Source organism: Streptomyces sp. NPDC029139 (assembly GCF_055564335.1).
In genome coordinates this window covers 678,407-792,312 of the sequence record NZ_JBVHWN010000001.1, presented here as the reverse complement: position 1 = coordinate 792,312, position 113,906 = coordinate 678,407, and the positions used below count along the sequence as shown (strand labels likewise).

The 113,906-nt window shown below is 72.2% G+C and carries 98 protein-coding genes, 2 pseudogenes and 1 riboswitch (2 of these 101 running past the window's edge); of the genes and pseudogenes, 63 read left to right on the top strand and 37 right to left on the bottom strand.

What is annotated here, in order from left to right; genetic code table 11:
- The 3 genes from ACZ4VW_RS03560 to ACZ4VW_RS03550 all read left to right on the top strand — a co-directional run.
- Positions 1-645 carry the 3' portion of a serine/threonine-protein kinase gene (locus ACZ4VW_RS03560; protein ID WP_467957949.1) on the top strand. 1,101 nt of this gene lie to the left of the window's left edge, so the window shows 645 of its 1,746 coding nt (coding positions 1,102-1,746); its start codon lies beyond the left edge, outside the window; the stop codon is at positions 643-645.
- Positions 646-949: 304 nt separating this feature from the next.
- A complete protein-coding gene (locus ACZ4VW_RS03555; RefSeq protein WP_467957947.1) occupies positions 950-2,584 on the top strand; it encodes a succinic semialdehyde dehydrogenase in 1,635 nt (544 codons plus the stop codon).
- 59 nt (positions 2,585-2,643) lie between these two features.
- Positions 2,644-4,581, top strand: a complete 1,938-nt coding sequence (locus ACZ4VW_RS03550) for a GMC family oxidoreductase N-terminal domain-containing protein (RefSeq protein WP_467957946.1) — start codon at positions 2,644-2,646, stop codon at positions 4,579-4,581.
- A gap of 1,287 nt (positions 4,582-5,868) precedes the next feature.
- On the opposite strand, the gene ACZ4VW_RS03545 is transcribed toward ACZ4VW_RS03550, so the two are convergent.
- Positions 5,869-6,156 carry a chorismate mutase gene (locus tag ACZ4VW_RS03545; RefSeq protein ID WP_467957945.1) on the bottom strand — a complete coding sequence of 96 codons (288 nt, stop codon included), beginning with the start codon at positions 6,154-6,156 and terminating at the stop codon, positions 5,869-5,871.
- A 329-nt stretch (positions 6,157-6,485) separates the two neighbouring features.
- Here ACZ4VW_RS03545 and guaA point away from each other — a divergent pair, with 329 nt between their 5' ends.
- From guaA to ACZ4VW_RS03525, 4 genes are all read left to right on the top strand, one after another.
- The gene (guaA, locus tag ACZ4VW_RS03540) at positions 6,486-8,087 is read left to right on the top strand and encodes a glutamine-hydrolyzing GMP synthase (RefSeq protein WP_467957943.1); all 1,602 of its coding nucleotides are present in this window, start codon (positions 6,486-6,488) and stop codon (positions 8,085-8,087) included.
- Positions 8,088-8,246: 159 nt separating this feature from the next.
- Positions 8,247-9,065: a class II aldolase/adducin family protein gene (locus ACZ4VW_RS03535; protein ID WP_467957941.1), complete on the top strand. Its 819-nt coding sequence runs from the start codon at positions 8,247-8,249 to the stop codon at positions 9,063-9,065.
- Between the two features lie 204 nt (positions 9,066-9,269).
- Entirely contained in the window at positions 9,270-10,499 is a 1,230-nt protein-coding gene (locus ACZ4VW_RS03530; protein WP_467957939.1) for a hypothetical protein, read from the top strand.
- 334 nt (positions 10,500-10,833) lie between these two features.
- A complete protein-coding gene (locus tag ACZ4VW_RS03525) occupies positions 10,834-11,265 on the top strand; it encodes a DoxX family membrane protein (RefSeq protein ID WP_467958171.1) in 432 nt (143 codons plus the stop codon).
- Positions 11,266-11,421: 156 nt separating this feature from the next.
- Here ACZ4VW_RS03525 and ACZ4VW_RS03520 read toward each other — a convergent pair whose 3' ends face one another.
- Positions 11,422-12,780: a PspC domain-containing protein gene (locus ACZ4VW_RS03520; protein ID WP_467957937.1), complete on the bottom strand. Its 1,359-nt coding sequence runs from the start codon at positions 12,778-12,780 to the stop codon at positions 11,422-11,424.
- A 171-nt stretch (positions 12,781-12,951) separates the two neighbouring features.
- Between ACZ4VW_RS03520 and ACZ4VW_RS03515 the strand changes: the two genes are divergently transcribed.
- Both ACZ4VW_RS03515 and ACZ4VW_RS03510 read left to right on the top strand, forming a co-directional pair.
- Positions 12,952-14,220, top strand: a complete 1,269-nt coding sequence (locus ACZ4VW_RS03515; protein ID WP_467957935.1) for a PspC domain-containing protein — start codon at positions 12,952-12,954, stop codon at positions 14,218-14,220.
- Complete coding sequence (locus ACZ4VW_RS03510; RefSeq protein ID WP_467957934.1) at positions 14,217-14,924, top strand: LuxR C-terminal-related transcriptional regulator; 708 nt, start codon at positions 14,217-14,219, stop codon at positions 14,922-14,924. Before ACZ4VW_RS03515 ends, ACZ4VW_RS03510 begins: the two co-directional genes overlap by 4 nt.
- Before the next feature lie 175 nt (positions 14,925-15,099).
- Here the strand turns inward: ACZ4VW_RS03510 and ACZ4VW_RS03505 are convergent, their stop codons facing one another.
- Complete coding sequence (locus ACZ4VW_RS03505) at positions 15,100-15,507, bottom strand: DUF3291 domain-containing protein (RefSeq protein WP_467957933.1); 408 nt, start codon at positions 15,505-15,507, stop codon at positions 15,100-15,102.
- Positions 15,508-15,587: 80 nt separating this feature from the next.
- Positions 15,588-16,676: a C40 family peptidase gene (locus ACZ4VW_RS03500; RefSeq protein ID WP_467957931.1), complete on the bottom strand. Its 1,089-nt coding sequence runs from the start codon at positions 16,674-16,676 to the stop codon at positions 15,588-15,590.
- A 348-nt stretch (positions 16,677-17,024) separates the two neighbouring features.
- On the opposite strand from ACZ4VW_RS03500, the pseudogene ACZ4VW_RS03495 reads away from it, so the two are divergent.
- Positions 17,025-17,377 (top strand): annotated as a pseudogene (locus tag ACZ4VW_RS03495) (hypothetical protein).
- Positions 17,378-17,478: 101 nt separating this feature from the next.
- Here ACZ4VW_RS03495 and ACZ4VW_RS03490 read toward each other — a convergent pair.
- Positions 17,479-18,645 (bottom strand): C40 family peptidase, encoded by a 1,167-nt coding sequence (locus ACZ4VW_RS03490; RefSeq protein WP_467957929.1) that lies wholly within the window; start codon positions 18,643-18,645, stop codon positions 17,479-17,481.
- A gap of 273 nt (positions 18,646-18,918) precedes the next feature.
- Between ACZ4VW_RS03490 and pcrA the strand changes: the two genes are divergently transcribed.
- Positions 18,919-21,375: a DNA helicase PcrA gene (gene pcrA / locus ACZ4VW_RS03485; protein ID WP_467957927.1), complete on the top strand. Its 2,457-nt coding sequence runs from the start codon at positions 18,919-18,921 to the stop codon at positions 21,373-21,375.
- A 72-nt stretch (positions 21,376-21,447) separates the two neighbouring features.
- On the opposite strand, the gene ACZ4VW_RS03480 is transcribed toward pcrA, so the two are convergent.
- Positions 21,448-22,920 carry a M23 family metallopeptidase gene (locus ACZ4VW_RS03480; protein ID WP_467957925.1) on the bottom strand — a complete coding sequence of 491 codons (1,473 nt, stop codon included), beginning with the start codon at positions 22,918-22,920 and terminating at the stop codon, positions 21,448-21,450.
- Between the two features lie 289 nt (positions 22,921-23,209).
- Positions 23,210-24,001 carry an esterase/lipase family protein gene (locus tag ACZ4VW_RS03475; RefSeq protein WP_467957923.1) on the bottom strand — a complete coding sequence of 264 codons (792 nt, stop codon included), beginning with the start codon at positions 23,999-24,001 and terminating at the stop codon, positions 23,210-23,212.
- Positions 24,002-24,302: 301 nt separating this feature from the next.
- Here ACZ4VW_RS03475 and ACZ4VW_RS03470 point away from each other — a divergent pair, with 301 nt between their 5' ends.
- A complete protein-coding gene (locus ACZ4VW_RS03470) occupies positions 24,303-24,710 on the top strand; it encodes a cobalamin B12-binding domain-containing protein (RefSeq protein WP_158989561.1) in 408 nt (135 codons plus the stop codon).
- Positions 24,711-25,239: 529 nt separating this feature from the next.
- On the opposite strand, the gene ACZ4VW_RS03465 is transcribed toward ACZ4VW_RS03470, so the two are convergent.
- Together ACZ4VW_RS03465 and ACZ4VW_RS03460 are read right to left on the bottom strand one after the other, a co-directional pair.
- Positions 25,240-26,826 carry a DUF5691 domain-containing protein gene (locus ACZ4VW_RS03465; RefSeq protein WP_467957921.1) on the bottom strand — a complete coding sequence of 529 codons (1,587 nt, stop codon included), beginning with the start codon at positions 26,824-26,826 and terminating at the stop codon, positions 25,240-25,242.
- 37 nt (positions 26,827-26,863) lie between these two features.
- Positions 26,864-28,228, bottom strand: a complete 1,365-nt coding sequence (locus ACZ4VW_RS03460; protein ID WP_467957919.1) for an SWIM zinc finger family protein — start codon at positions 28,226-28,228, stop codon at positions 26,864-26,866.
- Between the two features lie 127 nt (positions 28,229-28,355).
- On the opposite strand from ACZ4VW_RS03460, the gene ACZ4VW_RS03455 reads away from it, so the two are divergent.
- The 5 genes from ACZ4VW_RS03455 (at position 28,356) to sucD (ending at position 35,643) form a co-directional block, all read left to right on the top strand.
- The gene (locus ACZ4VW_RS03455) at positions 28,356-29,462 is read left to right on the top strand and encodes an ATP-binding protein (RefSeq protein ID WP_467957917.1); all 1,107 of its coding nucleotides are present in this window, start codon (positions 28,356-28,358) and stop codon (positions 29,460-29,462) included.
- Entirely contained in the window at positions 29,459-31,828 is a 2,370-nt protein-coding gene (locus ACZ4VW_RS03450) for a DUF5682 family protein (protein ID WP_467957915.1), read from the top strand. Before ACZ4VW_RS03455 ends, ACZ4VW_RS03450 begins: the two co-directional genes overlap by 4 nt.
- Entirely contained in the window at positions 31,825-33,144 is a 1,320-nt protein-coding gene (locus ACZ4VW_RS03445; protein WP_467957913.1) for a VWA domain-containing protein, read from the top strand. The genes ACZ4VW_RS03450 and ACZ4VW_RS03445 overlap by 4 nt, the downstream gene beginning before the upstream one ends.
- Before the next feature lie 415 nt (positions 33,145-33,559).
- Positions 33,560-34,738 (top strand): ADP-forming succinate--CoA ligase subunit beta, encoded by a 1,179-nt coding sequence (gene sucC, locus ACZ4VW_RS03440; protein ID WP_467957911.1) that lies wholly within the window; start codon positions 33,560-33,562, stop codon positions 34,736-34,738.
- 20 nt (positions 34,739-34,758) lie between these two features.
- A complete protein-coding gene (gene sucD, locus ACZ4VW_RS03435; RefSeq protein WP_467957909.1) occupies positions 34,759-35,643 on the top strand; it encodes a succinate--CoA ligase subunit alpha in 885 nt (294 codons plus the stop codon).
- A 129-nt stretch (positions 35,644-35,772) separates the two neighbouring features.
- On the opposite strand, the gene ACZ4VW_RS03430 is transcribed toward sucD, so the two are convergent.
- Positions 35,773-37,224 carry a sigma factor-like helix-turn-helix DNA-binding protein gene (locus ACZ4VW_RS03430; RefSeq protein ID WP_467957908.1) on the bottom strand — a complete coding sequence of 484 codons (1,452 nt, stop codon included), beginning with the start codon at positions 37,222-37,224 and terminating at the stop codon, positions 35,773-35,775.
- A gap of 194 nt (positions 37,225-37,418) precedes the next feature.
- On the opposite strand from ACZ4VW_RS03430, the gene ACZ4VW_RS03425 reads away from it, so the two are divergent.
- Positions 37,419-39,047 (top strand): cell division protein PerM, encoded by a 1,629-nt coding sequence (locus ACZ4VW_RS03425; RefSeq protein ID WP_467957906.1) that lies wholly within the window; start codon positions 37,419-37,421, stop codon positions 39,045-39,047.
- A gap of 6 nt (positions 39,048-39,053) precedes the next feature.
- Here ACZ4VW_RS03425 and ACZ4VW_RS03420 read toward each other — a convergent pair whose 3' ends face one another.
- Entirely contained in the window at positions 39,054-39,764 is a 711-nt protein-coding gene (locus tag ACZ4VW_RS03420) for a hypothetical protein (RefSeq protein WP_467957904.1), read from the bottom strand.
- Positions 39,765-40,022: 258 nt separating this feature from the next.
- Here ACZ4VW_RS03420 and purN point away from each other — a divergent pair, with 258 nt between their 5' ends.
- Positions 40,023-40,637: a phosphoribosylglycinamide formyltransferase gene (purN, locus tag ACZ4VW_RS03415; protein ID WP_467958169.1), complete on the top strand. Its 615-nt coding sequence runs from the start codon at positions 40,023-40,025 to the stop codon at positions 40,635-40,637.
- Positions 40,634-42,196: a bifunctional phosphoribosylaminoimidazolecarboxamide formyltransferase/IMP cyclohydrolase gene (gene purH / locus ACZ4VW_RS03410; protein WP_467957902.1), complete on the top strand. Its 1,563-nt coding sequence runs from the start codon at positions 40,634-40,636 to the stop codon at positions 42,194-42,196. Before purN ends, purH begins: the two co-directional genes overlap by 4 nt.
- Before the next feature lie 152 nt (positions 42,197-42,348).
- Here purH and ACZ4VW_RS03405 read toward each other — a convergent pair whose 3' ends face one another.
- From ACZ4VW_RS03405 to ACZ4VW_RS03385, 5 genes are all read right to left on the bottom strand, one after another.
- Positions 42,349-43,665, bottom strand: a complete 1,317-nt coding sequence (locus tag ACZ4VW_RS03405; protein WP_467957900.1) for an ABC transporter permease — start codon at positions 43,663-43,665, stop codon at positions 42,349-42,351.
- Positions 43,655-44,365 carry an ABC transporter ATP-binding protein gene (locus tag ACZ4VW_RS03400; protein WP_467957899.1) on the bottom strand — a complete coding sequence of 237 codons (711 nt, stop codon included), beginning with the start codon at positions 44,363-44,365 and terminating at the stop codon, positions 43,655-43,657. Before ACZ4VW_RS03400 ends, ACZ4VW_RS03405 begins: the two co-directional genes overlap by 11 nt.
- A complete protein-coding gene (locus ACZ4VW_RS03395) occupies positions 44,358-45,863 on the bottom strand; it encodes a hypothetical protein (RefSeq protein ID WP_467957897.1) in 1,506 nt (501 codons plus the stop codon). Before ACZ4VW_RS03395 ends, ACZ4VW_RS03400 begins: the two co-directional genes overlap by 8 nt.
- A 1-nt stretch (position 45,864) precedes the next feature.
- Positions 45,865-46,866 (bottom strand): hypothetical protein, encoded by a 1,002-nt coding sequence (locus ACZ4VW_RS03390; protein WP_467957895.1) that lies wholly within the window; start codon positions 46,864-46,866, stop codon positions 45,865-45,867.
- Between the two features lie 109 nt (positions 46,867-46,975).
- Complete coding sequence (locus ACZ4VW_RS03385; RefSeq protein ID WP_467957893.1) at positions 46,976-47,359, bottom strand: peptidase inhibitor family I36 protein; 384 nt, start codon at positions 47,357-47,359, stop codon at positions 46,976-46,978.
- A 424-nt stretch (positions 47,360-47,783) separates the two neighbouring features.
- Between ACZ4VW_RS03385 and ACZ4VW_RS03380 the strand changes: the two genes are divergently transcribed.
- Positions 47,784-49,235: a DUF2079 domain-containing protein gene (locus tag ACZ4VW_RS03380; protein WP_467957891.1), complete on the top strand. Its 1,452-nt coding sequence runs from the start codon at positions 47,784-47,786 to the stop codon at positions 49,233-49,235.
- An 83-nt stretch (positions 49,236-49,318) separates the two neighbouring features.
- Here the strand turns inward: ACZ4VW_RS03380 and ACZ4VW_RS03375 are convergent, their stop codons facing one another.
- Entirely contained in the window at positions 49,319-49,930 is a 612-nt protein-coding gene (locus ACZ4VW_RS03375) for a hypothetical protein (protein WP_467957889.1), read from the bottom strand.
- 245 nt (positions 49,931-50,175) lie between these two features.
- Here ACZ4VW_RS03375 and ACZ4VW_RS03370 point away from each other — a divergent pair, with 245 nt between their 5' ends.
- From ACZ4VW_RS03370 to ACZ4VW_RS03360, 3 genes are all read left to right on the top strand, one after another.
- Complete coding sequence (locus ACZ4VW_RS03370) at positions 50,176-51,036, top strand: bifunctional methylenetetrahydrofolate dehydrogenase/methenyltetrahydrofolate cyclohydrolase (RefSeq protein WP_467957887.1); 861 nt, start codon at positions 50,176-50,178, stop codon at positions 51,034-51,036.
- Positions 51,037-51,038: 2 nt separating this feature from the next.
- Positions 51,039-51,701, top strand: coding sequence for a DUF3017 domain-containing protein (locus ACZ4VW_RS03365; protein ID WP_467957885.1), 663 nt, complete (start codon positions 51,039-51,041; stop codon positions 51,699-51,701).
- A gap of 373 nt (positions 51,702-52,074) precedes the next feature.
- Positions 52,075-53,064 (top strand): malate dehydrogenase, encoded by a 990-nt coding sequence (locus ACZ4VW_RS03360; protein WP_467957883.1) that lies wholly within the window; start codon positions 52,075-52,077, stop codon positions 53,062-53,064.
- A gap of 296 nt (positions 53,065-53,360) precedes the next feature.
- On the opposite strand, the gene ACZ4VW_RS03355 is transcribed toward ACZ4VW_RS03360, so the two are convergent.
- Positions 53,361-53,888 carry a carboxymuconolactone decarboxylase family protein gene (locus tag ACZ4VW_RS03355; RefSeq protein ID WP_467957881.1) on the bottom strand — a complete coding sequence of 176 codons (528 nt, stop codon included), beginning with the start codon at positions 53,886-53,888 and terminating at the stop codon, positions 53,361-53,363.
- Positions 53,889-53,935: 47 nt separating this feature from the next.
- Between ACZ4VW_RS03355 and pdxR the strand changes: the two genes are divergently transcribed.
- Positions 53,936-55,366 (top strand): MocR-like pyridoxine biosynthesis transcription factor PdxR, encoded by a 1,431-nt coding sequence (pdxR, locus tag ACZ4VW_RS03350; protein WP_467957879.1) that lies wholly within the window; start codon positions 53,936-53,938, stop codon positions 55,364-55,366.
- 107 nt (positions 55,367-55,473) lie between these two features.
- On the opposite strand, the gene ACZ4VW_RS03345 is transcribed toward pdxR, so the two are convergent.
- Positions 55,474-56,382: a hypothetical protein gene (locus tag ACZ4VW_RS03345; RefSeq protein WP_467957877.1), complete on the bottom strand. Its 909-nt coding sequence runs from the start codon at positions 56,380-56,382 to the stop codon at positions 55,474-55,476.
- A gap of 76 nt (positions 56,383-56,458) precedes the next feature.
- On the opposite strand from ACZ4VW_RS03345, the gene ACZ4VW_RS03340 reads away from it, so the two are divergent.
- A complete protein-coding gene (locus tag ACZ4VW_RS03340) occupies positions 56,459-56,737 on the top strand; it encodes a hypothetical protein (RefSeq protein WP_467957875.1) in 279 nt (92 codons plus the stop codon).
- Between the two features lie 18 nt (positions 56,738-56,755).
- Complete coding sequence (locus ACZ4VW_RS03335; RefSeq protein WP_467957873.1) at positions 56,756-57,937, top strand: glutathionylspermidine synthase family protein; 1,182 nt, start codon at positions 56,756-56,758, stop codon at positions 57,935-57,937.
- Positions 57,938-57,998: 61 nt separating this feature from the next.
- Here the strand turns inward: ACZ4VW_RS03335 and rocD are convergent, their stop codons facing one another.
- The gene (gene rocD, locus ACZ4VW_RS03330) at positions 57,999-59,204 is read right to left on the bottom strand and encodes an ornithine--oxo-acid transaminase (protein ID WP_467957871.1); all 1,206 of its coding nucleotides are present in this window, start codon (positions 59,202-59,204) and stop codon (positions 57,999-58,001) included.
- A gap of 107 nt (positions 59,205-59,311) precedes the next feature.
- A riboswitch (ZMP/ZTP riboswitch) is annotated at positions 59,312-59,402 on the top strand.
- Positions 59,403-59,553: 151 nt separating this feature from the next.
- Here rocD and ACZ4VW_RS03325 point away from each other — a divergent pair.
- The 3 genes from ACZ4VW_RS03325 (at position 59,554) to ACZ4VW_RS03315 (ending at position 63,055) form a co-directional block, all read left to right on the top strand.
- Entirely contained in the window at positions 59,554-60,891 is a 1,338-nt protein-coding gene (locus tag ACZ4VW_RS03325; RefSeq protein WP_467957869.1) for a serine hydroxymethyltransferase, read from the top strand.
- Between the two features lie 445 nt (positions 60,892-61,336).
- Positions 61,337-62,350, top strand: coding sequence for a tryptophan--tRNA ligase (gene trpS, locus ACZ4VW_RS03320; protein ID WP_467957867.1), 1,014 nt, complete (start codon positions 61,337-61,339; stop codon positions 62,348-62,350).
- A 93-nt stretch (positions 62,351-62,443) separates the two neighbouring features.
- Positions 62,444-63,055, top strand: coding sequence for a 2'-5' RNA ligase family protein (locus ACZ4VW_RS03315; protein WP_467957865.1), 612 nt, complete (start codon positions 62,444-62,446; stop codon positions 63,053-63,055).
- Positions 63,056-63,207: 152 nt separating this feature from the next.
- On the opposite strand, the gene ACZ4VW_RS03310 is transcribed toward ACZ4VW_RS03315, so the two are convergent.
- Complete coding sequence (locus ACZ4VW_RS03310) at positions 63,208-63,963, bottom strand: decaprenylphospho-beta-D-erythro-pentofuranosid-2-ulose 2-reductase (protein WP_467957863.1); 756 nt, start codon at positions 63,961-63,963, stop codon at positions 63,208-63,210.
- Between the two features lie 25 nt (positions 63,964-63,988).
- A complete protein-coding gene (locus tag ACZ4VW_RS03305; RefSeq protein WP_467957862.1) occupies positions 63,989-65,359 on the bottom strand; it encodes an FAD-binding protein in 1,371 nt (456 codons plus the stop codon).
- A 160-nt stretch (positions 65,360-65,519) separates the two neighbouring features.
- On the opposite strand from ACZ4VW_RS03305, the pseudogene ACZ4VW_RS03300 reads away from it, so the two are divergent.
- The 4 genes and pseudogenes from ACZ4VW_RS03300 to ACZ4VW_RS03285 form a co-directional block, all read left to right on the top strand.
- A pseudogene (locus ACZ4VW_RS03300) lies at positions 65,520-66,038 on the top strand (phosphatase PAP2 family protein); the annotation flags it as partial.
- Between the two features lie 238 nt (positions 66,039-66,276).
- Complete coding sequence (locus tag ACZ4VW_RS03295) at positions 66,277-67,242, top strand: decaprenyl-phosphate phosphoribosyltransferase (protein WP_467957860.1); 966 nt, start codon at positions 66,277-66,279, stop codon at positions 67,240-67,242.
- On the top strand, positions 67,239-67,664 hold the full coding sequence (locus tag ACZ4VW_RS03290; protein WP_467957858.1) for a GtrA family protein: 426 nt from the start codon (positions 67,239-67,241) through the stop codon (positions 67,662-67,664). The genes ACZ4VW_RS03295 and ACZ4VW_RS03290 overlap by 4 nt, the downstream gene beginning before the upstream one ends.
- On the top strand, positions 67,652-68,665 hold the full coding sequence (locus ACZ4VW_RS03285) for a YihY/virulence factor BrkB family protein (protein ID WP_467957856.1): 1,014 nt from the start codon (positions 67,652-67,654) through the stop codon (positions 68,663-68,665). Before ACZ4VW_RS03290 ends, ACZ4VW_RS03285 begins: the two co-directional genes overlap by 13 nt.
- Here the strand turns inward: ACZ4VW_RS03285 and ACZ4VW_RS03280 are convergent.
- On the bottom strand, positions 68,607-69,860 hold the full coding sequence (locus ACZ4VW_RS03280; RefSeq protein WP_467957854.1) for a D-alanyl-D-alanine carboxypeptidase family protein: 1,254 nt from the start codon (positions 69,858-69,860) through the stop codon (positions 68,607-68,609). The two genes, ACZ4VW_RS03285 and ACZ4VW_RS03280, sit on opposite strands and share 59 nt — an antisense overlap.
- Positions 69,861-69,978: 118 nt before the next feature.
- On the opposite strand from ACZ4VW_RS03280, the gene ACZ4VW_RS03275 reads away from it, so the two are divergent.
- The 3 genes from ACZ4VW_RS03275 (at position 69,979) to ACZ4VW_RS03265 (ending at position 73,356) form a co-directional block, all read left to right on the top strand.
- On the top strand, positions 69,979-70,224 hold the full coding sequence (locus ACZ4VW_RS03275; protein WP_355105357.1) for an SCO4848 family membrane protein: 246 nt from the start codon (positions 69,979-69,981) through the stop codon (positions 70,222-70,224).
- Between the two features lie 12 nt (positions 70,225-70,236).
- A complete protein-coding gene (locus tag ACZ4VW_RS03270; RefSeq protein WP_467957852.1) occupies positions 70,237-71,604 on the top strand; it encodes a metallophosphoesterase in 1,368 nt (455 codons plus the stop codon).
- Positions 71,605-71,799: 195 nt separating this feature from the next.
- A complete protein-coding gene (locus tag ACZ4VW_RS03265) occupies positions 71,800-73,356 on the top strand; it encodes an ABC transporter substrate-binding protein (RefSeq protein WP_467957850.1) in 1,557 nt (518 codons plus the stop codon).
- A gap of 486 nt (positions 73,357-73,842) precedes the next feature.
- Here ACZ4VW_RS03265 and ACZ4VW_RS03260 read toward each other — a convergent pair whose 3' ends face one another.
- Genes ACZ4VW_RS03260 through ACZ4VW_RS03250 form a run of 3 tightly spaced genes read right to left on the bottom strand, consistent with a single transcriptional unit; the run spans position 73,843 to position 75,573 of the window.
- Entirely contained in the window at positions 73,843-74,673 is an 831-nt protein-coding gene (locus ACZ4VW_RS03260) for a TetR/AcrR family transcriptional regulator (protein WP_467957848.1), read from the bottom strand.
- An 11-nt stretch (positions 74,674-74,684) separates the two neighbouring features.
- Positions 74,685-75,110: a thiol-disulfide oxidoreductase DCC family protein gene (locus ACZ4VW_RS03255; protein ID WP_467957846.1), complete on the bottom strand. Its 426-nt coding sequence runs from the start codon at positions 75,108-75,110 to the stop codon at positions 74,685-74,687.
- Positions 75,111-75,117: 7 nt separating this feature from the next.
- Positions 75,118-75,573, bottom strand: coding sequence for a hypothetical protein (locus ACZ4VW_RS03250; RefSeq protein ID WP_467957844.1), 456 nt, complete (start codon positions 75,571-75,573; stop codon positions 75,118-75,120).
- 135 nt (positions 75,574-75,708) lie between these two features.
- On the opposite strand from ACZ4VW_RS03250, the gene ACZ4VW_RS03245 reads away from it, so the two are divergent.
- The gene (locus tag ACZ4VW_RS03245) at positions 75,709-76,512 is read left to right on the top strand and encodes an alpha/beta fold hydrolase (RefSeq protein ID WP_467957842.1); all 804 of its coding nucleotides are present in this window, start codon (positions 75,709-75,711) and stop codon (positions 76,510-76,512) included.
- Here ACZ4VW_RS03245 and ACZ4VW_RS03240 read toward each other — a convergent pair.
- Positions 76,484-78,640, bottom strand: coding sequence for a DUF4132 domain-containing protein (locus ACZ4VW_RS03240; protein ID WP_467957840.1), 2,157 nt, complete (start codon positions 78,638-78,640; stop codon positions 76,484-76,486). The two genes, ACZ4VW_RS03245 and ACZ4VW_RS03240, sit on opposite strands and share 29 nt — an antisense overlap.
- A 130-nt stretch (positions 78,641-78,770) precedes the next feature.
- Between ACZ4VW_RS03240 and ACZ4VW_RS03235 the strand changes: the two genes are divergently transcribed.
- On the top strand, positions 78,771-79,316 hold the full coding sequence (locus ACZ4VW_RS03235; RefSeq protein ID WP_467957838.1) for a MarR family winged helix-turn-helix transcriptional regulator: 546 nt from the start codon (positions 78,771-78,773) through the stop codon (positions 79,314-79,316).
- A 155-nt stretch (positions 79,317-79,471) separates the two neighbouring features.
- Here the strand turns inward: ACZ4VW_RS03235 and ACZ4VW_RS03230 are convergent, their stop codons facing one another.
- The 6 genes from ACZ4VW_RS03230 to ACZ4VW_RS03205 form a co-directional block, all read right to left on the bottom strand.
- Positions 79,472-79,978 carry a hypothetical protein gene (locus ACZ4VW_RS03230; protein WP_467957836.1) on the bottom strand — a complete coding sequence of 169 codons (507 nt, stop codon included), beginning with the start codon at positions 79,976-79,978 and terminating at the stop codon, positions 79,472-79,474.
- 81 nt (positions 79,979-80,059) lie between these two features.
- Positions 80,060-80,818, bottom strand: coding sequence for a succinate dehydrogenase iron-sulfur subunit (locus ACZ4VW_RS03225; protein ID WP_467957834.1), 759 nt, complete (start codon positions 80,816-80,818; stop codon positions 80,060-80,062).
- A complete protein-coding gene (sdhA, locus tag ACZ4VW_RS03220; protein WP_467957832.1) occupies positions 80,818-82,572 on the bottom strand; it encodes a succinate dehydrogenase flavoprotein subunit in 1,755 nt (584 codons plus the stop codon). Before sdhA ends, ACZ4VW_RS03225 begins: the two co-directional genes overlap by 1 nt.
- A gap of 25 nt (positions 82,573-82,597) precedes the next feature.
- On the bottom strand, positions 82,598-83,074 hold the full coding sequence (locus ACZ4VW_RS03215) for a succinate dehydrogenase hydrophobic membrane anchor subunit (RefSeq protein ID WP_467957830.1): 477 nt from the start codon (positions 83,072-83,074) through the stop codon (positions 82,598-82,600).
- A gap of 8 nt (positions 83,075-83,082) precedes the next feature.
- On the bottom strand, positions 83,083-83,463 hold the full coding sequence (gene sdhC / locus ACZ4VW_RS03210) for a succinate dehydrogenase, cytochrome b556 subunit (RefSeq protein WP_189948009.1): 381 nt from the start codon (positions 83,461-83,463) through the stop codon (positions 83,083-83,085).
- 172 nt (positions 83,464-83,635) lie between these two features.
- A complete protein-coding gene (locus tag ACZ4VW_RS03205; RefSeq protein WP_467958168.1) occupies positions 83,636-84,181 on the bottom strand; it encodes a 2-oxo-4-hydroxy-4-carboxy-5-ureidoimidazoline decarboxylase in 546 nt (181 codons plus the stop codon).
- A gap of 215 nt (positions 84,182-84,396) precedes the next feature.
- On the opposite strand from ACZ4VW_RS03205, the gene ACZ4VW_RS03200 reads away from it, so the two are divergent.
- From ACZ4VW_RS03200 to ACZ4VW_RS03185, 4 genes are all read left to right on the top strand, one after another.
- A complete protein-coding gene (locus ACZ4VW_RS03200; protein WP_467957827.1) occupies positions 84,397-86,022 on the top strand; it encodes a beta-N-acetylhexosaminidase in 1,626 nt (541 codons plus the stop codon).
- 120 nt (positions 86,023-86,142) lie between these two features.
- Positions 86,143-86,787 carry a DUF4328 domain-containing protein gene (locus ACZ4VW_RS03195; RefSeq protein ID WP_467957825.1) on the top strand — a complete coding sequence of 215 codons (645 nt, stop codon included), beginning with the start codon at positions 86,143-86,145 and terminating at the stop codon, positions 86,785-86,787.
- Between the two features lie 91 nt (positions 86,788-86,878).
- Positions 86,879-87,529: a DUF4328 domain-containing protein gene (locus ACZ4VW_RS03190; protein ID WP_467957823.1), complete on the top strand. Its 651-nt coding sequence runs from the start codon at positions 86,879-86,881 to the stop codon at positions 87,527-87,529.
- Positions 87,530-87,588: 59 nt separating this feature from the next.
- Positions 87,589-88,137, top strand: a complete 549-nt coding sequence (locus tag ACZ4VW_RS03185; protein WP_467957822.1) for a hypothetical protein — start codon at positions 87,589-87,591, stop codon at positions 88,135-88,137.
- Positions 88,138-88,192: 55 nt separating this feature from the next.
- On the opposite strand, the gene ACZ4VW_RS03180 is transcribed toward ACZ4VW_RS03185, so the two are convergent.
- On the bottom strand, positions 88,193-88,927 hold the full coding sequence (locus ACZ4VW_RS03180) for a Clp protease N-terminal domain-containing protein (protein ID WP_467957820.1): 735 nt from the start codon (positions 88,925-88,927) through the stop codon (positions 88,193-88,195).
- A gap of 75 nt (positions 88,928-89,002) precedes the next feature.
- Here ACZ4VW_RS03180 and ACZ4VW_RS03175 point away from each other — a divergent pair, with 75 nt between their 5' ends.
- The 6 genes from ACZ4VW_RS03175 to ACZ4VW_RS03150 all read left to right on the top strand — a co-directional run bounded on the left by ACZ4VW_RS03175 (position 89,003) and on the right by ACZ4VW_RS03150 (position 93,635).
- A complete protein-coding gene (locus ACZ4VW_RS03175) occupies positions 89,003-89,710 on the top strand; it encodes a DinB family protein (protein ID WP_467957818.1) in 708 nt (235 codons plus the stop codon).
- A gap of 117 nt (positions 89,711-89,827) precedes the next feature.
- Entirely contained in the window at positions 89,828-90,271 is a 444-nt protein-coding gene (locus ACZ4VW_RS03170; RefSeq protein ID WP_467957816.1) for a hypothetical protein, read from the top strand.
- A gap of 65 nt (positions 90,272-90,336) precedes the next feature.
- Positions 90,337-90,966 carry an RNA polymerase sigma factor gene (locus ACZ4VW_RS03165; RefSeq protein ID WP_467957814.1) on the top strand — a complete coding sequence of 210 codons (630 nt, stop codon included), beginning with the start codon at positions 90,337-90,339 and terminating at the stop codon, positions 90,964-90,966.
- On the top strand, positions 90,963-91,571 hold the full coding sequence (locus tag ACZ4VW_RS03160; RefSeq protein ID WP_467957812.1) for a hypothetical protein: 609 nt from the start codon (positions 90,963-90,965) through the stop codon (positions 91,569-91,571). Before ACZ4VW_RS03165 ends, ACZ4VW_RS03160 begins: the two co-directional genes overlap by 4 nt.
- A gap of 280 nt (positions 91,572-91,851) precedes the next feature.
- On the top strand, positions 91,852-92,517 hold the full coding sequence (locus tag ACZ4VW_RS03155; RefSeq protein WP_467958166.1) for an RNA polymerase sigma factor: 666 nt from the start codon (positions 91,852-91,854) through the stop codon (positions 92,515-92,517).
- Positions 92,517-93,635 (top strand): hypothetical protein, encoded by a 1,119-nt coding sequence (locus ACZ4VW_RS03150; protein ID WP_467957810.1) that lies wholly within the window; start codon positions 92,517-92,519, stop codon positions 93,633-93,635. The genes ACZ4VW_RS03155 and ACZ4VW_RS03150 overlap by 1 nt, the downstream gene beginning before the upstream one ends.
- Positions 93,636-93,803: 168 nt before the next feature.
- Here ACZ4VW_RS03150 and ACZ4VW_RS03145 read toward each other — a convergent pair whose 3' ends face one another.
- Complete coding sequence (locus ACZ4VW_RS03145) at positions 93,804-94,679, bottom strand: L,D-transpeptidase family protein (protein WP_467957808.1); 876 nt, start codon at positions 94,677-94,679, stop codon at positions 93,804-93,806.
- 210 nt (positions 94,680-94,889) lie between these two features.
- Between ACZ4VW_RS03145 and ACZ4VW_RS03140 the strand changes: the two genes are divergently transcribed.
- The 3 genes from ACZ4VW_RS03140 (at position 94,890) to ACZ4VW_RS03130 (ending at position 98,066) form a co-directional block, all read left to right on the top strand.
- Positions 94,890-96,470, top strand: a complete 1,581-nt coding sequence (locus tag ACZ4VW_RS03140; protein WP_355105406.1) for an acyl-CoA mutase large subunit family protein — start codon at positions 94,890-94,892, stop codon at positions 96,468-96,470.
- 69 nt (positions 96,471-96,539) lie between these two features.
- A complete protein-coding gene (leuE, locus tag ACZ4VW_RS03135) occupies positions 96,540-97,193 on the top strand; it encodes a leucine efflux protein LeuE (protein ID WP_467957806.1) in 654 nt (217 codons plus the stop codon).
- 51 nt (positions 97,194-97,244) lie between these two features.
- Complete coding sequence (locus ACZ4VW_RS03130; RefSeq protein ID WP_467957804.1) at positions 97,245-98,066, top strand: MerR family transcriptional regulator; 822 nt, start codon at positions 97,245-97,247, stop codon at positions 98,064-98,066.
- Between the two features lie 241 nt (positions 98,067-98,307).
- Here the strand turns inward: ACZ4VW_RS03130 and ACZ4VW_RS03125 are convergent, their stop codons facing one another.
- A complete protein-coding gene (locus tag ACZ4VW_RS03125; protein WP_467957802.1) occupies positions 98,308-99,660 on the bottom strand; it encodes an alpha-2,8-polysialyltransferase family protein in 1,353 nt (450 codons plus the stop codon).
- A complete protein-coding gene (locus ACZ4VW_RS03120; RefSeq protein WP_467957800.1) occupies positions 99,657-100,661 on the bottom strand; it encodes a glycosyltransferase family 2 protein in 1,005 nt (334 codons plus the stop codon). The genes ACZ4VW_RS03125 and ACZ4VW_RS03120 overlap by 4 nt, the downstream gene beginning before the upstream one ends.
- Before the next feature lie 187 nt (positions 100,662-100,848).
- On the opposite strand from ACZ4VW_RS03120, the gene ACZ4VW_RS03115 reads away from it, so the two are divergent.
- The 11 genes from ACZ4VW_RS03115 to ACZ4VW_RS03065 all read left to right on the top strand — a co-directional run.
- Positions 100,849-102,132, top strand: coding sequence for a DUF6716 putative glycosyltransferase (locus tag ACZ4VW_RS03115; RefSeq protein ID WP_467957798.1), 1,284 nt, complete (start codon positions 100,849-100,851; stop codon positions 102,130-102,132).
- Positions 102,132-103,328: a cytidylyltransferase domain-containing protein gene (locus ACZ4VW_RS03110; protein ID WP_467957796.1), complete on the top strand. Its 1,197-nt coding sequence runs from the start codon at positions 102,132-102,134 to the stop codon at positions 103,326-103,328. The genes ACZ4VW_RS03115 and ACZ4VW_RS03110 overlap by 1 nt, the downstream gene beginning before the upstream one ends.
- 11 nt (positions 103,329-103,339) lie before the next feature.
- Entirely contained in the window at positions 103,340-104,236 is an 897-nt protein-coding gene (locus tag ACZ4VW_RS03105) for an N-acetylneuraminate synthase family protein (RefSeq protein ID WP_467958164.1), read from the top strand.
- On the top strand, positions 104,233-105,330 hold the full coding sequence (locus tag ACZ4VW_RS03100; protein ID WP_467957794.1) for a hypothetical protein: 1,098 nt from the start codon (positions 104,233-104,235) through the stop codon (positions 105,328-105,330). Before ACZ4VW_RS03105 ends, ACZ4VW_RS03100 begins: the two co-directional genes overlap by 4 nt.
- Positions 105,331-105,446: 116 nt before the next feature.
- The gene (locus ACZ4VW_RS03095) at positions 105,447-106,667 is read left to right on the top strand and encodes an amidohydrolase (protein ID WP_467957792.1); all 1,221 of its coding nucleotides are present in this window, start codon (positions 105,447-105,449) and stop codon (positions 106,665-106,667) included.
- A gap of 378 nt (positions 106,668-107,045) precedes the next feature.
- Positions 107,046-108,083 (top strand): BMP family lipoprotein, encoded by a 1,038-nt coding sequence (locus ACZ4VW_RS03090; protein WP_467957790.1) that lies wholly within the window; start codon positions 107,046-107,048, stop codon positions 108,081-108,083.
- A gap of 207 nt (positions 108,084-108,290) precedes the next feature.
- Entirely contained in the window at positions 108,291-109,883 is a 1,593-nt protein-coding gene (locus ACZ4VW_RS03085) for an ABC transporter ATP-binding protein (protein WP_467958161.1), read from the top strand.
- Positions 109,880-110,992 carry an ABC transporter permease gene (locus ACZ4VW_RS03080; RefSeq protein WP_467957788.1) on the top strand — a complete coding sequence of 371 codons (1,113 nt, stop codon included), beginning with the start codon at positions 109,880-109,882 and terminating at the stop codon, positions 110,990-110,992. Before ACZ4VW_RS03085 ends, ACZ4VW_RS03080 begins: the two co-directional genes overlap by 4 nt.
- A complete protein-coding gene (locus tag ACZ4VW_RS03075; protein ID WP_467957786.1) occupies positions 110,989-112,278 on the top strand; it encodes an ABC transporter permease in 1,290 nt (429 codons plus the stop codon). Before ACZ4VW_RS03080 ends, ACZ4VW_RS03075 begins: the two co-directional genes overlap by 4 nt.
- Positions 112,275-112,679, top strand: coding sequence for a cytidine deaminase (locus ACZ4VW_RS03070; protein WP_467957784.1), 405 nt, complete (start codon positions 112,275-112,277; stop codon positions 112,677-112,679). Before ACZ4VW_RS03075 ends, ACZ4VW_RS03070 begins: the two co-directional genes overlap by 4 nt.
- Positions 112,680-112,762: 83 nt before the next feature.
- Positions 112,763-113,906, top strand: the 5' portion of a protein-coding gene (locus tag ACZ4VW_RS03065) for a thymidine phosphorylase (protein ID WP_467957782.1). Its footprint extends 134 nt past the window's final position; 1,144 of the gene's 1,278 nt are visible here — the first part of the coding sequence; the start codon lies at positions 112,763-112,765; its stop codon lies beyond the right edge, outside the window.

Below are 113,906 nucleotides of genomic sequence, written 5' to 3'. Positions count from 1 at the left end.
ACCCCCGCCGGCAGGGGCGGCCGTGGCCGGTGGCGTACGGCGGTCCTGGCGGCCGTTCTCGCCGGGCTGGTCGCCGGTGGAGCGGTCTTCGCCACCATGAACTACTCCGGCGGGTTCGGAGGCGGAGGCGGGACCGCCGGCCAGAGCACCGGCCCCGTGGTGACGAAGCCCGCCCAGGACACCGTCCCGGCGGGCTGGCACCGCGTCCACGACCCCGAGGGCTTCAGCCTCCTCGTCCCCGACGGCTGGAAGCGGCAGGCCGACGGCGACAACATCGACTACACGCCGGACAACGGCCGCCACCGGATCCGGATCAGCATCGACCCCACGCCGGACTTCGAGAACCCGTACGTGCATGTGCTGGACCTGGAGAAGACCCTCAAGAAGCGCATGCAGTACCAGCGGATCAAGCTCAACCAGAACACCTACCGCGACCAGGTCCGCTCCGCCCGGTGGGAGTTCACCTGGTACGAGAAGCAGGAGTTCCCGGGCCCGCGACACGCCATCGACCAGCTGTACTTCACGGACGACGGCACCGAGTACGCCCTGTACATGTCCTCGCCGGAATCGAGCTGGGAGACCACGCGACAGCAGTTCGACATCGTCCTGCGGCACTGGCGGGCGCCGGGCGAGCAGACGGACTGAGCCGGGCGAGCAGGCGGACCGAGCCGGGTGAGCAGGCGGACCGAGCCGGGCGAGCAGACGGACCGAGCCGGGTGAGCAGGCGGACCGAGCCGGGCGAGCAGACGGACCGACCAGACGGACTGAGCAGACGGACCGACCAGACGGACTGAGCAGACGCGGAATCCGGGAAATCGCACTCGCGCCCGACCGTAAGCCCCTGATCAGGGCTTATGTGCCAGTGATCGCTGGCACGATTGTGCGCACCCGGTGAAAACGCGTTACCGACGGGTACCCAAAGGCCGGAATGCGGCCTACTCTCGCCCTCATGACGGACTCGCAGGCTCGCGCCACCACGCTCACGGCGGCCACCACCACCGGTACGAACCCCCTCGCGCCCTCGCCCGCCGGTGCCCGCACCGCGGCCGACGTGGTGACGCCCGAGGTGGTCGCCCAGCTCACGCGCGGGGTCGTCGGCTCCGGCCGCACCGCCAACCACACCCCCTTCACCGGGGAGCAGCTCGCCGAGCTGCCCGAGTCCACCCCCGAGGACGTCGCCGAGGCCTTCGCCCGCGCCCGCGCCGCCCAGGGCGCCTGGGCCGCGACGCCGGTCCGCGCCCGCGCCGCCGTGCTGCTCCGCTTCCACGACCTCGTCCTCGAGCGCCAGGCGGAGGTCCTCGACCTCATCCAGCTGGAGACCGGCAAGGCGCGTCTGCACGCCCACGAGGAAGTCCAGGCGGTCGCCGTCGCCGCCCGCCACTACGGCCGCAAGGCCCCCTCCTACCTGCGGCCCAAGCGCCACACCGGCGTCGTACCGACCCTCACCAAGGTCACGGAGCTCCGCCAGCCGCGAGGCGTCGTCGGTCAGATCGCACCCTGGAACTACCCCCTGGAGCTGTCGGTCGGCGACGCGCTGCCCGCCTTCGTCTCCGGCAACGCGGTCGTCATGAAGCCGGACACCGAGACCGCGCTCACCGCGCTGTGGGCCCGTGACCTGCTCGTCGAGGCCGGTCTGCCCGCCGAGGTCTTCCAGGTCGTCATCGGCGAGGGACCGGTCGTGGGTCCCGAGGTCGTCAAGCACGCCGACTACGTCTCCTTCACCGGCTCCACCCGCACCGGCCGCGAGGTCGCCCAGGGCGCGGCCGCCCGTCTCGTCGGCGTGACCCTCGAGCTCGGCGGCAAGAACGCCATGCTGGTCCTCGAGGACGCCGACATCGAGAAGGCGGCCGCCGGCGCGGTCCGCGCCTGCTTCTCCTCCGCCGGGCAGCTCTGCATCTCCATCGAGCGCCTCTACGTCCACGAGTCGATCGCCGACGACTTCGTCGCCCGCTTCGCCGCCCGTACGAAGGCGATGCGCCTCGGCAACTCCCTCTCCTACGGCGCCGACATGGGCTGCCTCGTCGGCGAGCGGCAGCTGGAGACCGTCTCGCGCCACGTGGAGGAGGCCGTCGCGAAGGGCGCCAAGCTCGTCGCCGGCGGTGTCGCCCGCCCCGACATCGGCCCGCTCTTCTACGAGCCGACGATCCTCGACGGAGTCGAGGCCCCGATGGCCGTCTGCGGCGAGGAGACCTTCGGCCCGGTCGTCTCGATCTACCGGTTCAAGGACGAGGACGAGGTCATCGAGCTCGCCAACGGCACCCCGTACGGCCTCAACTCCTCGGTCTGGACGAAGGACTCGCGACGCGGCCACGCCGTCGCCGCCCGCCTGCGCACCGGCACCGTCAACATCAACGAGGGGTACGCGCCGGCGTACGGCAGCGTCCAGGCGCCGATGGGCGGAATGAAGGACTCCGGGCTCGGCCGGCGCCACGGCTCCGAAGGCATCCTCAAGTACACCGAGGCCCAGACCGTGGCCCAGCAGCGGCTGATCCCGCTCGCCCCGTCCTTCGGGATGGACGACGAGAAGTACGCCGCGTTCATGAGCCTGTCCCTGAAGGCGATGAAGGCCCTGCGCCTGCGCTGACGCCACAGGCGCCCACCCCGCCCGTTCCCGCTTCCGCCCCTTTTCGTACGAGGAGAGCCATGACCGCGGTACCCCCTGCCCGAAACCAGGACGAGGACGCCCTGGACGCGGCGTACGACTACGACGTCATCGTCGTCGGCTCCGGCTTCGGTGGCTCGGTCACGGCCCTGCGCCTGACCGAGAAGGGCTACCGGGTCGGCGTCCTGGAGGCGGGCCGTCGTTTCACGCGCGACGATCTGCCCAGAAACTCGTGGGACCTGAAGAACTTCCTCTGGGCCCCCGCCCTCGGTCTCTACGGCATCCAGCGCATCCACCTGCTCGGCAACGTCATGGTGCTGGCCGGCGCGGGCGTGGGCGGCGGTTCGCTGAACTACGCCAACACCCTCTACGTACCGCCCGCGCCGTTCTTCGACGACGCGCAGTGGAAGGACATCACGGACTGGCAGGAGGAGCTGGCGCCGTACTACGACCAGGCCAAGCGGATGCTGGGCGTCCGGCTCAACCCGACGACGACCCCGTCCGACGTCCATCTGAAGGCGACCGCCCAGGCCATGGGGATCGGCGACACCTTCCACATGGCGCCGGTCGGTGTGTTCTTCGGAGACGGACGGGACGCCGTCGGCGGGGACGGGGTCGGTACGGCGAAGGTGAAGCCCGGCACGGAGGTCGCCGACCCGTACTTCGGTGGCGTGGGGCCGTCGCGAAAGGCGTGCACCGAGTGCGGCGAGTGCATGACGGGCTGCCGTCACGGCGCCAAGAACACCCTCAACGAGAACTACCTCTACCTCGCCGAGAAGGCCGGCGCGGTCGTCCACCCCATGACGTCGGTCGTCGCCGTCACCGAGGACTCGCGGGGCGGGTACGCGGTCAGGACGCTGCCCACGGACAACAGGAAGAAGGGGAAGGGGCGTACGTTCACGGCCCGGCAGGTCGTCGTCGCGGCCGGTACGTACGGGACCCAGACCCTGCTGCACCGGATGAAGGACTCCGGGCTGCTGCCCCGGATCTCGCCCCGGCTGGGGGAGCTGACCCGCACCAACTCCGAGGCGCTGGTCGGCTCGCAGACCACCGACCGGCGCTACCGCAAGAAGCACGGCGCGCAGAAGGTCGACTTCACCCGCGGCGTGGCGATCACCTCCTCGATCCACCCGGACGAGAACACCCACATCGAGCCGGTCCGTTACGGCAAGGGCTCCAACGCCATGGGCGGCATGACGGTCCTCCAGGTGCCCTACGGCGCACACCGCGTACGGAACTGGCTCCTCCAGATGGCGAAGCACCCCATGCTCGCCCTCCGGTCGCTCTCCAACCGCCGCTGGTCGGAGCGGACCATCATCGGGCTCGTCATGCAGTCCCTGGACAACTCCCTGACGACCTTCCGCAAGCCCAGCGGCATCGGCAAGGGCCTGCTCACGGCCCGCCAGGGGCACGGCGCGCCCAACCCCGACCAGATCCCGGAGGCGACCCGGGCGGCGTCCCTGCTGGCCGAGGAGATCAACGGCTTCGCCGGTTCCAACATCGGCGAGCTGATGGGCACGCCGCTGACCGCGCACTTCCTGGGCGGCTGCCCGATCGGCGCGGACGCGGAGAGCGGCGTCATCGACCCGTACCACCGGCTCTACGGGCACCCGGGGATCTCGGTCGTCGACGGAGCGGCGGTCTCCGCCAATCTCGGCGTCAACCCCTCGCTGACGATCACGGCCCAGGCGGAGCGCGCGATGTCCTTCTGGCCGAACAAGGGCGAGGAGGACCCGCGCCCGGCTCAGGGCGAGGAGTACGTACGGCTCGCGGCGGTCGCCCCGAAGTCCCCGACGGTCCCGGCTGAGGCTTTCGGCGCGCTGAAACTGCCGTTCCTGGGGATGCCGGCCATCCCGCCGCAGACGCCGAAGACGTCGGAGGTGACGAAGGCGCCCGAGGTGACGAAGACGTCTGGGAGCCCGATGACGTCCGAGACCCCGATGACGTCCGGGGTGTCGAAGGTGTCGAAGACGCCGTAGTCAGGAGCCGACCGGCCCGTCGGCCGGAACGCCGGACCCGTGGGCCGGAAACCGGACCCATGGGCCAGAACACGGAAGAGGCGCTGCACCCCCCTCCGAGTGCAGCGCCTCTCCAGTTTCTGGGTGGTGCTGCATACATGACCTGCGACAGGGGGGATTGGTTGCACGCCGGACGGCGACTTTCTGATGTGTTCCGCGTCACATCGCTGGTGCGTACAACCTTTCGATGACGTGTGTGGTCTGTACCTCCGCCGCCCTCCCGTGGCACATCACAGACCCGCCGAGGTCGGCCACCGTCGACATCGACGTCGCCAACTCGTCCGAGGACGAGGAGAACGGTGGCTTCCACGGCCGTGACCTACACCTTCGACCTCTCCGCGCTCACCGGCGTCGCCGATGTCCGCTTCGAGGCGAAGGCGGTGGCTTGAGCGCGGTGCCACCGGAGACATCAAGATCACCTCGGGCTCCGCCGCTTCCGCGGGCTCCTCGACGGGCGGCGGCTCCGCGAACGGCGGCGGTACCGCCGCCGAGGCGGACTGGCCTCGACCGGCTCCACGGTGCTGCTGACCGGCGCCGCCGCGACCGCGGCCCTGGTGGCCGGTGGGGCGTTCGTGCTGGTGACGCGGCGCCGCGCCGCGGCTCGCCAGGGCTGACCGCACCCGTGCACAAGGGCCCCGTGGCGCGATTCCGGTCGCGGTGCGGGGCCCTTGGCGGTCGGCACCGGTGTCAGGGCAGCGGCGGTGCCGAAGGGAGCGGCGCCGGGGGTTTGCGCCGCGTGGGGTGTTGAGGGAGGGACGGGGAGCGGGTGTGGGTTGTCTCGCATCGTGCTGGACGGTGCCGGCGCATCCGTCTGGACCGGTTGCGGTCGGCCCCGGGCGTCCCCGGGGGCCGACCGCCTTTTCTCGGTGACCGGGCTGCTGTCCCCTGCCGTCCGGTCACGCGCGCTGGGGCGAGGTCCCACGACGTACTTGCGGTACGTCACACGCCCCAGCGAAGCCACGCGTGGTTTTTTCGGGCCCGCCCCTGGCTGGCACGGACACCCCGACCAACGAAGGGGTACGGGAGCCGGTCACGCGCCGTACGGGTGAGAGGGGGCCCGAACTCAGGTCCGTACCCCCGCCCCGGCAGGTGAGGCGGCCGTGCGGGTCGGACCTGGGCCGTGCGGGTCGGACCTGGGCCGGGTCCGGGCAGATCGGATCCTGGCCGGGGTCCGGGCAATGAGTCCGGTCCCGGCGCGTGGGACCTTGGCGGGTCGGTCCCCGGGTACCGCGCGAGGACCCGTGCGGGTCAGACCCGGCCCCGGCACAGCTCCAGGACGGTCATCGCCAGCGAGGTGCCCGGCTTGCCCAGCGCGTCCCGGTAGTGGCCCAGGACCTCCATCTCGCGCGCGAGGTTCACGCGGCGACCGCCGGAGCCGATCCGGGCCTCCTGGATCACGGCCGAGACGGCCATCCGTTCCTGGATCAGGCCGATGATCCGGTCGTCGAGGGCGTCGATGCGCTCGCGGGCGTCGCCGATGAGCGCGGCGGCCTCGTCGGTGCGGGCGCCGGTCTTCTCAGCGGTGTTCGCGGTCATGGTGGGGCTCCTTCAGCTGATGGTGTCGGACGCCCCGGAGCGACATGGCCCGGAAACCACGAAGCGCCCCGGGCCTTGTCGGCCCGGGGCGCCTGGGAAGTCGCTTGTCAGTTGCTCAAGCAGCACGACCATGGCAGCCGGACGGGCCGGTGCCATAGGTAAAGACGAAGGTCGGGAGCTTGCGCATGGCGACAGTATGGACCCCCTCCCGAGGGCGGGGACAAACCGGGTTCGGATGGTGAGACGAAGAGCGACCCCGGCGCGCCGGTAGAATCGACAAATAGCCCCCCTTCGGGGGACCCCCTCCCTACCGCCGGAAGGCCGCCGTAGTGTCATCAGCGACTCCCGCTGCCGCGCCCGACGTCACCAACCCGGACGTAGTCCTCGTTGTCGACTTCGGCGCCCAGTACGCCCAGCTCATCGCCCGACGCGTCCGTGAGGCGCGGGTCTACAGCGAGATCGTCCCGTCCACCATGCCGGTGGCCGAGATGCTGGCCAAGAACCCGAAGGCGATCATCCTCTCCGGCGGCCCGTCCTCCGTGTACGCGGAGGGCGCCCCCCGCCTCGACCGTGCGCTCTTCGAGGCCGGTGTCCCCGTCTTCGGCATGTGCTACGGCTTCCAGCTGATGGCGACCACCCTCGGTGGCACCGTCGACAACACGGGCGCCCGTGAGTACGGCCGCACTCCGCTGCACGTCTCCAAGGCCGGATCGACCCTCTTCGAGGGCACCCCGACCGAGCAGTCCGTGTGGATGTCCCACGGCGACGCCTGCTCCGCCGCCCCCGAGGGCTTCGCCGTCACCGCGTCCACGGACGTCGTGCCGGTCGCCGCCTTCGAGAACGACGAGAAGAAGCTGTACGGCGTCCAGTACCACCCCGAGGTGCTGCACTCCACGCACGGCCAGCAGATTCTGGAGCACTTCCTCTACCGGGGCGCCGGCATCGAGCCCACCTGGACCACCGGCAACGTCATCGACGAGCAGGTCGCGGCCATCCGCGAGCAGGTCGGCACCAAGCGCGCCATCTGCGGTCTGTCCGGCGGCGTCGACTCGGCCGTGGCCGCCGCGCTGGTGCAGAAGGCCATCGGCTCGCAGCTGACCTGCGTGTACGTCGACCACGGTCTGATGCGCAAGAACGAGACCGAGCAGGTCGAGAAGGACTTCGTCGCGGCGACCGGCGTCCAGCTGAAGGTCGTCGACGCGCAGGAGCGATTCCTCACCGCGCTCGCCGGGGTCTCCGACCCCGAGGAGAAGCGGAAGATCATCGGCCGCGAGTTCATCCGCGTCTTCGAGCAGGCCCAGGCCGAGATCGTCGCCGAGTCGGCGGGCGCCGGCGAGGACGTCGCCTTCCTCGTCCAGGGCACGCTCTACCCGGACATCGTCGAGTCCGGCGGCGGCACCGGTACCGCGAACATCAAGTCGCACCACAACGTGGGCGGCCTCCCCGAGGACCTGGAGTTCGAGCTCGTCGAGCCGCTGCGCCAGCTGTTCAAGGACGAGGTCCGCATGGTCGGCCAGGAGCTCGGCCTGCCCGAGGAGATCGTCCAGCGCCAGCCCTTCCCGGGCCCCGGCCTCGGCATCCGCATCGTCGGCGAGGTCACCAAGGAGCGCCTGGACCTGCTGCGCGAGGCCGACGCCATCGCCCGCGAGGAGCTGACGGCCGCCGGTCTCGACCGCGAGATCTGGCAGTGCCCCGTCGTGCTGCTCGCCGACGTGCGCTCGGTGGGTGTGCAGGGCGACGGCCGCACCTACGGCCACCCGATCGTCCTGCGCCCCGTCTCCTCCGAGGACGCCATGACGGCGGACTGGACGCGGATGCCGTACGACGTCCTCGCGAAGATCTCGACCCGGATCACCAACGAGGTCGCCGACGTGAACCGCGTGGTGCTCGACGTGACGAGCAAGCCGCCGGGCACCATCGAGTGGGAGTGACCCCTCCCGCACGACCCGTGCGGACCGTATGGCCCTTGGGACCCGTACGACCCGTACGACGGTGAAACCGCCGCCCCCACCATCCGGGGGCGGCGGTTTCGTCGTTCCGTCGTGTGATCTCTCTGGCCAGTTGTACGGCCCGGCGTTACCTTCCCGCGCATGAGCGAGATAGCTGCCGCCGACTCTGTCCCCGACCCGGCACCCGTCCCCGTCCCGGCGGACCGGCTGCACGTGGCGATGCCTCCCGTCCACGAGACCGTCGAGGACGAGCGGACGTACCGCAAGCAGAGACTCGCCGGCGCGCTCAGGCTCTTCGGGCGGTTCGGGTACGAGGAGGGCGTCGCCGGGCATGTCACCGCCCGGGACCCGGCGTACGCGGACTGTTTCTGGGTGAACCCCTTCGGCGCGCCCTTCGACGAACTGACCGCGAGCGATCTCCTCCTGGTCAACGGGGACGGACAGGTCGTACGGGGCGGCTGCTTCGTCAACCAGGCCGCCTTCGCCGTCCACGCCGAGGTGCACCGGGCCCGGCCCGACGTGGTCGCCGTCGCGCACAGCCACTCCACCCACGGGCGGGCGCTCGCGGCCCTCGGCGAGCTGATCGAGCCGATCACCCAGGAAGCCTGCGGTTTCTACGAGGACCACGCGCTCTACGACGCGTACACCGGGGTCGCCGTCGACCGGGAGGAAGGGCGACGGATCGCCATGGCCCTCGGCCCGTACAAGGCGATCGTGCTGCGCAACCACGGGCTGCTGACCGTCGGGTCCTCCGTCGACGCGGCCGCCTGGTGGTTCATCGCGATGGAACGGTGCGCCCAGGTGCAGCTGACCGCTCGGGCGGCGGGCAAGCCGGTGCCCATCGGGCACCGGGACGCGGTCGCCACCCGGGAACAGCTCGGCACCGACCTCGCCGCGTGGATCAACTACCAGCCGCTGTGGCGCAGGATCAGCCGTGCGGAGCCCGACCTGCTGGCGTAGCCGCCGCGAATGTCGTCGCTGTCGCTGTCTCTGTCTCCGTCTCCGTCTCTGCTCCGCCGTGGAAGTGCCTTCAACTGTCTTTACGTCAATGTGATGACGGTTCAATCACTCTCCCGCGGGGCGCTCGGAGCGGGCGAGAGGCCCCCGGGTGGGGCACAATTCCCAAGAATCACCGGCCAATTGACCGATCGGGAAGTGAACGGCGTGGCGGTACAAGAGGCGAGACAGTGTGATGACCACGTGCGGTGCGCTCAGGGCGGGCGTGCGGGTCACCGGCGTGCCGTCGCCGCCTTCCTCGCCCGGCGGGACGAACTCGCCGCGGGCCAAGGGGTGCCCGCCGCCGTCGCGCACTCGCCCGGCGCCTCCCGTCAGTGGGTCTCCGAAGCGCTCGCCCAGTCCGCCCGCGCCGTCTCCGCGCGGGGCCGCGAGGCCGGTGATGCCTGGCTCCGGCGCGTCCGGCGCGCCACCCTCGGCGCCGTGTGGGGCGCGGTTCTCGCCCTGCTGCTGGCGCAGGCGCTCACCGCGATCGGCTCAGGATGGACGGGGGCGCGCACGGCCGGTCTGGTGGCCGCGCTCCTTCTGGCGCTCCCGTTGACCTGGGTCGCCCACGCCCACCGGGCGCGCGGTGGGGTCCTGGCGCCGCTGGTCGGCGAGGACAACCGGCTCTCCACCTCCCGCGCGGTCGCCGCGGCGTGGCTGCTCTTCGCCGTGTACGCCGTCCTCTTCCTCGGGGTGCGTCTGCTCACCGGCGTCGACCGGACCGGCCTCGGGATCTCCCACGGCGCGGGACTGCTGAGCCTCTTCGCCCTGACGTCGGCGGTCGCCGTCGCCACCCGCCGGATCGTGTGGGTACGCGTCGTGGGGCAGCGGCTGCAGAAGGTCCGCGCCGACCGCCCCCGCGTCGCCGACCTCTTCTGCGACGACGACGGGCGGGCGTGCCTCACCGACCTCGGGTACGTCCTGGTGTCGGGCGCCGCCCTCGTACTCGGCGCCGTGCGCCTCGGGCGGGAACCCGACCGGCTGCCCGGGCTGCCCTGGGCCCTCGTGCTCCTCGTCGCCGTGGCGGCGGCCGGCTATCTCGCCGCGAAGTGCGGGGAGGGCGGCCGGCCCGTCGTCCTCTCCGTCGTCCGGTCCCGCGAGGCGGGCGACCTGGACGCCCCGATCCGTACCGGCGACGACATCGAGATCCGGGGGACCGGGTTCGTCCCGGCCGGCGCGAACGGTCCGGACGCGTTGACCCGTCTGGTCGTGCGCATCGGCTCCGTGCACGCCCACGTTCCCCTGGTCCCCGTACCGGGTGGCTTCGCCAACCCGACGGACTCCTCGCTGACCGTCCCGCTGCCCGTGGACGTGGAGCCGGGACGGGTCGAGATGTGGGTGGTGACGGCCTCGGGCGTGGAGACCAACCGCGTCACCATCGACGTGGTCGACTGAGGCCACCGCTGAGCCGACCGCTGTCTGAACTCTCGGCGTGTTCGTCGCGTATCCACCTGCGGGGGGTCCGAGGACAATCGGTTCTGCGGACAGTGGCGCGGAGAGGCAGGCCGTGATGTCAGGACGAATGCACAGAGCGACCGGGACGTACGGAACCGGGGACGGTGACTACGGCGATAGCGGCGACGGCGGTTCCGGCGGTGGCGGTTACGGCGGTGGCGACTACGGCGGTCCGGGCGGTCCGGGTCGGCACGGCAATCCCGGTGGACCGGGTGGTCGGGGCCGGTCCGGGCGGGGGGGCGGTGGATGGAAGGAGACCGCCTCCCGGTACGCCCTGCTGCCGCTGAGGCTCTTCCTCGGCGTCACCTTCATCTATGCCGGGCTCGACAAGCTCACCGACTCCACCTTCATGTCCGCTACCGGCAGCGGATCCATCGGCGAGATGATGCGGGGCGTCCGAGACGGCTCGGCCGTCCCGGCCCTCGTGGACCTGGCGCTCGACAACCCCGTCGGGTTCGGTTACGCCATCGCCTTCGGCGAGCTCGCCGTCGGCATCGGGACGCTCATCGGCCTGTTCGCCCGGCTGGCCGCGGCCGGCGGGGCGCTGATCTCGCTGAGCCTGTGGCTGACCGTGAGCTGGCAGAGCGACCCGTACTACTACGGCAACGACCTCGCCTATCTGATGTCCTGGCTGCCGCTCGTGCTCGCCGGCGCCTCCGTGTTCTCGCTCGACGCCGCTCTCGCCGAACGGCGGCGCAGGCGGTAGGCCACCCAGGTCGCCAGGGCGGCCGTGCCCAGGCCGCCGCAGAGAACCGGGATCACCTCGTACCAAGGGGTGGCCCAGGCGTCCGCCGCGTCGCCCGCGTACATGACGGAGAGACCGAGGGCGGTCGCGCCGGCGATCAGCCGGCCGGGACGGAACTCATGAAGCAGCACGGGTGACCTCCACCTGTCCGACCCCGACCTCCAGCGAGAGGTTCACCGTCCCGCCGGGGGCCGAGCCCTTCGGCGGGACGAGCGTACGGCTCTCGTCGCGGTCCGGCGCGATGTCGATGTCCTCGGGGCGCTGCTGGGGCAGTTGCAGATCACCCAGGCCGACCTGGGCCCGCAGCTTCACCGTGACGTTCTTCGGGACGACCACTTCGATCTTTCCGGCGCCGACCTCGGCCGCGGTGTCGACCGTGGTCCCGGCGGGCACGGCGAGGCGGGAGAGATCGAGCGTGCCGACGCCCGTGCCCAATTGGTAGCGGGGCTGTACGGCGGCGACCGAGGTGGGTTTCCAGGTCGTGCGGACCCAGTCCGTGGATATCTCCTTCGGCAGCGCCGCCGCCACGGCGAGCAGACCGGCGGTGATTACGGTCAGGAAGATCGTGCCGAACCCGGTCCGGCCGAGGAAGCTGCTCACCGCCAGGCCGAGGCCGAGCACGCCCAGCGCGGCGACCAGGCCGATCTGAAAGCTGGTGCCGAGCGGATGGGCCTCCCAGGACAGACCCGTGCCGAGGCCGCCGGCCAACAGCGCGAGCAGGAAGAGCAGGCCGCCGATGGAGCGCGGGCCGCCCCGGACCACCGTCGACGCGGTGGGCCGATGCCTGGCGTCCACCGCGTCGGTGCCCCACTGGCTGCCCGGCACCGGCACCTCGCCGCTCTCGAGCCGGCCGTCCGGACCGACCACGCCGTGCGGGCCCCAGAGATAACCGACGGCGATCGGTCCGGTCGAGCCGTCCTTGACTATGGGGTCCCTCCACCAGGAGGGGAACTCCACCAGCGGCGGGGGCTTCGCCTCCGGCGGGGCCTCCGCGACGGCCTGCGCCGTCGCCGCGTCCATCCGGCCCTCGGCGTCACCGCCGACCGCCTGCACGCGCCGCTGCGACCAGACCGCGGCGCCACACACCGCTATCGACAGCATCATCGTGAACGCCAGCATCCCGCCGTTGCTCAGCATCGACAGGAAGACGCCGCAGCCGACCAGCGCCATCAGTACTGCCGCGAGGGCCGCCCCGTCGACCCGGCCCGAGAGCAGTCTGCGCCCCTCGTTCTCCTCCTCGCCCGCGAGCGGGAGCAGCAGCCACGCGAAGCCGTAGAAGATCAGCCCGATGCCGCCGGTCACGGACAGCACGCCGACCGCGATGCGGAAGATCACCGGATCGAGATCGAAGTGCCGGCCGAGGCCGCCGCACACACCGGCCACGACCTTGTGCCGCCGCGAGCGGCCCAAGGCCGTGACGGGCGGGGCCTCCGCCGGCGGCGGGGCCTCGTGGTGGAAAGGCGTCGAACTCGTCATGCGTCCATGGTGACGGCCGACGCCCCACCGCGGCACCGGGGCCGACCCTGGCGCGACCCTGATATTCGACCGGCCGTCCACCCGGAGAACCTCCTAGGGGCCGCTTCCTAGGGGCGATCTCAGGGACCGACCCTGATGTCCCCCAACGGCCGCTCGTGTGACGATCGGTCCATGCCAGCAGCCGCCCGAGTCACCGACACCGACGAACCGCCCGTGCGCAAGCTCTACCGGAGCGCCGACGGCCGGTGGCTCGGCGGTGTCGCACGCGGTCTCGCCGGACACCTGGGCCTGCCCGTCGTCTGGGTCCGTGCTCTGTTCGCTGCCCTGCTTCTCGCGGACGGCCTCGGCGCCCTGCTGTACGCGGTGTTCTGGATCGTCGTCCCGCTCGGTGTCGGCGGCCGCTCCGCGCCCCGACCCGTGTTCGAGACGACCCCCGACGGCCGGCGCAGGCTGCGCAAGCCAGACCGCGGCCAGGTCTTCGCGCTGATCGCGCTCGCGATCGGCGCCGCGATCTTCGCCGGCAACATCGACTGGGGCAACAGAACGGACCGCTATGTCTGGCCGACGCTCCTGATCGGTGTCGGAGTCGTGCTCGTCTGGCGACAGGCGGACAACGCCCGACGGGCCAGCTGGACGGAGCCGGGCCGCCGCCGGCGCACTCTGCAGCTCGCCCGCGGTTTCGCCGGGGTCGCCCTCGTCGGCATGGGGCTGACGGTCTTCATGGTGGTTCGCGGCTCCGCGGCCCAACTGGGCACGGCGCTGACCGCCGCGATAGCCGTGCTCACCGGCATCGCCCTGCTCGCCGGGCCCTGGCTGGTGCGGATGTCGCAGGACCTCTCCGAGGAGCGGACCATGCGTATCCGCGCCCAGGAGCGCGCCGAGGTCGCGGCTCATGTCCATGACTCGGTGCTGCACACGCTCACCCTGATCCAGCGCAACGCCGATGAGCCGGGCGAGGTGCGCCGGCTCGCCCGGGCCCAGGAGCGCGAGCTGCGGAACTGGCTGTACAAGCCGGAGGGCACCGGAAAGGACGAGGGGGAGGAGCCCGAGACGCTCGCCGAGGCGGTGAAGCGGGCCGCCGCCGAGGTCGAGGACAAGCACGGCGTCCCGCTGGAGGTCGTCGTCGTGGGCGACTGCCCGCTCGACGAGAAGCTGGCCGCGCAGATGCAGGCCGCGCGCGAGGCGATGGTGAACGCCGCGAAGTACGGTGGCGAGGGTGGGGCGGTGCAGGTCTACGCCGAGGTCGAGGGCCGTACGGTCTTCGTCTCCGTCCGGGACCGTGGGCCCGGCTTCGACCTCGATTCCGTGCCCGACGACCGGATGGGCGTAAGAGAATCGATCATCGGCCGGATGCAGCGCAACGGCGGTTCGGCCCGATTGCGGTCCGTGCCGGGCGGAGGCACCGAAGTGGAGCTTGAGATGGAGAGGGCGGACGCATGAGTGACGAGACCGGCACCGGGACGACAGCGGCACGGACCACGGAGCGTCGGGTACGGGTCGTACTCGTCGACGACCACCGCATGTTCCGCACGGGCGTCCAGGCCGAGATCGGCCGGACCGAGGTCACCGGCGTCGAGGTGGTCGGCGAGGCCGCCGACGTCGACCAGGCGGTCACGGTGATCACCGCCACCCGCCCCGAGGTCGTCCTGCTCGACGTGCATCTGCCCGGCGGCGGCGGGGTCGAGGTGCTGCGCCGCTGCGCGAGCCTGATGGCGGCGCCCGAGGACCCGGTGCGCTTCCTGGCCCTCTCGGTCTCCGACGCGGCGGAGGACGTGATCGGGGTGATCCGGGGCGGGGCCCGCGGTTACGTCACCAAGACGATCACCGGTACCGACCTGGTCGACTCGATCTTCCGCGTGCAGGAGGGCGACGCGGTGTTCTCCCCCCGCCTGGCCGGCTTCGTCCTCGACGCCTTCGCCTCGACCGACGCCCCGCCGGTCGACGAGGACCTCGACCGTCTCACCCAGCGCGAGCGCGAGGTACTGCGGCTGATCGCCCGCGGATACGCGTACAAGGAGATCGCCAAGCAGCTCTACATCTCGGTGAAGACGGTCGAGTCGCACGTCTCGGCGGTCCTGCGCAAGCTGCAGCTGTCCAACCGGCACGAGCTGACCCGCTGGGCGACCGCCCGCCGACTGATCTGAGCCCCCCACCCAGCCCCACCGGCCCCCGATCAAAGCGCCTGCCCACCCAGCCCCACCCGCCCCACCCAGAGCGTCTGCCCACCCAGCCCCCGGCGGCCTCCCCGCGCCCGGACCGTCGGCCCGCCATCGCGGGCCGACGCCTGGCCGGGCGGCCGAACGGACACGGACACGACCTTCAGTGCGACTTGCTCTTCGCCGCTTCCTCGGCGAGCCGCCGCCCGGCCTCGTCCCAGTCGATCGGCAGCTGCTCCACCGGCACCTGCCAGTAGGTGAAGGTGGAGTCGCGCATCGTCGGGCGCAGGCCGTTCATGATCGAACGGTGGGGCTCGGCGCGGGCGTAGGCAGTGAGGGCGGCACGGTCCTCCCACGCCGAGAGGGTGTAGAAGGTCCGCTTCAGCGGCCGCGCCGTCAACGACGCGCCGAGGGCGCCCGGCGCCGACTTCACCTGCCGCCACGTGCGCAGGGACTGCAGAAAGAACCGGGGGACGTCCTTCAAGGAGCGCACCTCGAAGCGGGAGGCCATGACCAGAGCCTCGGTGCCGGGGCGGGCCGGATGCGGAACGGTCCAGGGGAGCGTGGGCATGGGTGTCCTCTCCACGATTGGATAGTGGCACTACCTACAGTAGATAGCGCCACTATCCAAAGGTCAAGAGGTTCCAGTCCTCACCCCACCCGCGTCGCGCCGGCGAACGGCATCTCGTCGATCGGCGCCACCCGGATCGGAGCGCCCGGGCGGGGTGCGTGGATCATCTGCCCGCCACCGATGTACAAGCCGACGTGACTGATGCCGGAGTAGAAGAAGACCAGGTCACCCGGAGCCAGTTGGGAGCGGGACACCCGCTGCCCGGCATTGATCTGCGTGTACGTCGTGCGCGGCAGCGACACCCCGGCGGAGCGCCACGCGGCCTGCGTCAGGCCCGAGCAGTCGTACCCCGACGGGCCCGTCGCGCCCCACACGTACGGCTTGCCGATCTGGTCCCTGGCGAAGGAGATCGCCTGAGCGGCGCGGCTGTTGGGCGCCGAGATCGGACCGCGCGCCTCCGTGGTCCGGTCGGCGCGGGCCCCGGTCGTTCCGGCGGCCCCGCCGGAGCCGTCCGTGCCGCTCCGGCCCGTACCGGCCACCGCCTGATACCGCGCCCGCTCCTCGGCGGTCAGCCGGGCCAGCAGGGTCCGCGCCTCGTCGAGCTTGCCCTGGACGGCCGTCTTCTGCCGCCGCAGATCGGCCTCGTGGCCACGCAACTCTGTCAGCCGCTCCGTCGACTCGGTCCGCAGCTGCTTGATCCCGGTGAGCTCCCGCCGTACGGAAGCGATCGCCGCCGCCTGCCGCTCCCCGGCCTTCTCCACGAGCGCGGCGCGCGCCAGGTACTGGTCCGGGTCGGAGGTCAGGGCGAGCTGTACGGCGGGGTCGAGGCCGCCGGAGCGGTACTGCGCGGCGGCCGTGGAACCGAGCCCGTCCCGGGCGCTGTTGAGGCGATCGGTCCTGCGGGCGGCCTCGTCGCGCAGCCGGTCGAGCGCGCCCCGCGCCTCGTCGGCCTTCTCCTTGGCCCCGTTGTACCTCTCGGTGGCCACCTCGGCCTCCTGGTACAGCCGGTCGACCTTCGCCTTGACCTGCGCGGGGGTGAGCCTGGGCTCGGCGTGCCCGGAGCCCTCGAAGACGGTCGCCGTGGCCGCGGAGGCGAGGGCGAGCGTGGCGGCGGTCCGTGCCGCCTGGCCACCGAGGGGTGAGTTCCTGGGCTTCCGGTGAGCTGCCACGAGGGCGGGTCACATCCTCTCCCTGTGGGGGTCGATGCCCGGCCGGGTCCGGCGATGGACCGCACAGGGGAGACGGCCCACCGCCGGATTTCTCGGCGGGGGCGACCGACTGCCGCCGGAAGGACCGGCGGGTGGTGGGAAGTCGGCCACCTGGGGGAGGACGCTAAACCTCGGCGTCACGGCAGTGCGGGGAGTTGACCGCTATTGGCGGCAGTTGGCGTTCCAGGACCGTTCGCTTCCGGCGCGGGCGACGGGTGGGTGCCGCATTGCGGAAGGGCCCTGACCGATGCGGCGGAGTGGCCGCACCCGGCCGAACGGCGGTGCTAGGGCCCGGTTAGGCTCCGCCCCATGGACGTACTCATCAATGTCTTCGTCGCCCTGCACATCATCGGGATCGGCTCGCTCCTCGGAGGGTTCCTCACCCAGATGAAGGCGATGGGCGCGGGTACGGCCCGCTTCGTGCCGGCCATGCTGCACGGCGCGCTGACGATGCTGGTGACCGGGGTCGCCCTGGTCGGCTCAACAAGGCGGACGACCAGGCCGTCAACAACGTGAAGATCGGCATCAAGCTGGCGGTCCTCGTCGTCATCCTCGCCCTCGTGTACGTGAAGCGGGACGAGGAGACCGTCGACAAGGGCCTCTTCGGCGCCGTGGGCGGGCTGACCGTGGCCAACATCTTCATCGCGACGCTCTGGACCTGAGACCTCCTGAGACTTCCCGAGACCTCCTCTGACTTCCCGAGACCTTCTGAGACTTCCTGAGACTTCCTGAGACCTCAGGTCCGGACGAGGACCCAGGGGCGTCAGGCCGGGCGCACGCTCCCGTAGATCGGCATGTAGTAGATCGACTCCTCGCGGACGTCGGCGCCCGGCTTCGGCGCGTGGATCATCTTGCCGCCGCCGATGTACAGGCCCACGTGGCTGATGTCGTCGTAGAAGAAGACCAGATCGCCGGGGAGCAGATCCGCCGTCGCGACCCTGGTTCCGACCTCCACCTGGTCCCAGGTGGTGCGCGGCAGCTCGACGCCCGCGGCCTTCCAGGCGGCCTGGGTCAGCCCCGAGCAGTCGTACGAGCTCGGACCCGTCGCGCCCCAGACGTACGGCTTGCCGATCTGCGCCCGGGCGAAGGCCAGTGCCTTCTCGGCCTTCGCCGCGTACGTCGAGTCGGTCGAGCCGCCGGTCGCCGGCGGCTCGGGCTGCTCCCCGGTCGCCGCCTCCTCCTGCCGGCGCCGCTCGGCCTCGGCAGCCGCCGCGGCAGCCTTGGCGGCCGCCTCGGCCTTCGCCCGCTCCTCCGCCTTGCGCCGGGCCTCGGCCTCGCGCTTGCGCTCCAGCTCCGCGAGCCGGGCCTTCTCCTCGGCCGTCAGCCGGGCCAGGAGCGTCCGCGCCTCCGCCAGCTTCCGCTGGACGGTCTGCTTGCTCGTGCGCAGCGTCGCCTGCGACTCGGTGAGGCTCTCCAGGCTCTTGGTGGCCTCCGCCCGCTGCTTCGCCGCCGCGGCGCGCTTGCCCTCGTAGTCCGCCACCGCGCTGTGCTGCCGCTCGGAGAGCCGGGCCATGAGATGGGTCTGGTCGAAGTACGACTGCGGGCTGTCGGCGAAGATCAGCGCGGCGGTCGGGCCGACCGCCCCCGACCGGTACTGCGCCGCCGCGTACGAGCCGAGCGCGCGACGGGACTCGTTGATCGCGTCCGTCTTCCTGGCCACGTCGTCCAGGATCCGGTCGACCTTCCGGCGCTGTTGGTCGGTGGCCTCCTTGGCGCGGTTGTACTCCTGCGTCGCCGTGCCGGCCTGCCGGTAGAGGTCGTCGACCTTCTTCTGGATCTCTTCCACCGTCGGCTTCGGGGCGGCGGGCGCCGCCTGGGCACTCTGCGTGGACAGCAGCGTGACGGAGGCGATGGCGGCCGTCGTGACCCCGACGGCGGGGGAGTGCGGACGTGTGCTGCGCGGCTTGCGATGGGACGCCAAGACCGGCATCTCCTTCCATGGCCGCCGACATGCGTGGGCCCGAACGGCTTCGGACCGGGCCGGATGCGGCGTGGGCCGCCCGCTCGGCGCGATTCGCCGTCGGAGAGGACGGGCTGCTTGGGCGAGCACGCTAGCCAACCCGTGGGGCGGCTGTGAAGGCCGATGTTCGATATGCCCGATACATTTTCGTGACCTGATGCGGACGGTCACCTTCCGTGAGAATCCGGTCACTTCTGGAGGTGGGGCCGGGTTGTCGGTGGGGCGGCCTAGACTCGTTAGGCGATGAGCAGCCTCTTTGACGACAGCTTCCTGGCGAGCCTCCAGAACCATTCCTCGGAGGAGCCCCCGCCCCCGCCCGAGGACCACGACCACGGTGCCCCGGCCGCGGAGGAGGTCCCGCACGACCTCTTCGGGGGTGCCTTCGACGTGCCCGCGGCCAGGGACGCGCACTACCGCGACGGTGCCCCGCGCCCCGTCGTGGACGCCTCCGCGCTGCTGGACGGGCTGAACGAACAGCAGCGCGCCGCCGTCGTCCACACCGGCACTCCGCTGCTCATCGTGGCCGGCGCCGGCTCCGGCAAGACCCGGGTCCTCACCCACCGCATCGCCCACCTCCTGGCCACCCGGCACGTCCACCCCGGCCAGATACTGGCGATCACCTTCACCAACAAGGCCGCGGGCGAGATGAAGGAGCGCGTCGAGCACCTCGTCGGCCCGCGCGCCAACGCCATGTGGGTCATGACCTTCCACAGCGCCTGCGTCCGCATCCTGCGCCGCGAGTCGAAGAAGCTCGGCTTCACCTCCTCGTTCTCGATCTACGACGCCGCCGACTCCAAGCGCCTGATGGCGCTGGTCTGCCGCGACCTGGACCTCGATCCGAAGAAGTTCCCGCCGAAGTCCTTCAGCGCCAAGATCTCGAACCTGAAGAACGAGCTGATCGACGAGGAGACCTTCGCCGACCAGGCCGCCGACGGCTTCGAGAAGACGCTCGCCGAGGCGTACCGGATGTACCAGGCGCGGCTGCGCGAGGCCAACGCCCTGGACTTCGACGACATCATCATGACGACGGTCCACCTGCTCCAGGCGTTCCCGGACGTCGCCGAGCACTACCGCCGCCGCTTCCGCCACGTCCTCGTCGACGAGTACCAGGACACCAACCACGCCCAGTACACCCTCGTACGGGAGCTGGTCGGCACCGGTTACGAGGACCTGGAGCCGGCCGAGCTGTGCGTCGTCGGCGACGCGGACCAGTCGATCTACGCCTTCCGCGGCGCGACCATCCGCAACATCCTCCAGTTCGAGGAGGACTACCCGAACGCGACAACGATCCTGCTGGAGCAGAACTACCGCTCGACACAGACGATCCTCTCCGCCGCCAACGCCGTCATCGAGCGCAACGAGAGCCGCCGCCCCAAGAACCTGTGGACCAACGCGGGCGCGGGCGCGCAGATCACCGGCTATGTCGCGGACACCGAGCACGACGAGGCCCAGTTCGTCGCCGACGAGATCGACCGGCTCACGGACGCGGGCGACGCGAAGGCCGGCGACGTCGCCGTCTTCTACCGGACCAACGCCCAGTCCCGTGTCTTCGAAGAGATCTTCATCCGCGTCGGCCTGCCCTACAAGGTCGTCGGCGGTGTGCGCTTCTACGAGCGCAAGGAGGTCCGTGACGTCCTCGCCTACCTGCGCGTCCTCGCCAACCCCGAGGACGCCGTCCCGCTGCGCCGGATCCTGAACGTACCCAAGCGCGGCATCGGCGACCGCGCCGAGGCGATGATCGACGCCCTCTCCCTCCGGGAGAAGATCACCTTCCCGCAGGCGCTGAAGCGGGTCGACGAGGCGTACGGCATGGCGGCCCGCTCCGCCAACGCCGTCAAGCGCTTCAACACCCTCATGGAGGAGCTGCGCACCATCGTCGAGTCCGGCGCCGGCCCCGCCGTGGTCGTGGAAGCGGTGCTGGAGCGGACGGGATACCTCGCCGAACTGCAAGCCTCCACCGACCCTCAGGACGAGACCCGGATCGAGAACCTCCAGGAGCTCGCGACGGTGGCCCTGGAGTTCGAGCAGGAGCGCACCGAGGCCGAGGAGGGTGCCGGGACGCTCGCCGAGTTTCTGGAGAAGGTGGCTCTCGTCGCCGACTCCGACCAGATCCCCGACGAGGACGAGGAGGGGTCCGGAGTCATCACGCTGATGACGCTGCACACCGCCAAGGGCCTCGAATTCCCGGTGGTGTTCCTGACCGGCATGGAGGACGGCGTCTTCCCGCACATGCGCGCGCTCGGCCAGGCCAAGGAGCTGGAGGAGGAGCGGCGGCTGGCGTACGTCGGCATCACCCGCGCCCGCGAGCGGCTGTATCTGACGCGTTCCTCCATGCGCAGCGCCTGGGGCCAGCCCTCGTACAACCCGGCCTCGCGCTTCCTGGAGGAGATCCCGCCGACGTATCTGGAGTGGAAGCGGACCGGCCCCATGGCCAAGCCCGCCGGGCCGACCTCGGGCATCACCTCCTCGCTCTCCTCCTCCCGCGCGCGTACGGGCCCTTCGGGCTTCGCCACGCGCCGCACCACCGACAAGCCGGTCGTCGCGTTGCAGGTGGGCGACCGGGTCACGCACGACCAGTTCGGGCTCGGCACGGTCATGCAGGTGACGGGCGCCGGCGCCGACGCGCAGGCGACGATCGACTTCGGTGACGAGAAGCCCAAGCGACTGCTGCTGCGGTACGCACCGGTCGAGAAGCTGTAGGACCGCGGGACGAGGACGGCAGAGGGGCCCCGGCCGATGGCCGGGGCCCCTCTCCTTCTGTCCTCGGACGCGTCAGCCGGTCGGGCTGAGACCGTGGCCGCGCAGCCACGCCTCGGGATCGATCGCCGCGCCGCCGGCCGGCCGGACCTCGAAGTGGAGGTGCGGGCCGGTGGAGTTGCCGGAGTTGCCGGAGTACGCGATGACATCACCGGCCTTGACCTTGCCGCTGCGGATCTTGGTGCTGCTCAGGTGGCAGTACCAGGTCTCGGTGCCGTCCGCGGCGGTCACGATCGCCATGTTGCCGTAGGCGCTGTTGTACTGGGTGCGGACCGTGCCGTCGGTCGCGGCCATCACCTTCGTGCCGTACTGGACCGGGAAGTCGATACCGGTGTGCACGGACATCCAGTTGACACCGGCCTGCCCGTAGCGCGCGCTGAGCTCGTGCAGCTTCACCGGGAGCGCGAACTTGGGACGCAGCGCCTCCTTGCGGGCCGCCTCCTCCTCGCGCTTCTTCCTCTCGGCTTCCTGACGCAGCTTGAGGTCGATGCGCTCCTGGGTGCGGCTGGCGCGGTCGCCGAAGTCGCGGGCGTCGGCGCTGAGCGCCGCGAGCTGGGTGTCCAGCTCGTTGTTGGCGGCGACCGGCTTGACCGAGGCCGGGTCGGCGGCGGCGAGCGCCGTCGTGTCGGACTTCGTGTCCGCGTCCGCGTCGGCGAGCCCGCCGACCGAGGCGGCCGCGATCCCGGCGACGCCCATGACGCAGGCGGAGGGCACGGCGACGGTCAGGAGCGCGGAGCGCTTGGCGGGGGTACGGCGACGGCCCCGGCTGCCACCACCGGAGGAACGGCGCACGGGACGCGCGGCGTTGGCGGCCGACGCGGTGGCCGTGGACTCGGTGAGGACCTCGGCGGCCGGCTCCTCGGACTCCGCCGGGGGCTCGTAGACGTAGTCGGCGTACTCGTACGTGTAGTCGTCCGCGTACGCGTCCGTGGGTGTGTCCGTGTAGGTGTCGTCCTGCGCGACGGCCTCGAACTGCGCCGTGTGCTCCGCGGGCGCCGTGTGCTCGAACTGCCCGGTGAGGTCCGAGTACTCGGACGACGCGGCGTGTTCGGCCGGCTGCTCGGGGACGAACTCGTACGCGGGGGTGTACTGCTGCGGAACGACGGGCTCGGCGTAGTTCCAGGCGGTGGCGTCGTAGGTGCCCGTCTCGAAGGCCGGGGCGTTCCACTGGCCGGTGGTGTCGTACGAGGTGAGGTGGGCGGCCTCGTACTGGCCGGTCTGCTGCGCCTCGCTCCAGGCGGTGGCGTCCCACTGACCCGTGGTGTCGTACCCCTGCGCCGCCGCCGCCGCCGGCTGCTCCGCGACGTAGGTGTCGTACGTGCCGGCGTCCCACTGGTGGCTGCCGCTCCACTGAGTGGTGTCGTACTGGCCGCTGTGGCCCGCTTCGTAACCGCCCGGGAGGGCGCCGAAGAGTGGGTCGGTCGCGAAGCCGCCGGTGGAGTGGACGTCGTCTCCGACGTATCCGGCGTGGGGGTGCTGGTCGTTCACCAACTTCTCTCTCGCCTCGGCGGCAGGACCAGTCCGGGGCGGGCCCGCTCAGGGGTGTCCCGGGGTTAAGCAGTGGCGCGACTGTACCCGGCGGTATACGCGGGCGACAATCTTCGAAGGGTTTTGGGTCCGCAGGAAACGGGCAATCGGCCGTGTTTCGGCGGCCTCGGGGAAGAGCTTTGGCTCTGTGTTCGAGGAACGTTCGAAGAAAGGACATCCCCTGGCGGGCCGTCAGGCGTCCGTGTGCCGAGAAGTGCGCCGGGGCGCACGCCGCGGCGGGAACCCGGATTCACGCCACGGAGGCGGCTCCCGGCTCTGTCCCGGGCGTGGCGTCGGCGGCATCCTCGGCGTCCAGGACCTCGAGGATCCCGGCCACGACGGTCGGATGCACCGGCAGGGCGAGATGTCCGATCCCGCTGACCCGGACGTTGTGGACCAGCAGATCCGGGTGGTCGAGCCGCGCGGTCTCGACCGGGACCATGACCTGGTCGAGGTCGCTCCAGAAGCTGACGCAGGCCGTACGGCAGTCCGGCGCCGGCTCGGCGAGTTCCCGCAGCACCTCGGAGCCGGGGCGCATCTGGCGGATCAGCGGATGGGCTCCGACCCAGGGCGCGGCGGCCGTACCGGAATGCGGGGTGCCGAGCATGACGAGCGTCCGCACCCGTGCGTCACCGCCCAGGCGCTGTACGTAATAACGGGCGATGAGACCGCCCAGGCTGTGCCCGACGAGGTCGACCTCGTCACGGCCGGTGCGGGCGCACACAGCCTCCACGTGGCGACCGAGCAGCTCGGCGGCGGCGCGCAGGTCGCACGTGAGCGGAGAGTAATTGAACGACTCCACCGGGCGGCGACCGCGCCGGGAGAGGACGCGCCGCAGCAGGACGAAGACCGAGCGATTGTCGACGAAGCCGTGCAGAAGGACCACGGGCCGGCCCGCGCCGGCCGTCGGCTCCTTCGCGGGGGCGGGGCGCTCCGAGACGATTCCGGAGGGGTAGAGGATCAGATGGCCGGTGAGGATCGCCAGCTCAAGGGCATTGGCTTTCAGCGCAGTGGTGACCTTGGTGAGCCTGGTGAACTCCATCGGCGACCTCCCGTACGGCACGCGGGCCCCGAAACGGCGTGCGGTGTGTCGCACCCGTGCCGTGCGGTGTGACGGCGCGGAGCGCGACGACCCCGTAGCGGCTCCCTAGCGCACGACCGACCCGATTGCGGCTTCTGGGCCCGGAACGAGGGCCCGGGAGGGTCCGGCGCAGAGCGAACATGTCCCACCGTGTGATTTCCCCCTCGCTGCCCACCGCGAAACGGCCGCTTGCGGGATGCTGGCGATAACGTTCGTTCACCTCCCCGGCAAATAGGCGCGGGGGTCGCATGTGGAGGCAGTGATGGGTGTGACCGGTCCGATCCGCGTGGTGGTGGCCAAGCCGGGTCTCGACGGCCACGATCGCGGGGCCAAGGTGATCGCGCGGGCACTGCGCGACGCCGGCATGGAGGTCATCTACACGGGGCTGCACCAGACGCCGGAGCAGATCGTGGACACCGCGATCCAGGAGGACGCCGACGCGATCGGCCTCTCGATCCTCTCGGGCGCGCACAACACGCTCTTCGTGAAGGTGCTGGAGCTCCTGAAGGAGCGCGACGCGGAGGACATCAAGGTCTTCGGCGGCGGCATCATCCCGGACGCGGACATCGCGCCGCTGAAGGAGAAGGGCGTGGCGGAGATCTTCACGCCGGGCGCGACGACGGCGTCGATCGTGGACTGGGTGAACGCGAACGTCCGCGTAGCCGCGTAGCCCGCCTGGCGGCGGGGGCGGTGAGCGATGGCACGGCCGCTTGGCGTGCCGGGCGCTCCCGCCACCCCTGGCACCCGGGGCTTATGTGCCCGGTGGCCACGCCGAGGTGCCCGGTGGCCACGCCGGGGCGGGCGGCGGGCGGCCGTTCCGCGGTCGGCACCGCTGCCTCCGTAGACGTGGGTCGACCGCCTGCGGGGTCGTCTAGGGCGCCGGAGTTTGCCGGAACGGCCGGATCGCCGCAGGCGCGGACCGGCGTTGGGCTTGTTCGAGTCCCCGGTAGCGCCGGACGGGCCTCGTCCCTTCCGCAGCGCCGCAGGCGCGGACCGGCCAGGGCATCGAAGCGGGCTGAGCACGGGGCCGGCGGCGGCGCGCGGTGTTCCGACCACCGGGGCCGTCCGGACGGCGAGCGGCCGGGGTGGCGCCTCGCAAGCGCGCGGCTCCGCCGGATCGTCCGGTCGCAGGCCGCGCTCCGACTCTGCCGATGCACCACCGGGCCGACGCACGGCGTGGCCGTTGCCGTAGCCGTGGTTCAGTCCGCCAGCTCCGCTCGCATCTGGGCCCGAAGCCGCAGGGTCGACACCAGGCGCTGGAACGCCTCGGACCAGTAGCCCCCGGCTCCCGGGGAAGCGTCCTCCTGTTCCGCGGGCAGGGCGGTGAGCGACTCCAGTTGGGCCGCCGCCTCCGGGGACAGGCAGCGTTCCGCGAGGCCCATGACCCCGCTGAAGCTCCAGGGGTAACTGCCCGCCTCCCGTGCGATGTCCAGGGCGTCGATCACGGCGCCGCCCAGCGGCTCCGACCAGGGCACCGTGCACACCCCGAGCAACTGGAACGCCTCCGACAGTCCGTGCGCCGCGATGAACGAGGCCACCCAGCGCGCCCGCTCCTCGTCGGGGAGCGTCGAGAGCAGCTTCGCCCGCTCGGCGAGGGACGCGATGCCGGGGCCCGTCGCCGGCGGGGCGGCCGGGGCCCCGAGCAGGGCACGGGACCAGGCGGCGTCCCGCTGCCGTACCGCCGCCCTGCACCAGGCGGCGTGCAACTCTCCCTGCCAGTCGTCGGCGACGGGCAGGGCGACGATCTCCTCGGGCGTCCGCCCACCGAACCGCGCGGACCAGCAGGACAGGGGCGCCGACTCGACCAGTTGGCCCAGCCACCAGGACCGCTCGCCGCGGCCCGCGGGCGGGGTGGGTATCAGTCCGTCCCGCTGCATGCCCTCGTCGCACTCGTGCGGCGCTTCGACGACGACGGTCACGGCCCCTTCCGTACGGTCCAGGGAGACACAGGACGACGCGCGCTCCGCCATCCGTCCCGCGAGCGCCGAGTCGGGCAGCGCGGAGAGCAGTTCGGCGGCCGTGGACCGTACATTGCGACTGCGATCGGACAGGGCCGCCTCCAGGAACTCCTCGTCAACGTCGGAGAGTCCGGCCCGCAGCGAGTCCAGGAACATCAGCCGGTCCTCGGCCCGCTCGGCCGCCCACGTCGAGCGCAGCAGCTCCCGCGCCGCCGCCGCGTCCTGGGCGCGTACGGAGGCGAGCAGCGCGACCCGTTCGGCGAACAGGCCCTCCTCCCACAGCGCCCGGACCGCCTCGCCGTCCCGCGGGTCCGGGAGCGCGGCGCTCCCTCCCGCGCCGCGCAGGGCGAACCTCCACTCCGGATTCAGCCGGGCGAGCCACAGTCCGCGCGGCCCGGCCAGTACCAGGGCCTGGGGCCGCAGATCGGTGCGGGCGCGGGCGGCGTCCAGGAGAGCGGGCAGGGCGGATGCCGGTGCCTTGTAGCCGTGTTCGTTGGCGGCGGCGAGCCACTGGGGAAGCAGCTCGGCCAGATCGGGCGCGGCCCCGCGCCGCCCCCCGGACGGAGCGGCCGCGGCGCGGCCCGCGAGGAGCTGGGTGAGACGGCGGCGGGCGGCCTCGGGCAGGGGCCGTCGGGTGTCCTCGGGCGCGGGCTCCGGAGCCGTACCGGCGGGTCCGGGCCGCAGCCCCGCCCTGCGCCGTACGGTGTGCACCGCCGCGGCGTCGAGCAGCGCGACGGGGGCGTCGCCGGCCGCCGTCGCGGGGAGCGCGGGCGGCCGGCGGTCGGTGCCGAGCAGCGCCGAGGTGACGAGGTCTTCCCAGGCGTCCATCGAATTCCTCCAGGCTGTCGTCGGGCGGTCGTACGGGTCAGTGGAGCGGCACCGTCTCTCCGGGGGCGTCCGCGGACCACGCGGCGAGCGGGGTGAACCCGCGGTGCCCGCACTCACCGAACACGGTCACGGGGCCGCCGCCGGAGAGCGCGGCGAGCCGCCACAGGCCGGGGCGTCCGAGCGCGCGCCCGCTGATCGGCAGCGCCTCACCGGCGCCCGTGACCGGCGCCGCGTCGGCGAGCTGCCAGCCGTGATCCGTGGGGATCGGGACGACGTCGGCCAGCGTCACCGGCCAGGAGTCCAGCCACGGGTCCTCCCGCAGGGCGAGTCCGTAGGCGGTGAGCGCGTCCCCGACCGTGCCGCCCGCGGGCGGAAGGTCGAGCGGCGCGGGTGGGGCGAAGCGCTCGCCCAACTCGGCGCGCAACGCGCCCGCGCCCGCGTGCGGGATCAGCGCGGCGTCGAGCACCGCGCCCACGGGAAGGGCCAGTTCGGGCGCGCGCCCCGCGGCCCCGAACGACAGGAGCAGCGCCGTGCGTCCCGTCTCGCGGCCGTGCAGCCATATACGGCGGGTCGTCAGCTTGCCGTCCGCCGCGTCGTACTGCGCCAGTACCAGCCAGCGGTCCCGCACCGCGGCGCCCTCCGCCGGCGCGGTCAGGCCCACCCGGGTGCGGACGGTCGCGGCCAGCGGTCCGGGGAGCCGGTCGACGGAGAGCCAGGCGCGGTCGAGGAGATGGGTCAGCGCGCACTCCTCCAGGAGCCGCACCGGCCAGCCGGGCCCGGAACCCGGAATCGCGCCCAACTCCCTGACGCGCCCGGCGAGTCCCGGGGCCTGGGCGTCGACCATCCGCGCCGCGGTCTCCTCCCACAGGCCGTACCCGGACTGCTCGGCCGAGGCCAGCCCGCCGCGCAGCAGATCGGCGAGCCGCTGCTCCAACTCCTCGGCTCCCGCCGTGATCCGGGCCGCCCGCCGGTCCGCCCTGCGGCGCGCCGCCTCCGGGTCGGCGGCGGCCGCCCGGCCGGCACCGTCCGCCTCACCGGCCCGCGCCCGCTCGGCCCGCTCGCGTCTGCCCCCCAGCCACCGCGCCGCCCAGTCCGGAGCCTCACCGCCCCCGACGGCGCCTTCGCCCTCGGACCAGAGCAGCAACAGCCCCAGCGCGTGCTTGCACGGAAACTTCCGGCTGGGGCAACTGCACGCGTACGCAGGCCCGGTGGTGTCGACGACCGTGTGGTACGGCTTGCTGCCGCTTCCCCGGCACAGGCCCCAGACGGCCCCCTCGCCGCTGCTGCCCGCACCGGACCACGGCCCGGCCGTGCCGAGCTTGCTCCCCGCTCTGCGCGAGGCGTCGTCAGGAGCCAGTGCCAGCACCTGATCCGCCGTCCAGCGCACCCCCAGTGTGTCCATGCCCTCGACGGTAGGGGGACCCACTGACAACCAGCCCGACCTGCGGTTTCACTGCGTCGGCGGCGATTGTCAGTGGCATGGTGCACGGTGGGTCACACATCAGGTCGAACGATCTGGAGGGGGATCCATGACCGTGTCCGAAACCGTCGCGAGCTCCGAGGCCCTGCGACCGCACGCCGAGCACGCCTTCGCGGACGAGCTGAAGGCCCTCGCCGCCGCCGACGACCGGCCGCGGCCCGTCCGCTGGCAGCTCTCGCCCTGGGCGGTCGCCACCTACCTCCTCGGCGGCACACTGCCCGACGGGACGGTGATCACACCGAAGTACGTCGGACCGCGCCGGATCGTCGAGGTCGCCGTCACCACACTCGCCACCGACCGGGCGTTGCTCCTCCTCGGCGTGCCCGGCACCGCCAAGACATGGGTCTCCGAGCACCTCGCCGCCGCCGTCAGCGGTGACTCGACGCTGCTCGTGCAGGGCACGGCCGGGACGCCCGAGGAGGCGATCCGCTACGGCTGGAACTACGCGCGGCTGCTCGCCCACGGGCCCAGCCGGGACGCGCTCGTGCCCAGCCCCGTCATGCGCGCGATGTCCGAGGGGCTGACCGCCCGCGTCGAGGAGCTCACCCGCATCCCCGCCGACGTCCAGGACACGCTCATCACGATCCTGTCCGAGAAGACCCTGCCCGTGCCGGAGCTCGGGCAGGAGGTGCAGGCCGTACAGGGCTTCAACCTCATCGCCACCGCCAACGACCGCGACCGCGGGGTCAACGACCTCTCCAGCGCGCTGCGCCGCCGCTTCAACACCGTGGTGCTGCCGCTGCCCGCCACCCCGGAGGCGGAGGTCGACATCGTCGCGCGCCGAGTCGACCAGATCGGCCGCTCGCTCGATCTGCCGGCCGTCCCCGAGGGGGTCGAGGAGATCCGCCGCATCGTCACCGTCTTCCGCGAGCTGCGGGACGGCGTCACCACCGACGGCCGTACGAAGCTCAAGTCGCCGTCGGGCACGCTGTCGACGGCCGAGGCCATCTCGGTCGTCACCGGCGGCCTCGCCCTGGCCGCCCACTTCGGTGACGGCATCCTGCGCCCCGCGGACGTCGCGGCCGGCATCCTCGGCGCCGTCGTCCGCGACCCGGCCGCCGACCGCGTCATCTGGCAGGAGTACCTGGAGACGGTCGTCCGGGAGCGCGACGGCTGGAAGGACTTCTACCGCGCCTGCCGCGAGGTGAGCGCGTGACGACGCCCCCGGCCGTCACGGCCCCTTCGGCGGGGACGGCGCCCGGGGCGGCCTCGCCGGTCCGGCGACGCCCGTCCGTCCCCCCGGGTGCCGGGCCCCTCCTCCTCGGGGTGCGGCACCACGGGCCCGGATCCGCGCGCGGGGTGCGCCGGGCGCTGGAGGCGAGGCGGCCCGCGTGCGTGCTGATCGAGGGGCCGCCCGAGGGGGACGGGCTGCTCGCGCTCGCCGCCGACGCCGGCATGCGCCCGCCGGTCGCGCTGCTCGCCCACGCCGTGGACGACCCCGGACGGGCGGCGTTCTGGCCGTTCGCCGACTTCTCACCCGAATGGGTGGCCATCCGCTGGGCCTTGGCCCACGGCGCGGTGGTCCGCTTCATCGACCTTCCCGCCGCCCACAGCCTCGCCGCCACCGACCCCGCCCCGGGCGAGAGGGACGGCGACGAGGCGGATCAGAACACGGCGCTGCGGATCGACCCGATCGGCGAACTCGCGCGCACCGCCGGGTACGACGACCCCGAGCGCTGGTGGGAGGACGTCGTCGAGCTCCGCGGCAGCACCACCCCCGCCGACCCCGCGGCCCCGTTCGCGGCGCTCGCCGAGGCCATGGGCGCCCTGCGCGAGGCGCACGGCGACGCGGGCCACGCCCGCGACCTGGTCCGCGAGGCGTACATGCGGCTCCAGCTGAGGGCCGCGCGCAAGGAGTTCGGCGACGAGGTGGCGGTCGTCTGCGGAGCCTGGCACGTGCCCGCGCTGTCCGCCCGGACGACCGTCGGCGCCGACCGTGCCCTGCTCAAGGGCCTGCCCAAGGTGAAGACCGAGATGACATGGGTCCCCTGGACGCACCGCCGGCTCGCGCGCCGTTCCGGGTACGGCGCGGGCATCGAGGCGCCCGGCTGGTACGGACACCTCTTCGCCGCGCCCGACCGGCCGGTCGAGCGCTGGATGACCAAGGTCGCGGGCCTCCTCAGGGAAGAGGACCGGCTCGTGTCCTCCGCCCATGTCATCGAGGCCGTACGGCTCGCCGAGACCCTCGCGACGATGCGCGGCCGGCCCCTGGCCGGGCTCGGCGAGACCACCGACGCCGTACGCGCCGTCATGTGCGACGGATCCGACGTCCCGCTCGACCTCGTCCGCGACCGCCTCGTCGTCGGCGACGTCCTCGGTGAGGTCCCGGCGGACGCCCCCGCCGTACCGCTCCAGCGCGACCTCACGCGGCTCCAGCGCGGGCTCCGCCTCAAACCCGAGGCGCGGGAGCGGGAGCTGGAGCTCGATCTGCGCAAGGACAACGACGCCGCCCGCAGCAGACTGCTGCACCGGCTGCGCCTGCTCGGCATCGGCTGGGGCGAGCCGGTCGCCGGCCGGGGCAGCACCGGCACCTTCCGGGAGAGCTGGCGGCTGCGCTGGGAACCCGAGCTGCACGTCCGCGTCGCCGAGGCCGGTGTCTGGGGCACCACCGTCGACTCCGCAGCCACCGCCCACGCCGAGGCCCGCGCCGGGGACGCCACGACGCTCGCCGAGGTCACCGCGCTCGCCGAGCAGTGCCTGCTCGGCGGACTCGGCGAGGCCCTGCCCGTCGTCATGACGGCCCTCGCCGACCGGGCCGCCCTCGACTCCGACGTCGGGCACCTCGCCCAGGCGCTGCCCGCGCTGGCCCGTTCCCTGCGCTACGGAGACGTGCGCGCCACCGACACGGCCGCGCTCGGCGAGGTCGCCGCCGGCCTCGCCGAACGGATCTGTGTCGGCCTTCCGCCGGCCTGCGCCGGACTCGACGCCGACGCCGCCGTGGAGATGCGCGGCCATCTCGACGCGGTCCACGGCGCCCTCGGGCTGCTCCCCGACAGCGCCGAGCGCACCGACCGCTGGACCGGAGTCCTCCGCAGGCTCACCGTCCGCGACAGCGTGCCCGGGATCCTCCGGGGCCGCGCCGCCAGACTGCTCCTCGACGAGGGGCGGCTCGACGAGGACGAGGCCGCGCGGTTCATGGGGCTCGCCCTCTCACCGGGGACGGCGCCGGCCGACGCCGCCGCCTGGATCGAGGGCTTCGTCGGCGGCGCCGCCGGAGGCGGCATGATCCTCGTCCACGACGAGCGGCTGCTCGCCCTGGTCGACGCCTGGCTGACCGGCGTCCCGGGGGACACCTTCACCGACGTGCTGCCGCTGCTGCGGCGCACCTTCTCCGCGTACGAACCGGGTGTCCGGCGCACCCTGGGCGAGCTGGTCGCCCGCGGCCCGTCCGCCGACGCGAGCCGTCCCGAGGCCGGAACACCCGGCTTCGCCGCCGGCCTCGACCAGGAGCGGGCGGACGGGGTGCTGCCGGTGCTGCGGCTGCTGCTGGGACACGACGAGCCGGAAAGGGCGGACCGATGACAGGAACCGGACAAGGACCTGGCCCCGCGCCCGGACAAGGACCTGGCCCCGCGCCCGTACAGGCACCGGCGCCCGCCCAGGCGCACCCACCCGCGCCCGCACAGCCACCCGCGCCTTCACCCGCGCCCGTACGCGCGTCCGCACCTCCGCCGCCCGCGCCCGTGACGCGCGACGGGGACGACGAGCGGCTGCGGCGCTGGCGCCTGGTCCTCGGCGGAGGCGAGGCCGACGGCACGGGACGCTCCCTCACGGGCACCGACTCCGCGATGGACGGAGCCCTGACCGCGCTCTACGGACGCGGTGCGAAGGGCGCCACAGGCCGTGACCGGTCAGCCGGCCTCGGTGCCTCGGCCCCTTCCGTCGCTCGCTGGCTCGGCGACATCCGGACGTACTTTCCCAGCTCCGTCGTCCAGGTCATGCAGCGTGACGCCATCGACCGGCTCGGCCTGTCCACCCTGCTCCTGGAGCCCGAGATGCTGGAGGCCGTCGAAGCGGACGTCCATCTCGTCGGGACGCTCCTCTCGCTCAACAAGGCCATGCCGGAGACGACCAAGGAGACGGCCCGTGCCGTCGTACGCCAGGTCGTCGACGACCTCGAGAAGCGCCTCGCGACCCGCACCCGGGCCACCCTCACCGGCGCGCTCGACCGCTCGGCCCGGATCAGCCGCCCCCGCCACCGGGACATCGACTGGGACCGCACGATCCGCGCGAATCTCAAGAACTACCTGCCCGAGTACGGCACCGTCGTCCCCGAGCGGCTCATCGGTTACGGCCGGGCGGCCCAGTCGGTCAAGAAGGACGTCATCCTCTGCATCGACCAGTCCGGCTCGATGGCGGCCTCCGTCGTCTACGCGTCGGTGTTCGGCGCGGTCCTCGCCTCGATGCGCTCGATCGCCACCCGGCTCGTCGTCTTCGACACGGCGGTCGTCGACCTCACCGACCAGCTCGACGACCCGGTCGACGTCCTCTTCGGCACCCAGCTCGGCGGCGGCACCGACATCAACCGCGCCCTCGCGTACTGCCAGTCGCAGATCACCCGTCCCGCCGACACCGTCGTCGTCCTGATCAGCGACCTCTACGAAGGGGGCATACGCGACGAGATGCTGAAGCGGGTCGCGGCGATGAAGACGTCGGGCGTGCAGTTCGTGGCCCTGCTCGCGCTCTCCGACGAGGGCACCCCGGCCTACGACCGCGAGCACGCGGCCGCGCTCGCCGCGCTCGGCGCCCCCGCGTTCGCCTGCACCCCGGACCTCTTCCCGGAGGTGATGGCGGCGGCGATCGAGAAACGCCCCCTGCCCGTCCCGGACACCCTCTGAGGCGGGTCCGGCCGCCCCGGCGGCTGCGGAATCCGCAGCCCCGACACCACCCGACCGGGCGCGCGTGGGTGCACTGAGGTCCATATCACAACCGGCCGTGCGGGCCCCTCACCTCGGCGGCGGGCGCGTCGTGAGGTCGACAACGCCCCGTTCCCACCTGTGCCGTGGGCCCCGAGGCCACTCCCGGGGCCCCCTACGGAACGCCTCCCCACCCCTACGATCTGTGACCCGTATCACCGCTCCGTTGTGATCTGCGATTTAGGGACCCACGGCCCTCGGGGATAACCTGCGAGACGGACATGCCGCGTCCACGGACACCGTGTACGCCTCCCTTGTGACAGCGCAGTCACGTTGCCCTTCGCGGCACGCCCACGCAGACAACGAACCGCGATCATCAGAAAAGGGACGGACGCGCGTGGACCTGTTCGAGTACCAGGCGAGGGACCTCTTCGCCAAGCACGGTGTACCGGTGCTGGCCGGTGAAGTCATCGACACGCCTGAGGCGGCGCGCGAGGCCACCGAGCGTCTTGGCGGCAAGTCGGTCGTCAAGGCGCAGGTGAAGGTCGGCGGCCGCGGCAAGGCCGGCGGCGTGAAGCTGGCCGCCACCCCGGACGAGGCCGTCGCTCGCGCGACGGACATCCTCGGGATGGACATCAAGGGCCACACGGTCCACAAGGTGATGATCGCGGAGACCGCTCCGGAAATCCTCGAGGAGTACTACGTCTCGTACCTCCTCGACCGCACCAACCGCACCTTCCTGGCCATGGCCTCGGTCGCCGGCGGCATGGACATCGAGGAGGTCGCCGCGACGACCCCCGAGAAGCTCGCCAAGGTGCCGGTGAACGCCAACGAGGGCGTCACCATCGAGAAGGCCCGCGAGATCGTCGCGCAGGCGCAGTTCCCGGCCGACGTGGCCGAGAAGGTCGCCGAGATCCTCGTGACCCTGTGGGACACCTTCATCGCCGAGGACGCGCTCCTCGTCGAGGTGAACCCGCTGGCCAAGGTCGCCTCCGGCGACGTCCTGGCCCTGGACGGCAAGGTGTCTCTCGACGAGAACGCCGACTTCCGTCAGCCCGAGCACGAGGCGCTCGAGGACAAGGCCGCAGCCAACCCGCTCGAGGCTGCCGCCAAGGCCAAGAACCTCAACTACGTCAAGCTCGACGGCGAGGTCGGCATCATCGGCAACGGCGCCGGCCTGGTCATGTCGACCCTGGACGTCGTCGCGTACGCCGGTGAGAACCACGGCGGCGTGAAGCCGGCCAACTTCCTCGACATCGGCGGCGGCGCCTCCGCCGAGGTCATGGCGAACGGCCTGGAGATCATCCTGGGCGACCCGGACGTCAAGTCCGTGTTCGTCAACGTCTTCGGTGGCATCACTGCCTGTGACGAGGTCGCCAACGGCATCGTCCAGGCTCTGGAGCTCCTCGCCTCCAAGGGCGAAGAGGTCACCAAGCCGCTGGTCGTGCGCCTCGACGGCAACAACGCGGAGCTGGGTCGCAAGATCCTGTCGGACGCGAACCACCCGCTCGTGCAGCGTGTGGACACCATGGACGGCGCGGCCGACAAGGCCGCCGAGCTCGCGGCTGCGAAGTAAGGGACGAGGTCAAGCACACCATGGCTATCTTCCTCACCAAGGACAGCAAGGTCATCGTCCAGGGCATGACCGGTGCCACGGGCATGAAGCACACCAGGCTCATGCTGGGTGACGGCACCAACATCGTCGGTGGCGTGAACCCGCGCAAGGCCGGCACGTCCGTCGACTTCGACGGCACCGAGGTCCCGGTCTTCGGCTCCGTCGCCGAGGCGATGGAGAAGACGGGCGCCAACGTCTCCGTCCTCTTCGTCCCGCCGGCCTTCGCCAAGGCCGCCGTGGTCGAGGCGATCGACGCCGAGATCCCGCTCGCGGTCGTCATCACCGAGGGCATCGCGGTCCACGACTCCGCCGCCTTCTGGGCGTACGCGCAGGCCAAGGGCAACAAGACCCGCATCATCGGCCCGAACTGCCCCGGTCTCATCACCCCGGGCCAGTCCAACGCCGGCATCATCCCGGGCGACATCACGAAGCCGGGCCGCATCGGCCTGGTCTCGAAGTCCGGCACGCTGACGTACCAGATGATGTACGAGCTCCGTGACATCGGCTTCTCGTCCGCCGTCGGCATCGGTGGCGACCCGGTCATCGGCACCACGCACATCGACGCCCTCGCGGCGTTCGAGGCCGACCCCGACACCGACCTGATCGTCATGATCGGCGAGATCGGCGGCGACGCCGAGGAGCGTGCGGCGGACTTCATCGCGAAGAACGTCACCAAGCCGGTCGTCGGCTACGTCGCGGGCTTCACCGCGCCCGAGGGCAAGACCATGGGCCACGCCGGCGCCATCGTCTCCGGTTCCTCCGGCACGGCCCAGGCGAAGAAGGAGGCCCTCGAGGCCGCCGGCGTCAAGGTCGGCAAGACGCCGACCGAGACGGCCAAGCTGGCGCGCGCCATTCTCGGCAACTGAGCACGGTCTCGCGGGCTGAAACAGCCGCCTGACCGCCGCACCGCACAGGTGGGCCCCGCCCCTCCCGGGAAACCGGGTGGGGGCGGGGCCCACTCGCGTACGCCAGGGGTCGAAACCCCTCGTGGTCATCTACTCCGGCTCGGGAACCAGCCGCTCCGGACCGTGGTGGGGCTGCGAGCGCAGCTTGTCGCGCAGATGCCTGTCCTCGGGGGTGAGCTGCTGCGAGCCACCGCGGACCGGGACGCCCTCGACCGTCTGGCCGGGGTGGTGCACGGGCAGGTACTGCGTCGGCGCGGTCGCGGCCGTGAAGGCCGTGACGCCGATCAGCCCCACGGTCACGCCGAGCACCGCCCGGGTCCACAGCCGGGCGCGCCGCTCGCTGCCCGCCCGTACCTTCCTGGCGTCCGCGAGGGTCGCCGTCGGTGCCTCGGCGACCAGTGCGGCCAGCCGCTCGTGCAGGACGTCGGGGTCCGAAAGCTCGGGCACGCGCTGCCCGATGACGGTACGGGCGTGCAAGAGCCGGTTGGCCGCGGCGGGGGTGCTCGCCTCGGTCTCGGCCGCCGTCTCGGGCAGGTCGAGGCCGAGCCCGTCGTAGAGCAGGACGGTGCGGCGGTACGGGGGCGGCAGTTCGAGCAGGGCCGCGAGCAGGTCCCGCCGCCCGGCCTCGGTGGGCGGGGCGTCGGGGTGCCTGTGGGCGCGGCGGAACCGGTGCCAGGGGGAGAGGGCGTACTCGTACGCCGCGGCCCGCACCCAGCCGACCGGGTCCCGGTCCACCGCGACCTCGGGCCAGTGCTCCCAGGCGTGGTGGAAGGCGCGCTCGACGGACTCCCGGGAGAGCCGGCGGCGGCCGGTCAGCAGGTACGTCTGATGGACGAGGCCCGGCGCGGCGTAGGCGTAGAGCGCGTCGAAGGCCTCCGCCGGCGTGAGGGAGGGCTCCTCCGGTGTGTCGGCAGGCTCCTCCGGCCGCGGTTCGGCGGTGGGGGCCGTCTCCTCCGGTTTCAGCCGCTCCTGCGGCTCCCGGGCGGCGGAGTCACCGGACCGGACGGGCCGGGTGGTCTTCCGGCCCAGCCCGAGGGCGGCGGGCGCCGGTGTCCTCGGCGGTTTCGAGGCCGCCTTGGACGCGCCTTTCGGGCGGCTGCTCGCGGACGAGGTGGCGGGCGCCGCGGCGGGCTTCCCCGGTCTGCCGGGTCTGGCCGGCCTGGCGTGCGAGGGGGGTTCGTGCAGTGCCGGGGACGACCCGGACCGCGGTGCGGCGCCGGCCCGGGATCGAGTACCGGCTTCCCCTTCGGACGAGTCCGCGGCGGCCGACCCCGACCCGGACTCGGACCCCGACCCGGACCCCGCGTCGGAGCCGGTGCCCGACTCGGACGTGGAGCAGGACGTGGAGCCGGACGCGGGCGGCGCGGGCGCCGTGCCGGAGGGCGCGACTTCGTCCTCGTCCGCGCTCAGGAGCTTGGCGTACGCCTCGCGCTTGCGTCCGCGCGGATCGGTGCGACCGGTCTCCCACGACCGGACGGTGGCCCGGGTGACGCCGACCGCTTCGGCCACCTGTTCCTCGCTCAGGCCCTTGGCCTCACGCAACCTGCGCCGTTCCTTGGGGGACGGCAGCGAGACGGCGGATGCGGAATCGGCTCGTCCCCGACTCGTCGGACTCATGGGCGACGACCTCCCGCAGAGCTGCTCCGGGCGGAAAAGTACATAAACGTATATTGAGCGACACAACGGTGGTTTGCCTGTTACGCGTGAAACGCGCGTGTCGTTGGGAGCATGGGCGCGTGACCCACCTGACCGGACAGAAGCCCTTGCCGACGGCCCATCCGCTGCTCCGAAGCGGCCGCTCCGCCGCACTGGCCACCGCCTTCGTGCGGGGCGGGGTCGCGGCGGGGCTCGGCCTCGGTGCGCTCGCGGTGCTGGTCATGATGGCGTGGATCAGCTCGCCCTATCCCGACAGCGGACCGGGTGGTGCCCTGCACACGGCGGCCGGACTGTGGCTGCTCGCCCACGGGGTGGACCTCGTCCGCACGGAGACCCTCTCCGGAGTGCCCGCGCCCCTTGGTGTCGCCCCGCTCCTGCTCATGGCGCTGCCGGGCTGGCTGGCGCACCGGGCCGCACGGGACACCCTGGAGCCGGAGGAGGGCAGTCCCAGACCCTCCACGGGCGGTGCGGTGGCCGCGGTGTGCGGGGGATATCTGCTCGTCGCGGCCGGGGTCGTGCTCTACGGGGCGAACGGCCCGTTTCCGGCGGACCCGCTCGCGGCCGCCTTCTGGCTGCCCGCGACAGTGACCGCGGCGGCGGGCCTGGGGGTCTGGACGGCGAACGGGCGGCCCCTGCCGGAACAGGAACAGGCGGCCGTGGCGCTGCGCTCGGCCGGCACGGCGCTCGTCGGCCTCGTCGGGGGCGGAGCGGTGCTCTTCGGGACCTCGCTGGTGTGGCACGCGGGCGCGGCGCAGGAGTTCTTCGCGGGGCTCGCGGGGGAGTGGTCGGGCCAGGTCTCGGTCCTGCTGCTGACCGTCGCGCTGGTGCCGAACGCGGCGGTGTGGGGTGCGTCGTACGGGCTCGGGCCCGGGTTCGCGCTCGGCGCGGGCGCCTCGGCGACGCCGCTGGGTCTCACCGGCACCGCGGCCGTTCCGCCCTTCCCGCTCCTCGCCGCCCTGCCCGCCGCGGGCCCCGGCGGCTGGCCGCAGTGGGCGGCCGTCGCGATCCCGCTGGTCGCGGTGGTGCTCCTGGGTGGTGGCGTCGGGCGGGCGGCGCGGGCTTGGACGCGACGCGACACGGCACTGACCGCCCTGGTCGCGGCCTGGGCGTGCGGCGCGGCGATGGCGCTCCTGGCGGCCGCCGCGGGCGGCCCGCTCGGGTCCGGGCGGCTGTCGGCGTTCGGCCCGGTGTGGTGGCAGGCGGGGGCGGCGGCGGTGCTGTGGAGTGCGGTGGTGGGGGTGCCGGTGGCGTTGGGAGTACGGGCCTGGGGGCGGCGTGGCCTGAAGCCGAAGCGGGTCGCCCCGGTCCCCGCGCCGGCGCCCGCGCCGCTCGCGCCCGAGCCGGTCACGCCGACCGCGGCGGCCCCCCTCGCGACCGCGTCGGCGAAGGCGAAGGGCGGGCGCGTGAAGAGTCGGCTGTGGAGGGGGCGAGGCGGCGCCGCGGCCGATCCCGTCACGGTGGAGAACGACGAGCCGGGGTTCGAGCCGTACGACTTCCTCCCCGCCGCCTGGGAACCGACCCTCCCGCCTCCGCCCGCGCCAACGCGTCCGGTCCCACCCGCGCCAACGCCTCCGCCGCCGGTCGAACCGCCGTCCGCGCCCCCGCCCTCCGACAAGTCGTCCGGCCCCGGCCCGTGGCCCGGCGCAGGACCCGGCCCCGGACGCACGGAGGCGCCGGAGGCCCTGGAGCCTCCGGCGCCGTCCGCCTAGCGTTTCCTACTCCCGTACCCCGAAGACGTCCCGCAGCGGCTCCGGCAGCAGCTCGTTGCAGGCCAGCTGGCCGGACTGGGTGAGGGCGTCGTCGGCGCAGGTGTAGAAGTCGCGGTACACGAGCTGGATGGTGAAGCTGCCCGCGACGATCACCAGGGAGAGGGTCGCGGCGACCAGGCCGCTGATGGCGGCCGTGCGCTGCGCCCGGGCCGGAGCGCCGGCGGCGGCAGGACCGGCCGGAGCCGCCGCGGTGGCGGGCCCGGCCGGCGCGAAGGGATCGGTGGCCCCCGCCGCGGCCGTGGCGGCGGCCTTGGGCTTGGCCCGCAGCGCGCTGATCGCCCAGTACAGGGCGAGCGCGCCCAGCAGCAGTGCCAGTTCCTGGATCTCGAAGAGGGCGAAGAAGAACGCCCACATGCCCGCGAGCAGCGCGTACCGCGCCCGCCGCTGCGCCGGGTCCGTCGGGTCCCACTTCGGGTTGGGCCCCTGGCCCTCGGACCCGCTCGGGCGCTCGGGGCGACGGCCGAAGCCGTCCGAGGAGCGGCCCGGCTGGCGGCTGCTCCAACGGCCGCGGGAGCCGCCGGAGGCACCGGAGGAGCCGGACGACGTGTCGTCGTCGTCCGAGCCCTCCGGCCGCCGCGGCTGCCACGGCTGGTCCGGCTGCCCCTCGGGCGGCGGCGCGAACGGATTGTTGTCGTCCGTGGACGGGCGTTCCGGCATCTGCTGAACGTCTTCCCTCTGTCGTCGTCGCAACTGCTGTCTCAACTGCTGTCTCAACCGCCGTCTCGACCGGTGTCTGGGTCGGTGTCTCAACTGTCGTGGAACCCAGACGCTACCCCCCGCCCGCGCCCCCGTCCCGTGGGGGCCGTCCGGTGTGCCGGTATCGTTGCTGACGGTCGGGCCCTTCGTAGGGTTCCCCGTATCCAGAGGCACGATTCCTTCGTGCGACCCTACAAACACCACGGAAAGAGTGACCGAGTGGCCGCCGCCCGCCTCGTCGTCCTGGTCTCCGGGTCCGGCACCAACCTCCAGGCCCTGCTCGACGCCATCGCCGCCGACCCCGCGGGGTACGGCGCGGAGATCGTCGCCGTCGGCGCCGACCGCGAGAACATCGCGGGTCTGGAGCGGGCCGAGCGCGCCGGGCTGCCCACCTTCGTGTGCAAGGTCAAGGACCATCCGACCCGTGACGCGTGGGACCGCGCCCTGGCGGAGGCCACCGCCGCGTACGAGCCCGACCTCGTCGTCTCGGCCGGTTTCATGAAGATCGTCGGCAAGGAGTTCCTCGCCCGCTTCGGCGGCCGGGTCGTCAACACCCACCCGGCGCTGCTCCCCAGTTTTCCCGGTGCCCATGGAGTGCGGGACGCACTCGCGTACGGCGCGAAGGTCACCGGATGCACCGTCCACTTCGTCGACGACGGCGTCGACACCGGCCCGATCATCGCCCAGGGCGTGGTCGAGGTCCGGGACGAGGACGATGAAGCCGCGCTCCATGAGCGCATCAAGGAAGTCGAGCGTTCGCTGCTCGTCGAGGTCGTGGGGCGTCTGGCCCGGCACGGCTACCGCATTGAGGGACGAAAGGTAACAATCCCGTGACCGCCGAAGGTACGAAGCGCCCCATCCGCCGCGCACTCGTCAGCGTCTACGACAAGACCGGCCTTGAGGAGCTGGCCCGCGGCCTGCACGAGGCGGGTGTCTCCCTCGTCTCCACCGGCTCCACCACCTCCAGGATCGCCGCGGCCGGCGTCCCGGTCACCAAGGTCGAGGAGCTCACCGGCTTCCCCGAGTGCCTGGACGGCCGCGTCAAGACCCTCCACCCGCGCGTGCACGCCGGAATCCTCGCCGACCTGCGCCTGGAGGACCACCGCGACCAGCTCGCCGAGCTGGGCGTCGAGCCCTTCGACCTGGTGGTCGTGAACCTCTACCCGTTCAAGGAGACCGTCGCCTCCGGCGCGACCCCGGACGAGTGCGTCGAGCAGATCGACATCGGCGGCCCCTCCATGGTCCGCGCCGCCGCCAAGAACCACCCCTCCGTGGCCGTGGTCACCAGCCCGGCGCGGTACGCCGACGTCCTGCAGGCGGCCCGTGAGGGCGGCTTCGACCTGACCGCGCGCAAGCGCCTGGCGGCCGAGGCCTTCCAGCACACCGCCGCGTACGACGTGGCCGTCGCCTCCTGGTTCGCCGCGGACTACGCGGCCGCCGACGACAGCGGTTTCCCGGACTTCCTGGGCGCGACGTACGAGCGGAACAACGTCCTGCGCTACGGCGAGAACCCGCACCAGGGCGCCGCGCTCTACGTCGACGGCACGGGCGGCCTCGCCGAGGCCGAGCAGCTGCACGGCAAGGAGATGTCGTACAACAACTACACGGACACCGACGCCGCGCGCCGGGCCGCGTACGACCACGCCGAGCCGTGCGTGGCGATCATCAAGCACGCCAACCCGTGCGGCATCGCGGTCGGCGCGGACGTCGCCGAGGCGCACCGCAAGGCGCACGCCTGCGACCCGCTGTCCGCGTTCGGCGGCGTGATCGCCGTCAACCGTCCGGTCTCCGTGGAGATGGCCGAGCAGGTCGCCGAGATCTTCACCGAGGTCATCGTGGCGCCGGCGTACGAGGACGGAGCGGTCGAGGTCCTCGCGAAGAAGAAGAACATCCGCGTCCTGCGCGCCGAGGGGGCCCCGGCCAACCCGGTCGAGGTGAAGCCGATCGACGGCGGCGCCCTCCTCCAGGTCACCGACCGCCTCCAGGCCGAGGGCGACGACCCGGCGAACTGGACGCTCGCGACGGGCGACGCGCTGTCGGAGCAGGAGCTGGCCGAGCTGTCCTTCGCCTGGAAGGCCTGCCGCGCGGTCAAGTCCAACGCCATCCTGCTCGCCAAGGACGGCGCCTCGGTCGGTGTCGGCATGGGCCAGGTCAACCGTGTCGACTCCGCGAAGCTCGCGGTCGAGCGGGCGGGCGAGGAGCGGGCGCGCGGCGCGTACGCCGCGTCGGACGCGTTCTTCCCGTTCCCCGACGGCCTGGAGATCCTCACGGCGGCGGGCGTCAAGGCGGTCGTGCAGCCGGGCGGATCGGTCCGCGACGAGCTGGTGATCGAGGCCGCGAAGAAGGCGGGCGTCACCATGTACTTCACGGGCACGCGCCACTTCTTCCACTGAGCGCGGACCGACAACGCGTGAGCGCAGGGCCCGCCGGTACGGGAACGTACCGGCGGGCCCTGCGCGCGTGACTGCCTCTCGCGCCACCGGCGGAGGGACGGCGTTCGCCGGGTCGCCGCCGAAGGGCAGGTCAGCCGCCGCCGAAGGGCAGGTCAGCCGCGCAGTGTCTCCGCGGGTGCGATGCGGGACGCCGCCAGGGCCGGATACACCCCCGCCAGCATGCCCACCGCGAGGCCGAGCAGCGGACCGGCGACGGTGAGCCGGGGGTCGAGGACCACCAGCCAGCCCTTCGCCAGTGCCGTACCGGCCGTCACATCCACCCCGACGGCCGTGCCCAACACCCCGCCCACCAGGCCCAGAAGACCGCACTCCACGAGGAACTGGGCCGAGACCGCCGCCCGTCCGGCACCGACCGCCCGGCGCAGCCCGATCTCCGAGCGGCGCTCCACCACGGACACGTACGTGGTGTTGCTGACGCCGAGCGCGCCGATGAGCAGCGACACCCCGGCCAGCCCGAGGAACAGGGCCCGGGTCTCGCTCTCCACCCCGCCGCGAAAGGACCCGAGATCGGCCGGGACGATGGCCGCGAGCCGGTCCGGCCCCTCGGGGTGGAGTGCCAGCGGGGCCTCCTGCCCGACCTGCTGCGCGGCGCCGAGTTCCGTGCGCAGGACCGCCTCGGTGGCGCCGAAGACCAGGTTCCGCCCGTTGCTCTTCTCCCCGCCGTCCCCGCTCCCGTTCCCGGCCCCTCCGGTCTCCTGGGGGCGGTTCAGGACTCCGCCGTCCGTCGCGCAGGAGGCGTACGGGACGATCACGCTGCCGGTCAGCCGGGACTCCCCGGCCGGGGCCCGGAAACTGCCGATCACCGTGAAGGGCCGGCCCGCGAGGTGGACCGAGGGGGCCGCCTCAGGGGTCTGTTCGAGGAGGGCGTCCAGGCCGAGCGCCTTGGCGGCCACCGTGTCCACCAGCGCCACCGCGTCGCCGCGCGCCATGTGCCCCGCGTCCGGCAGCCGCCCGGAGCGGGCGGTCACCCCGAGGGCCGCGAGGGCGCCTTCGTCGGCGGCCAGGACGCGCAGGTCCTGCGGGGTCGCCCAGTTGTAGCCGGGGCCGAGGGCCGAGACCGTCGGGCGCTCGTCGGCGGTGCACAGCAGGCCGGCCGACCGTACCCCGTTCAGCTTCCGCGCCCGTACCGTCGCCGCGCCCGTCGGCCGCGCCGCCTCGTTGTGGAAGCGCACGGTCACGGCGGTCGCCTTCAGCGCGTCGAAACGGCCGGACACGGCGTCGGCGGCGCTGGCCGTGATGCCGGTGGTCGCCAGCGCGGCGGCGATGCCGAGCGCGATGCCGAGCACGGTCAGCACGGAGCGCAGACGGCGCCCGAGGACGGCGTGGACCGCCTGGACGACGATGTCCGCGAACGCCGTACCGGTCCGCTCCCGCCGTCCCTTCCCGCGTCCTTGGCGCTCAGACCACATGTCCGTCCACGACCCTCAGTTCGCGGTCGGCCCGCTCGGCCACATCACGCTCGTGGGTCACGACGACGACCGTGCGCTCCGGGGTGACGAGCCCCCGCAGCAGCGTCATCACCTGGTCGGTGTTGGCCGAGTCGAGGTTTCCGGTCGGCTCGTCGCAGAGCAGCACCGACGGCTGGTGCACCACGGCCCTGGCCAGCGCGACCCGCTGCCGTTCACCGCCGGAGAGCGTCGTGGGGCGCGCGGAGATCCGGTGGCCGAGTCCGACCGACCGCAGGGCCCGCTCGGCCCGCTCGCGCCGCTCGGCGCGCGGATGGCGGGTGTGGACCAGAGGCAGCTGCACATTGCGCAGACAGGTCAGGTACGGCACGAGATGGAACGACTGGAACACGAACCCGAGCCGGGTCGCCCGCAGCCGGGTCCGCTCCCGCTCGGTCAGCGTGCGGACGTCGACCCCGTCCATGGCGTACGTGCCGCCGGTGGCGGTGTCGAGCAGGCCGAGGATGTTGAGGAGGGTGGACTTGCCCGACCCGGAGGGGCCGGTGATGGCGACCATCTCGCCGGTACGGATCTCCAGTGTCGCGTCCTTGAGGGCGGTCACAGGCGTGGCGGCCGGGTAGGTCTTGGAGACGCCGCGCATCGAGATCACCACCCGCTGCCGCTCCTGGAGCGCGTCGGCACGCGCGCCGCCGACGTCAGCCAAGACCGTCCTCCCGGTAGGCGTACCCGACGAGCAGCTGCGCGCCCTTCGCGAGGGCCGGGTCGGCGGCGGTCACGGCCGCCCGGCCGCCGACCGTGAGGCCCACGTCCACCGGTACGTGCCGGCGCCGGTCGCCCTGGACGACGGTGACGGAGACGAGCCCGGCCGGGTCGGTCCACAGCGCGGAGACGGGGACGATCAGGGAGTCGGGCGAACTGCTGCGGCGGACGGCCTCGACCTTGACGGAGCTGCCGAGCGCCGTGTCCGGCACCGCGCCGGTGACGCCGAAGAACGCGAACCGCGGGGTCCCGGTCGACACCCTCTCGTACGAGCCCTGGAGCGCGGCCCCGCCGAGCCGGTCGCCGGAGATCTTCGCGCGCGTGCCCTGGGGGAGGGAGGTGAAGTCGGGCAGGGCCGTGTCCGTCACCGGGACCCTGATCTGCCAGCGGCCACCGGTCACGGTGAAGAGCGGCTCGGAGGCGTTCGCGCCGACCCGGCCGGAGACCTCGCCGACGGTCGCGGGCAGCGAGCCCATGAAGACGACCTCGGACATGGGGAGGGTGACGACGGTCCGGGTGGCGGGCGGCGGCGCTTCGCCGGTCCCCGAGGAGCCGGTTGCCGAGGTTCCGGAGGTGCCCGAGTCTCCGGGGGTGCCCGAGTCTCCGGGGGTGCCCGAGCTTCCGGAGGTGCCCGAGCTTCCGGAGCTTCCGGCGGACGAGGTGGTCGCGGTGGTCGCTCCGGAACGGGCCGCTGTACCGCTCTCCGCGCCGCCCGTCTTGCCGCCCGTGCCGCCGGACCCGCCGGCCCCGCCCGGATCGGCGTCTCCCTCCTGGCCCAGGAGCGGCCGGTATCCCGCCCTCCGGTACAGCCGCTTCAGGTCCCGTGCCGTGCGGTCGTCGAACGTGCCGGTGAGGGGAGTCCCGTACAACTGCTGCAAGGCTCCCTGGAGCTGGCGCACGTCCGGGCCCTGCATGCCCTCGCCGAGATCGCGGTAGGCCGGGAAGGCCCCTTCCAGGAGGAACAGCGGCCGGCCGGAGATCTCCGCCCCGAGCGACCCGTTGGCCAGCTTGTCACCGGCCTTCACGGACAGCCGGGTGACGACCTGCCGGGCCGCGCCCTCGCCCGACTCGGGACCGCGCACGACCAGGTTGCTGCTGCGGGACAGGGTGCCCTCCCAGGTCTTGCGGTCGACCAGGGGGCCCGCCTCGGCGGGCACGGTGACGCTGGAGCGCGGCGGAGCGGCGGCCGAGGCGGCGCGTTGCTCGGGCGTACGGGCCTGGGAGGCCGCGATCCAGGCGCTGCCGCTCGCCGCCAGAACGACCACGACGCCGGTCGCGGCGGCTATCCGGCCCCAGCGCCGGGCCGGGCTCGCACCGCCCTCACCGCCCTCGCCGACGGCACCGTACGCATCGACGGCACCGCGCTCGCCCCCGCCGACGATCTCGCCGTCCCCGGTCAGGCCCCCGCCGTGCCCGGTGCGGCCTTCGCCGCTGTTCTCCACCTCAGGACTCCAGCATTTTCTGGGCCTTCTTCTGCGCCTCTGTCAGGACCTCCTGATAGGCGACCAGATCGGCCTCGTTCTTGACGTAGAGCGCGGTCAGCGCCTTCTGGTTCGCGCTGCGCCAGACCGTGTCGTATTTCGAGGTGTCGGCACACCGGGCATCGGCTTTCGCCTGGGCGATCTCATTCTTACGGCCCGCTTCGACCGCCGCCGCGTCCACATTCTTTCCGGCGTCCTTTCCGCCGTAATAATCCTTGGCCTTCTTCACCGCGTCGGTCGGAGATTTCAGACCGCCGTAACCTGCCTTCTCCATGCAGGAGGACCAGTTCGCGACGGCTTTGAGGAATGCGTCCGACTGTTCGGCCTGCCGGCCGGCCTCGTGGCGCATTCCGTTGTCGGTCAGCCACATGAGGCGGAGATACTTCGGCATGTCGCCGTAGAGCTTCTTGCGGGTCCCGCCCATGCAGCCGCCGCTGGGGGAGGAGAACGTGCCCTCCCCGGTCTCGTAGCTGACGAGCTGGTCGGGGTCACCGCTCTTGGCCAGCGTGTACCGCTGCTTCTCCGAGTCCGGCAGGTCCCGCCAGGGGCCGGGCCGCTCCTGGGTGGAATTGTCGGGCTGGGCGCCGCCGGCGTCCGGCGCGGCGCCGTATCCGCGCTGCGCCGCCTGCTCGGAGGTGGGGGAGACGCGCCCCTCCGGGGCGTCCGCGCCGTCCGCGTCCGGCATCGGGACGGGGTCCGGCGGATGCACCGTGAACCCCTGGGCGACCATGCACTTCTTGGTGATCTGCAGCTCCATCGCACCGACTTGGCGGCCGAGTTCCTTCGCCGAGTTGAAGGCCTGGGTGGCCTTGGCGGCGCTTGCCGAGTCAGGGGCGGCGGCCGCCGGGCCGCCGGACGGGTCGCCCGCCTCGTCGGTGCCGGTGCCGGAGCCCGAACTGCAGCCGACGAGTGCGGTCAGGGCGGCGGCGGCCAGGCCGGCGCCGATCCGGTGACGGGGGAGCATCTGGGTCCTCTCGGGGCTATGGTGGGCCGGATGCCTCCCCCTCCTGCGATGAGGGGGAGGCATCCGGCCGTTCACCGCGGTGCGACGACTCGTTCCGCCGGCCGGCGGGTCAGCACCAGCTGGTGCCGTCCCACTTGTGCGAGCGGCCGTTGTCGTTCTGCGAGGTGCCACCCGCGCCCAGCTGGTAGCCCGGGTTGAAGCAGGTGTTCACGGTGGAGTAGTTGGCGTAGGCGTACACCTTCACCGTGACGCTCCAGCGGTTTCTCCAGGAGCTGTCGTTGTCGTAGATCGCCGACTGGTCGGACCAGTTGGCGTCCGCCCCGCTGAAGCGGTACATCGGGTAGTTCGTGTTGAACTCCTTCGCCTGGTAGACGCAGAAGTTGCCGTCGTAGCAGTTCCGGTCGACAGCCTGGGCGGGCGCCGAGGCGACCATCGTCAGACCGGCCGCGGCCGCCGTGCCGAGTACGGCGGACAACACCTTGCGCTTGACCATGTGCTCTTCCTTTCACGTGCCGTGAGTGGGAGAAACGGGTCTTGCCGGTCGAGGAAGCTAGCACAGCGATTCAGGGCTCCGGACGGAACTTTTAGCTCCGCAGGGCGAGTTCGGGCCAGGGCCGGGAAAAGCTGGCCGAAATATCGCAGCGTGATCGAATGATTCCGCTCGTGACGAATCCGTGCGCGAACGCCTCCGCTTCGCCCGCAGCCAGTGGGAATCGCACACAGGCGGGTGAGGGACGGGAGGCGGATGGGAGTGGAGTGGGGAATTCCAACTCCGGTCAATGTGACGCGCATCACACTACCTTGATCCTCTTTCCGTGGGGCCTTCTTACCTGCCGCTCGATCGGAGATTCCGCCGGTCGTGTGCTCTCTGGTCTAATGGGTTGCTCTTTTGTCGGCGGCTGCTAGGTGGGGGCGCGGTGTTGGATGTACAGAACGGGGCTGCGGCGGAGACCGCCGCCCCGGAGACCGGCGCCGGGCCGCCGGACGACAGCCCCGCCCGGGTGCCCCTGCGCCCCTACGTCCTGGTGGCGGGAGTCCTCTGCGCGCTGTACTTCCTCTACTCGTGGGTGCAGTACGAGCAGTTCCGCACGCCGTCCTGGGACCTCGGGATCTTCAACCAGTCCGTCAGGGCCTACGCCGAGCTCCGGGCGCCCGTCGTCGACATCAAGGGCCCCGGCTTCCTCATACTCGGGGACCACTTCAGTCCGGTCACCGCCCTCCTCGCGCCCCTGTACTGGATCTGGTCCTCCCCGCTGGCGCTCCTCTTCGCCCAGGCCGCGCTCTTCGCCGCCTCCGCCGTCGTCGTCGGCCACACCGCGCAGCAGGTGCTCGGCAGCCGCGCGGCCGGCCTGGGCCTCACGGTGGCCTACGGCCTCTCCTGGGGTCTGCAGGAAGCGGTCAAGTCCGACTTCCACGAGATCGCCTTCGCCGTCCCGCTCCTCGCCCTCACCTGCCGGGCCCTGCTCCTGGGGCGCTGGACCGCTGCCGCCGCCTGGTCCGCCCCCCTCGTCCTGGTCAAGGAGGACATGGGGCTCACCGTCGCCATGGTCGGCGCGGTCCTCTTCGTACGGGGGCAGAAGCGCCTCGGCGCCGCCCTCGCCGCGTTCGGCACCGCCTTCTTCGCCCTCACGGTCCTGGTCCTGATCCCCGCCGCGAGCCGGGTCGGCCAGTACGACTACTGGGCCAAGATCGAGAAGTCGAGCGAAGGGGCCGACGTCTCGTTCGCGCACGCCGTGCTCTCGTCGCTCGGCTCCGGCGTCAAGTGGGAGATGCTTTTCTTCCTCGTCGGCATCACCGGGTTCCTCGCCCTGCGCTCCCCGCTGATGCTGCTCGTGCTGCCGACGCTCGGCTGGCGCTTCCTCTCCCAGGACCCGAACCACTGGGGTCTGATCTGGCACTACAGCGCCATCCTGATGCCGGTCGTCTTCCTCGCGCTCGTCGACGCGGTCCGGGCCGTCCGCACCTCACCGCGCGGGTGGCTCGTCGCCTACGGGAAGGTCGCCGTCCCCGTCGTCACGGCGGTCTCCATCGTGGTCGCCCTGGACCTGCCGCTGCGGGAGCTGCTCCGCTCGGAGACGTACCGCACGGACAGCCGGACGCTGGACGCCCGGAGGGCGGTCGACGCGGTGCCGCAGGGGGCGAGCGTGGAGACGAACGTGACGCTCATGGCCCACCTCACGGCGGACCGCACCGTCTACTGGGTGGGCGGGGCGAAGGGCGTCAGCCCCGACTTCCTCGCCCTCGACCTGGACTCGGGCTGGTCTCAGCCGGTGACGGACCCGGTCCAGCTGGCGGCCTCGCTGCACCCGGAGGCGCGGTACGAGGTGGCGTTGCAGGCGGGACAGTTCGCGGTGCTCCGCCGCGTGTGACACGGTATGTACGCAAATGCGAAGGGGCCCGGTTCCGTCTGGAACCGGGCCCCTTCGCGGGTGATCCGTGGCGGATCGGTGGATCAGTACTGCTGGCGCGGGCGGTTGAACCACGCGGACGCCTGCGAGTTCACCATGGAGGCGAGGATGATGCCGCCGATGGCGAGGCTGATGACGCCGCCGGGGACGCTGGTGGGTTCGCCCGAGGCGAAGTTGCCGAGGCCGCCGAGGATCACCAGTGAGGCGTAGATGATCGTGAGGACGCGGATCGCGGTGCCGCCGGTGGCGAACTTCACGGCGAGGAAGATCGCCAGACCGGCGAAGAGCAGCAGGATGAAGACGATGGCGAAGCCCAGCCCGGCCAGGCCGGCCGCGGCGTCCGAGTCGGACGCGCCCGAGGCGGCGGCGATGGCGATGCCGGCGATGATGCCGATGACGATCTGCAGGCCCGCCACGATGAACATGATCACGCGCGCCGCGGTCATCAGGCCGGGCATCTTCGTCGGGCCCTGCGGGTAGCCGCCCACGCCGTACGGCTGGACCGGCGGCGCCTGCGGGTAGCCGTACTGCGGGGGGACGCCCTGCGGAGCCTGCTGCGGGTAGCCGTATCCGGGCTGCTGGCCCTGCGGCTGGCCGTATCCGGGCTGCTGACCCTGCGGCTGGCCGTAGGGGTTGTTCGGGTCGCCGAAGCTCATCGCGGGTTTCCTCCGTGGGTTGTGCGGGGACGACGCGGCCCGCGCGGAGGAACTTCTCACGCCCTATGAGTGATGTGCCCCCCGGCACTGCCCGCGGCACTGCGCGGTAATCGTCGTCGCAGCATCGACTTTTTGTCCAGTCGGAATGCCGGGAGTTGTGCAAGTGCAACCTCTTCGGACGCCCGCCGCGGAGCCGTACGCGGCCGAATTGGAACAAGCGAGGGGTCATCCGGGAGGATGGGGCCATGAGCGCCCAGATTCTCGATGGCAAGGCCACCGCAGCAGCGATCAAGTCCGACCTGACCGCCCGTGTGGCGGCCCTGAAGGAGAAGGGCGTCACGCCCGGCCTCGGCACGATCCTGGTCGGCGACGACCCGGGCAGCCAGAAGTACGTCGCCGGCAAGCACCGCGACTGTGCGCAGGTCGGCATCGCCTCCATCCAGCGCCACCTGCCTGCCACCGCCACCCAGGAAGAGATCGAGGCGGTCGTCCGCGAGCTGAACGAGGACCCGGAGTGCACCGGTTACATCGTCCAACTCCCGCTCCCCAAGGGCATCGACGAGAACCGCATCCTGGAGCTGATGGAGCCGTCCAAGGACGCGGACGGACTGCACCCGACGAACCTCGGCCGTCTCGTCCTGAACGAGCCGGCGCCGCTGCCGTGCACCCCGAACGGCGTCATCACGCTGCTGCGCCGCCACGGCGTGGAGATCAAGGGCGCGGAGGTCGTGGTCGTCGGGCGCGGCGTCACCATCGGGCGCCCCATGCCGCTGCTGCTGACCCGCCGCTCGGAGAACGCGACGGTCACGCAGTGCCACACGGGTACGAAGGACCTGGCCGCGCACCTGCGGCGGGCCGACATCATCATCGCGGCCGCAGGTGTGCCGCACCTGATCAGGCCGGAGGACGTGAAGCCGGGCGCGGCCGTGCTCGACGTCGGCGTCTCGCGCAACGACGAGGGCAAGATCATGGGCGATGTGCACCCGGGAGTCGCCGAGGTCGCCGGCTGGATCTCGCCGAACCCGGGCGGTGTGGGCCCGATGACCCGGGCGCAGCTCCTGGTCAACGTCGTCGAGGCCGCCGAGCGCGCGGCCGAGGCGCTCTGACGATGACCTCGCGCGTGAGCACCCAGGGCGCCACCGGCGCGGAGGACTCGGGCGAGGAACGGGAGACGTCCGCGGCCGAGGACGTCGCGGTGAAGGACGCCGCGGCCGGGGACGTCGCCGCGAGGGACCTGGCGGTCGAGGACCTGGCGGCCGAGGACCTGGCGGCCGAGGACCTCGTGCCCGAGGGCCTGGCGGCCGAGGGCCTCCCCGCGACGTCGCCCGCGCCCAGGGACTCCGCCATGGGCGCGGCCGCCGTGGACACCCCCGGGCGCTCCCGGCGGCCGCCCGCCATGACCACCGACACCGCGCGGCCCGAGGGCGGCGGGCGGGCCGCCCCCGGTGGCGCGCCCGCGCCGGCGCGGCAGTGGCCGTTGCTGACGGTGCTCGGGCTGGCGGCGCTGGGCTTGCTCGTCGTCGGGACGGACCTGTTCCCGCAGTCGTTCCGTATCGGCACGATCCTCGTCGGCGTCGCGCTGCTCACCGGCGCGGGGCTGCGGCGCGCGCTGCCGTCCGTCGGGATGCTCGCCGTACGGTCGCGGTTCACCGACATGGTCACGTACGGGGTCATGGGCGGGCTCATCGTGCTGCTGGCGCTCATGGTGCAGCCGGCTCCGTGGCTGAGGATCCCCTTCCTCGAGGACATCCTCCACCTGACGATCACCTAGACACCCACCCGGTCACGCGCGACCGGTCACGCGCGACGTCACGGCGGCGCCCGTCCTCTCCCCCGAGGGAGGACGGGCGCCGCCTTCAGTCGAGCGTCATGTACCCGCCAATGTGGTTCAAGGGCCGTCAGCGGCTTGTGGCACGGAAGTGACCATTCCGCTACCCCTCCGGGGCGGACCTCCGCCGCCACCGCCCGTAAGGGGGCAGTCGGGTGGCAGTGAGCCGGACCACAAGGGGGTGGGGGTTGGACCGGGCCCGGGTCGGATAGCCTGACCGCTGGATATCTCTTCACATCGAGACACCGATCGATCACAGAGGTATCCAGCATCAGGGGCAGGGACCCCCACCGCCAGCTGTCTTACGGAGATCGCCATGACCCGCACTCCCGTGAATGTCACCGTCACCGGCGCGGCCGGCCAGATCGGTTACGCGCTGCTCTTCCGCATCGCCTCCGGCCACCTGCTCGGCGCGGACGTGCCGGTCAAGCTGCGCCTCCTCGAGATCCCGCAGGGCGTCAAGGCCGCCGAGGGCACCGCCATGGAGCTCGACGACTGCGCCTTCCCGCTGCTCAAGGGCATCGACATCTTCGACGACCCGAACCAGGGCTTCGAGGGCGCGAACGTGGCCCTGCTCGTCGGCGCCCGCCCGCGCACCAAGGGCATGGAGCGCGGCGACCTGCTCGCCGCCAACGGCGGCATCTTCAAGCCGCAGGGCAAGGCCATCAACGACCACGCCGCGGACGACATCAAGGTCCTCGTCGTCGGCAACCCGGCCAACACCAACGCCCTGATCGCCCAGGCCGCGGCCCCGGACGTACCGGCCGAGCGCTTCACCGCGATGACCCGCCTGGACCACAACCGCGCGCTCTCGCAGCTGGCGGCCAAGACCGGCGCGTCCGTCGAGGAGATCAAGCGCCTCACCATCTGGGGCAACCACTCGGCGACCCAGTACCCGGACATCTTCCACGCGGAGATCGCCGGCAAGAACGCCGCCGAGGTCGTCAACGACGAGCAGTGGCTGGCCGACACCTTCATCCCGACCGTCGCCAAGCGTGGCGCCGCGATCATCGAGGCCCGTGGCGCGTCCTCCGCCGCCTCCGCCGCCAACGCCGCCATCGACCACGTCCACACCTGGGTCAACGGCACCAAGGAGGGCGACTGGACCTCCATGGGTATCCCGTCGGACGGCTCCTACGGCGTCCCGGAGGGCCTGATCTCCTCGTTCCCCGTCGTCTGCAAGGACGGCGCGTACGAGATCGTCCAGGGCCTGGACATCAACGAGTTCTCCCGCGCCCGCATCGACGCCTCGGTCCAGGAGCTGGCCGAGGAGCGCGACGCCGTGCGCGAGCTGGGCCTCATCTGAGTCCCGCGCAGCTGAACAAGGGCTCCGCCCCCGGCCGTCCACGGCCGGGGGCGGAGCCCTTTTCCGGCCGGTCTTCCGGCCGGTCTTCCGGCCGCTCTTCCACCGACCCTCTCCGTCCGGCCCGTGGACGGTGGGCTCCTTCACGCCCGTCGCCCACGGAACCGGCCCGGCTCCTCGGTCAGTTCGCCGCCACCCGGGCGACACCCTCCAGGGAACGCGGCAACAGCCGGATCACCGCTCGCGCGGTCGGTGTGCCGGGCGCGCAGGACGCAGGACGTCGGCGGTGGCGGCGGGGCTCACTTCTTGAACTGCCCGGGGGTGTAGTGGCCGGGCGCCGTCCGGGTGGTGACGCCGATCCGGTTCCAGGCGTTGATGACCGTGATCGCACCGATGACCCGGGCGAGTTCGGTCTCGTCGAAGTGGGCGGCCGCCCGCGCGTACACCTCGTCCGGGACGAAGCCGTCGGTGAGGACGGTCACGGCCTCGGTGAGCGCGAGCGCGGCCAGCTCCCGCTCGGTGTAGAAGTGCCGCGACTCCTCCCAGGCCGACAGCTGGACGATCCGCTCGACCGACTCGCCGGCCGCCAGCGCGTCCTTCGTGTGCATGTCGAGGCAGAACGCGCAGCGGTTGATCTGCGAGGCGCGGATCTTGATCAACTCGTAGAGGGTGGGATCGATGTCCTTCGCCGCGGCCTGCTCCAGCCGGATCATCGCCCGGTAGAACTCCGGGACCTGCTCCGCGAAGGCGAGGCGGGGGCCGTGCTCGTGCGCGCGCCCGTTCGTCTCGTCGCCGGTGGCCGAACTCGTCGTGGTCGTGGTCGTCATGCTCCTCACCGTACGGTCACGATGGCTCAGGAGTATGGTCCATTCGCATGGCGAACGACTGGGCCACTTTCGGGGCCGACCTCCATCTGGAGCTGCGGGGCACGGGCCTGCGTACGGGGCTGATGGACGCCCTGCGGGAGGCCGTGCGCAGTGGGCGTCTGGAGGCGGGGGTATGGCTGCCGTCCTCCCGCTCGCTCGCCGCGGATCTGGGCGTGGCGCGCAACACCGTCGCCGACGCGTACGCCGAACTGGTCGCCGAGGGCTGGCTGACGGCCCGGCAGGGGTCCGGAACGCGGGTGGCCCAGCGGGCCGTGCCGCGCCGGACGGCCGGGGCCGGGTCCGGGTCCGGGCCGGGGGCGCGGCCTCCGGTGACGACGCGGCGGGACACCGCCCGCCCGACGTACGACCTGAAGCCGGGCGTGCCGGACCTCGCCTCCTTCCCGCGCGCCGAATGGCTCAAGGCGTCCCGGCGCGCGCTGACGGCCGCGCCCCACGAGGCGTTCGGCTACGGCGATCCGCGTGGCCGGATCGAACTGCGCACCGTGCTCGCCGAATACCTCGCCCGGGCGCGGGGCGTCCACGCCCGTCCGGAACGGATCGTGATCTGTTCCGGCTTCGTGCACGGGCTGATGCTGATGGGCCAGGTCCTGCGCGCCCGCGGCGTGCGGGAGGTGGCGGTCGAGTCGTACGGACTCGACGCCCACTGGGACCTGCTGACCCGCGCGGGACTGCGACTGCCCGCCCTGCCGTACGACGAACTCGGCACCAGGACCGAGGGGTTGGCCGCCATGAAGGGCGTCGGCGCCGTGCTGATGACGGCGGCCCACCAGTTCCCGCTCGGCGGCGCGCTCCACCCCGACCGGCGGGTCGCGGCGATCGACTGGGCGCGGGCCTCGGGCGGCCTGGTCCTGGAGGACGACTACGACGGCGAGTTCCGCTACGACCGCCGGCCCGTGGGCGCGCTCCAGGGCCTCGATCCCGAGCGGGTTGTCTACATGGGCACCTCCAGCAAGTCCATGGCGCCCGGTCTCCGGCTGGCGTGGATGGTGTTGCCGGCCGACCTCGTCGACGAGGTGGTGGCGGCGAGGGGCCGGGTGGACTGGGTGTCCAGCTCGCTGGAGCAGCTGACCTTCGCGGAGTTCCTCGCCTCGGGCGCGTACGACCGGCATGTCCGGGCGATGCGGCTGCGCTACCGGCGGCGCCGTGACGCCCTGGTGGAGGCGGTGGCCGCGCACGCCCCGGAGACCCGGGTGAGCGGCATCGCGGCCGGCCTCCACGCGGTCCTGGAACTCCCGACGGGCCTGGAGCCCGCGGTCCTGCGTTCCGCCGCCTGGCAGGGCCTGGCGCTCCTCGGCCTCAACCGCTTCCGCCACCCCGACGTACCGACGACCCAGGACGGCCTGGTGGTCGGCTACGCGACGCCCCCGGACAGCGGCTGGGCGGGCGCCCTGGCCGCGCTGTGCCGGGTGCTGCCGTAGGCGCCCAGCGGCCTCGTGGGCGGCCTCGTGGGCGGCCTTGTGGGCGGCCTCGGGGGTGACCGGTCGGCGGACACTCCCCCTACGCCCTACGCCCTACGCCCTACGCCCTACGCCCCCGGCTTCCTCCCGCCCCGCGCCTCGGCCTCCGCTTCCCCCGCTTCCTCCACCACCTTCGCTTCCTCCAGAGCGCCCACCGCCGGCGCCGGAGGCTCCCCGAAGCGAGCCAGGACCAGGGCGCCGGCCACCGCGATCGTGAAGCCGAGGATCGCCGCCCACGCCAGGCCCTCACGCGTGCGGTCGCCGAGCCAGACCACGCCGATGAGCGCCGGGCCGATCGTCTCCCCGAGGACCGCGCCCGCGGTCGCCGTCGTCACCGAACCCCGCTGGAGCGCCGAGGTCAGCAGCAGGTACGCGGCGCCGCCGCCGACGAGCAGGGCGTACCAGGCGGGATTGGCGAAGTCGGGCCCGTCGATCAGCCGGACCGCCACCTCCACCACCCCGAAGCCGAAGCCGGCGCCCAGCCCCAGTGCCAGGGCCCGCGGCCGGTTCGGCAGCCGCCCCGCCACGACGCCGATCCCGAGGACCCCGAAGGCGGTCGCGAGCATCGCCCAGCGCAGGGCCGGCGTGCCGTGGCCCTCACCCTCCGTCCCCGAGGCGAAGGCCAGCATCGCCAGCCCGCCGCAGACCACGGCCACCGCAGCCCACTCCGTCCGGCTCAGCCGGACCTTCAGCATCCGCGAGCAGACCACGGCGGTGACCGCCAGGCTGGCCGCGAGCGCCGCGCCGACCGTGTAGATCGGCAGGGTGAGCAGGGCGACGACCTGCAGTCCGAAGCCGATCCAGTCCAGGGAGAGTCCGGCCAGGTACCGCCACTGCCGCAGCGCGCCCCAGAACAGGACCACATCGACCCCACCGCCCGTCCCCGGACTCGCGGCCCGCGCGCCGAGCGCCTGCAACACCGACGCCACACCGAAGCAGACCGAGGATCCCAGCGCACAAATCAACCCGAAGAGCACAAAGGGACTCTAGTGCGAGGCCGCTCGGCCACCGGCCTAAACTGTGCGGTCGCGACCATGGATGGGGAGGACTGACATGCGCAGGCTGAGGTCGAGCACGGTCGTGCTCGGCGGTATGGGGGTGCTCGCGGCGACGATCACCTCCTGCGGATCCGAGCCGGACAGGCGGTGTGTCGACCCGCTCACGCGCGACAAGCTGCCGAGCTACGAGTGCGAGAGCGGCAGCGGCAGCTCGACCCGTGGCTCGTACTACTACGGCGGCCGGGTGACCGACAACAAGGTCAGCGGCGGCAGCTTCGACAAGACCGCGGTCGACACCGGCGGTTTCGGCTGCTCCGGTTCCGGCGGCGGCTGAGCGGACGGACCGTACGACATGCGGCGGCACACGACCGAACCCCGGCCCGACTGGCAGCGGACGGTGGAGGAGCAGGGGCTCGTCTATCCCGTCACCCGCTACCCCGACGGCTCCCTGCGCCCGTACTGGGACGAGAGCGCGTACTACTCCTTCACCCTGCCCGAGGTCGAGGCCCTGGAGGAGGTCGTCGAGGAACTGCACGCCATGTGTCTGGCGGCGGCCGCGCACATCGTCGAGCAGGACCGGTTCGCCGATCTCGGCCTGACCGATCCCCGGCTCGCCGCCCGTGTCGCCGAGTCCTGGCGCCGCCGGGCCGAACTGCCCAGCCTCTACGGCCGGTTCGACTTGCGCTACGACGGTACGGGCCCGGCCAAGATGCTGGAGTACAACGCCGACACCCCCACCTCCCTGGTCGAGGCCGCCAGCCCGCAGTGGTTCTGGATGGAGGAGCGCTTCCCCGGCGCCGACCAGTGGAACTCGCTCCACGAGCGGCTCGTCGACGCCTGGAAGCGGCAGGCCGCGCTGCTGCCGCCCGGGCCCGTGCACTTCGTCCACTCCGACGGCGACGAGCTCGGCGAGGACCTGATGACGGTCGCGTACCTGCGCGAGACCGCGCAGCAGGCCGGGCTCGACACGGAGGCGCTGTCGGTCGAACAGATCGGCTGGGACCGCCTTTCGGGGCGGTTCGTGGACGACCGGCTGCGGTTCATCCGCAGCTGCTTCAAGCTCTACCCGTGGGAGTGGCTGGCCACCGACCGCTTCGGCCCGTACGTCCTGGACACCCTCGACAACGGCGGCGGTACGGGCACGACCTGCTGGATCGAACCCGCCTGGAAGATGCTGCTCTCCAACAAGGCGCTCCTCGCGATCCTCTGGGAGCTGTACCCGGGCCACCCCAACCTGCTGCCGGCGTACCTCGACGGCCCGCGCGAGCTGGCCGCGACCGGGGGGTACGTCGCCAAGCCGCTCCTCGGCCGCGAGGGCGCGGGCGTCACGGTCCACGAGCCGGGCGCCCCGGCCGTCGTCCGGGAAGAACCCTGCTGCTACCAGGAGCTGGCCCCGCTGCCGGACTTCGAGGGCAACCGGGTGGTGCTCGGCGCCTGGGTCGTCGAGGACGAGGCCGCGGGGCTCGGCATCCGGGAGTCGGCGGGCCTGATCACCGACGAGTACGCCCGCTTCCTGCCGCACGTCATCCTGTGACGTGAACGGAGCCGGTGTCCGGGGCGGGCGGAGCGCGCGCCCCGGACACCGGCTCACCCGGTCAGTCCGACAGCACCGCCCGCAGCTGCTCCAGGCCCCAGTCCAGATCCTCCTTGCCGATCACCAGCGGCGGTGCGATCCGGATCGTCGAACCGTGCGTGTCCTTCACCAGCACACCCCGGTCCATCAGCTTCTCGGAGATCTCCCGGCCCGTACCCCGGGACGGCACGATGTCCACGCCGGCCCACAGCCCCCGCCCCCGCACCGCCTCGACGGCTCCTCCGCCCACCAGCAGCCCCAGTTCGGCGTGCAGATGCTCGCCCAGCTCGGTCGCCCGCTGCTGGTACTCCCCGGTCCGCAGCATCGCGATCACCTCCAGCGCCACCGCGCACGCCAGCGGGTTCCCGCCGAACGTCGAGCCGTGCTCGCCCGGCCGGAACACACCGAGCACCTCACGGTCGGCGACCACCGCCGAGACCGGGACGACACCGCCGCCCAGCGCCTTGCCCAGGATGTACACGTCCGGCACCACGCCCTCGTGCTCGCAGGCGAACGTCCGCCCCGTCCGGCCGAGACCCGACTGGATCTCGTCCGCCATGAACAGCACGTTTCGCTCGCGGGTCAACTCCCGCACCCCGCGCAGATATCCGGCGGGCGGGACGAGGACCCCCGCCTCGCCCTGGATCGGCTCCAGGAGCACCGCCACGGTGTGCGCGGTGACCGCGGCGTCCATCGCCGTCAGATCGCCGTACGGGACGATCTCGAACCCCGGCGTGTACGGGCCGTAGTGGTCCCGCGCCTCGTGATCCGTGGAGAAGCTGACGATCGTCGTCGTACGGCCGTGGAAGTTGTTCGCCGCGACCACGATCTTCGCGTGCCCGTCCGGCACGCCCTTGACCTCGTACCCCCACTTCCGCGCGGTCTTCACGGCCGTCTCGACCGCCTCCGCGCCCGTGTTCATCGGCAGGACCATCTCCTTGCCGCACAGCTCCGCGAGCCGCGTGCAGAACTCCGCGAACCGGTCGTGGTGGAACGCCCTCGACGTGAGCGTCACCCGCTCCAGCTGCGCCCGAGCGGCGTCGATCAGCCTCCGGTTGCCGTGCCCGAAGTTGAGGGCCGAGTACCCGGCGAGCATGTCGAGGTAGCGGCGGCCCTCGACATCGGTCATCCATGCCCCGTCCGCCGAGGCGACGACGAGGGGCAGGGGGTGGTAGTTGTGAGCGCTGTGCGCCTCCGCGGAAGCGATCGCGTCTTGCGTTCTCGACACGGGATCTCCGTTCGTCCTGCGGCCTGGGGCGGGTGTGGCCCCTTTTTCTATCGTCGCTCGGATGCCGGACGAGGAAACCTGGGTGACGGCGCGCCCGCTAGGCTGGAAACACGCGCGGCGACTGGCGTACGGGGAAGCGACCCCGGGGGAGCCGCGCGCGGCAGACCACACGAGGTGCCGCCCGCCTGGGCACCACGGGATCCCGAACGTCCCGTGTGGGTGCCGCCCGCCCCCTGCCTTCGGCGGGTGAGCCCCCAGCTCGCACCACGGGAATCCGAGAGGTCCCGTGTGGCGCAGGCCGGAATCCGCGTCGCGCCCCGGGATCCGCCGATACGCCCGGAGGAACGCCATGAACGCCACCCCGCACGCCGCGGATCTTCCCGCCCACCACGCTGCCGATCTCCCCGGCCACAATGCTGCCGATCTTCCCGCCCACCACCCGGCGCTGGCCGCCACCGACCCCGAACTCGCCGCGCTCGTCGGCGCCGAGGAGCGCCTGCAGGCCGAGACCCTGCGGCTGATCCCCAGCGAGAACTACGTGTCCCAGGCCGTCCTCGAAGCCTCCGGCACCGTCCTGCAGAACAAGTACAGCGAGGGCTACCCCGGCCGCCGGTACTACGAGGGCCAGCAGAACATCGACCAGGTCGAGACCCTCGCCGTCGAGCGCGCCAAGGCCCTCTTCGGCGTCGACCACGCCAACGTCCAGCCCTACTCCGGCTCCCCGGCCAACCTCGCCGTCTACCTCGCCTTCGCCGAGCCCGGCGACACCGTGATGGGCATGGCCCTGCCGATGGGCGGCCACCTCACCCACGGCTGGGGCGTCTCCGCGACCGGCACGTGGTTCCGGGGCGTGCAGTACGGCGTACGCCGGGACACGGGGCTCATCGACTTCGACGAGGTCCGGGAGCTCGCCCTCAAGGAGCGGCCCAAGGTGATCTTCTGCGGCGGCACCGCACTGCCCCGCACGATGGACTTCGCCGCCTTCGGCGAGATCGCCCGCGAGTGCGGGGCCGTGCTCGTCGCCGACGTCGCCCACATCGCCGGCCTGATCGCCGGCGGCGCCCACCCCTCCCCGGTCCCGCACGTCGACGTCATCTCGACCACCACCCACAAGACCCTGCGCGGCCCGCGCGGCGCCATGCTGATGTCCCGCGAGGAACACGCCAAGGCCCTCGACAAGGCCGTCTTCCCCGGCCTCCAGGGCGGCCCGCACAACCAGACCACCGCCGCGATCGCCGTCGCCCTGCGCGAGGCGGCCCAGCCCTCCTTCCGCGACTACGCCCACGCGGTCGTCGCCAACGCCAAGGCCCTCGCCGAGGCGCTCCTCGCCCGCGGCTTCGACCTGGTCTCCGGCGGCACCGACAACCACCTGATCCTGATGGACCTCACCCCCAAGGAGGTCCCGGGCAAGATCGCCGCGAAGGCCCTCGACCGGGCCGGGATCGTCGTCAACTACAACACCGTCCCGTACGACCCCCGGAAGCCCTTCGACCCCTCCGGCGTCCGCATCGGCACCCCTTCCCTCACCTCCCGCGGTCTCGGTACGGAACACATGGCGCAGGTCGCCGACTGGATCGACCGCGGTGTCGCCGCGGCCGGCTCGGGCGACGAGGACGCGCTCCGCACGATCCGCGCCGAGGTCGCCGACCTGATGGCGTCCTTCCCGGCCCCGGGCCTCCCAGCCTGATCCCGCGCGGGGGCTCGGCCCGCCGACTCGGCGTCTCGGCGACGGGGCGGGCCTTCTCCGGGGACGGCCCACCCTCCGGGCGCGGGGCCAGGGCTCCCGCGTTCCTCGTCCGGAGAAGCGCGGGGCCACCCCGCCGCGCGTGGCGAGGAACCCGCACCTCCCGCTCGCGACCGTCATCGGCTCCGACCGCCCGCCGGCGGGCCGGCGCCGCACCACCGAGCGCGTGTGTTCCTCGTCTCATCGGCCACGACCGCAGCCGCCACGGCCGGAACGCGGCACCTCCCGGAACCGCCCCGGCGAGCGGTACGCCATGAGGAAGCCCCGCTGCCCCACGCACCCGTCCGATCACGGCTTCCCGCCGAGGACCAGGCCCCCTCCCGCCTCGTCGCAGGGTTGGTACACCGGCAGTCCGGGATCGGTTCCCACACCTGAGAGAATGAGGAACATGGCCTCTGATCGTCCTCGCGCACTCTCCGGCATCCAGCCCACCGCGGGCTCGTTCCACCTCGGCAACTACCTCGGTGCGATCCGTCAGTACGTCGCGCTGCAGGAGTCCCACGACGCCTTCTACATGGTCGTGGACCTGCACGCGATCACGGTTCCCCAGGACCCGGCCGAGCTGCGCGCCAACACCCGGCTCGCCGCCGCCCAGCTGCTCGCCTCCGGCCTCGACCCGGACCGCTGCACCCTCTTCGTCCAGAGCCACGTCCCCGAGCACGCGCAGCTCGGCTGGGTCATGAACTGCCTGACCGGGTTCGGCGAGGCCTCCCGTATGACGCAGTTCAAGGACAAGTCCGCCAAGCAGGGCGCCGACCGCGCCACCGTCGGCCTCTTCACGTACCCGATCCTCCAGGTCGCCGACATCCTGCTCTACCAGGCGAACCACGTTCCGGTCGGCGAGGACCAGCGCCAGCACATCGAGCTGACCCGCGACCTCGCGGAGCGGTTCAACGGCCGGTTCGGCGAGACGTTCACCGTCCCGGAGCCGCACATCGTCAAGGAGACCGGGAAGATCTACGACCTCCAGGACCCGACGATCAAGATGAGCAAGTCGGCGTCCACCCCCAAGGGTCTGATCAACCTGCTCGACGAGCCGAAGGCGACGGCGAAGAAGGTCAAGAGCGCGGTCACCGACACGGACACGGTCATCCGCTTCGACCCGGTGAACAAGGCGGGCGTCTCCAACCTGCTCACCATCATGTCCACGCTCACCGGGACGGCCGTCGCCGACCTGGAGAAGAGCTACGAGGGCAAGATGTACGGAGCGCTGAAGACCGACCTGGCCGAGGTCATGGTGGACTTCGTCACGCCGTTCCGGACCCGTACGCAGGAATATCTGGACGACCCGGAGACGCTGGACTCCCTCCTGGCCAAGGGCGCGGAGAAGGCCCGCGCGGTCGCCGCGGAGACCCTGGCGCAGACCTACGACAGGGTGGGCTTCCTGCCCGCCAAGCACTGAGTCCGAGGACCCTGGCCTCAAGGGTGGTGCAGGCCGCACACTGGCGGCTGAACCACCCACCATCCCGAAGAGACGACGACGGAGGAGAACGACGTGGGGACCGTAACGCTCGGCGTTTCGATCGCGGTCCCGGAGCCCTACGGCAGCCTGCTCCAGGAGGCGCGCGCGGGCTTCGGGGATCCCGCCGCGCACGGCATCCCCACGCACGTCACCCTCCTCCCGCCGACGGAGGCCGACGGTGAGCGGCTGCCGGCGATCCGGGCGCATCTCGCCGAGGTCGCGGCCGGTGTCCGCCCCTTCCCGATCCGCCTGAGCGGAACCGGAACGTTCCGCCCGCTGTCGCCGGTCGTCTACGTCCGCCTCGCCGAGGGCGTCTCCGCCTGCGCCTGGCTCCAGGAGCGGGTGCGGGACGAGTCGGGACCGCTCGTGCGCGAGCTGCAGTTCCCGTACCACCCGCACGTCACGGTGGCGCACGGCATCTCCGAGGAGGCGATGGACCGGGCGTACGAGGAGCTGGCCGACTTCGAGGCCGCCTGGACCTGCTCGTCCTTCGCGCTCTACGAGCAGGGCTCGGACGGGGTGTGGCGCAAGCTGCACACGTACGAGTTCGGCGGCGGCCGCCCCGTCTCCACCGTCCCGCCCCAGGGCGCCCCGGTCGACACGCCGACCCCGGCCACCGGCTGTCCCTCCGGGCCGCACCGGTAGGCCCCCGGGGCCTCACTCGCCCCCGGCGCCCGTCAGCAGCGGCCCAGGGCCCGCGCCGGCGGCCCAGGGCCCCCGCCGCAGGCCCGGGACCCCGCCGCCGACCTGCCGGGGCCGTGCGGGCAGCCCCCGGGGCCGCACCGCCGGAGCCGGGATCACATCGGAAGACGTCGGAACACCGGCCTCGGGACGTGCCGCAGCGCCGACATCACCATCCGCAGCGCCCCCGGCACCCACACCGTCTCCGAGCGGCGCCGCAGCCCCAGCTCGATCGCCCGGGCCACATCCTCCGGCGTGGTCGCCAGCGGAGCCTCCTCCCGACCGGCCGTCATCCGCGACCGCACGAACCCGGGGCGCACGACCATCACGTGCACCCCCGTCCCGTGCAGCGCGTCCCCGAGCCCCTGCGCGAACGCGTCGAGACCGGCCTTGGACGAGCCGTAGATAAAGTTGGCGCGCCGGGCGCGCTCCCCGGCCACGGAGGAGAGCACCACCAGCGAGCCGTGCCCCTGCGCCTGCAGCGCCGCCGCGCAGACGAGCCCGGCGGAGACCGCCCCCGTGTAGTTGGTCTGCGCGACCCGGACGGCGGCGAGCGGATCGGCCTCGTCGTGGGCCTGGTCGCCCAGAATCCCGAAGGCGAGCAGCACCATGTCGATGTCGCCCTCGGTGAAGATCTTGCCGAGGCGCTCCGCGTGCGACTCGGTGTCGAGCGCGTCGAAGGGGACGGTGCGCACCTCCGCTCCCAGCGCCCGCAGCGAGTCGGCGGCGGTGGTCAGGGCGGGGGAGGGCCTCCCGGCGAGCCAGACCGTACGGGTGCGGCGGGCGATCAGCCGACGGGCGGTGGCCAGCCCGATCTCGGAGGTGCCACCGAGGAGAAGCAGGGACTGCGGGGTACCGAAGGCGTCCTTCATGACGATCAAACTCCTCAGAGAGCAATCACAGGGCGAGACGACGGGAGAGGTCGGAGGTGAAGACGGACCGCGGGTCCAGCACGGCGCGCAGCGCCTGGAAGTCGGCGAGCCGCGGATACATGGCGTGCAGCAGTTCGGGCCGCAGCCGGGAGTCCTTCGCGAGATAGACCCGGCCGCCCGCGCCCACCACCTCCTCGTCCAGCTCGTCGAGGAACGCGCCGAGTCCCGAGAGACGGGCCGGGATGTCGAGCGCGAGCGTCCAGCCGGGCACGGGGAACGAGAGCCAGCCCGGGTCTTCCTCGCCGAAGCGCTTCAGCACGGCGAGGAACGACGGGCAGCCGCGCCGCGCGATCCGCTTCACGACTCTGCGCAGGGTCTCCTCCTGTCCGTGGCCGACGACGAACTGGTACTGCACGAAGCCGCCGCGCCCGTAGATCCGGTTCCAGTGCGGGACGCCGTCCAGGGGGTGGAAGAAGGTGGAGATCCGCTGGAGTTCGCCGGTGCGGCGGCGGGGCGCCCTGCGGTACCAGACCTCGTTGAACAGCCCGACCGTGGCGCGCCCGAGCAGCCCCTCGGGGACGAGTGCGGGCGCGGCCGGCAGCCGCCCGGGACGGAAGGCCAGGGGCTCGCGGCGGGCCCGGCGGTCCCGGACGGGGATCGCGTCGTACGGGGCATGGTCACCGCGCGTGAGGACGGACCGGCCGGTGGCGGCGCCGCGGGCGAGGAGGTCGATCCAGGCGACCGAGTACCGGTAGCGGTGATCGGTGGCGGTGAGACGGGTCATCAGGTCGTCGAGGTCCGTGGCGCGTTCGGTGTCCACGGACATCAGCGAGGTCTCGACGGGCAGGAGCCGGAGGGTCGCGGAGAGGATCACACCGGTCAGGCCCATGCCGCCGGCGGTGGCGTCGAAGAGATCGGTGCCGGCGGCGACGGTACGGATCTCCCCGTCGGCGGTGAGCAGTTCGAGGGAGGTCACATGGCGGGTGAACGAGCCGGAGACGTGGTGGTTCTTCCCGTGGATGTCGGCGCCGATCGCGCCGCCGACGGTGACGTAACGGGTCCCCGGGGTGACGGGGACGAACCAGCCCAGCGGGAGCAGCACCTCCATCAGCCGGTGCAGGCTCACGCCCGCGTCGCAGACGACGACGCCCGCGGTGGCGTCGATCGAGCGGACGCGGTCGAGTCCGGTCATGTCGAGGACGGAGCCGCCGGCGTTCTGGGCGGCGTCGCCGTAGGCGCGGCCCAGGCCGCGGGCGATGGATCCGCGGGCACCGCACGCCCGGACCGCTTCGGACGCCTCCTCGTACGTACGGGGGCGGTGCACGCGCGCGAGGGTGGGCGCGGTGCGGCCCCAGCCGGTGAGGGGTGCGAGGGGGGTGTCGGTCTCGGCAGCCATGGACGTGACCGTATCGCCCGCCATGTGGTGTATGCCTGCTTTGTTGCGGGTTCGTCGAAATGGGTGATTAAACGAGTGTCAGGAAAGATTGCCGTGCGGTCGCCCACCCGCCGGGTCAGAGTCACCCCTGGTCGACCGAGAACCGGGGAGGCGGAGCCAGATGCGACACGCGGACTGGGCCGGAGCCGAGCGAAGACTTCTCGCCGCCCTGCGCCGCTGCGGACGGCGGGCACCCGTGGCGACCGCCGCCCGGGCCCTGTCCTTCAGCGGTGAACACGGCGCGCTGTGGCTCGCGGCCGGGCTCACCGGCGCGGCGGTGGACCCGGAGCGACGTTCCGGCTGGCTGCGCGGCACGGCGCTGATCGCGGCGGCGCACCTGGCGAGCATGGGCGTCAAGCGGGTGGTGCGGCGGCCGCGGCCGGGGACGGCGGAATTCGCGCCGCTGGTCCGGACGGCCGGGCGGCACTCCTTCCCCAGCTCCCACGCGACCTCCGCGGCGGCGGCGGCCGTCGTCCTCGGCGCCCTGCACCCGGGGCTTCGCCGCCTGACCGTCCCGGCCGCGACCGCGATGTGCGTCTCCCGCCTGATCGTCGGCGTCCACTACCCGACCGACGTGGCGGCCGGCGCCCTCCTCGGCGCGACCACGGCCGCCCTGGGCCGCGGCTGGCTGCGCGCGGCCCCCCGCGCGCGTGCGGCCGCCAAGCACCCCGCGCGTGTGCCGCCCGTCCCCGCCCCCGGCCCCGCGCGTGTGCCGCCCGTCCCCGCCCCCGGCCCCGCGCGCGTGCCGCCCGTCCCCGCCCCCGGCCCCGCGCGCGTGCCGCCCGTCCCCGCCCCCGTTCCCGCGCGCGTGCGGCCCGCCGGCGGACGTCGCTCCCCCGACGTGGCCGCCCCTCCCTCCGTCCCTTCCGGCGGCCGCCGTGGCTGAGCGCACCACCGCTGTCGCGGTACTCCAGAAGCCCGCCCTCGCGCCGGGAAGGCGACAGCCCGGCCGGCGAGGCGTCCTCGCCGTCGGGCACGGGCTCCTGCGGACCGCGCGGCCCCGCCAGTGGGTCAAGAACATCCTCGTCCTCGCCGCACCCGTCGCCGCCGGACAGCTCGTCTCCTGGCACGCGGCGGCCCGACTCGCCCTCGTTCTGGCCCTGTTCACGGCCGCCGCCTCCGCCGTCTACCTGGTCAACGACGCCCGCGACGCCGCCGCCGACCGCGCCCACCCCGTCAAGCGCCGACGTCCCGTGGCCGCCGGCCTCGTCCCCGTCCCCCTCGCCTACGCCACCGGAACCCTCCTCGGCCTCGGAGCGGCCGTCGCCGGCGCGGTCCTGTGCAACGGCATGACCGCCGCGCTCCTCATCGCGTACCTCGTCATGCAGATCGCGTACTGCGTGCGGCTCAAGCACGTCCTCGTCGTCGACCTCGCCGTCGTCACGACCGGGTTCCTGATGCGGGCGATGATCGGCGGCGTCGCGCTCTCCATCCCGCTCTCCCGCTGGTTCCTCATCACCACCGGCTTCGGCGCGCTCTTCATGGTCGCCGCCAAGCGGTACTCCGAAGCCGTGCAGATGGAGGACGCACAGGGCGCGACCCGCGCCCTGCTCACCCGGTACACGACCGGATACCTCCGCTTCGTCTGGCAGCTGGCCGCCGGCGTCGCCGTTCTCGGCTACTGCCTCTGGGCGCTGGAGAGCGGCGGCGTCGCCGACGCGAGCCTGCTGCCCTGGCGCCAGCTCTCCATGATCGCCTTCATCCTCGCCGTGCTGCGCTACGCCGTCTTCGCCGACCGCGGCACCGCCGGGGAGCCCGAGGACGTCGTCCTGCGCGACCGGCCGCTCGCCGTCATCGGCCTGATCTGGGCCGCGATGTACGGCATGGCGGTCGCGGACCTGTGAGGCGCGAGCTCGTCGGCTTCGCCACCGCCGGACTCGCCGCGTACGCCGCCGACCTCGCGCTCTTCCTCTGGCTGCGCGGCCCCGCCGGCCTCGACCCGATCGCCGCGAAGGCGCTCTCGTTCCTCGCCGGCTGCACCGTCGCGTATCTGGGCAACGCCCTCGGCACCTACCGGCGGCGGACGGTCGGGCTGCGCGAGTACGCGGTCTTCTTCGCCGTGAACCTCGCGGGCGCCGCCGTCCAGCTGCTCTGCCTCGGCGTCTCCCACTACGGCCTCGGACTCACCTCCGCCCGGGCCGACACGGTGTCAGGACTCGGCATCGGCATGGTTCTGGCGACCTGTCTGCGATTCTGGGGGACCCGGACGATGGTGTTCCGTTCGGCTGCCGGAGCAAGGGGTACGCGTACGACATGGATTGGCTGACCAAGCTCCCCGTCATCGGCCCCTGGGCCGCCCGGCTCATGCGGACCCATGCCTGGCGCTCGTACGAGACCCTCGACGCCGTCCACTGGACCCGGCTCGCCGCCGCCATCACCTTCATCAGCTTCCTCGCGCTCTTCCCCCTGATCACCGTCGCCGCGGCCGCCGGCGCCGCGCTGCTCAGCGAGAAGCAGCTGGACACCATCGAGGGGAAGATCTCCGAACAGGTCCCCGGCATCTCCGAGCAGCTCAACATCGGGGGCCTCGTGGACAACGCGGGCACCATCGGCCTGGTCGCCGGTGCCCTGCTGCTCTTCACCGGCATCGGCTGGATCGGCTCCCTGCGGGACTGCCTGCGCGCGGTGTGGGGGATCGACGACGAGGACGAGGGAAACCCCGTCCTGCGCAAGGGCAAGGACGCGATCGTGCTGCTCGGGCTCGGCGGGGTCGGGCTCTGCTCGCTGGCCGCGTCCTGGCTCGGCTCCACGGCCATCGGCTGGAGCGCCGAACAGGTCGACATCTCCGACCGCGGGGCCGGCGGGGTCCTGCTCCAGGCCGCCGCGGTCGCCATCGCCGCCGTCGCCGACTTCCTCATCCTGCTGTACGTGCTGACGCTGCTCCCGGGCGTACAGCCGCCGCGCCGACGCCTGGTGGTGGCGGCGGTGATCGGCGCGATCGGCTTCGAGCTGCTGAAACTGCTGCTCGGCGGCTACATGAGGGGAGTCGCCGGCAAGTCGATGTACGGCGCGTTCGGTGTGCCCGTCGCGCTGATGCTGTGGATCAACTTCACCGCGAAGCTGCTCCTCTTCTGCGCGGCGTGGACGTCCACGGGCTCGAAGGACGAGGCGGACGCGACGGGCGAGAAGCACTCCGAGGATTCGCCCGGCTCGACCGCGGCCGACGGCGGAGTCGGGGACGGGGCCGAGACCGGGGCGAAGGGCGGGGCTAAGGGCGGGGCCGGGGGCGGCGGCCGACCAGCTCCGGCAGCGGCCAGCGACGGTTGACCAGGAAGACCCCGCCCGCCAGCACCAGCAGCACACCGCCGACCACCGCGAGGGCGATCCCGACACCACCGGACTTCTCCTCGGCCGCGGCGATCCCGGCCGCACCGGTCGTCGTGCCGGGAGCGTTCTCCCCGGGGGCGGGCGTGGAGCCCTGGCTCGCGGTTCCGGGAGTCGTACGGGCGGACTTCGGCGGGACCAGCTGACCGACCGGCTTCACCTTCCCGGTCGCCGCGAAACCCCAGTCCAGCAGGCGGGCGGTCTCCTTGTACACCGCGTGCTGCTCCTTGGAGGACGGGTTCATCACCGTCACGAGCAGCACTTTGCCGTTGCGCTCCGCAACACCGGTGAAGGTGGAGCCGGCGTGCGTGGTGTTGCCGTTCTTCACGCCCGCCATGCCCTGGTACGGCGCGACCCCGAGCGCGCCGGTGAGCAGCCGGTTGGTGTTCTGGATCTCGAAGGTCTCCCGCTTCTTGCCCGGCTTCTGCTCGCCGGGGAACACGGCCCGGCTGGTCGCGGCGTACTCCCGGAAATCCGCCTTCTGCATCCCGCTGCGCGCGATGAGCGTGAGGTCGTACGCGGAGGAGACCTGGCCCGGGGCGTCGTAGCCGTCCGGCGACTTGACGTGCGTGTCGAGGGCCTGGAGCTCGGCGGCGTGCGCGTTCATGTCCTCGACGGTCTTGGCCATGCCGCCGTTCATCGCGGCCAGCACCCGCACGGCGTCGTTGCCTGAGCGAAGGAAGACACCGAGCCAGAGATCGTGCGCGGTGTAGGTCTGCTTCTCCTTCACGCCGACGAGGCTGGAGCCCGAACCGATCCCGACGAGATCCTTGGGCTCGACCGTGTGGATCGTCGTCTTCGGGAACTTCGGCAGCACGGTGTCCGCGAAGAGCATCTTCAGCGTGGAGGCGGGGGCCAGGGGCCAGTGGGAGTTGTGCGCGGCGAGCACGTCCCCGGTCTCCGCGTCCGCGACGATCCACGACCGCGCGCTCAGCTCCTTGGGCAGCACGGGCGCCCCGGCCCCGAGCCGCACCTGGGTCCCGGGCACGCCGAGCAGGCTGCCGCCGACCGAGGACATGAGGGCGGGGGGCTTGGGCTGCTGGTCCTCCTTGTTGTCCGCGTGGGCCGGCGAGGCGGCGACGAGGGGGAGCAACGCGGCGGCGGCGACCGCCCAAGCGGTCTTCTTCGATACAGACACGATCGAAAACGTACAGGCACCCTTCAGCGAACCGAACCCCGCCAGGCGGTTCGCCCCGGGCCGTCCACCCGAGTGCCCCGAGCGCGGGCGGTGCCGGACGGATGGTGATACTGGGGCCATGAAGCTCAGCCGGCCCGTCTCCTGGTTCCTGCTCGCGTTCGGGGTGTGGAGCTGGTTCATCTGGATCACTTTCGTCAAGAACCTCTGGAACGACGCGAGCGGTCTCGCCTTCGACGACGCGGGCGACCCGACGGCCTACTTCTGGGTTCATCTACTGCTCGCCATCACGTCCTTTGTCCTGGGGACGGTGGTCGGCGTGATCGGGTTGCGTGGCGTGCGCGCGTTGCGCCGCGAGCGCGGATAGGGGTTGGGGCGCGTGCTCGTCTTCCTGCTGGTGATCGTCGTGGTCCTCGCTCTGCTGGGCGGGGTCCACTGGTACGTGTGGAAGCGGCTGGTCCGTGACGTGACCGCCGCGGGGGGCCTGGGGCGCCGGCTGGGGACGGCGGCCGCGTTCGCGCTGCCCGTGCTGGCGGTCGCCGCGCTCGCCTCCGGTCGGGCGGGGGCGCCGTTCTGGCTGCAGCAGGTCGTGGCCTGGCCGGGGTTCCTCTGGCTGGCGTCGCTGCTCTACCTCACCCTGGCCCTCGTGGCCGGCGAGGCGGTCAGGCCGCTTCTACGGCGGTGGCTCGCCCGTCGGGGCGCGGCGGCCGCCCCCCAAGCCGGCAGGACGGAGGAGGCCGGGGAGCGGGCCCGTACCGCCGCCCGGGCCGCTGCTCCGGGGGCGACGGCCGACGCGGGTGCCGACGCGAAGGGCGCCGACGCCCCGGCCGGCGGGCTGCTGACCGAGGTCGCGGGCGAGCCCGCACCCGCCGGACCGGAGGCCGGCGACGAGGCCGCCCGTACCCCCGGTGCCACCGCCGTGTCGCGGCGGCTGTTCGTCTCGCGGGTCGTCGGCGGGGCCGCCGCCGCGGCGGCCGCGGGGACCGTCGGGTACGGGACCTACGGGGTGCTGCGCGGGCCGCGCGTCAAGCGGGTCACGGTGCCGCTCGCCAAGGTGCCGCGCGCCGCGCACGGGTACCGGATCGCCGTGGTGTCCGACATCCACATCGGGCCCATCCTGGGGCGCGCCCACACCCAGCGCATCGTCGAGGCCATCAACGCCACCCAGCCCGACCTGATCGCCGTCGTCGGCGACCTCGTGGACGGCACCGTCGAGAACCTCGGGTCCGCCGCCGAGCCGCTGGCCCGGCTCCGGGCCCGGCACGGCTCCTTCTTCGTGACCGGCAACCACGAGTACTTCTCCGGCGCCGACGCCTGGGTCGACCACGTCCGCGAGCTCGGCCTGCGTCCGCTGCGCAACGAGCGTCTGGAGATCCCCGCCGGTTTCGACCTCGCCGGGGTCGACGACATCGCCGGCGAGAGCGAGGGCCAGGGTCCCGACTTCGCCGCCGCGCTCGGCAACCGCGACCGCGCCCGGGCCGCCGTCCTGCTCGCGCACCAGCCGGTCGTCGTCCACGACGCCGTACGACACGGCGTCGACCTCCAGCTCTCCGGCCACACCCACGGCGGCCAGCTCTGGCCCGGCAACTACCTCGCCGAGCTCGCCAACCCCACCGTCGCCGGCCTGGAGCGGTACGGCGACACCCAGCTCTACGTGTCCCGGGGCGCGGGCGCCTGGGGGCCGCCCGTCCGCGTCGGCGCGCCCTCCGACATCACCCTCGTCCAACTCGCCTCGAAGCAGGCGTAGCGGACGAAGTCACTCCACGCGCAGGGGTCGATACGTACTGCTGAGTCACTGGAAGTCGCCCTATCCCGGACATATGCCTGCACTGTGAAGGTTTACTCTTCCACTTGTGAAATCCGTGTGATTGGGTGACGCCATCGCGGCATGGCTGGGCGCCGCCGCGCCAGGGGTGGGCACGAATTCAAAGGAAGCACGGCGATGCGGTCGACGGTCCGTCTGCGGATCCTCATCACTTGTGGAGTTCTGGTCGCCGCCGGGGTGGGGGGCTGGCAACTCCTCCCATCCGACGAGATCCGGACCGATCCCATCAAGGTCGGCACCACGGACGAGGTGACCTCCCTCGATCCGGCGGGCGCGTACGACGCCGGTTCCTGGGCGATGTACAGCAACGTCTTCCAGTCGCTGCTGACCTTCAAGCCGGGCTTCACCACCCCCGTCCCGGACGCCGCCGAGAGCTGCAAGTTCCTCGGGGCGAAGCTCACCACGTACCAGTGCAAGCTCCGTGACGACCTCACCTTCGCCGGCGGCCGCAAGGTGACCGCCGAGGACGTCACGTACTCCTTCGAGCGGATGCTGGGCATCAAGGCGGACGTCGGTCCGGCCTCCCTCTTCCCGACCCTGAAGAGCGTCGAGGCCGACGGCAGGACGGTCACCTTCAACCTGAGCGGCCGGGACGCGACCTTCCCGCTGAAGCTGGCGACGGGCGCCGGTTCGATCGTCGACCGCACCCAATACCCGGCCGAGAAGCTGCGCGAGGGCACCACGGTCGAGGGCTCGGGGCCGTACGTCCTCAAGGAGTACAAGGCCGGCGAGAGCGCCCGTCTGGAGCCCAACCCGAACTACCGGGGCGCGCTCGCCAAGACCGGCGGCCCGGTCGTCGTCAAGTACTTCACCGAGTCCGAGCAGCTCGCCTCCGCCTGGAAGACCAAGCAGGTCGACGTCACGCACCGGCAGATGCCGCCGGAGTTCCTCTCCACGCTGGGGAGCGGCAAGGACTCGGCCCGGATCACCGAGGCGCAGACCGCCGAGATCCGGAATCTCTACTTCAACGTGAAGTCCGGCTCGCCGATGGCGGAGAAGGCGGTCCGGCAGGCCGTCGCCGCCGTCATCGACCGCCCGGCGATCGTCACCGGCGCCTACCACGGCACGGTCCAGCCGCTGTACTCCCTGATCCCGCAGGGCTTCAACGGCCACAGCACGTCGTTCTTCGACATCTACCCCGAGCCGTCCAAGAAGACCGCGAAGAGCCTGATGAAGGCCGCCGACATCGAGACGCCGGTGTCCTTCACCCTCGGCTACCGCAAGGACGCCACCTACGGCGCCGAGGCGGCCGAGCTGAAGCGACAGCTGGAGGCGAGCGGCCTCTTCAAGGTCAAGCTCGTCGAGGCGGAGTGGCAGGAATTCCAGAAGGCGTACGTCCGGGGCGACTACGACGCGTACCCCGTCGGCTGGCTCCCCGACTTCCCGGACTCCGACAGCTTCACCGCCCCGCTCGTCGGGACGGACAACGCCATGCACAACGGCTTCACGAGCAGCAAGATCGACTCGCTGATCGCCGCCACGCAGCAGTACAGCGACCGCGGTGCGGCCTCCAACGCCTTCGAGGCGATCCAGTCCGAGGTGGCGGCGGACGTGCCGCTGGTGCCGCTGTGGCAGAAGAAGGACTACGTGCTGGCGACGGCCGACGTCGCCGGTTCGCAGTACCTGACCGACGGCACCGGCATCTGGCGGCTGTGGGAACTCAGCTGGATCTAGGGGGTGTCTTGTTGATCTTGCCGGGTTCGCGTGCCCTGGCACCGCGCCTCGCCGCGTTGTCTCCCTCCTCCGCCTTGCGATGCGTCCCCTCGGCCCTGGCGGGCCTGGGGAGGCCCCATGCACCAGACCCCGCTCACTGATCCGGCCTGATCGACAAGACGCCCCCTAGGCCGTGTCCGGAAAGTCCCGCCTGGCCCGCGACGCCTGGCACGCCCTCCCCCGTAGCCCTTCGGGCACGGGAGGTGCCCCCACGCTGCGTTGTCGGATCGCCCCAGTACGCCCAGTACGAGGGCAGCCCTCCGCCTTGCGATCGCACGCACCAGACGCCGCGGGCCCTGCCCTGCGGGCAGACGGCGCTACTTTCCGGACACGGCCTAGTGTCTTGTCCGCGCCGGCGTTCCCCGCGGACGTTCCGCCGCGACAACTCGCGCGATGCCGAGGGCCCCGAGTCGTGTACGGCTCGGGGCCCTCGGCGTGTGCGGCGGGTCAGTCCTTCGCCCCCGACGTCTTCGCTCCGGACGTCTTCGCCTCCGACGTCTTCGGCGCCGTCCGCTTGGGCTTGCCCGAGGCCGCCATGCCCGCCGCCGTCGGCATGAAGTCGGCGAGGAGGTCGTGGGTCTCGCGGACCAGCGGGCGCAGCAGCCGGAAGCGCGAGAGCGAGATCGCCCGGGCGGTGACCGGTGCGAGCCGCTCGACCAGGCGGCGGCTGTTGGCGCAGCCCTCGGAACGGTCGTAGACCCAGAACAGCACCAGGCCCATCTGCTGGAGCCAGAGCAACTGCGGCAGCGGCTCGGCCAGTTCCGGGTCGACCTTCACCGAGGCGCCGGAGATGACCCTCCGGTGGACATCGATCGCCGCCTGGCGCGGGCCCTCCGACTCGGGGGAGAAGGGGCTGAGCGGGCTGTCCGGGTCCGCGGCGTTCTTGAAGAACTGCGCGGCGAACTCGTGGTACGGCTCGGCGATGTCGAGCCAGCCGAGGAGGACCCCGCGGATGCGGGCCGTGAGGTCCTTCTCGTCGCTGTCGAGGATCCCTTCGACGGCCGCCTGGTGCTCCTCGGCGATCCGGTAGTAGAAGCCCTGGACGAGGTGCTCCTTGGACGCGAAGTAGTAGTACGCGTTGCCGACGGAGACCCCGGCCTCCTGGGCGATGGCCCGCATCGTCGTCCTGTCGTAACCGCGCTCCCTGAAGAGCCGGAGGGCGGTTTCGAGGATGAGCGTGCGGGTCTGTTCGCTCTTCGCGGCCCTGGCCGGTGCCTTCGCCGCCTGGGGGGCGGGCTCGGTGGGCTCGGCGGGCTGCACTTCCTTCACGTCCTTCACAGTGCCCGAGCCTAACCGGGCGCGCCGGGCACCTCGCACGTCCCGCCCTCGCAGGACGGCCCCCTGACCGCCTCGCGCCACGCGGCGGCGGCGAGGACCGTGGCCCGGGCGAACGGCTGCCCGGCCGGGGTCGCCAGCCAGTGGGCCTTGGGCCGGTGGTCGGCCAGGGCCCAGAGGCAGACGATCCAGGCGGAGGCGGCGCGGTAGATCTGCCCCCGGTCCCCGATCACGGTGATCTCCTTCAGGGTGGAGGCGTGGTCGAGGCCGGGGAAGCGGCGCCGGGCCTCCTCGGAGGCGGCCGGGACGAGGTCGAGCGGGACGAGCTGCCGTTGCCGCAGGAGCCAGTGCCGCAGATGGACACAGAGCGAGCAGTCGGCGTCGTACAGCACGGTCAGGCGGTGTACGGGTGTGGTCGGCCGTCCGGTCGGCGTCGTCATGGCCGGCTCACGCCCCGGCGCCCGCGCCCGCCCCGGGGGCGGGCGGCGCCCAGGGGCCGCCGCGGCCCGCCTGCGGAGTCCAGCCCTGCGGGGGCACCGGCGGGACCTGCTCGCGCTCCATCACGCCCCGCCGCCGGATCTTGTTGAGGACGTAGACGTTCCCGAGGTGCATCACGCCGAGGACGAGCAGCACCACGCCGAGCTTGACCGAGAGCGCCTCGAAGAGGGACCGGGCGTCGGCCACGGCCTCGTCCTGGCTGAGGTAGAGCGCCACGAAGCCGAAGTTGACGAGGTAGAACCCGACCACCAGGAGGTGGTTCACCGCTTCGGCGAGCTTCTCGTTCCCGTGCAGGACGTCGGCGAGGAAGATCCTTCCGTTGCGGCTGAGGGTGCGGGCGACCCAGACGGTCAGGGCCACGCTGATCAGCAGGTAGACGATGTACGCGACGACAGTGAGGTCCATGCCCCACCCTCCCTTGAACGCGTTCAAAAGCTGGCGATCCTGACTGTAGACCCTCGTTTGAACATGTTCAAGCAGGGTCTTGAGGTGGTGTGAAATAAGGGAGGCGGTCGTCACGCCCGCGACATAGGGTGGCGCGTGATGCTCTCTCATGACCTGGCCGGTGAAGGCCCCCTCACTGTCGTTCTGCTCCACTCCGGCGTCTGCGACCGAAGGATGTGGGACACGCAGTTCGCGGCGCTGACCGCGGCCGGGCACCGGGTGGTGCGCTGCGACCTCCGCGGCTTCGGCGAGACCCCTGTCGACCGCGCGCACACCCACTGCGACGACGTCGTGGAACTCCTCGACGCCCTCGGCGTGGAACGGGCCGCCCTCGTCGGCTCCTCCTTCGGCGGCGAGGTCGCTCTGGAGACCGCCGTCCGCCACCCCGGGCGCGTCTCCGCGCTCGCGCTGCTCTGCGCCGGCATGCCCGGCTTCGCGGCCAGCGACGAACTGCGCGCCTGGGGCAGGCGCGAGGACGAACTGCTCGAGGCGGGCGACATCGACGCCGCGGTCGCGCTCAACGTCGACACCTGGCTCGGTCCGGACGCCGACGACGAGGCGCGGGAACGCGTACGGCTGATGCAGCGCCGCGCCTTCGACGTCCAGCTCGCCGCCCCGGGCGAGTTCCGCCCGGTCGACGCCGGTGTGGACTCGGCCGACCTGGCCGGCGTCGATGTGCCGTGCCTGGTCGTCTCGGGCGCCCATGACCTGCCCGACTTCCGGGAGATGGCCACGCGGCTCGCGGACGTCCTGCCGGACGCCCAGTACCTCGACCTGGAGTGGGCGGGTCACCTCCCCGCCCTGGAGCGCCCGGACGAGACGGCGAAGCTGCTCGTGGAGTTCCTGACCGGGGCCGGTGGCGACGGGGCCGCTACAGCCCCTTCCGTATCAGGTCAGTGATCGTGCGGTCGGTGATCCCCGCGTCGGAGGCGAGCAGGAACGCCTTCGACAGGATCACCGACAGCAGGCCGCCGTCCTCCTCGAACGGCAGGAAGACCCTCTCGCCGCCTCCCTCCGCGGCCTCCCGGTCCACCACGAGGGGCAGGACCACGTCCGCCGGCTCCATGAGGACCCTGCCCGAGCCCAGATGGATCCGGTACGCCCGCAACTGACCCCGCACCCGCAGGAAATGGTCCGTCAGCTCCACGCGGTCCCCGATCCGGGTCCCGGGCAGCAGCCGGGCCAGCGCCTCGCGCCGGATCCGCGCCGACTCGGTCGGCTCCGCCGGATCAGGCTCGACCGCCTCTGTCCGCCCTGTCCGCCCGGTCGGCTCGGCCGGCTCTCCGAACGACCAGCCCTCCTCGTACCCGTCGTCCGCGCTCCTGGACGCCGCCTCCACGAACAGGCCGACGTCCCGCAGCGCCTCCGACAGCGACGACGCCGGTACGTCGGTCAGAGCGGTCCGCTCCCAGGCGCCGCGTACGCCCGCCGAGGCCGCTCGGCGCTCGAAGCGGACGGGACCGGTGGCGCAGAGGGCGGCGACCCCACCGGCCGGGCTGCCCGCGTCGACCGGCTCCACGAGGAATCGAGCCCGCCAGAACACGCCTTCGCCGACGGGGAGTTCACCGGGGCGGGGCAGCTCCCGCACCATCTCGGCGGAGGCGCCGTCGCCGAAGCGGCCCAGGTGGTCGCCGGTCCAGCCGCGCTCCGCCATCAGGGCCCTGGCCCGGCCGTAGCGCAGGGTGCGCCCGGCGAAGCGGCTGGTGTGCGCACCGGCCGCCCTCTCGGCCGGGGTGAGCGGGTACACCGCACGGAAGACCTGCTGGAACGGCTGGCGCAGCTCCCGCTCAGTCAGCCCGGTCCGCCACTCCGAGACCTCCTCGCCGTCGGCCAGGACCGGATGCCACAGTTGCAGCCGGGCCCCGGGGCCGACCCGGGTGGCGGTGCCGTCCGCGCCGGCCAGCGCCCAGCCGCCGCCCGTCCGCTCCGGCAGTCCCGCGATCCAGCGCGCGCCGTCCTCCGCGGCGACCTCCCACAACAGGACGCGGGCGACAGCGCCGGTCACCGGATGGTCGACGCAGTACCGCTCCCAGTCCTCCACCGGCCAGGTCGTACCCGCCGCCATGTGGTCCTCCAGCCGGCGCCGCTCCAGGGCCAGCAGGGTCCGCAGCTCCTTCGACGCGGCGCGCAGCGGCGTCAGTCGCTCGCCGTACCGCTCCCGGACCGCCTTCGGAGCCGACTTCAGCACCCGGCCCTGCGGGCCCCGGAACGAGAGCGTGGCCACGCCCGGCTCCTGCACGGACAGCACCGCGGTGTACTCCCCGAGCACCTCCTCCCGCATCCCGCGCCCGTCGAGCCCGTGCGCCGGCGTACTCCGCTCGCGCAGCATCGACGGCGTGAGCCCGGCCCGCCCGGCCACGGCCTCCAGGGCCTTGGCGACCGCCTGGAGGATCGTACGGTTGCGCACCACGTCCCTGGTGCGGCCCAGCCACCGCACGGCCTGCTCGCCCCGCGAGCCCTCGAACTCGCCGAGCACGGCGACCGCCGCGGAGGCCAGCGGCTGACTGCGGCACTCACCGACGGAGCCGCCGAGCCCCGTACCCGCGTGGACCGCGACGGCGCCGGCCAGCGGGACGGCCCAGTCCACGTCAAGGTCGAGCGACGCCCACAGCAGCCCGCGCACCAGCCCGGTATCGCTCTCGCCCGTGAGCCCGGGACCGCTCGCGGCCCCGGCGCCCGGATCGGTCACCTCGTGCTCCGGTCGGCCGGCGATCCCTTCCAGCAGCCGCCGCACCAGCCCCGCACCGTCCTCGGTCTCCGCGAGGAGCGCCGAGGCCCGTCTTCGCCAGGCCCGGGTGGCCCTGGCCCGGTCCACGAGGGCGCAGTGAGCGAGAAACGCGGCCACACCCCCGCCTGCGAGCAGCTCCTGGTGGCCGGCGCGCATCGCCGGGCCGTGCTCGTCCGGCGCGTCCGGGAAGGCCCGGGTCCGATCCGCCGCGTCCGCCGCCCGCACCCCGCCCGCCCCGTCCGATCGGCCCGACTCCAGCGCCGCGTTCAGCCCGCTCTCCGGGCCCGTGGTCCCCACCATGCGTATGACGGTAGGGGACCGCGCCGACAGCGCCGCCGCGCCCCCCCCACGGCGGGGCCGGGAGCGAAGGTGATTCGGCAGCGAAATATTCGGCGTCGAAGGAAACGCGCCCCGGACGTACCATCGGTCCATGGAGCCGACCGAGTCCGGGGGGCCGACGCGGCGGGACTGGACCGATGAGCACGTGGCCCGGTGGCAGCCGGTGCTGCCCGGCCTCGACCCCGTCGTGGAGGGCGCGGTCACCCGTATGAAGAAGCTCTCCGTCCACCTGCGGCGGGTGCGCGAACAGTCCCTCCTCGACTTCGAGCTGGAGCGCCACGAGTTCGACACGCTCCACAAACTCGCCGGCCGCGGCGGCAGCGCCGCGCCCTCCGACCTGGCCCAGGACCTCGATCTCGCCCCCGCCTCGGTCACGGGCCGCCTCGACGCCCTGGAGAAGCGCGGCTTCGTCCGGCGCACGCCGTCCACGGCCGACCGCCGCCGGGTCGTCGTGGAGCTCACGCCCACGGGCCGCGAGACCTGGCTCGGCGCCATGGACGTCCTCGGGCACGAGGAGTACCGCCTGCTCGGGGTCCTCGACGAGGACGAACGCTCCGTGCTCAACGATCTGCTCCGCCGCGTCATGCTGGCGGCCGAGGGGCCGGACGACGCGCCCCCCGCTCCTCGTACCCCGTGAGGCCGGCCGCCGCGACACCGGGCCCGCCGGGCCGGACCCCCGGACCGGACCCCGGAACCAGACCCCCGGAACCAGACCCCCGGAACCAGACCCCCGGAACCAGACCCCCGGACCAGACCCGAACCAGACCTCCGGACCAGCCTCCTGGCCCGTCCCTACATGCTCAGCGAGCGTGCGTAGTTGAGCTGTCCCATCACCCAGTGGATGGTGTCCGGGCCGGTCGCCGGGATCATCGTGGCGTGGTGCCGGCCACCGCTGGTGACGGTGACCTGGATGAAGCCGGTGGTCTTCTTTTCCTTCATCAGCAGGAACAGCAGTCCCAGCAGGCACACGAGGAAGAAGATGATGGCCAGCACGATCGCGACCGTCGGCATCTTCTCCTCGGTCCGCGACATGTCCATCGCGTTCCAGACCGCGCCCTTGAGCGGCATCGCACCGGCCGGGGTGATGATCTGGTCGCCGACGATCGTGATGTCCCCGAGGCTCAGCAGCGGCGCTCCGCCCTGGCCGACCGGCGGATGCTGCGGCGGCACCGGCACGCCGCCGGCGACGGTCGGCTGGTACCCGGCCGGCTGGGGATACCCGTAACCGGGCGCTCCCGCCTGCTGATCGGGACCCCACTGGTAGTCGCCGCTGTCCTGGTAAGGGTTCGGCTCGCTCATCTGTCCCCGTCCTCCGTAACGAAAAAGCCCGCCTCTGCACGCCGAGCGTACAGAAGCGGGCTTCCCCACTGTGACCAGGTGTCAGAAGCGACGCGTGATCAGCGCGCGCTTCACTTCCTGGATCGCCTTCGTGACCTCGATGCCACGCGGGCAGGCGTCGGTGCAGTTGAACGTCGTACGGCAACGCCACACGCCGTCCTTGTCGTTCAGGATCTCCAGGCGCTGCTCGCCCGCCTCGTCACGCGAGTCGAAGATGAAGCGGTGCGCGTTGACGATCGCGGCCGGACCGAAGTACTGGCCGTCGTTCCAGAAGACCGGGCAGGACGACGTGCACGCGGCGCACAGGATGCACTTGGTGGTGTCGTCGAAGCGCTCGCGGTCCTCGGCCGACTGCAGACGCTCACGCGTCGGCTCGTTGCCCTTGGTGACCAGGAACGGCATGACGTCGCGGTACGCCTGGAAGAACGGCTCCATGTCGACCACGAGGTCCTTGAGGACCGTGAGGCCCTTTATGGCCTCGACCGTGATCGGCTTCTCCGGGTTGATGTCCTTGATCAGCGTCTTGCAGGCGAGCCTGTTCTTGCCGTTGATCCGCATCGCGTCGGAGCCGCAGATGCCGTGCGCGCACGAGCGGCGGAAGGTGAGCGAGCCGTCGACGTCCCACTTGATCTTGTGGAGGGCGTCGAGCACGCGCTCCTTGGGGTCGATCTCGATCTGGAAGTCCTCCCAGACCGCCGCGTCCGAGATCTCGGGGTTGAAGCGGCGGATCCGGAGGGTGACCGTGATGTAGGGGGAGGCGGCGGACTCCGCCTCGACCTTGTCCAGTACGGGGGTGGCCATCAGTACTTACGCTCCATCGGCTGGTAGCGGGTCTGGACGACGGGCTTGTAGTCGAGACGCACGGTCTCGGAGCCGTCGGCGCCGACCTCGCGGTACGCCATGGTGTGGCGCATGAAGTTGACGTCGTCGCGGTTGGGGTAGTCCTCGCGGTAGTGACCGCCGCGGGACTCCTTGCGCGCCAGGGCCGAGACGGCCATGACCTCGGCCAGGTCGAGCAGGTTGCCCAGCTCGATGGCCTCCAGGAGGTCCGTGTTGAAACGCTTGCCCTTGTCCTGGATGGACACGTTCAGGTAGCGCTCGCGCAGCTCGGCGATCTTCTCGACCGCCGTCTTGATCGTCTGCTCGGTACGGAACACCATCACGTTGGCGTCCATCGTCTCCTGCAGCTCCTTGCGGAGCACGGAGACCCGCTCCGTACCCGTGGAGTTGCGCAGCCGCTCGACCTGCTCGGCGACGAACTCCGCCGGGTTCTCCGGCAGCTCGACGTAGTCGGACTTCGCCGAGTACTCGGCGGCGGCGATACCGGCCCGCTTGCCGAAGACGTTGATGTCGAGCAGCGAGTTGGTGCCCAGACGGTTGGCGCCGTGCACCGACACGCAGGCGACCTCGCCGGCCGCGTACAGGCCCGGGACGACGGTGGTGTTGTCGCTCAGGACCTCACCCTCGACGTTGGTCGGGATGCCGCCCATGGCGTAGTGCGCGGTGGGCTGGATCGGGATCGGGTCCGTGTACGGCTCGATGCCGAGGTACGTACGGGCGAACTCGGTGATGTCCGGGAGCTTGGCGTCGAGCTGCTCCGGCGGGAGGTGCGTCAGGTCGAGGTAGACGTGGTCGCCCTCGGGACCGCAGCCGCGGCCCTCGCGGATCTCCGTGTAGATGGAGCGCGAGACGACGTCACGGGACGCGAGGTCCTTCATGACCGGCGCGTACTTCTCCATGAAGCGCTCGCCGTCCTTGTTGCGGAGGATGCCGCCCTCACCGCGGGCGCCCTCCGTCAGCAGGATGCCCATGCGCCAGATGCCCGTCGGGTGGAACTGGAAGAACTCCATGTCCTCCAGCGGCAGACCGCGCCGGTAGCAGGCCGCCTGGCCGTCACCCGTCAGCGTGTGCGCGTTGGAGGTCACCTTGAAGAACTTGCCCGTGCCGCCGGAGGCGTAGATCACGGCCTTGGCCTGGAAGACGTGGATCTCACCGGTGGCCAGCTCGTACGCGACCACACCGGCGGACGTCTTGACGCCGTCGACCTCGGTGATCAGCTGGTCCAGGACGTAGAACTCGTTGAAGAACTCCACGCCCTCCTTGACGCAGTTCTGGTACAGCGTCTGGAGGATCATGTGGCCGGTGCGGTCCGCGGCGTAGCAGGACCGGCGGACCGGGGCCTCGCCGTGGTTGCGCGAGTGACCGCCGAAGCGGCGCTGGTCGATGGTGCCGTCCGGGGTCCGGTTGAACGGCAGGCCCATCTTCTCCAGGTCGAGGACGGCGTCGATGGCCTCCTTCGCCAGGATCTCGGCGGCGTCCTGGTCGACCAGGTAGTCACCACCCTTGACCGTGTCGAAGGTGTGCCACTCCCAGTTGTCCTCCTCCACGTTGGCGAGCGCGGCGGCCATGCCGCCCTGCGCGGCGCCCGTGTGGGAGCGGGTGGGGTAGAGCTTCGTCAGCACGGCGGTGCGGCTGCGCTTCGTCGCCTCGATGGCGGCGCGCATGCCGGCGCCGCCGGCGCCGACGATGACGGTGTCGTACTTGTGGATCTTCATGACGTGGATTACCTCAGCCCCGTGCCTAGCGGATGTTCGGGTCGAAGGTGAAGATCACCAGCGTGCCCAGAAGGATGGTGAACACCGTGGCGGTGTACAGCAGGCCCTTGAGCCACAGGCGCGTGTTGGCCCGCTCCGCGTAGTCGTTGATGACCGTACGGAGGCCGTTGGCGCCGTGCAGCATGGCGAGCCAGAGCATCAGCAGGTCCCAGACCTGCCAGAACGGGGACGCCCAGCGGCCGGCCACGAAGGCGAAGCCGATCTTGGAGACGCCGCCGTCGAGGAAGAGCTGGATCAGCAGGTGGCCGATGACGAGGACGACGAGGACGATGCCCGAGAGGCGCATGAAGAGCCACGCGGCCATCTCGAAGTTGCCTCGGGTCGCCCGCGGCGTCCTGCCGGTGCGCTTGCGGGGGGCCTCGATGAACGGGGCCGGGTTGTCCGCGTCGTAACGGGCAGCGCCCTCGACGGGACCGATCGCGGAAGTGGTGTCAGCAGACATGTCTGGCGTCAGCTCCCGAACAGTTCACGTGCGGCGTGGCCGAGGACGGGGTAGATGGAGCCCGCCATCAGCACGACCCAGATGCCCACGACGGTCCAGAGCATCTGCTTCTGGTAGCGCGGGCCCTTGGACCAGAAGTCCACGGCGATGACCCGCAGGCCGTTCAGCGCGTGGAAGAGGATGGCGGCGACCAGGCCGTACTCGAGGAGTGCGACGATCGGCGTCTTGTACGTGGCGACCACTTCGTCGTACGCCTCGGGGGAGACGCGGACGAGAGCGGTGTCCAGCACGTGTACGAACAGGAAGAAGAAGATGAGGACGCCGGTGACTCGATGAGCCACCCAGGACCACATTCCTTCCCGGCCGCGGTACAGCGTTCCAGCCGGCACGGAAAAACCCTCCGGGAGCGGGGATCAGGGTCGGCCGGCTTCTCTGTCGGTCAGACCCGGCCGGGTACGGTCCACCGGCCCCGGTCATCGTAGCGACGAGATGTCGGTTCCCTCGCGCGGGGTCCATAGGTGTGATCAAACAGGCACGGACGGCCTATCGCACAAGCGCGAATCACCGCATTCCGGACGCCTGCACCGAAAGTGTGGGGGCTCCGACATGGTGGGCGAGCCGGGCGCGGGCCAGCCGGCGCAGCTCGTCGGCCGCGATCACCCGCTCCTCCTCCGGCTCGTTGCCGAGCCGCGACCGGATGCCGGCGAGGACCTGGTCGAGGCGCTCACCGGGGCGCACACCGTCCAGGCTGATCACGAAGGCGTGCCCGAACCGGCTCTCGTACGCGGCGTGGGCGGCCCGCAGGGCGGTCTGCGCGGCCGGCGGGGCGTCGGGGTGCGGCACGGCGGGGCATTCGGCGGCCAGCGCGTCGTCGAGCTCGGCGGCGGACAGGTCGTAACCGGCCTCGTCGGCGGCGGCGAGCAGCGCGTCGAGCGTGGGGTACGGACGGTGTGCCGTCACCCGTTCGGCCCAGCGCCGGCTGTGGCAGCAGGAGAGGAGCAGCCCTTGGGCGAGGGAGGCCGGGGCCGCGTTGAAGCGCGCGAGACCGATGGCCTGCCGGGGGTCGCCCTGCTGGGCGGGTATGGCGGGGGTGGCGGCGGAGCCCAGGTTCCGGGAAGAGGCACGGGTGTCGCTGGTCAGCGTGGACTCCGGGAATGGTGGGGTGGATGTGACGCAACGTTATCTACGAGAGGCGGGACCTGTCCGACGGATGCGCGAATTTCACCCGGAAGGGAGAGTTTCGGAACGTGTGCGTGACGATTCGACGTCGGCGCCCGACTCCGAATGGCCCCACCTCGTCCCCTGAGGGAGGATTCCGAGTGATGCGGTACGCCATACGAGGGCCCCACGCGGGCCCCACGCTCCTCGCGGCCGCGGTGGCACTGGTCACCGTGACGGCCTGCTCCAGCGGTTCGCCCTCCGGCCCGGGCGGTCCGACGTCCGGGGCCGGGACGCCGTCGTCCGTCACCGGCCCCGCGACGAGTGCGGCGCCGGAGCCGAGCCCCACCCCCACGCGGACGTTCCCGCTCTCCACCGCCCCCCTGACCGTCCCCGCCGTCCGCTCCCACGAGGCGGCCCACGGCCCGGGCTGGCGTCCCACGCCCCAGGCGGGTGTCGTCATCGCGCGGGGCAGCGAAGGGCTCGCCGACGAGGGACGGCTGCTCGCGGGGGAGCTCAAGATCGCCTACCGGGGCGCCGTCGCCGCCCGCGCGGGCGACATCGAGCTGGCGCTCGGCGGGAAGGGCGCCCCCGAGTCGTACACGCTGACCACCCGCGACGACCGGGTCCGGATCGCCGGCCCCGACCAGGCGGGCGTCTTCTACGGGACCCGTACGCTCAAGCAGTCGGTGAAGGGCTCCGGCGCGATGCCCGAGGGCACGGTCACCGACGCGCCGGCGAAGCCCCAGCGCGGGCTGAACGTCGACATCGCCCGCAAGTTCTTCACCGCGGAGTGGATCGAGGCCCGGCTGCGCGAGATGGCGGACCTCAAGCTCAACCAGTTCGGGCTGCACTTCTCCGACGACCAGGGCTTCCGGATCGCCTCGGACACCCATCCCGAGGTCGTCTCGGCCCAGCACCTCACCAAGGCCGAGGTGCGCCGGATCCTCGCCCTCGCGCAGAGCCTGCACATCACCGTCGTGCCCGAGATCGACTCGCCCGGACACCTCGGCGCCGTCCTGCGGGCCCACCCGGACCTCCAGCTGCGCAACGTCTCGGGAGTCCCGCGCCAGGGCGCCATCGACATCTCCGAGCCCGCCTCCGCGCGGCTCGTCGACGAGCTGCTGCGCGAGTACGCCGGGCTCTTCCCCGGCGGCTGGTTCCACGTCGGCGCCGACGAGTACCAGGCGCTGACCGTCCGCTCCCCGGCGGCCTCCTATCCGCAGCTGGCCACGGCGGCGCGCCAGAAGTACGGGCCGCAGGCCGGTGTCCAGGACCTGGCGGAGGGCTGGTTGAACGACCGGGCGGCGGTGGTCCGCGAGGCGGGCAAGGTGGCGAAGGCCTGGAACGACGGGTTCTTCCGGGGCGGGGTCGTCACCGCGGACAAGCGCATCGAGGTCGAGTACTGGACCGGCAAGGAGATCGGGGCCCGGCCGCCGATCGAGTACCTCCAGGAGGGCCGGAAGGTCGTGAACCTCAACGACGAGTTCCTGTACTACGTCCTCGGCGAGCCGAACCAGTTCACGTATCCCACCGGACGCCGGATCTACGAACAGTGGACCCCGCTGGTCCTCCGCGGCACGACGCCCGTGCCGGCGCGGTACGGGCCCCAGATCCTGGGCGGCCGGTTCGCGGTCTGGTGCGACCTGTCCAGGGCGCAGACGCAGGCGCAGGTGGCCGACGGGATCCGGATGCCGCTGACGGCCACGGCGCAGAAGCTGTGGGACGCGCGGGAGCCGGCGATGAGCTGGGACCGGTTCAGGGCTCTGGCGGTGAAGGTGCGCGGCTGACCAGCGCATTTCCCGTGGACGCCGTCTTCCGTGTGGCGTACGGTCCCCTCCTCGGCGGCCGCGCGGCCGCCCGGTGCCTCGGGGAGGGGCGCCGTGCACCCGTGGGGGGTTCGCTCAACCATGCTCCGCAATCCGACCGGCTTGTCCCATGCCGTCGTGTCCCTGCTCGGCCTCGACATCGTCCTCGACGTCCTGTTGTCCGTCTTCGAGGTCCGCACCCTGCTCAGCGATCCGGCGACGGGTCTCTCCGACCCGGCCGTGTTCGGCGGCGTCGACATGAACCTGGCGTACAGCATCGGTTTCGCGCTGTACGTGGCGACCGGGGTCGTCTTCGTCGTCTGGTTCCACCGGCTCCGGCAGAACGCCGGGATCTGGGCCGGTGACCTGCAGAGCCGTGGCCCGGGGTGGGCCATCGGTGGATGGTTCATCCCGATCGGCAACTTCTGGATCCCTCGCGGGATCGCCGTGGACATCTGGCGGGCCAGCCGCTGGGAGCCGTACGCCGCCGACGGGCGGCGGGAGCTGGCGCTGCTGAACAGCTGGTGGGGGTTCTGGGCTGCCGCCACGGTGGTGGGCTGGATCGGGGCGCGGCTGTACGCCGCCGCCGACACGGTCGACGCGTACGTCACGGCGGCCTCCTGGTCGCTCGCCGGTTACTCCCTCGACATCACCGCCGCCGTCCTCGCGATCCGCTTCGTCCGGCGTCTGACCGCCATGCAGCACGCCAAGGCCACGGGCATGATCGCGGCGGCGGAGGCGCGCTGAGGCGGCGGGAGTACGCTCCCCCCTCGGCGGCCGCCCGGTCGTCCGGTGCCTCGGGGAGGGGTGCCGCTCACCCGTGGGGGTTCGCTCCGTCATGCTCCGCAATCCCGTTGGCCTGTCGTACGCCGTGGTGACCCTGCTCGCGGCGCTCGCCGTGGCCGACGCCGCTCTCTTCTTCGCGGCACTCGACGTACGGCTGCTGATGGCCGGCGGCCCGAGCGACCACCCCGACGCCGACGGGTTCGCGCACACGGGCGTCGACGTCGTGGCGGTGCTCCAGGTGCTGATCCAGCTGGCGCTCAGCGTCGTCTTCATCGTCTGGTTCCACCGGGTCCGCAAGAACGCCCAGGTCTGGGCGCCCGATGTGCACCGCGGCGGTCCGGGCTGGGCCATCGGTGCCTGGTTCGTCCCGATCGCCAACCTCTGGTGGCCGCGCAGCGTGGCGGTCGGCACCTGGCGGGCGAGCCGCCGGGATCCGTACGGCGACGGCAGCGCGGCGGGGGAGTCGTTCGCCGTGCTGAACGTGTGGTGGGGCTTCTGGATCCTCACGGATGCCACGAGCTTCTTCGCGACCGCCGTGTACGACGACGCGGACGCGGTCGAGGAGTTCGCGGCCGGCGCGGCCTGCCTCATGGGCGCCGCCGTGCTCGACATCGTCGCCGCCGGCTTCGCGATTCTCTTCGTGCGTCGTCTGACCTCTATGCAGCACGCGAAGGCCACTGGCATGATTCCGGCCTCGCAGTGACGTAATCACGCCAGGCGGCGCAGTAAGGGGAAGTACCGCGTCCGCAACGGGAGGCAGCCATGAGTCTGCTGGAACTGATCGACCGGGCCGACGAGCGGAGTCTGGCAGCTGCCGGGCTCGCCTGTCTGGACCGGTGTCTGCCGCTGCTCGCCCCCGAGGGCGGAGAGGTGCTGCGGCCCGTCTGGGCGGCGGTCGCGCGCGGCGACGGCGGGGCGTGGGGCGAGGCGGTGGCCAAGGCCCGGGGCGAGCTCGACGGTGACGCGGGGGACGACGCGGCGGCCGGGCTCGTCCGCGGGATGCTGGACGCCGCGCCGGCCGAGTGGGCCGAGGGGCCGCTGCGCGCGTGGGCCTCCGGATGCTCCGTCACCGCCCTGGCTCTGCACGGCCGGTACGACGCCGCAGAGGTCACCGACGAGTCGATCGCGCGCTGCCGGACCGGGGACGGTGCCGGGGCGGGCCCGCTCCTCGCCGGCGAACTGCGCCGGCAGGTGACCGTCCTCGAATCGGTCGCCCACGGCCCGACCGGTCTGCGCCGGGCCCGCGAACTCTCCACGGAGGGCGGCCGGGTGCTGCGCGCCGTCGTCTCCCGCCGGGCGCGGACCGCCTGACGGTCTCCGTACGGACGTGTGGCCGGGCGCCCCGTGGGGCACCCGGCCCGCGTCGTCATTCCTTCGGCTGCGCCGAGAGCCGCGCGACCGTCTCCGCGATGTCCGCCTCGGCCACCGCCTTGTCGAGGCCGAGGCCGGTCAGGACCCCGTCGCCGTCCTCGAACTCCAGCAGCGCCAGCAGGATGTGCTCCGTACCGACGTGGTTGTGACCGAGCCGCAGCGCCTCGCGGAACGTCAGCTCCAGGACCTTCTTGGCCGACGCGTCGTACGGGATGAGCGCGGGCACCTCCGCCACCGCCGGCGGCAGCGTCGGGGTGACGGCCTCGCGCAGCCGCTCGGGCGTCACGCCCTGCGCGGTCAGCCAGCGCGCCGCGAGCCCTTCGGGCTCGGCGAGGAGGCCCAGGGCGAGATGGCCGGGAAGCGTCTCCTCGTTGGCCGCGGCGGTGGCCTCGTTGTGCGCGGCCATCACGACGTTCCTGGCCCGCGGGGTGAACCGGCTGAAGCCGGCGTTCGGGTCCATCGTCCCGGCGTCCGGCTCCTTCGGGACGAATCGCTTCTGGGCCGCCTGCCGGGTGACGCCCATGCTTTTGCCGATGTCCGTCCAGGAAGCACCCGAACGTCGTGCCTGGTCGACGAAGTGCCCGATCAGGTGATCGGCCACGTCGCCGAGATGGTCCGCCGCGAGGACCGCGTCGGAGAGCTGGTCGAGGGCGTCCGTGTGGCCCTTCTTGATCGCTTCGATGAGGTCGTCGAGCCGGACGGGATGGGTCATGCCGAGAGGCTTCGTCATGGAGGCAACCCTAGGTTGACAGTCGAGGGGTGTCAACCTTCGGTTGACAGTTCGACGGGCGTCATGATGACCGCCATGACGACGACGAGCGATCCCACCGCCCCCGGCACCCTGACCGCCGACGATCTCCAGCACGCCGTCCGCCTCTCCCTCACCACGCTGCGCGCCGCGGCCGCCGCGACCACCGCCGCCGACTGGCAGCGCCCCGCAGCCACCCTGACCTGGAACTGCTGGGAGACCGTCGAGCACCTCGCCGACGACCTCTTCGCCTACGCGGCCCAGCTCGGCCTCGAAACCCCACCCCTCGGCACCGAGCCCCTCGGCACCGAGGTGCCCTTCCTCTGGGAGCGGCGCCGCGAGGGCGGCCCCGCCAACGTCACCTACGCCGATCCGGCGGCCGGTACCTCCGGGCTGCTCCAGGTCCTGGAGTCCTGCGGGGCGATGCTGACCGCCCTGGTCCGTACGGTCCCGGCGGACCGGCGCGCGTACCACTGCTTCGGGGTGTCCGACGCCGAGGGCTTCGCCGCCATGGGCATCGTGGAGACCCTCGTCCACACCCATGACGTCGCCACCGGCCTCGGTGTCCCGTTCCACCCGCCGGCCGGCCTGTGCGACGGTGTGCTCGGCCGGCTCTTCCCCGACGCGCCCACGGACACCGACCGCTGGGCCACCCTGCTGTGGGCCACCGGCCGGGGTGAGCTGCCGGGACGCGAACGCCTCACCTCCTGGCGCTGGTTCGCCGAGACGCGGGAGGCGCGGGAGGCGAGGGCGGCCCAGGAGTAAGGGGGCGGCGAGGGAGCGGCCGCGGGTCGGATGGTGTGACCGTGCCGTGAGCATCCTGTGACCAGCGCCACTCCCGAACCCTGTGACACTTGCGCCCCACCGGTCGCTTGGTTGGGCATGTACCGGGAATCCGAACCCGCGCCGGCCATGCCGTCCGCCGACGGCATGCGCGCCTACGTGACCCACGTCGTCGAGCGGCTCACGGCCAGGAGCCGCCTGCCGCTCGACTACTCCGCGGCCAGCCTCCGCCTGGTCGACCTCATCATCGACGGACTGCGCCGCGACGAACCCGATCGCGCCCGGGTCGACCGCGTCCTCCAGGGACTCGGCGCGTACACCGGCGAGGTGATCGTGCGCCGGGCCGGTGCGCGGTGGATCGACTTCGACGAGGGGCAGCGGGAGTTCTTCCGGCAGCCCGTCGGCATACGGATGCCGGACGGGCGTGCCTGGAACCCGCTCGGAAAGGTCGTCAACCGATTCGAGACAGGCCCGGAGGAATCCGTACAGCGCTTCTACCTGCTGCTGCACGGCCGGGCCAGGACGCCTGTGCGCTGCCTGTGAGGCTGTGACGTTTCCACGGGTCCGCGCGCTGAAGGAGAGGGGGACGGCGCGGCGCGCCCTGCCTCATGGGGGCATGGGCACGGTGTGCGGTGTCGAGTCGGCACGAAGAGGACAGTGTGGGCGCGTACGACGCGGAACTGGGGATCCTTGTCGAGCGCGCGCGGCGCGGGGACGAAGAGGCCTTCGCGGCGGCCTACCGTCTGGTGCAGCCCGGACTCCTCGGCTATGTACGGGGCCTGGTCGGTGAGGACGCCGAGGACGTCGCCTCCGAGGCATGGCTGGAGATAGCCCGGGACCTGGGACGGTTCCGGGGTGACGGGGCCGGATTCCGCGGCTGGACCGCGGCGATCGCCCGGCACCGGGCGCTCGACCATCTGCGCCGGCAGCGGCGACGGCCCCTCACCTCCTTATTGGAGCAGAACGTACTGGAACTGCCCGGTGGCCAGGACACGGCGGCCGCGGCCCTGGAGAGGCTGTCCACGGAACAGGCCCTCGCCCTGGTCCGCAGTCTGCCGCGGGACCAGGCCGAGGCCGTTCTGCTGAGGGTCGTCGTCGGCCTGGACGGGCCGGCGACGGCCCGCGTGCTGGGCAAGCGCCCCGGCGCGGTCCGCACGGCGGGCTACCGGGGATTGAGGAGACTGGCGGGACTGCTCGCCGCCGCGGAGCCACCGCGACGGCGGAAGGATGGGACATGACACGGGAACCGGACCCGCTCGGCGCGGCGCTCGGCGCGGCGCTGCGGCGCGAACAGGACGGTGCCGACACGGGCGAGGCCCGCGCACGCGCGGCCTTCCGGGCGGCGCGGAACACCGCGCGCTTCGCGGCGCGCCGCACCAGACGGCGGGACGACTGGCGGCCCGCGCCGGTACGCGGCCGGTTGCGCGGCTCCCTGCGCACCACCGCGCTCGGTGTCGCCGCGACGGTCCTGCTCGGCGGAGTCGCCGTGGCGGCGTCCGGGACGCTCGACCCGGGAGCGCCCGCACCCGCGTCCGCACCCCCACCCGTTCGGGTGAACGCCGGCACTCCCGGAACGAGCCCGCGCACACCGGCCGTCCCCTCCGCGCAGGGCGGGACGCCGCGCGTGAGCGAGGGCGTCAGGGTGTCCAGAGGCGCGGAGACCGGCACGGCCAGGACCAGGGCCCCGATCAGGACCACGGCCATGACCCCTACGAAGGCCAAGGCCAGGATCAGAATCCAGGCCAACGGCAAGGCCGAGGGGAGGGGCGAGGTCAAGGGTGGGGCGAGGCGCGCGGCGGCTCCCGAGACGAAGCCCCCCGCACCGACGGGGCGAAGGCCCTGAAAGCAGGACGAAGAGGAGCGGAAAAGGAGGACGACCGGGGCCGCCACCCCCCACAGGAGAGGCCCCGGTCGCCGTCCGCCGGAGCCGCAGCACGGCCCCGTACTCCCTACAGCGCCACGGATGCGTTTTCTGTCACACCGTCCCGACCCCCTCGAAGGTTGCCGGTTGTACAAAGTCCGGACGAACATGGACGCGGCGCCACGGAAGGACGTAGCGTGCTGATGCGCGCCGGCCGGTGCGGCGGTGATGACCAGCCGCGATGACGAACAGGTTGTGGGGAGTGCTGGGGGACGACGCGGAGCTGACGGCCGCCGTGCTCGGTGCGCAGGACGGGGACGAGGACGCCTTCCGTGCTGTGTACCGCGCCGTGCATCCCCGGCTGCTGGGCTACATACGCACGCTCGTCGGTGACGCCGACGCCGAGGACGTCGCTTCGGAGTCCTGGCTCCAGATCGCGCGCGACCTCGACCGGTTCAGCGGTGACGCGGACCGGTTCCGGGGCTGGGCGGCCCGTATCGCCCGCAACCGGGCGCTCGACCACATCCGGATGCGCGGTCGACGGCCCGCCGCGGCCGGCGACGAGACCGAACTCACCGACAAGCCCGCCGACTCCGACACCGCGGACGAGGCCCTGGAAGCCCTGGCCACCGGCCACACCATGAACCTGATCGCCCAACTGCCACAGGACCAGGCGGAGGCCGTCGTCCTGCGGGTCGTCGTCGGCCTGGACGCCAAGAGCGCCGCCGAGACGCTGGGTAAGCGCCCCGGCGCCGTGCGGACCGCCGCGCACCGCGGCCTCAAGCGCCTCGCCGAACTCCTCGGCGCCGAGGGCGACGGAAGCGGAACCCCTCTCGGGGGCGTACCACCGCAGCGCGGCCGCAGGCCGGGGGCCTCCGCTCCCGGTGGTGTGACGCAATCGCGCCCGCGGACGCAGAAGGACATGTGATGGCCGACGAGCGGTACCAGTGGCTCGACCAGGAGGCCGCGGAGCGACTGCTGCGCGGCGAGCCGGTCGACGCCGTCGACGATCACGCCCGCGAGCAGGCCGAGCGCCTCGCCCAGGCCCTCGCATCGGCCCGGTCCCTGCCCTTCGCCGGACCGGCCCAGGCCGCACTTCCCGGTGAGGAGGCCGCACTGGCGGCCTTCCGCAAGGCCACCGCCGAGCGCGGCACCGTCGCGTCCCCCTCCGCCGTCGCGTCCCCGTCCGCCTTCGCCCCCACCACCGCCGAACTCGGCGGCGTACGGCTCCGGCCGGTGACCGCCGCCCGGCAGTGGGGACGCTCGCTGCGCTACGGACTGGCCGCGGCGGTCGCGGCCGTCGCCGTCGGCGGGGTCGCCGTCGCCTCCGGCACGGGCATGCTGCCCTTCGACGACGACCGCCCGGAGCCGGCCGGCTCGGTCTCGGCCGTCGAGGTTCCGGACCCCGCCGTGTCGGGCTCCCCGGACGACGGGTCCGACCCGCGTACGCCGTCCGTGCCGCCCGTGAGCGAGGGCAGCACCCCCGGCGCCTCCCCCTCGCTCACCACGCCCCCGGCCACGGCCGGCTCCGGCGGTACGGGCGACGAGCGCGACGCCTCCCCCTCGCAGGGGAGAACCGCGGGCCCGTCCGACCGGGACGGCGCCGTCCTCGCCGCCCAGATCAAGGCATGCACGGACTACCGCGCCGGACGCCTCGACGAGAGCTCCCGGCGCCGGCTCACGGAGTCGGCGCGCACCGGCGAGACCGTGACGCGCTTCTGCGACCGGATCCTGGCCGACGGCTCCACGAGCGGCGCGACCAGGGAACCCTCCACCGGCTCCTCGGGTGGCGAGGGCGGCAAGGGCGGCGACGGCAAGGGCGACGACGGCTCCGCCGGAGAGGGTGAGCGAGCGGGAACCTCCCGCGGCGCCTCCGGAGGCAAGGGCCGCGGCGACGCGCGCGGTGACACGCGCGACGGCGAGCAGCGCGGAGACAGCCGGACCACCGGCCGCCACCAGCTCTCCGACCAGGTACGGCAGCCGGAGATCCAGCCGAAGGACCGGGCGAAAGACCCGGCGAAAGACCCGGCGAACGGCCGGGCGTAACACTTTTCGGCCCGTCGGCGCAGTACTGAGTGAGCCGACTGGTCATCGGCGGCGCAGAGAGCCGGGGTTCCCCCCGTACCTTCGGCTCCGCGCACCCGGCGCGGGTGGGACACGTTCCCCCGGTCCCACCCGCGCCCCTTCCTCACCCACTCACCGCGGCGTCCGTCCCTACCAGTGGACGACGACCTTGTCGCCGACCTTCACCTGGTCGAAGAGCGCCGCCACCTTCCCGCGGTCCCGGACGTTGACGCAGCCGTGCGAGGCCCCGTTGTAGCCGCGGGCGGCGAAGTCCGAGGAGTAGTGCACGGCCTGGCCGCCGCTGAAGAACATCGCGTACGGCATGGGCGTGTGGTAGATCGTCGAGACGTGGTCGCGGCTCTTGGAGTTGACCTTGAACGTGCCCTCGCGGGTCGGGGTGTTCTCGGAACCGAAGCGGACGTCCATCGACGAGACGACCGTGCCGTCGACCATCCAGGCCAGCGTGCGCGTCTCCTTGCTGATGCACAGCACCCGGCCGGTCATGCACCGCGGGTCCGGCGTGTCCAGCTGGTTCGTGGTGGACGGCTTGAGCTCGGCGGCCGTCGGCTTGCGGGTCATCGCGAGCAGCCGCTGCCAGGTCGTCTCGTCGACCGAGCCGGTCTGCGGCAGCTCCCGCTTCTTCTGGAAGGCCGTGACCGCCTTCCCCGTGATCGAGCCGTAGAAGCCGGTGGGCGCCCGGTCGAAGTACCCGACCTGACGCAGCCGTGCCTGCAGCTCGCGCACCCGCTCGCTCTCGTCCCCGTCCTTCATCAGGGCCTTGGCGGCCGGCTGCGCGGAGGTGGGCAGCGAGGTGGGGGTGGAACTGGGCGTGGAGGACGGCTTGCCGTCCGTCGTCGGCGTGCCGGCCGGCTCGGTCGCCGGCGTGCTCGTGGCCGAGGACGAGCCGGACGGCGCTCCGGTCGTCGCGGGCGACGTGCCCCCGACGGCCTGGGCCGTGCAGCCGGTCGCGAGGGCCACGGCGGCCGCCGCCATGAGTGCCCTGCGTATGACGGACGATCTGCGCATGACGGATGAACGGTGCATCGGTGGCCCCCCGGAATCAGACTGTGTACCTAGGGATGCTTCCCGGGCCCGGTTGGTTGCGCACGTGACGGAAGTACGGAGGATGCTGTGAGGAAGGTCCCAGCGTGCTGCCCTCCACCCGCCGCACGGCCGCCGATACAGTCCGTCGCGAGGGTCGGTACCGCAGAGTAGGTCTATCGGGAGGCACAACAGATGGCGCGCGAGTCGGAGTCGGGGCTGCCCATTGAGCCGGTCTACGGACCGGATGCCCTGGACGGGTGGGATCCCGCCGAGAAGCTGGGCGAGCCCGGCTCGTACCCCTTCACGCGCGGCGTGTACCCGTCGATGTACACCGGCCGCCCCTGGACCATGCGGCAGTACGCGGGCTTCGGCACCGCGGTGGAGTCCAACGCCCGCTACAAGCAGCTGATCGCCAACGGCACGATGGGCCTCTCCGTCGCCTTCGACCTGCCGACCCAGATGGGTCACGACTCGGACGCGGCGATCTCCTCGGGCGAGGTCGGCAAGGTCGGTGTCGCCATCGACTCGATCGACGACATGCGCATCCTGTTCGGCGGGATCCCGCTGGACAAGGTCTCCACCTCGATGACCATCAACGCGCCCGCCTCCCTCCTGCTGCTCCTCTACCAACTCGTCGGTGAGGAGCAGGGCGTCCCGGCGGACCAGCTCACCGGCACGATCCAGAACGATGTGCTCAAGGAGTACATCGCGCGCGGCACGTACATCTTCCCGCCCAAGCCCTCGCTCCGGCTGATCGCTGACATCTTCAAGTACTGCAAGGCCGAGATCCCGAAGTGGAACACCATCTCGATCTCCGGCTACCACATGGCCGAGGCCGGTGCCTCGCCCGCGCAGGAGATCGCGTTCACCCTCGCCGACGGCATCGAGTACGTCCGTACCGCCGTGGCCGCCGGCATGGACGTGGACGACTTCGCGCCCCGTCTCTCCTTCTTCTTCGTGGCCCGTACGACCATCCTCGAAGAGGTCGCCAAGTTCCGGGCCGCCCGCCGGATCTGGGCGAAGGTGATGAAGGAGGAGTTCGGCGCCAAGAACCCCAAGTCGCTGATGCTCCGCTTCCACACCCAGACCGCCGGTGTGCAGCTCACCGCCCAGCAGCCCGAGGTCAACCTGGTGCGTGTCGCCGTCCAGGGGCTCGCGGCCGTCCTCGGCGGTACGCAGTCGCTGCACACCAACTCCTTCGACGAGGCCATCGCCCTGCCGACGGACAAGTCCGCCCGCCTGGCCCTGCGCACGCAGCAGGTCCTCGCGTACGAGACCGACGTCACCGCCACCGTCGACCCCTTCGCCGGCTCGTACGTCGTCGAGAAGATGACCGACGACGTCGAGGCCGCCGCGCTGGAGCTGATGCAGAAGGTCGAGGACCTCGGCGGCGCGGTCAACGCGATCGAGCGCGGCTTCCAGAAGAACGAGATCGAGCGCTCCGCCTACCGCATCGCGCAGGAGACCGACAGCGGCGAGCGGGTCGTCGTCGGCGTCAACCGCTACACGATCGACGTCGAGGAGCCCTACGAGCCGCTGCGCGTCGACCCGGCGATCGAGGCCCAGCAGGCCGATCGGCTCGCCAAGCTGCGCGCCGAGCGGGACCAGGCGGCGGTGGACGCGGCGCTCGCCGAGCTGAAGAAGGCGGCGGAGGGCACGGACAACGTGCTCTACCCGATGAAGGACGCGCTCAAGGCGCGGGCCACGGTCGGCGAGGTCTGCAACGCGCTGCGCGAGGTCTGGGGCACGTACGTCCCGACCGACGCCTTCTGATCCCCGGGGATCTTCCGCGATACGAAACAAGCGGGCGGAGTGTCGTACCCACGTGCGACACTCCGCTTCATGCTGGGTGTCACCGATCTTCCGACCTACCTCGTGGGCCTCGTCCTCATCATCCTTCTGCCGGGGCCGAACTCGCTGTACGTGCTCTCCGTGGCCGCCCGCAAGGGCACCCGTACGGGATACAAGGCGGCCGCCGGCGTCTTCACCGGTGACGCGGTCCTGATGACCCTGGCCGCGCTCGGCGCGGCCTCGCTGCTCCAGACCACCCCACTGCTCTTCATGATCGTGAAGTACGCGGGCGCGGGGTATCTGGCCTGGATGGCGTACGGGATGCTGCGGGCGGCCTGGTCGATGTGGCGCACCCGCGGCGAGGCGGTCGCCGAGGAGACGTCGGACATGCCGGCCGGCGCGGGGGAGAAGCCGTACCGCCGGGCGCTGATCATCAGCCTGTTCAACCCGAAGGCGATCCTCTTCCTCGTCTCCTTCTTCGTGCAGTTCGTGGACCCGGCGTACGCCTACCCGGCACTGTCCTTCCTCGTCCTCGGCACCCTGCTGCAGATCGGCAGCTTCCTCTACCTCACGATGCTGATATTCGGTGGGACGCGGCTGGCGGCCGCCTTCCGGCGGCGCAGGCGGCTCTCGGCGGGTGCCACGACCGCGGCCGGCGCCCTCTTCCTCGGCTTCGCCGCCAAGCTCTCCCTGGCCGGCGCCTGACCACGGTTCCTTGACCCTCACACCGTGTGAGGCCGTTCCGTAGGGGTCGTCATGTTCACCATCGGAGACTTCGCCCGGCACGGGCGGGTGTCGGTCCGGATGCTGCGCCACTACGACGCCATCGGACTGCTGCGCCCGGCCCATGTCGACCCCCACAGCGGCTACCGCTTCTACGAGGCGGACCAGCTGGCCCGCCTCAACCGCGTCATCGCGCTCAAAGAACTCGGCTTCACCCTCGACCAGGTGGGGTCGATCCTCGACGAGCAGGTCGGCGCGGAGGAACTGCGCGGCATGCTGCGGCTCCGTCAGGCCGAGCTGGAGACGGCCCTGGCGGAGGCGGCGGGACGGCTGGCACAGGTCGGCGCGCGGCTCCGGGCCATCGAGAGCGAGGGACACATGTCCACGCAGGACGTCGTCATCAAGAAGGTTCCGCCGGTGCGGCTCGCCGAGCTGAGCGGGGTGGCGGCCGGATTCGGCCCCGGCGAGATCGGACCGGTCATCCAGCCGCTGTACGAGCGGCTGTGCGCGGCCCTCGAGGCCGCGGGCGTCACCGGCTTCGGCCCGGGCATCGCGTACTACGAGGACGCGGGCCGCGGCGACGGCTCGATCCTCGTGCACGCGGGGATGACGATCCCGGCCGGGTCGGAACCGGCCGGCGTCGACATCGTCGTGCTGCCGGGCCTGGAGGAGGCGGCCACGGTCGTCCACCGGGGCCCGATGGACGACATCCTGCCGACCGTCCAGACCCTGGCCACCTGGATCGACGCCAACGGCTACCGCTCGGCGGGCTACGCCCGGGAGCTGTACCTGGAGTACGCCGACGACACGGCCAAGTGGGTGACCGAGATCCAGGAGCCGGTCGTCCGCGCCTAGGCCGTGTCCGGAAAGTAGCGCCGTCTGCCCGCAGGGCAGGGCCCGCGGCGTCTGGTGCGTGCGATCGCAAGGCGGAGGGCCGCCCTCGTACTGGGTGTACTGGGGCGATCCGACAACGCAGCGAGGGTGCGTGCCAGGCGTCGCGGGCCAGCGGGACTTTCTGGGCACGGCCTAGCGGTACGGAGGGGGCTTGGCCCACCCGGTACGCAGGGGGCGGGGTGTACGAACCCCGCCCCCTCCGTCACTTCGCCAGAGCCCGCTTCAGACGCAGCGCGCGGCGCGCCAGCCGCCGGACCTGCGGGTGACGCGGGACCGGAAGGCCGCCCGGCAGGCCCACGACGGTGAGGCGGCGGCGCGTGAAGTACGGGCGGGTCCGCTCGGCGAGCGGCCCGGAGAGGTGACGGACCGCCGCGCCCCGCAGATCCGGCCGGATCCTGGGCTGCATGGCGAAGCCGACCGCCGCGACCAGGTCCGCCAGCGCCTCCGCGTCCAGGGCCGGGACCGGTGCCGCCTCGGGCGATCCGCCCTCCAGGTCCGGAACGAGCGCGTCGACGAGGGTGAGCGGGACCCGGTTGCTGTTCTGGTACGGGGTCAGCCGGCCCAGGACCGTCCGCGTGCCGACCCGGGCGACCGGAAGCCCGTAGAAGGCGTGCGCCGTCATCAGCGCCGTCGAGAAGCAGCCGACCACCAGCGCGGGCCGCAGCTCCCGGTACACCACCTCCGCGAGCACCGGCCGGTCCAGGACGGTCAGTTCGGCGCCGAGCGCCTCGGCCTCCCGCGCCAGTCTCCGCGTCCACGCGTCCGGCGCCGTCGGGTGCGGCTTGAAGACGAGCCGGCGGTGCCCGCGCGCGATCGCGCCGCGGACCATCCGTACATGCAGGTCCTCCTCCTCGGCCGGGGTGAGGAGCGAGAGCGCCGCCAGGTACTGGCCGAGCAGCAGCGCCGGACCCTCGCCCTCCGCGACAACCGGAGACTCCCCGTCCCCGGGTGCGGCCGGCTCCGCCACCTCCGCGACCACCTTCGTGAACGCCTCCGTCGGCACCACCTCCGCCACGGCCCCGAATTCGCCCAGCAGCAGCGGCGCGAGCCCCGGCACCAGATCGAGGTGGAGCAGCCGGCGCACCCGCTCCCCGACCAGAGGCTCGATCTTGTTCCGGGTCGGGCCGTAGCTCATCAGCCCGTCGGCGTACACGTCGAGCGGCGCCTCGGAGAACAGCCGGGCGATCGTCAGCGCCGGCGCCACCTGCACGGACTCCACGGCGAGTTCGATCCGGTCGTCACCGAGACCCCACAGCAGCCGCAGATGCCGCTCGAGCAGCGGCAGGTCGTCCGCCCGCGGCGTCCAGCCCGAGGGATGGAGCGGGGCGATCGCCTCGTTCCACGACAGCACGGCGTCGAACCGGCCGCGCAGCCGCTCGAAGCCGGGCATCTCGTCCAACGCCGGTGTCGTCTCCGGTACGGGCGCGTTGTTCCCGACCAGCAGCAGACGCCGGTCGGCCGGGCCGAAACAGCCGCTGTCCAGAGCGGCGGCCAGCGTCGTCGCGCCGTAGAGCGTCGACGCGTAGAAGATCTGAGTGGTCCGGGTGGTCCTCACGCGGCGGCCCCCGAGGCGGTGACGGCGGCCACGGAACCCACGCCGGCCCGGCGGCGGCGCAGCCTGCGCAGCACCGCCGCCCGCCGCTCGTCCATCGTGCCCAGCGCGTCGCTCAGCACGTCCTGCGGCATGCGCCGCAGGGCGCCCGCGCTCATCGACCGCAATTTCTTCGCCACCGCCGGTTCGTATCGTTCCGCGGAGGAAATGTGGTGCGAAATCAGAGCGCAATAGGTGCGGACCGCTTTCGGGAGAAGAAGGTCCGCGTCCCCATCCTTCGCCGTCTCCTCGATCACCTGGTCGAAAGCGCGAATGAAATCCAACTGCCGTACATCGCCGATCTGCGTGAGAGAGGTGGAGACCCCGCGCCGGTAGAAGATCCCGAGGGTGCTCACGGCCGCGAAGGAATCCGCCTCCCGGTGCAGCCGCCAGATCCACGGCCGGTCCTCCGCCGTCCGCAGCCCGGGCGTGAAGTGCAGCAACCCGCGGTCGAGCAGCCGCCGGTGGTACATCCCGGCCCACGCGTACGGATAGTCCACCGAGGTCGTCCGGTCGGCGGGCAGGATCGCCTCGCGCGGGCGCAGCACCTCGCCGCGCCGCCCGACCGGGCACCGGCGCACCGACCGGTTCCGCCCCGCGCACACCACATGGTCGGTCCGGAGGAAGTCGCAGTCCAGCTCGTCCATGGCCGTGACCAGCCGGGCGAAGTGGCCCGGCGCGAGCCAGTCGTCCCCGTCCAGGAAGGCGACGTACCGGCCACGGGCCGCGTCGAGTCCGGTGTTACGCGCGGTCGCGAGCCCCTCGTTCCGCGCGTGTCTGATGAGAACGGCCCCCGGGACCTCGCGCACGGCCCGTTCGAGAAGCTCCGGCGTCCCGTCCGTCGAGCAGTCGTCGACGAACAGGAACTCGAAGTCCTCGCGGGCGTTCGCGCGCAGGCTGGTGAGGGTGTCGGGGGCGTATGTCTGCACGTTGAAGAACGGCACGACGACGGAGAGCTTGACCACCCGGCCGACGCTAGGCGCCGCCCCGGCATTCGTTCTGGCCGACAGAGGGATGTTCGGTGAACACGAAGCGGCGGGCGGCTTAACCGCCCCCGATCCCCGCCCTTTTCGGAAAGGGGAAGGGCTCTGTTCACCGTTTGTTGTAACCCAGTTGGGCCGGGAAACGGAATGCCTCTCTAGCGTCCTCGACGTGCCAGCAAGTACCAGAGAAGCGGTACGCGTCGCCGTACTCGCCGACTCCGACACCCGGTGGAAATGGGGCGCGCTCACCGCACGCCGCATCACGGCCGCCGAGCCCACCGGCTTCGTCCTGCGCGGCCGGGCCACCCCCACCGCGCGCCAGCTCGCCGAGACCGGGGTGTCCACGACACCCCCGCGCGAGGTGACGGGCGCGGAGTTCCTCCGTGCGGTACGGGACGCGGCGGCCCGCGGGGAGGGCTACGACCTCGTCGTCCTCTCCCTCGTCGGCGGCACGGTCCGCGCCGTCCTCCAGGGCCTCGCCGAACTCCCCCTGGAACGACGCCCGGTCATCGTCACCGGCTACGTCGGAGTCGTCTACGAGAAGCTCGCCGACGGGCTGCTGCTGCGCCACGGCGCGGACGTCGTCCTCGCCAACTCCCGCCACGACGCCGAGCGCTTCCGCACCGTGTACGAAGGGGTCGGCGCCGACGCCTCCTCGGTGGTGGAGGCCGCGCTGCCGTTCCTCGGCGGCGCGCCCTACGCCCCCGAGGCCGGCCGGGACACCCTCGTCTTCGCCGCCCAGCCCTCCGTGCCCGTGACCCGCGTCGACCGTACGTACCTGCTCCGCAGGCTCGTCGACCACGCCCGGCTCCACCCGCGGCGGGAGGTCCTGCTCAAGCTCCGCTCCAAGCCGGGCGAACACACCACGCACCTGGAGGAACTGCCGTACCAGAAGCTGGTGCGCGCCCTGGACACCCCGCCCAACTTCCGCCTCGTGTACGGACACATGGGCGAGGTCCTGGACCGCACCGACCTGCTGGTCACGGTCTCCTCGACCGCCGCCCTGGAAGCGCTGCACCGGCGCATCCCCACCGCGATCCTCACCGACATGGGCGTGCGCGAGGTCCTCGGCAACCATCACTTCATCGGCTCCGGGCTGCTGACCTCCTTCGACCGCCTCGACGCGGACATCCGGCCGACGCCGGACGAGGAGTGGCTCGCCCGCCAGGGCGTGGCGTCCGACGGCGGGTACGAGAAAGCCTTCGACGCCGCCCGCGAGCGGGTCGCCGAGCTGCTCGCCGGCCCGGCGCTGCCCCCCATCACCCCCTACTACACAGCGGAGACGGCGCCCGGCTACCTGCCCGGGATCCTCGCCCGCCACCGCCTGGACGTGACCGCGCCCGAGACCCGCGACAGCGGGCTGCGCCGGATCGTCCGGGAGGCGGCCCGGGGCGCGTACCGCCACGGCGTCCAGCGCGTGGCCCCCGTCATCCGCCGCCTTGGAGAGCTCTGATGACGCGGACGACCCCCACCCCCACCGTCCTCGCGGTGATCCCCGCGAGGGGCGGCTCCAAGGGCGTACCCGCCAAGAACCTCGCCCAGGTGGCGGGCCTCCCGCTGGTCTCCCGCGCGGTCCGCGCCTGCCTCGGCGCCCGACACGTCACCGACGTCGTCGTCTCCACGGACGACGCCGGGATCGCGGCCGCCGCCCGCGCCGCCGGCGCCGAGGCGATCCACCGCCCGGCGGCCATCGCGGGCGACACGGCGACCAGCGAATCGGCGGTCCTGCACGCGATGGACGCCTTCGAGGCCACCAGCGGGCGCCGCGTGGACGTGGTTCTCCTCGTCCAGTGCACCAGCCCCTTCCTCACCTCCGAGGAGGTCGACGGCACCGTCCGGGAGATCACCACCGGCGGCGCCGACACGGCCCTCACCGCCGCCCCGACCCACGGCTTCCTCTGGCGCGACACCCCCCAGGGCGGCACGGGCGTCAACCACGACAAGGCCCACCGCCCGCGCCGGCAGGACCGGGAGACCGAGTACCTGGAGACCGGCGCCGTCTACGCGATGGCCGCCGACGGCTTCCGAACCCACGGCCACCGCTTCTTCGGCCGCACCGCCCTCGTCGTCACCGACCCCGCCCGGGTCCTGGAGATCGACGACCCGCACGACCTCGCCCGCGCCCGCGCGCTCGCGCCCCTGCTCGACACCCCCCTCGCCCCCCGCTTCGACGAGATCGACGCCGTCGTCCTCGACTTCGACGGCACCCAGACCGACGACCGGGTCCACCTCGACGCGGACGGCCACGAGTTCGTCTCCGCCCACCGCGGCGACGGCCTCGGCATCGCCGCCCTGCGCCGCGCCGGCATGCCGGTCCTGATCCTCTCCACCGAACAGAACGCCGTCGTCGCCGCCCGCGCCCGCAAGCTCCAGATCCCCGTCCTGCACGGCATCGACCGCAAGGACCTCGCCCTCAAGCAGTGGTGCGAGGAACAGGGCATCGACCCCCAGCGCGTGCTCTACGCCGGCAACGACGTCAACGACCTCCCGTGCTTCCACCTCGTCGGCTGGCCCGTCGCGGTGGCGAGCGCCCACGACTCCGTACGGGCCGCCGCCCGTGCGGTGACCCTCACCCCCGGTGGCTCCGGAGCCGTCCGCGAGATCGCGGCCTGGCTTCTCGGACCCGAGCTCGACACCCCCAACTCCTAAGGAACGTCAAGATCATGACCACTCGCACGCGTACGTTCGGCAGCAAGGTCGCCGGCCCGGGCCGCCCCGTCTACATCACCGGCGAGATCGGCATCAACCACAACGGCGAGCTCGAGAACGCCCTCGCGCTCATCGACGTCGCCGCCGACGCCGGCTGCGACGCCGTGAAGTTCCAGAAGCGCACCCCGGAGATCTGCACCCCCCGCGACCAGTGGGACATCGAGCGCGACACCCCCTGGGGCCGGATGACGTACATCGACTACCGCCACCGCGTGGAGTTCGGCGAGGACGAGTACCGCGCCATCGACGAGCACTGCGCGAAGCGCGGCATCGACTGGTTCGCCTCCCCGTGGGACACCGAGGCCGTCGCCTTCCTGGAGAAGTTCGACGTCCCCGCCCACAAGGTCGCCTCCGCCTCCCTCACGGACGACGAACTCCTGCGCGCCCTGCGCGCCACGGGCCGCACGGTCATCCTCTCCACCGGCATGTCGACCCCGAAGCAGATCCGCCACGCCGTCGAGGTCCTCGGCTCGGACAACATCCTCCTCTGCCACGCCACCTCGACCTACCCGGCCAAGGCCGAGGAGCTCAACCTCCGCGTGATCAACACCCTCACGGAGGAGTACCCCAACGTCCCGATCGGCTACTCCGGCCACGAGACGGGCCTGCAGACCACCCTCGCCGCCGTCGCCCTGGGCGCCACCTTCGTCGAGCGCCACATCACCCTCGACCGCGCCATGTGGGGCTCCGACCAGGCCGCCTCCGTCGAGCCCCAGGGCCTGCAGCGCCTGGTCCGCGACATCCGCACCATCGAGACCGCGCTCGGCGACGGGATCAAGAAGGTGTACGAGTCGGAGCTCGGCCCGATGAAGAAGCTCCGCCGGGTCCAGGGGCTCGTCGCCGCATGACCGGCCAGGTGGCGTTCGTCGAGAGCCCGGTCCAGCTCCTGAACGTCCTGGAGTGGGCACACGCCCAGTCGCCCGCCGCCGGGGGCCCCACGGCCCCCGCCGGCGGGACCCGCGGCGCGGCCGACGACCTCACGCTCGTCGTCCTCTCGCCGACCGATCCCATGTCACGCGGCCAGCTCCGCCGGATGGGCGCCCTGGCCCGCGACGACGGGTTCACCGTCCGCTGGCAGGACGCCCGGGACGGCCGCGGCTCCCTCGGCCGCACCCTGCGGGACATGGCCCCCCTGCTGCGGTCCGCGGAACGGGTGATCGTCGGAGACCCCTTCTCCCGCTACGTCCAGCTGCTGCTCACCCTCTTCGCCCCCAAACAGCTGACCGTCGTCGACGACGGCACCGCCACCATGGAGTACGCCGCCCAGCTGGCACGCGGCGAACGCCTCGTGCGCTGGCACCGGCGCGGCACCGGCGGGCCCCGCGAACTCGTCCTCGCCCCGGTCACCGCCGCGGCCCGCCGCAAGCTGGCCCCCACCCGCCGCCGTACGGTCGAGATCTTCACCTCGCTCCCGGTCGAACCGCCGCCGGGCACCGTCGTCACCCCGAACACCTTCGCCTGGACCCGCTCCCGCTTCGGCCCGCCCCGCCTCACCCGCGGCGCGGACCTGGTCGGCACCTCGCTGGTCGAGACCGGCGTGGTCGACCCCGACCGGTACGCGCGCGCCGTCGCCGACCTCGCCCGGACCCACGGCGCCACCCGCTACTTCGCGCACCGCCGGGAATCCACCGAGAAGCTGCACCGGATCGCGGTGGAGACCGATCTGGAGATCGTCCGGCCCGACCTGCCCCTGGAACTGATCGCCCGGCGCGGCCCGATCGGCCGTACGGTGGTCAGCTTCCCCTCGACGGTCGTCCACACCCTGCCCCTGGCGCTGGCCGGCACGGAGGTCAAGGTCGCGGTCTGCGAGATCGCACCCGAGTGGCTCACGGAGAACGCCTCCCCCCGGGCCCAGGGCTTCCTGGCGGGGGTCGCGGGCTCGGCCGCCTTCGAGGTCGACCGGCTCACCACACCGTCCTCGCAGCGGCTCGAATTCGGGTGAGCTTACCCACAGAGAATGGTCATCATGCCTCGTGAACCGACTTTCTTTCCCCTAACGGGCTGAACTTTTCGTGATCAACGGGCAGTTGACCTCCGAAGGGGCCTACCCTTCAAAAGGTGAACCAGTTGAAGTCCCGTGAGCCCGGCTCCGTCGCCCTGCCCGGAAGGCTGTCCGCGTCGCTGCGTGCCGAACTGATCGCCTTCCGCCGCGACGTGCACATGCACCCCGAGCTCGGCCACCAGGAGATCCGTACCACCGCCGCGCTGAAGGCCCGCCTCGAGGCGGCCGGACTCGCGCCGCGGGTACTGCCGACGGGCACGGGCCTCGTCTGCGACGTCGGTACGCCCGACTGCGGGCGGCCCATGCTGGCGATCCGCGCGGACCTCGACGCCCTCCCCATCCCGGACGTCAAGACGGTCGCGTACCGCTCCACCGTGCCCAACCGCGCGCACGCCTGCGGCCACGACGTCCACACCACCACCGTCCTCGGGGCCGGCCTCGTCCTCGCCGACCTCCACCGGCAGGGGCTGCTCCCCAACGCCGTGCGGCTGATCTTCCAGCCCGCCGAGGAGGTGCTGCCCGGCGGAGCCGCGGAGGCCGTCGAGGCGGGTGCGCTCGACGGGGTCGGCCGGATCATCGCCGTGCACTGCGACCCCAAGGTGGACGTGGGCCGGATCGGGATGCGGCACGGCCCCATCACCTCCGCCTGCGACCGGCTGGAGATCACCCTCGACGGGCCCGGCGGCCACACCGCCCGCCCGCACCTGACCACCGACCTGGTCACCGCCGCCGCCCGTGTCGCCGTCGACGTCCCGGCCGTCCTCGCCCGCCGCGTGGACGCCCGCTCCGGACTCTCGCTCACCTGGGGACGGATCGAGTCCGGCCACGCCTGCAACGTCATCCCGCAGCACGCCGTCCTCTCCGGGACCGTCCGCTGCCTCGACCTGGAGACCTGGCGCGAGGCGCCGGACCTGGTGCACGCGGCGGTCGACGAGATCGCGACACTGCACCGCGCCAAGTCGACCATCAACTACGTCCGCGGCGTCCCGCCCGTCGTCAACGCCCCGGCCGTCGCCGACCTCCTCACCGAGGCGATGACCGCCCGTCGCGGACCGTATGCGATCGAGGACACCGAGCAGAGCCTCGGCGGCGAGGACTTCTCCTGGTATCTGGAGCACGTCCCGGGCGCCATGGCCCGGCTGGGCACCCGTACCCCCGGCGACACGACACGCCGGGACCTGCACGCGGGTGATTTCGACGTGGACGAGGAGTCCATCGAGGTGGGTGTCGAGCTCTTCACGGCCGCTGCCCTGCTCGACGCCACGGCCGGAAGCTGACCGAGGGTCCGGCGGCGGGGGGCGTCGCCCCCCTGCGGCTGTCGCTCCACCGCCCGCCCCGCCCCTGCCGCCGCCGCTCCACCGCGCCCGCCGCCGCTCCACCGCGCCCGCCGCCGCTCCGCCGTTCCGGCGCCGTTGCTCCTCCGTTCGGACCAACACGCCGCGAACTGTCGCAAAAGCGCCGCTCCCCAGCGCGGGTCGGCGTGTATAACCGGTCGTGCCGGGGCGGGTGCCGCCGGATCGCCGCCCCGGGCCCGTTCGCGACGATCCGATAACGACTCATGAACGGGTCTTTAACTGACATCTACGCGCGTTACGATCCACGCGAAACCAGCGCCGGAAGAGGCGCTTTCGGTCAGTCTCGAAGGGACCCTCCTCTTGCGCCGGGTATCCAAGATCGTTTCCGCGTCCGTCGCGACCGCGGCCCTCGCTCTCACCGCTACCGCCTGTGGCGAGTCGTCCACCGACTCTGGCTCCGACTCGGGCACCATCAAGGTCGGCATGGCCTACGACGTCGGCGGCCGTGGCGACAACTCGTTCAACGACTCCGCCGCCCGCGGCCTCGACAAGGCCAAGGCCGACCTCGGTGTCGAGACCAAGGAGCTCACCGCCAAGACCGGTGAGACTCCGGCCGACCGTGAGCAGCGCCTCGCCTCTCTCGCCGAGGGTGGCTTCAACCCGGTCATCGGTGTCGGCTTCGCCTACAAGGACGCGATCGACAAGGTCGCGGCCAAGTACCCGAAGGTCACCTTCGGCCTGGTCGACTCCGTCTCCGAGGCGAAGAACGTCGACTCGATCGTCTTCACCGAGGAGCAGGGCTCCTACCTCGCCGGTGTCGCCGCCGCGCTGAAGTCCAAGGACGGCAAGATCGGCTTCATCGGTGGTGTCGACATCCCGCTGATCAAGAAGTTCGCCGCCGGCTTCCAGCAGGGCGTCAAGGACACCAAGCCGAACGCCTCGGTCCAGATCCAGTACCTCTCCACCGGTACGGACATGTCCGGCTTCGGTGCTCCGGACAAGGGCAAGGCCGCTGCCAAGGGCATGCTCGACAAGGGCATCGACGTCATCTACGCCGCCGCGGGCGGCTCGGGTGCCGGCGCCATCGAGGCCGTCGCCGCGAAGCCGGGCACCTGGGCGATCGGCGTCGACTCGGACCAGGCCAAGGACCCGGCCCTGTCCAAGTACGCCGGTTCGATCCTCACCTCGGTCGTCAAGAACGTCGACACCGGTGTGTTCGAGCTCGTCAAGTCCGTCAAGGACGGCAAGCCGATGACCGGCACGCACACCTACTCGCTCGCCGAGGACGGTGTCTCGCTGACCACCACGGGTGACCACCTCAAGGACATCCAGGCGCAGATCGACGCGGCGAAGAAGAAGATCGTCGACGGTCAGATCAAGGTCGCCACGACCCTCTGACGCACGTCGGACGGGGGCCCGGAGAGCGGCTTCGGCCGACACTCCGGGCCCCCTTCACGCGTATGCCCGTGGGCAGTTGAACGATTTTCCTGACGCTACGCGCGTAGCGCGCCGCCCACAGGGTATTTTTCGCCACCGACAGCGCCTGCGTCCCAGCCCGCCCAGCCCGCTCATCCTTCTCACGCTCCCTGCCTAGGAGAGTGCGTCATCAAAGCCTCCAGCCCCAGCAGTCCGAACGCCGTAGAACTCCGCGGCATCACCAAGCGTTTCCCCGGAGTCGTGGCCAACCACGACATCGACATCACCGTGCGCCGCGGCACCGTGCACGCCCTCGTGGGCGAGAACGGCGCGGGCAAGTCGACGCTGATGAAGATCCTCTACGGCATGCAGAAGCCGGACGAGGGCACCATCACCGTCGACGGCGAGCAGGTGACGTTCCACAGCCCCGGCGACGCCATCGCCCGCGGCGTCGGCATGGTGCACCAGCACTTCATGCTCGCGGACAACCTCACCGTCCTCGAGAACGTCGTCCTCGGTTCCGAGAAGCTGCACGGCATCGGCGACAAGGCCCGCGCCCGGATCAAGGAGATCTCCGACGCGTACGGCCTCGGCGTCCGTCCCGACGTCCTCGTCGAGGACCTCGGTGTGGCCGACCGTCAGCGCGTGGAGATCCTCAAGGTGCTCTACCGCGGCGCCCGCACCCTGATCCTCGACGAGCCGACCGCCGTGCTCGTCCCGCAGGAGGTCGACGCGCTCTTCGACAACCTGCGTGAGCTCAAGGCCGAGGGCCTGACCGTCATCTTCATCTCGCACAAGCTGGGTGAGGTCCTGTCGGTCGCCGACGAGATCACCGTCATCCGCCGCGGCACCACGGTCGGCACCGCCGACCCGAAGCACACCACGACCAAGCAGCTCGCCGAGCTGATGGTCGGCGCCGAGCTGCCCTCCCCGGAGACCCGCGAGTCGACGGTGACGGACGTGCCGATGCTGACGGTCCGGGACCTGTCGCTGAGCGCCGTCGACCCCGACGGCGTGGTCCGCGCGGTGCTCGACGGCATCACCTTCACCATCCACAAGGGTGAGGTGCTCGGCATCGCCGGCGTCGAGGGCAACGGCCAGTCGGAGCTCGTCGACACGATCATGGGCATGCGCGCCGCCGACCGCGGCGTGGTGACCCTGGACGGCGCCGACATCACCACCGCTCCCACGCGCAAGCGGCGCGAGGACGGCATCGGCTGCATCCCCGAGGACCGCCACCGGCACGGTCTGCTCCTGGAGGCCCCCCTCTGGGAGAACCGCATCCTCGGCCACGTCACCGAGAAGCCCAACTCCCGGGGCGCCATCCTCGACCTGAAGGCCGCCCGCCGGGACACCGAGCGGATCGTGCGCGAGTACGACGTCCGTACCCCCGGTATCGACGTCACCGCGGCCTCCCTCTCCGGCGGCAACCAGCAGAAGCTGATCGTCGGCCGCGAGATGAGCCACGACCCCAAGCTGCTGATCGCCGCGCACCCCACCCGCGGCGTGGACGTCGGTGCGCAGGCGCAGATCTGGGACCAGATCCGCACGGCGCGCCGCGAGGGGCTCGCGGTCCTGCTGATCTCGGCCGACCTCGACGAACTGATCGGCCTTTCCGACACCCTGCGCGTGATGTACCGCGGCAGGCTCGTCGCGGACGCCGACCCGGCGACCATCACACCGGAAGAGCTGGGCTCGGCCATGACCGGCGCCGCCGCCGGCCGCCTTGCGCACGAAGACAGCCCTGAGGGCACCGACGGCCCGGAGGACGAGGCCCGATGAAGAAGTTCGACAAGGAGCGGTTGCTCCTGGGCATCGCGGCGCCGCTGCTCGCGATCGTCGCCGCCTTCCTGATCACCGCCCTGGTGCTCGCGGCCACCGGCAAGGAGCCGTTCAGCGCCTTCGGGATCATGTTCGACTACGGCATCAAGTCGGACAGCCAGGTCTACATCATCAACAAGGCGACGACGTACTACCTGGCGGGCATCGCGGTGGCCATCGGTTTCCGCATGAACCTGTTCAACATCGGTGTCGACGGCCAGTACCGTCTCGCCGCCTTCTGCGCCGCCGCCGTCGGTGGCGCGCTGACCCTGCCGGGCATCGTCCAGATCCCGCTGATCATCGTCACCGCGATGATCGTCGGCGCCATGTGGGCGGGCATCGCCGGCGTCCTCAAGACGACGCGGGGTGTCAGCGAGGTCGTCTCCACGATCATGCTGAACTTCATCGCGACCGCGATCATCGGCTATCTGCTCCAGCCCGGCCGCCTCGGCCACCTGGACGCGGCCGGCACCGAGGTCGCCACCAGCCCGCTCCCGGAGTCCTCGCACTTCTTCGAGTTCCCGACCACGCCGACCCCGATCATCGGTTTCGTCGTGATCGCGGCCGTCGCCGGCGTCGCGTTCTGGTTCACGCTCGCCCGCACCCGCTTCGGCTTCGACCTGCGCACCGTCGGCCAGTCCGACACGGCCGCCGCGGCCAGCGGTGTCAACGTCAAGAAGATGGTCGTCACCTCGATGCTGATCTCCGGCGGCATGGCCGGTCTGATCGGTATGCCGACGCTGCTCAACGAGTCCTACGAGTACGGCGGCGGGTTCCCGGTCGGCATCGGCTTCACCGGTATCGCCATCGCGCTGCTCGGCCGCAACAACCCGGTCGGCATCGCGCTCGCCGCGATCCTCTGGGCCTTCCTGGAGCGTGGCGGCCAGCAGCTGGAGTTCGAGGAGTACGACCGGGAGATCGTCGGCGTCATGCAGGGCGTCATCGTCCTCTGCGTCGTCATCGCCTACGAAGTCGTCCGCCGCTACGGCATCAAGCGCCAGCAGCGTCAGGTCGGCGAGAAGCTCGCGGCCCAGGCCCGTTCCAACAACACGACGGAGGTGTCGGCGTGACCGCCACGGCGACTTCCACCCCGCCGCCCGCCGCGCCCAAGGCGGCCGGCGGCAAGGGCGGCCGCACCCGCCTCTCGCTGCCCGTGATCCTGCTGATCGTCGCGGGCGGGCTCATCGCCCTCTCCGCCATCCGCGCCATCACCGGCGCGCAGGACCTCACCTCGGCCGGCCAGATCAGCGCCGCGCTCTCGCTCGCCGTGCCGATCGGCCTCGCCGGTCTCGGCGGCCTGTGGGCCGAGCGCGCGGGCGTGGTCAACATCGGCCTCGAAGGCATGATGATCCTCGGCACCTTCTTCGGTGCCTGGGCCGGCTGGCAGACCAGCCCGTGGCTGGGCATCCTGGCCGGCGTCGTGGGCGGCATGCTGGGCGGTCTGCTGCACGCGGTCGCCACCGTCACCTTCGGTGTCGACCACATCATCTCCGGTATCGCGATCAACATCCTCGCGCTCGGTTTCACCAGCTACTTCGCCAAGCTGTGGTTCAACACCGGCGAGGCCGCGGCCAAGGGCGGCAGCCCCAAGCAGTCGCCACCGGCCGAGGAGATCACCTCGATCACGATCCCGGGTCTGTCCGACTGGCTGGCCGACATCGAGAAGCACCACTGGTTCCTGGTCTCGGACATCGCCGGCATCCTCGGCGGTCTGGTCACCAACCTGTCGCTGGTCACGATCCTGGCCGTGCTCCTTGTGATCGGCACGTTCTTCGTGCTGTGGAAGACCTCGTTCGGTCTGCGGCTGCGCTCCTGCGGCGAGAACCCGATCGCGGCCGAGTCCCTGGGCGTCAACGTCTACAAGTACAAGTACATCGCCGTGATCGTCTCCGGCGGTCTCGCCGGTCTCGGTGGCGCGTTCCTGTCGCTGGTCACCTCGCACATCTACAACGAAGGCCAGACCGGTGGCCGTGGTTACATCGGCCTCGCCGCGATGATCTTCGGCAACTGGCGGCCGGGCGGCCTGGCGATGGGCGCGGGACTGTTCGGCTTCGCCGACGCGCTCCAGCTGCGCAGCGGCGGCGAGTCCGTGCACGCGCTGCTCCTGCTGCTGTTCGCCGTGCTCGTGGCGATCGCCGCGTGGAAGGCGTACAAGAAGCGCTGGATCACCTCCTCGATCGCCATCGTCATCGGTGTCGGCGTGCTGATCTGGTACCTCGGCACGGACACCGTCCCGGTCGAGTTCGTCAGCGCCACCCCGTACGTGGTCACGCTGCTGGTGCTGTCGCTCTCCGCGCAGCGTCTGCGGATGCCCAAGGCGGACGGCATGCGCTACCGCAAGGGCGAAGGCAAGTGACGACGCCCGCCGGTGGCCCCGACTGGGAGGCCCTGCGGACGGCGGCCCGGGACGCCATGTCCCGTGCGTACGCGCCGTACTCGGGCTACCCGGTCGGCGCCGCCGCGCTCGTCGACGACGGGCGGGTGGTCTCCGGCTGCAACGTGGAGAACGCGTCGTACGGCATCGGCCTGTGTGCCGAGTGCGGGCTCGTCTCCCAGCTGCAGGCGACCGGCGGCGGCCGGCTGACCCATTTCGTCTGCGTGGACGGCCGGGGCGAGTCCCTGGTGCCGTGCGGGCGGTGCCGGCAGCTGCTGTACGAGTTCGGCGGCGCCGAACTCGTCCTGGAGACCCCGGCCGGGCTGCTGACGCTCGCGGAGATGCTCCCGCAGGCGTTCGGCCCGGACCACCTCGCCACGTAGTACCTCGGAGCGGCCCTTCCGGCACGATGGGAAGGGCCGCTCTCCCCTTCCCCCTCTATGCGCGTAGAAAGAGGCACCCACACATGGACGTCATCTCCGTCATCCGCACCAAGCGGGACAAGGGCGAGCTGAGCCCCGAGCAGATCGACTGGGTCATCGATGCCTACACCCGGGGCGAGGTCGCCGACGAGCAGATGTCGGCCCTGGCCATGGCGATCCTGCTCAACGGCATGAACCGCGCCGAGATCGCCCGCTGGACGGCGGCGATGATCGCGAGCGGCGAGCGCATGGACTTCTCGTCCCTCTCCCGCCCCACCTCCGACAAGCACTCCACCGGCGGCGTCGGCGACAAGATCACCCTGCCGCTCGCCCCGTTGGTCGCCGCCTGCGGCGCGGCGGTGCCGCAGCTGTCGGGCCGGGGCCTCGGCCACACCGGCGGCACGCTCGACAAGCTGGAGTCCATCCCCGGCTGGCGCGCGCTGCTCTCCAACGAGGAGATGCTGCACGTCCTCGACACGACCGGCGCGGTGATCTGCGCCGCGGGCGACGGGCTCGCCCCCGCCGACAAGAAGCTCTACGCCCTCCGGGACGTCACCGGCACGGTCGAGGCGATCCCGCTCATCGCCTCCTCGATCATGTCGAAGAAGATCGCCGAGGGCACCGGCTCGCTCGTCCTCGACGTCAAGGTCGGCACCGGCGCCTTCATGAAGAACCTCGCGGACGCGCAGGAGCTGGCCCACACGATGGTGGGACTCGGCACGGACAGCGGTGTGAAGACGGTCGCCCTGCTCACCGACATGTCGACTCCGCTGGGCCTCACGGCCGGCAACGCGCTGGAGGTCCGCGAGTCGGTCGAGGTCCTGGCGGGCGGCGGCCCGGCCGACGTCGTCGAGCTGACGATCGCGCTGGCCCGCGAGATGCTCGACGCGGCCGGCATCAAGGACGCGGACCCGGCGAAGGCCCTCGCGGACGGCTCGGCCATGGACGTCTGGCGCCGCATGATCGCGGCCCAGGGCGGCGACCCCGACGCGACCCTCCCGGTCGCCCGCGAGCAGCACGTCGTCACGGCCCCGTCCTCCGGCGTCCTCACCCGCCTCGACGCGTACGACATCGGCATCGCCGCCTGGCGTCTGGGCGCGGGCCGCGCCCGCAAGGAGGACCCGGTGCAGGCCGGCGCGGGCGTCGAGCTCCACGCCAAGCCGGGCGACACGGTGACGGCCGGGCAGC

What these genes read in the sequence shown, in the direction of transcription:
- ACZ4VW_RS03555 (WP_467957947.1), top strand. Translation starts at nt 950, where the DNA reads ATGACGGACTCGCAGGCTCGCGCCACCACGCTCACGGCGGCCACCACC.
- ACZ4VW_RS03550 (WP_467957946.1), top strand. Translation starts at nt 2,644, where the DNA reads ATGACCGCGGTACCCCCTGCCCGAAACCAGGACGAGGACGCCCTGGAC.
- ACZ4VW_RS03545 (WP_467957945.1), bottom strand. Translation starts at nt 6,156, where the DNA reads ATGACCGCGAACACCGCTGAGAAGACCGGCGCCCGCACCGACGAGGCC.
- ACZ4VW_RS03535 (WP_467957941.1), top strand. Translation starts at nt 8,247, where the DNA reads ATGAGCGAGATAGCTGCCGCCGACTCTGTCCCCGACCCGGCACCCGTC.
- ACZ4VW_RS03520 (WP_467957937.1), bottom strand. Translation starts at nt 12,780, where the DNA reads ATGACGAGTTCGACGCCTTTCCACCACGAGGCCCCGCCGCCGGCGGAG.
- ACZ4VW_RS03515 (WP_467957935.1), top strand. Translation starts at nt 12,952, where the DNA reads ATGCCAGCAGCCGCCCGAGTCACCGACACCGACGAACCGCCCGTGCGC.
- ACZ4VW_RS03510 (WP_467957934.1), top strand. Translation starts at nt 14,217, where the DNA reads ATGAGTGACGAGACCGGCACCGGGACGACAGCGGCACGGACCACGGAG.
- ACZ4VW_RS03505 (WP_467957933.1), bottom strand. Translation starts at nt 15,507, where the DNA reads ATGCCCACGCTCCCCTGGACCGTTCCGCATCCGGCCCGCCCCGGCACC.
- ACZ4VW_RS03490 (WP_467957929.1), bottom strand. Translation starts at nt 18,645, where the DNA reads ATGCCGGTCTTGGCGTCCCATCGCAAGCCGCGCAGCACACGTCCGCAC.
- pcrA (WP_467957927.1), top strand. Translation starts at nt 18,919, where the DNA reads ATGAGCAGCCTCTTTGACGACAGCTTCCTGGCGAGCCTCCAGAACCAT.
- ACZ4VW_RS03475 (WP_467957923.1), bottom strand. Translation starts at nt 24,001, where the DNA reads ATGGAGTTCACCAGGCTCACCAAGGTCACCACTGCGCTGAAAGCCAAT.
- ACZ4VW_RS03470 (WP_158989561.1), top strand. Translation starts at nt 24,303, where the DNA reads ATGGGTGTGACCGGTCCGATCCGCGTGGTGGTGGCCAAGCCGGGTCTC.
- ACZ4VW_RS03465 (WP_467957921.1), bottom strand. Translation starts at nt 26,826, where the DNA reads ATGGACGCCTGGGAAGACCTCGTCACCTCGGCGCTGCTCGGCACCGAC.
- ACZ4VW_RS03460 (WP_467957919.1), bottom strand. Translation starts at nt 28,228, where the DNA reads ATGGACACACTGGGGGTGCGCTGGACGGCGGATCAGGTGCTGGCACTG.
- ACZ4VW_RS03455 (WP_467957917.1), top strand. Translation starts at nt 28,356, where the DNA reads ATGACCGTGTCCGAAACCGTCGCGAGCTCCGAGGCCCTGCGACCGCAC.
- ACZ4VW_RS03445 (WP_467957913.1), top strand. Translation starts at nt 31,825, where the DNA reads ATGACAGGAACCGGACAAGGACCTGGCCCCGCGCCCGGACAAGGACCT.
- sucD (WP_467957909.1), top strand. Translation starts at nt 34,759, where the DNA reads ATGGCTATCTTCCTCACCAAGGACAGCAAGGTCATCGTCCAGGGCATG.
- ACZ4VW_RS03420 (WP_467957904.1), bottom strand. Translation starts at nt 39,764, where the DNA reads ATGCCGGAACGCCCGTCCACGGACGACAACAATCCGTTCGCGCCGCCG.
- ACZ4VW_RS03405 (WP_467957900.1), bottom strand. Translation starts at nt 43,665, where the DNA reads ATGTGGTCTGAGCGCCAAGGACGCGGGAAGGGACGGCGGGAGCGGACC.
- ACZ4VW_RS03390 (WP_467957895.1), bottom strand. Translation starts at nt 46,866, where the DNA reads ATGCTCCCCCGTCACCGGATCGGCGCCGGCCTGGCCGCCGCCGCCCTG.
- ACZ4VW_RS03385 (WP_467957893.1), bottom strand. Translation starts at nt 47,359, where the DNA reads ATGGTCAAGCGCAAGGTGTTGTCCGCCGTACTCGGCACGGCGGCCGCG.
- ACZ4VW_RS03375 (WP_467957889.1), bottom strand. Translation starts at nt 49,930, where the DNA reads ATGAGCTTCGGCGACCCGAACAACCCCTACGGCCAGCCGCAGGGTCAG.
- ACZ4VW_RS03370 (WP_467957887.1), top strand. Translation starts at nt 50,176, where the DNA reads ATGAGCGCCCAGATTCTCGATGGCAAGGCCACCGCAGCAGCGATCAAG.
- ACZ4VW_RS03365 (WP_467957885.1), top strand. Translation starts at nt 51,039, where the DNA reads ATGACCTCGCGCGTGAGCACCCAGGGCGCCACCGGCGCGGAGGACTCG.
- ACZ4VW_RS03360 (WP_467957883.1), top strand. Translation starts at nt 52,075, where the DNA reads ATGACCCGCACTCCCGTGAATGTCACCGTCACCGGCGCGGCCGGCCAG.
- ACZ4VW_RS03355 (WP_467957881.1), bottom strand. Translation starts at nt 53,888, where the DNA reads ATGACGACCACGACCACGACGAGTTCGGCCACCGGCGACGAGACGAAC.
- pdxR (WP_467957879.1), top strand. Translation starts at nt 53,936, where the DNA reads ATGGCGAACGACTGGGCCACTTTCGGGGCCGACCTCCATCTGGAGCTG.
- ACZ4VW_RS03340 (WP_467957875.1), top strand. Translation starts at nt 56,459, where the DNA reads ATGCGCAGGCTGAGGTCGAGCACGGTCGTGCTCGGCGGTATGGGGGTG.
- ACZ4VW_RS03335 (WP_467957873.1), top strand. Translation starts at nt 56,756, where the DNA reads ATGCGGCGGCACACGACCGAACCCCGGCCCGACTGGCAGCGGACGGTG.
- ACZ4VW_RS03325 (WP_467957869.1), top strand. Translation starts at nt 59,554, where the DNA reads ATGAACGCCACCCCGCACGCCGCGGATCTTCCCGCCCACCACGCTGCC.
- trpS (WP_467957867.1), top strand. Translation starts at nt 61,337, where the DNA reads ATGGCCTCTGATCGTCCTCGCGCACTCTCCGGCATCCAGCCCACCGCG.
- ACZ4VW_RS03310 (WP_467957863.1), bottom strand. Translation starts at nt 63,963, where the DNA reads ATGAAGGACGCCTTCGGTACCCCGCAGTCCCTGCTTCTCCTCGGTGGC.
- ACZ4VW_RS03305 (WP_467957862.1), bottom strand. Translation starts at nt 65,359, where the DNA reads ATGGCTGCCGAGACCGACACCCCCCTCGCACCCCTCACCGGCTGGGGC.
- ACZ4VW_RS03285 (WP_467957856.1), top strand. Translation starts at nt 67,652, where the DNA reads ATGGATTGGCTGACCAAGCTCCCCGTCATCGGCCCCTGGGCCGCCCGG.
- ACZ4VW_RS03275 (WP_355105357.1), top strand. Translation starts at nt 69,979, where the DNA reads ATGAAGCTCAGCCGGCCCGTCTCCTGGTTCCTGCTCGCGTTCGGGGTG.
- ACZ4VW_RS03265 (WP_467957850.1), top strand. Translation starts at nt 71,800, where the DNA reads ATGCGGTCGACGGTCCGTCTGCGGATCCTCATCACTTGTGGAGTTCTG.
- ACZ4VW_RS03255 (WP_467957846.1), bottom strand. Translation starts at nt 75,110, where the DNA reads ATGACGACGCCGACCGGACGGCCGACCACACCCGTACACCGCCTGACC.
- ACZ4VW_RS03250 (WP_467957844.1), bottom strand. Translation starts at nt 75,573, where the DNA reads ATGGACCTCACTGTCGTCGCGTACATCGTCTACCTGCTGATCAGCGTG.
- ACZ4VW_RS03240 (WP_467957840.1), bottom strand. Translation starts at nt 78,640, where the DNA reads ATGGTGGGGACCACGGGCCCGGAGAGCGGGCTGAACGCGGCGCTGGAG.
- ACZ4VW_RS03235 (WP_467957838.1), top strand. Translation starts at nt 78,771, where the DNA reads ATGGAGCCGACCGAGTCCGGGGGGCCGACGCGGCGGGACTGGACCGAT.
- ACZ4VW_RS03230 (WP_467957836.1), bottom strand. Translation starts at nt 79,978, where the DNA reads ATGAGCGAGCCGAACCCTTACCAGGACAGCGGCGACTACCAGTGGGGT.
- ACZ4VW_RS03225 (WP_467957834.1), bottom strand. Translation starts at nt 80,818, where the DNA reads ATGGCCACCCCCGTACTGGACAAGGTCGAGGCGGAGTCCGCCGCCTCC.
- sdhA (WP_467957832.1), bottom strand. Translation starts at nt 82,572, where the DNA reads ATGAAGATCCACAAGTACGACACCGTCATCGTCGGCGCCGGCGGCGCC.
- ACZ4VW_RS03215 (WP_467957830.1), bottom strand. Translation starts at nt 83,074, where the DNA reads ATGTCTGCTGACACCACTTCCGCGATCGGTCCCGTCGAGGGCGCTGCC.
- ACZ4VW_RS03200 (WP_467957827.1), top strand. Translation starts at nt 84,397, where the DNA reads ATGCGGTACGCCATACGAGGGCCCCACGCGGGCCCCACGCTCCTCGCG.
- ACZ4VW_RS03195 (WP_467957825.1), top strand. Translation starts at nt 86,143, where the DNA reads ATGCTCCGCAATCCGACCGGCTTGTCCCATGCCGTCGTGTCCCTGCTC.
- ACZ4VW_RS03190 (WP_467957823.1), top strand. Translation starts at nt 86,879, where the DNA reads ATGCTCCGCAATCCCGTTGGCCTGTCGTACGCCGTGGTGACCCTGCTC.
- ACZ4VW_RS03185 (WP_467957822.1), top strand. Translation starts at nt 87,589, where the DNA reads ATGAGTCTGCTGGAACTGATCGACCGGGCCGACGAGCGGAGTCTGGCA.
- ACZ4VW_RS03180 (WP_467957820.1), bottom strand. Translation starts at nt 88,927, where the DNA reads ATGACGAAGCCTCTCGGCATGACCCATCCCGTCCGGCTCGACGACCTC.
- ACZ4VW_RS03175 (WP_467957818.1), top strand. Translation starts at nt 89,003, where the DNA reads ATGACGACGACGAGCGATCCCACCGCCCCCGGCACCCTGACCGCCGAC.
- ACZ4VW_RS03170 (WP_467957816.1), top strand. Translation starts at nt 89,828, where the DNA reads ATGTACCGGGAATCCGAACCCGCGCCGGCCATGCCGTCCGCCGACGGC.
- ACZ4VW_RS03165 (WP_467957814.1), top strand. Translation starts at nt 90,337, where the DNA reads ATGGGGGCATGGGCACGGTGTGCGGTGTCGAGTCGGCACGAAGAGGAC.
- ACZ4VW_RS03160 (WP_467957812.1), top strand. Translation starts at nt 90,963, where the DNA reads ATGACACGGGAACCGGACCCGCTCGGCGCGGCGCTCGGCGCGGCGCTG.
- ACZ4VW_RS03150 (WP_467957810.1), top strand. Translation starts at nt 92,517, where the DNA reads ATGGCCGACGAGCGGTACCAGTGGCTCGACCAGGAGGCCGCGGAGCGA.
- ACZ4VW_RS03145 (WP_467957808.1), bottom strand. Translation starts at nt 94,679, where the DNA reads ATGCGCAGATCGTCCGTCATACGCAGGGCACTCATGGCGGCGGCCGCC.
- ACZ4VW_RS03140 (WP_355105406.1), top strand. Translation starts at nt 94,890, where the DNA reads ATGGCGCGCGAGTCGGAGTCGGGGCTGCCCATTGAGCCGGTCTACGGA.
- leuE (WP_467957806.1), top strand. Translation starts at nt 96,540, where the DNA reads ATGCTGGGTGTCACCGATCTTCCGACCTACCTCGTGGGCCTCGTCCTC.
- ACZ4VW_RS03130 (WP_467957804.1), top strand. Translation starts at nt 97,245, where the DNA reads ATGTTCACCATCGGAGACTTCGCCCGGCACGGGCGGGTGTCGGTCCGG.
- ACZ4VW_RS03110 (WP_467957796.1), top strand. Translation starts at nt 102,132, where the DNA reads ATGACGCGGACGACCCCCACCCCCACCGTCCTCGCGGTGATCCCCGCG.
- ACZ4VW_RS03100 (WP_467957794.1), top strand. Translation starts at nt 104,233, where the DNA reads ATGACCGGCCAGGTGGCGTTCGTCGAGAGCCCGGTCCAGCTCCTGAAC.
- ACZ4VW_RS03080 (WP_467957788.1), top strand. Translation starts at nt 109,880, where the DNA reads ATGAAGAAGTTCGACAAGGAGCGGTTGCTCCTGGGCATCGCGGCGCCG.